The organism is Massilia sp. Root133, from assembly GCF_001426525.1.
GTDB classification, from domain to species: Bacteria; Pseudomonadota; Gammaproteobacteria; order Burkholderiales; family Burkholderiaceae_D; genus Telluria; species Telluria orientalis.
On record NZ_LMEW01000032.1, the window covers coordinates 172,266 to 287,608 of the forward strand.

Consider the following 115,343-nt stretch of genomic DNA (forward strand, 5'->3'; position numbering starts at 1 on the left):
GGCATGGTGGCGCGCAAGCTGATGAACCTGTCGTCGTCGTTCGACCACCGCGTCATCGACGGCATGGTGGCGGCGGAATTCATCCAGGCCGTGCGCTCGTATCTCGAGTCGCCGGCCACCCTGTTCGTGGAGTGAGCGCATGACGGTCAAGACAGAGAACACCACCCTCCTCGTCATCGGCGGCGGCCCGGGCGGCTACGTCGCCGCGATCCGCGCCGGCCAGCTGGGCATCCCGACCGTGCTCGTCGAAGGCGCGGACCTGGGCGGCACGTGCCTGAACATCGGCTGCATCCCGTCCAAGGCGCTGATCCACGCGGCGGACGCGTTCCACCAGGCCGCCAGCTACGCGGGCGCGTCGCCGCTCGGCATTCGCACGGGCGCGCCGACCATCGACGTCGCGCAAACGGTCGCGTGGAAGGACGGCATCGTCAAGCGCCTGACCGGCGGCGTCGGTGCGCTGCTGAAGAAGAACGGCGTGAAGGTCGTGCAAGGCTGGGCGCGCATCCTGGACGGCAAGACGGTCGAGGTGGGCGACCTGCGGATCCGCTGCGAACACCTGCTGCTCGCGGCCGGCTCCGTGCCCGTCGAACTGCCGTTCATGCCGTTCGGCGGCAACGTCGTGTCGTCGACGCAAGCGCTGGCCCCCGAGAAGCTGCCAGAGCACCTGGTCGTCGTCGGCGCCGGTTACATCGGCCTGGAACTGGGCATCGCCTACCGCAAGCTGGGCGCGCGGGTGACGGTCGTGGAAGCGGCCGGCCGCGTGCTGCCCGCCTGCGACGACGAACTCGTGAAGCCCGTCGCGGCAAGCCTGAAGCGGCTGGGCATCGGCCTCCACCTGGAATCGAGCGTATTGGGCATGGCCGAGGATGGCCGCAGCGACGGCTGCCGGGGCATCCGCATGAAGAACGGCGGCGGCGAGGAAGCCGTGCTGGAAGCGGATCGCGTGCTCGTCGCCGTCGGCCGGCGGCCGCGCACGGAGGGCTACGGCCTGGAAAGCCTGCTGCTCGACATGAACGGGCGCTATGTCCGCATCGACAACCAGTGCCGCACGTCGATGCGCAACGTGTGGGCCATCGGCGACCTCACGGGCGAGCCGATGCTCGCGCACCGCGCGATGGCCCAGGGCGAGATGGTGGCCGAGATCATCGCGGGCAAGCGCCGCCATTTCACGCCGAGCGCGATTCCCGCCGTCTGCTTCACGGACCCGGAAGTGGTCGTCGTGGGCATGACGCCGCAGGAAGCGGCTGCGCTGGGCCTCGATTGCATCGACGCGAGCTTCCCGTTCGCCGCCAACGGCCGGGCGATGACGCTGGAGTCCACGGACGGCTTCGTACGCGTGGTCGCCCGCAAGGACAATCACGTGATCGTCGGCTGGCAGGCCGTCGGCGGTGCGGTGTCGGAACTGTCGACGGCGTTCGTGCAATCGATCGAGATGGGCGCGCAGCTGGAGGACGTCGCGGGCACGATCCACGCCCATCCGACGCTGGGCGAGGCCGTGCAGGAAGCGGCGCTGCGCGCGCTGGGCCACGCGCTGCATATTTAAAAAAACGCACGGGCGAAGCGGCGCCGCCCCCGACGCCCTCCGCCCGTACCGCGCACCAGGCCGCTGGCACGCCCCCGATCCCGGACCCGCCGGGCCTTACTCCGGCGCCTTGTCGTCGTCCGACTGGCGGCTGCCCGCGTTGCCGGTACTCAGGCTGCCGATGCCGCCGAGTCCAGTCTGCAACTCACCCGCTTCCTCGCCGACGAAGCCTTCGCTGTCGCGTTCAGCATCATTGCTCAGCAAATCGTCCGCCCTGCCTTTTTGCAGGTTGCCGCCGGTGTCCGACTGGGCATTCGTGCCGGTACCGCCGACCCCAAGCGTACCTGCGGAACTCGTGCCGTCCTTCGTCACCTGATCGTAGTTGCGCCCCTTGGCGTTGTTGCCTTCGCTCTGCATGGACATGGGATTCTCCATTCGTTCGCGTTGGTGATCATCATAGTCCTCTCGTTTCCGCCGCCTATAGGCACGCGCCCGGCTGGCTTGTAGGACATGTCGGGCGAGAATGACGCAAGGCATGTCTTGTATGCTATAAAACGCTGTTGCAATTGATGAATAACGAATGAACGAACCGAACATCCTGGTGATCTACGCCCATCCGGCGCCGCACCGCTCGCCCGTCCACCGCCGCCTCGCCGAGACGGCGCGTGCCCTGCCCGGCGTCGAACTGTGCGACCTGTACCAACGCTATCCCGACTTCGACATCGACGGCGAGCAGGAACGCGAGCGTCTGCGCGCCGCCCACCTGCTCGTGTTTCTCCATCCGTTCCGCTGGTACGGGATGCCCTCGATCGTCAAGGAATGGATGGACGTCGTGCTTCAGCCCGGCTGGGCCTACAACGATTACGCCCACACGGGCGAGTGCGCGCTGCGCGGGAAAAGCTTCTGGCTCGTGACGACGACGGGCAGTGGTCCCGACGCCTACCAGCCGGGCGGCCTGCACGGCCGGCCGTTCGCGGACTTCCTCGCGCCGTACGAAGCGGCGGCCGCGCTGTGCGGCATGGACTGGATCGCGCCGCTCGTCATGCACGGCAGCGCGCAGGCGACACCGGACGCCATCGATGCGTTTGCCGCCGAATTCCGGCACCGGCTGGAAGGCTATGCGGGCCTCGCCGCTGCCGCTCTACAGGAGCGTGCAGATGGAACATAATCTTCTTCAGAATGCGGTCGTCTACCTCGGCGCCGCCGTGCTGGTCGTCCCGCTCGCGAAGCGCCTCGGCATGGGCGCCGTGCTGGGCTATCTCGTCGCCGGGATTCTCATCGGCCCGTTCGGCCTGCGCTTCGTCGCCGACGGCGAGGACGCGCTGCACTTCGCCGAATTCGGCGTCGTGCTGCTGCTGTTCCTGATCGGCCTGGAATTGGAGCCGAGCCGGTTGTGGGCCTTGCGCCGGCCGATCTTCGGCTGGGGCGGCGCGCAGGTGCTGGGCGTCGCGGCCGGCCTGTTCGGCGCCGCGCTCCTGGTCGGCATCGACTGGAAGATCGCGCTGATCGCGGGCCTGGGCCTGTCGCTGTCGTCGACCGCGATCGCCCTCGCCTCGCTGGAAGAACGCAACCTGATGCCGACGCCGGCCGGCCAGGCCGGCTTCGCGATCCTGCTGTTCCAGGACATCGCGGCGATCCCGATGATCGCCATCGTGCCCTTATTGGGCGTGCCGGAATCCGCCGGCGGCGGCGGGAATGCGTGGATCGCGGCGCTGAAGGTGGCGGGCGTCCTCGCGGGCCTCGTCGGCGCCGGCCGCTTCCTGCTCCGGCCCCTGCTGCGCATCATCGCCAAGACGGATGCGCGCGAAATCTTCACCGCGTTCGCGCTGCTGCTCGTCATCGCGATCTCGCTGCTGATGCAGTGGGTGGGCATGTCGATGGCCCTCGGCGCGTTCATGGCCGGCGTGCTGCTGGCCGATTCGGAGTACCGTCACGCGCTCGAGACCGACCTGGAACCGTTCAAGGGGCTGCTGCTCGGCCTCTTCTTCATCGCGGTCGGCATGTCCGTCGACTTCGCCGTGTTCCTCGCGCAGCCGGGCCTCGTGCTGGGCCTCGTCGCTGGCTTCCTGGTCATCAAGATCGCCGTGCTGTACGGCCTGTCGCGCGGGCTGAAGATCGCGCGCGGCCAGCACCTGCAGTTTTCCCTGCTGCTCGCGCAGGGCGGCGAATTCGCGTTCGTCGTGTTCGGCGCGGCCGCGACGGCAAAGGTGTTCTCGCCGGACGTGGCCAACATCCTCGTCGTCGTCGTCGCGCTGTCGATGGTCGTCACGCCGCTCGCGCTGATGGCCTACGACCGCCTTTCGGCCGGCCGCGAAGGCCGCGGCGGCAAGCGCAAGGCCGACCGCATCGAGCCGAACGAGGACCACGTGATCGTCGCGGGCTTCGGCCGCTTCGGCCAGATCGTCGGCCGCTTCCTGCACGCGAACAATGTGCGCCTGACGGTGCTGGACCACGACCCGGACCAGATCGAGGTCCTGCGCCATTTCGGCTTCAAGGTGTTCTATGGCGACGCGACCCGGCCCGACCTGCTGCGCGCCGCGGGCGCCCCGAAGGCGAGAGCCGTCGTCGTCGCCATCGACGACATCGAGGACAGCCTGAAACTCGTGGACGCCGTGCGGCGCGAGTATCCGGACCTGCCCGTGTTCGCGCGCGCCCGCAACGTCACGCACTACTACCAGCTGATGGACCGGGGCGTGGAACTGATCGAACGCGAGACGTTCGAGGCGGCGCTGCGGCTCGGCCGCTCCGTGATGACGGCGGGCCTGGGCCAGAGCGCGTACGCCACGCGGCAGGCCGCGCTGAAATTCAGGCGCTACAACAAGCAGACGCTCGATACCGTCTACCCGTATTACAAGGACCGCGAGACGTTCGTGTCGATGGCCAAGCAGGCGCGCGAGGAACTCGAAGCCATGATTTCGCGCGACCGCAAGGCGTTCGACGAGGAGACCGGCAGCGATTGGGATTGATCAGGGTGCGGGCTGGTCCGTCCACGTCGGGCCCGGCGTGGCCGGCGTCCCGTCCACCCAGTCGATCCGGTCGATGCACATCCGCCGCGCCGTCTGCGCGAGGTCCCACGCGTGGTACACGATCCATGTGGACGTCCCGTCCGGCCCGGTGGTGAACGAATTGTGCCCCGGCCCCAGCAGGTCCCCGCCTTTCGGCGTGCGCATGAGCAGCGCCTCGTGCCCGCCTTCCGGCCGCGTGTACGGCCCGAGCGGATCGTCCGCGACGACCCAGCTGACGCCGTAGTTGTCGCGCTCCCACGCGCCGCCGCTGTAGAAGCAGTAGAAACGGCCATCGTGCTGCAGCACGGCTGCGCCCTCCACCGTGTGCCAGTCGTACGCGGCCCCGTACATCGCGCGGCCCTTGCGGAACACGTGCCAGTCCTCGTGCGGGCGGACCACGACGCGCGGTTCGCCGGCCAGCGTCGTCATGTCGACGAGCCGGTCGACGACGATGCCCGTGCCGACGCGGTACTCGCCTTCCAGCGCCAGGAAATCGGCGCAATAGAACAGGTACCACTGCCCATTCTCCGCACGGAACGGATGCGCGTCGATGGCGAACGGCTGATCGGGCACGAGCAGCTTGCCGGTGTCGGCGAACGGCCCGGCCGGGTGGTCGGCGACGGCCACGCGCAGCTTCTGGTCCGTGCCTTCCGGGGCTGAGCCGGCCGAGTAGTACATGTAGAAGCGGCCGCCGTGGCTCGCCACTTCCGGCGCCCAGTAGTGCGCCGCGCCGATCGGCAACAGCGCGTGGCCCAGCGGCTCCCAGTCGACGAGGTCCAGCGAGCGCAGGACGGGCACCTGGCGTCCGTCCGCGCCGCCCGGCGCCGTGCCGTACGCGTAATACACACCATCGTGGCGCAGCACGAACGGGTCCGCGAACACGTCCGGGTAGACCGGGTTGCGATACGTCTTTGCCATGGGCACGCTCACAGCGAGAAGCGCAGCCCGAGGCCGTACGTGGTCGGGTTGTAGCGGATGTCGCGCGGACGGATTTCGGAGCCGAGATAGCTTTCGTACTTCTCGTGCGTCAGGTTGATCGCGTCGAATTGCAGCGACAGGTTCTTGTTGAGCGCATACGACACGCTCAGGTCGACGTACGTGCTGGCCTTGACGATGCGGTCCTGGAAGAAGCGCGGCTCGGCGATCTGCTCGACGAAGTTGCCGCGGTGCGTTGCGGTCAGGCGTCCCGTGATGCCGTTCCCTTCATACAGCAGCGCGAAATTGTAGTTCTTCTTCGCGACGTTCGTCAGCGCGGTCGTGCGGTACGCGGTGCTCGTCGGCGAGACGGGCGTCTGGTTGTCGCCGTCGATCCACGTGTAGTTGAACTGCGCGCCGAAATTGCTCCACGGGCCGGCCAGGAAGTCGAAGAACTTCTGGATGCCGAATTCCGCGCCGCGCAAGGTACCCTTGCCGGAATTTTGCGGACGCGTCACGCGATAGTTCTGGCCGTTGATGACTTCGCTCGACTCCATGTTCTGCAGGTAGCCGTCGATATCGCGGTGGAACAGCGCGATCTGCGCGTAGCCATTCTTCGGGAAGTAGTATTCGAGCGTGGCGTCCGTGTTCACGGAACGCGTCGGCCGCAGGTTCGGGTTGCCGGACGAGCCGGTGCCGGGCGCGTTGACGGTCGGCGGGATCAGCGACAGCGCCGGGTTCAGCGACGCGAAATCCGGCCGCGTGATCGTCTTGCCGACCGCGAGGTGCGACTGCAGGTTCTCGCGCCAGCCGACGACCGCCGCGAAGCTGGGCAAAAAATTGTTTTCCGTCGAGTTCACGGCGATCGGCGTCACCACGTCGCCGATGCGGCTGTTGCCGTTCAGGTTGCGCGCCACGTGGACGTAGCGCCCGCCCACCGTGCCGGACAGGTCGACGCCGCCCGCCTTCGTCTTCCAGCGTGCCGCGAGGTACACGGTGTTCGTGCCTTCGCGCTGCTCGAACGTGCGGGTCGGGTCGTCGGGCACGCGGCCCGGCGCGGCGCCGTAGAACGCGCGCACGGTGTCGGCCTGGTCGATCAGGAAGTCGCGCGACGGCGTCAGCCACGGGCCGCCCAGCCGGTCGAGGCCCGGCACCAGCGCTTCGAAGCCGGGACCGAACGCGTCGACCGGGTTCGCGCGCACCGCTCCCGCGATGTCGCTGTGGCCTTCCGCGCCGTGGAAGCTGGCGAGACGGTTCGACAGGCGCAGGCCGGCGTCGATGCCCGAGAAGAAGCTGTCGCCGAGCCGGTACGACACGTCGCCGCGCCACTGCACCTGCTCCCCTTTCGAGATGCCCCAGTTCTGCACCATCCCGCGCAGCACGAACGCGCGCGGGTCCCGCAGGGCATTCGGACTCGTGGGCGTGCTCACGCTGTTGTAGCCGCCGTGGCCGTCGGCGCCGTACGTGTAGACGCCGACGCTCGCGCCCGGGATCTGCTGGTCGACGATCACCGTGTCGTTCACGAACGTGGACTTGGTCCAGCCGAAGTTGGAACTCGCCTTCCACGGGCCTTCGCGGTAGTTCAGGCCGAGGTTCAGGAAGTGCGACGTCGTGTGCTCCTTCACGCCCCACGTCGACGTGGCCGTGTACGGATCCCAGTCGTACGGCCCGCCATACTGCGCGGCCTGCGCGTACGCGGACTGGATCGGGCAGACGACGCCTTCCGGCGTGTCGCAATACGCGCCCTGCGGGGCCAGTTGCACGTTGGTCAAACGCGGCGTCCACGTCGTGATGGCGAGGATGTAATCCACTTCGCTGCGCGCGCGGTAGCCCGTGCCGAGGTATTGCACGTTCGCTTCCAGCGTCGGGTTGACCTTCCACTGCAGGGCGCCGTGGATGCTGCCGCGGTCGCGGTCGCCCGCGTTGTAGATGCCGCCCACGTTGGGCAGCTCGCCGAGGCGCCCGCCCGGCGTCAATGGCGCGAGCGGGCCGTCGCCCAGCCGCGTGCCGACGCCATTCGCATCGATGGAGTGCACGCGGTCGGGGCGGTCCACCCACTGCACGGGATAGCCCCAGTGCTCGCGGTTGAACGCCACGTCGACCAGCGCGCCGATCTCGCCATAGCTCGTGTTCCAGCGGTTGCTGGCCGAGAAGCCCGCGCCCGGGTTGTTCTTCGTCGAGGTCGCGTCGGACCCGCTCACCTTCTGGCGGCGGTCTTCCACGTAGCCCGTCACGTTCAGGCCCTTCAGGTCGAACGGCTGGCGCAGCCGGACGTCGATGCCGCCCGCGATGCCGCCTTCGAGCTGGTTCGGCGTCGCCGTCTTGTACACGTCCAGGCCGCCGATCGATTGCACGGGCAGGTCCTGGTACTGCAGCCGGCGCCCGTTCCCCGTGAAGTATTCCATGCCGTTCAGCGTCGTCACGACGTCCGGCAGGCCGCGGATGATCACCTGGCTGGTTTCTCCGCGGTCGCGGCCGACCTGCACGCCGGCGATCCGCTGCAGGGCGTCGCCGGCGGCGCGGTCGGGGAACTTGCCGATGTCTTCCGCGTTGATCGAGTCGACGACCTGCACGGCATCGCGCTTGATCGCCTCGGCGCTGCGGATGCTGCTGCGCAGGCCGGTCACTGTCACTTGCTGGATTTGTGCACCCGGCGTAGGCGCGCCCGGCGTAGGCGAAGGTTGCGTGTCGGTGGTTTGCGCAGCCGCGGCGTGCGCAAACAACACGAGGATGGCCGCGGACACGGGCCGGCGTTGGAACGTAGTCATGCGCATCTCCCGATTATTAGTAATAAGTTTTATCAGGAAGCTAACGCAAAAGTCGGCAAACCGACGCACGCTTGAACCCGCTTTTTGAGCGGTTTTACAGCCTTGGCGGCGCCACCGAATCGCGCGCCACCAGAGGGCATTCCATCTTGATGATGGCCTTGGAGGACGGGTTCGCGCGGCATTGCGCGATGAGGGAATCGGCCGCCCAGCGGCCCATTTCGTAGTTTGGTAACAACACTGTGGTCAGCGGCGGGTGCGTGTAACGCGCAATATCCTGGTCGTCATACCCGATCACGGACAGGTCGCGCGGCACCGACAGCTTGCGTTCGCGGGCCGCGTCCAGTGCGCCGATCGCCATCAGGTCGTTGGCGCAGAACAAGGCGGTCGGCCGCTGCGGCAGGTCCAGCAGGGACAGCGCGTGCTCGTACCCGGCCGCGACCTGCCAGTCGCCGGCGCGCACGAGGACGGGATCGAACGGGATGTCGGCCGTCGACAGCGCCTGGCGATACCCCTTCAGGCGCTCTGCCGCCGCCTCGATCCAGTGCTCGCCGTTGATGAAGCCAATGCGGCTGTGTCCGTTCTCGATCAGGTGCATGGTCGCCGTATAGCCGCCCAGCAGCTCGCTCGGCACGACGGACGCGCGCCCGCGGTCGCGCGTGTGACAGTTCAGGAGCACGGTCGGCGTGGCGTCCAGCGCCGCCGGCACCGTCACGGCGCGGGTAAAAATCGTGGAATAGATGACGCCCAGCAGCGCCGGATGATCCAGCATGCGCGCGAACACGGCCGCTTCCAGCTCGGGATCCCCGCGCGTGGCGAACACGGCGACGAGGCAATCCTGCTCCCAGGCCGCCTCCTTGGCGCCGTCGATGGTCTGCATCGCGTGCGGACTCGTCGCCAGTTCGTCGGTCAGGTAGACGATCAGGTTGCGGGTCTGGGCCGCGGCCGGGTGCGCATGCCGCTCGACGGGGTAGCCGAGCTCGCGCGCGATCCGCAGCACGGTCTCGCGCGTGACCTTCGACACCTTCGCCCCGCTCATGTGGTTGATGACCAGCGACACCGTCGACTGCGACACGCCGGCCAGCTTGGCGATGTCGGTCATCGTGGGTCGGCGCGGCCTGGTCATGTCAAAGGTGTCGGCAAGGGATCATCGGTTGCACAACATTATCACTAATTATTAGTCCGTTGTAGTTGATTTAAACTTATGCACATTTGTGCAAATGCACATAATTGCTTATAATTTAGCTTGAACGCCGCCGCGCGCCGCGAGCGCTCCGCCTCGATCGGCGATATCCATTGCCGGCGCCAGCCATGACAGTCCGGGATTGCCCGGACCGCTCAGCAAGCACGATCCCTTCCCGTCGCCCATCCCGGCAGCCTGCCGGCGACATCTGCCTGGCATGCCGGGTAGCATTACGATACCTGCGCGGCCGCACAACGCTCAAGAAAGGTGAACAATATGACAAACCCATTGCCGGGCCAACGCCGATGGATCCAGGTCAATCCGCCCGTGTTTTTCGTGTCGGCGGCGCTGGTCCTCGCCTTTTCCGCCATGTCGGCATTGTTTCCGAAACGCGTCGGCAGCCTGTTCGATACGCTCCAGGCCGGCATCGTGCGCGATTTCGGCTGGTTCTACATCCTGTCCGTCGCGTTCTTCCTGATCTTCGTGATCTTCCTGATGATGAGCCGCTATGGCGACGTCAAACTCGGGCCGGACGACAGCGAGCCGGAATACAGCTACCTGTCCTGGCTCGCCATGCTGTTCAGCGCCGGCATGGGGATCGGCCTGCTGTTCTTCGGTGTCGCCGAGCCCATCCAGCACTATGCGCTGCCGCCAGTCGGGGCAGGACGCACGATCGACTCGGCGCGCCAGGCGATGGTGCTGACCTTCTTCCACTGGGGACTGCACGCCTGGGCGATCTACATCGTCGTCGGGCTGGCGCTCGCGTATTTCTCCTTCCGACGGGGCCTGCCGCTCACGCTCAGGTCGAGCCTCTTTCCCCTGATCGGCAACCGCATCCACGGCCCCGCCGGCCATGCCATCGACATCTTCGCCGTGCTCGGCACGATGTTCGGCGTGGCGACCTCGCTGGGGTTCGGCGTGCTGCAGGTGAACGCGGGCTTCGCGCACCTGTTCGGGCTGCCGGTCAATCCACAGGTGCAGATCGTGCTCATCGCGGTGATCACCGGCATGGCGGCGCTGTCCGCGGGGACGGGCCTGGACAAAGGTGTGAAACGGCTGTCGGAGCTCAACATCATCCTCGCGATCGCGCTGCTGCTGTTCGTTCTCGCCACGGGTTCGACGGTGTTCCTGCTCGAGGCGTATGTCCAGAACATCGGTACCTACCTGGGCGAAGTCGTGCAGCGCACCTTCCGCATGTATGCCTACGAGCCGAATGCCTGGCTCGGCAAGTGGACGTTGTTCTACTGGGGCTGGTGGATCTCCTGGTCGCCGTTCGTCGGCATGTTCATCGCGCGGATCTCGCGCGGGCGCACGATCCGCGAGTTCGTCGGCGGAGTGCTGCTGGTGCCGGTACTCTTCACGTTCCTGTGGATGACCGTCTTCGGCAATACCGCGATCCGGCTCGACCTGGGGGGCGCGGCGCCGATCGTGCAGACTGTCGCCGACAATCTTCCCGTGGCCCTGTTCGAAGTGCTGGAGCAACTGCCCCTGTCGATGATCGCGTCCGGCCTCGCCACCGTCCTCGTGATTACCTTCTTCGTGACGTCCGCCGATTCGGGCGCGCTGGTCGTCGACATGATCACCTCCGGCGGCGCGCCGAATCCCCCGGTCTGGCAACGCATTTTCTGGGCCGTGTGCGCGGGCCTGATGGCAGCCGTGCTGCTGCTGGCGGGCGGCTTGCAGGCGCTCCAGACGGCTGCCCTCGCCAGTGCATTGCCGTTCGCCGTGGTGATGCTGCTCATGTGCTACGGCCTGCTGCGCGCCCTGCAGTCGGAATCGGAAGGGTCGGCGATCGACCTGTCGATTGCCGCCGAGACGCCGCCGGACGTCGGCCTCAGCTGGCAGCAGCGCCTGGCCAGCATCACCAGCTTCTACGACCTGCCCGAGATCGCGGCGTTTCTCGGCGGGCCCGGACGCGCGGCGCTCGACGCGGTCGCGGCGGAGATGCAGGACAGCGGACTGGCGCCGGCACTGACCGAGACCGACCGCCGGATCGACCTGGACGTGCCCCACGGCGACCGCGGCACGTTCCGCTACACGATCCGCGTGCGCAGCTTCCGCGCGCCGAATTTCGCGTGGGCCGAGCACGAGGGGACGAACAGCGACACGCGCCACTACCGCGCCATGGCCTACAGTTCCGAGGGCGACCAGCAGCACGACGTCACGGGCTATACGCGCGAACAGTTGATCAACGACCTCCTGAATCGCTATGCACGGTTCCGTCATGCGCGGAGGATGCACTGATCAGTTGCGGGCCGCACCCCTGCTCCGACAATTCGTCCAGCGGATTGCGCAGCCGGCACGCCTCGATCGACAGGCAGCCGCAGCCGATGCAATCGTCGAGCTGGTCGCGCAGCCGGGTGAGCTGGTCGATGCGTTCATCGAGCTCGCGCCGCCACAGGCTGGACAGCCGCGTCCAGTCGGCCTTGGTCGGCGTGCGCTCTTCCGGCAGCGACGCCAGCGCCGCGCTGATGGACGCGAGCGGAATGCCGATGCGCTGCGCGACCTTGATGACGGCCACGCGCCGCAGCACGTCGCGCCCGTAGCGCCGCTGGCCCCCGCTGCTGCGCACGCTGCGGATCAGCCCTTTCGATTCATAGAAATGGAGGGCCGACACGGCCACGTCGGCGCGCCGCGCGACCTCTCCCACCGTCAATGGCCGCCCGATGTCGGCCGGGTCTATCTTTGCCATCAAAATCCTCTTGACCTCAAGTTTAGTTGAGGTTTTACACTGCTTTGCATCGACACGCAACCACGAGGAGAACCGCATGAACGATCGCACGAATGCCGCCGCCATGAACAAGGCCCTGGTCCGGGCGCTGTACGAAGAATGCATCAACGGCCGCGACCTGGACCGGCTCGAATCGCTGATCGCCCCCGATTTCGTCGGCGCGCGCGGCGAACGGGGGCCGCGCGAATTCCGCGCGACCATCGAAGCCGTGCTGACGGGCTTTCCGGGCGTGCGTTTCGAGCTGCACGACGTGTTCGGCGAGGACGACAGGGTCGCCGTGCGCTGGACGTTCCGGGGCGTGCATGGCGGGCGCTTCGTCGGCATCAAGCCGAGTCTTGCGGAGGTCACGCAGGAAGGCAATGTGATCTACCACCTCCGCGACGGGCAGATCGTGCGGGCGTGGCTGCAGGCGGACCGGCTGGGGGTGCTGCAGCAGATTGGCGTGGTGCCGAAATCGTTCGTCGAAGCAAGCGGGCAGCGGCCGATCTGACGTCGTTCCCGCGCAAGCGGGAACCCATGCTGAGCAGCAGAATCCGGTAGATTGGAGAAGTCGCACAGGTTTGCCGGAGCGGCTTCGGTGGCTTAGTATGGATCCCCGCATGCGCGGGGATGACGGTTTCTAGGTAGCCGCCACTTGTTCTCGCAACGCCGGCAATGCGCCGCCCTGCTCGTCGAACAACCACGCCCGCGCCGGATCGAACCGCAGCCGCACGGCGGTCCCCGGCGCCGGCAGCGGCACGTCCGGTGCACACTTGGCCGCCACCATGCCGTCGACGCCGTCGACCTGCACGTACGCGAGCGTCACGTCACCGAGGTATTCGACGAGCGACAGCCGGCCCGGGATGCCGGCCTCGCCGCCGGTCTCCAGCCGCAGGTGCTCCGGACGCACGCCCAGGGTCAGCGCGGCGCCGCCCTGCGCCTGGCTCGCATCCGCCGCCACCTGCGCCATGCCGCCGCCCGGCACGCGCACGGTCGCGAGGCCGCCCGTGTGCCCCGCCAGCGTGGCGGGAAACGCGTTCATGCGGGGCGACCCGAGGAAGCCGGCGACGAACAGGTTCGCCGGCCGCTCGTACAGTTCCAGCGGCGTGCCCACCTGTTCGATTTGGCCGCCGTTGAACACGACGATCGTCTGGCCGAGGGTCATCGCCTCGACCTGGTCGTGCGTCACGTAGATCATCGTCGCCTTCAGGTCCTTGTGCAGGCGCGCGAGTTCCACGCGGGTCTGGGCGCGCAGCGCGGCGTCCAGGTTGGACAGCGGTTCGTCGAACAGGAAGACTTCGGGCTTGCGCACGATGGCGCGGCCGATCGCGACCCGTTGCCGCTGGCCGCCCGACAGCGCCTTCGGCTTGCGGTCCAGCAGGTGCGCGATCTGCAGGATCTCCGCCGCGTGCCGCACGCGCTGGCCGATCTCCGCCTTCGGCACCTTCGCGAGCTTCAACGCAAACCCCATATTCTCGGCCACCGTCATGTGCGGGTACAGCGCATAGCTCTGGAACACCATCGCGATGCCGCGCCGGGCCGGTTCCACCGTGTTGCTGACGACGCCCCCGAGCTCCAGCGTGCCGTCCGTGATGTCTTCCAGACCCGCGATCATCCTCAGGAGAGTCGACTTGCCGCAGCCGGACGGCCCCACGAAGACGACGAACTGGCCGTCCTCGATGTCCAGGTCGACGCCCTTGATGACGGGATTGTCGCCATATGTCTTGCGGATGCTGCGCAGCCTTACCGATGCCATGGAATCTATCCTTTCAATCCGCTCGCTGCCAGGAAGCCCTGCGTCACGCGGCGCTGGAACAGTACGTACGCCAATGCCACCGGCAAGGCGCCGAGCAGCGCGGCCGCCATCAGCTGGGCGTAGCGCACGCCGAACGCGTCGTACGTCTGCGTGAGGCCCAGCGGGATCGTCATCATGTCGTTCGACGTGACGATGATGAACGGCCACAGGAAGTTGTTCCACGCCGCGATGAACGTCACGATCGCCATCGCCCACACGATATTGCCAGAGATGGGCAGGTACACGCTCCACAGTACGCGCAACGGGCCGGCGCCGTCCATCACGGCGGCTTCGCGGAAGTCGGCCGGGATCGCGTCGAAGAACTGCTTGAACACGTAGATCACGACCGGCGACACGACCTGCGGCAGCACGATGCCCGCGTACGAATTGATGAGACCCAGCTGGTGCATCGTGCGGAACAGCGGCACGAGGAGCGCCTCGAACGGCAGCAGGAAGCCCAGCATGGCGATGCCGAACACGATGCCGCGGCCCCGGAAACGCAACTGGGAAAACGCGTAGGCGGCCATCAGGCTGATGGCCATTGTCACGACCGTCACCAGCAGCGCGACGAGGAAGCTGTTGAACAGCCAGCGCACGACGTTGCCGGCGCCGAGGGTCTTGCGGTAGGCGTCCAGCGTCCAGTCCTGCGGCAGCCAGTGGAAGTTCGCCGACACGGTTTCCAGTTCCGGCCGCAGCGACGTGGACAGGGCCCACAGCAGCGGGAACGCCCACATCGCGGCGAGCACGATGGCGCAGGCGGCGCCGGCGATGGTCCAGAACGAGGCCTTCATGCGCCCCTCCCCGCCAGAAACCTGACGAGCCACGCCTGCAGCAGCGACAGCACGATCACGATCGCCACGAACGCCATCGCGACCGCGGCCGCGTACCCGGCGTCGCTCTGCGTGAACGCCGTCTCGTACATGTAGTGCAGCGCGACGCGCGTCGTGTTGAACGGCCCGCCGCTCGTCAGGATGTACGTTTGGCCGAACACTTTCAGCGACGCGATCAGCTGCAGGATCAGCGCCGTCTTCGCGACGGGCCGCAGCGCGGGCCACGTGATCGCGCGGAACAGGGCAAAACCGCGGGCGCCGTCCAGCGCGGCCGCCTCGTACAGTTCGGCGGGGATGTTGCGCAGGCCGGCGAGGAACAGCAGCATGTTGAAGCCGACCGTCCACCAGATCGTGCCGATGGCGACGGCAGGCAGCGCCCACGTCGGATCCGCGAGCCACGCGCGCTGGCCGCCGAGGATGTGGTTGACGACGCCGGACGAGGGCTGCAGCATCCAGTCGGCGATCAGGGTCATGACGGAGATCGGCAGCACGAACGGCAGGAAGAACGTCCCCTGCAGCCAGCCCTGCACGCGCGTGAAACGGTCGACGAGCATCGCCATCAGCAGGCCGGCGGCGCACAGCGGGATCACCGTCAGCAGGGAAAAGTAGAACGTGTTGCCGACCGAATCCCAGAACGACGGGTCGTTCAGCAAGGTGTGGTAGTTGTCGAGGCCCACGAAGGCGCTCGTGCGCGTCAGGCTGCTCTCCGTGAGGCTAAGCCAGAACGTCTGCAGCGCAGGCAGGAAGAAGAACAGGCCGAACGCCACGAGGAAAGGCGCCAGCAGCAGCCAGGCCGGGAGCGTGTCGCGGCGGGCCGTGGCCATGGTGAGGTCGTCGCGTCGCATGCGTGGTCCTCAATAGCGCGGCGGACGCTTGCGCACGAGGCGCGCCGCTTCCGTCTCGAACCGGTGCACGGCCTGCGCCGGCGTCAGGTAGCCGTACAGCGCGGCCGGCAGGAATTTCGACGCGATCGCTTCCAGCGGCCCGGCCGCGCCCATGTACCAGCCGTCCGGATCGTATACGACGTCGTTCGCGACCTGCGCATACAGCGCATTCGGCATCAGGCTTTTCGCAGCGGCCGATTCGGCGACGGGCTTGTACGCGGGAATGTGGCCGCCCTCCGCCCACCCCAGCGAATGCGTGCTGACATAGGCAATGAAGCGCATCACCGCCCTCACCTTTTCCGGCGACGGCTCGTGGCCCGGGTTCGCGGGCAGCGCGAACGCGTGCGAATCGGCCCAGGTGGAGGCGTTCGCGTACATCTTCGGCAGCGGCACGATCCCGTACTCGAAGCCGAGCGTACCGGCCTTCGTCGCCCGCACGAGTTCCGGCACTTCCCACACGCCGTTCAGCATGAACGCGGCGCCGCCGCCCATGAACTGGCTCGTCGACGCCGGGTAGTCGAGGCCCGACTGCGCATAGCCCTTCGTGAACCAGTCGCTGATGCGGGCCAGCGTCGCCGCGCCGGCCGGACCGTACGTGAAGCGGCCGTTGGCGATGATCGTGACGTTCTGCTGCGCGAGCATGGCCAGCCACAGGCGCCAGATCGCGTAGGAGCTCTGGCTGCTTTCCATCGTCAGGCCGCGCTGGCCCGTGCGCTCGGTGGCGGTGCGGAAGGCGTCCGTCAGCGCGTCCACGCCGACGATCGGCTTCAGCCTGCCGTCCGCGTCGAGCAGGCCCGCCTTGCCCGCGAGCGTCTTGTTGTAGTACAGGACGAACGGGTGCACGTCGAGCGGAATCGCGTACGTGGCGCCCTGGTACTGCGCCTTGGCCCACTGGCGCGGCAGGTAGTCCTGGCCGCGCAGGCCGGCCGCCGCCAGCTCGGCGGGCGCGATCGGCCGCAGCACGCCGCCGCCGGCCAGGTTGACGATGCGCGACAGGTGGATGGTCGCGACGTCCGGCCCGGCGCCCACGACGGAGGCCGTGATCAGCTTCGTATAGAAAGGCTCACCCCATTTGAGGGTCGTGCTGACGACGCGCACGTCGCGCTGGCTGGCGTTGAAGTCGTCGACCAGCGCCCGCATGCGCGCGCCGTCGCCGCCCGAAAGCAGCGTCCACATCCTGACTTCGACCTGCGCCCGCGCGGGAGCGTCTACGCCCGCCAGCCCGAGGAACAGGGTCGCAACCAGCGCGGCGGCGCGCGGGAATCCGCGTCGCGCCACGTTGTCTCCTGATTGTGTTTCCTTCTTGTCCGTTGTGGCGCGCGGCTGAATTTACGCGACTTTACGCCGTGCGCGCGCCCCGGGACCGCCACGCCCGCGGCGTTCGAAGCCCGGAGGACCCGCGGACGGACCTGGCTCGGTCGGCGGGATGTCCGGCGCGTCGACCTGCGGCGACTGGCGCTCTCCCGGATAGGCTAGCACTTCTGCGGTTTCTCCGACGCGCGTCCACTCGACAGGGAAATCGGGCCCCCGCCGCGCGCGCCAGCGCTGGCTGTGGCCGAGGGGATCCAGCACCCAGTCCTGCAGGTGCGCCTGCGGTCCGCGCGTGGCCTGCGCGAGCGCTTCGATGGGCGCCTTCGGCACGCGGTCTTCCGTCAGCAGGCCGTTCTTTTCGAGGAACGTGTCCGTCAGCTGCGTGTAGCAGAAGCCGGACAGCGGCCGGCACCGGTGCACGGCCGACATCAGCTGCTGGTAACGGAGCAGCAGTTCCTTGCTGTCCTTCGCCACCGAATAGCCCCAGCCGGACTCCTCGCCGGGTTTCGACATGGCAATGCCACCGAACTCGGACAGGAACAGCGGCCGGCCCAGGCCCGTAAAACCGTCGATGACGAGGCGGCGCCGGTCCGGCTGCACGTGCTCCAGCGTGTAGGCGACGGCGTCGCGGGTGCCGTAGCGCTCCAGCAGCACCGTCGGGTCCTGCTCGTAGTCGTGCACGCACACGAGGTCGCCGCAGGGCATCTCCCAGCCGTCGTTGCCGACGACGGGCCGCGTGCCGTCCAGCGCGCGCGTCATGTGGTACAGGGCGCGCACGAAATCGACCTGGCGCCGGTCGTTCATCAGTTCCGGCACGCCCCACGATTCATTGGTCGGCACCCACGCGACGATGCACGGGTGCGAGATGTCGCGTTCGACGAGTTCCTTCCACTCCTCCATCACGCCGTGGACCGTCGCGCTGGAAAAGCCGTAGGCGGACGGCATCTCGCCCCACACGCACAGGCCCAGCACGTCGCACCAGTACAGCCAGCGCGGGTCTTCCGACTTCTGGTGCTTGCGCACGCCGTTGAAGCCGAGGCGCTTGATGAGCAGGACGTCGTGACGCAGCTGGTCGCTCGACGCGACCATCAAACTGTCCGGCCAGTAGCCCTGGTCGAGCACCATGCGCAGGAAGTAAGGGCGGCTGTTCAGCACGAAGCGGTCGCCTTCCACGCTCACCGTGCGCAGCGCCGTATAGCTTTGCACGCTGTCGATCAGGTTGCCCTCGGCCGAGCGGATCTCGATCTCGGCGTCGATCAGCTGCGGGCTCTCGGGGCTCCACATCCACAGGCCGCGCGCGTCGTCGATGCCGGGATCGGGCAGCTGGAAGATACGGGACAGGCGCGGCCCGGTCAGCAGGCAGCGGTCGGCCACGAGCAGCCGGCCGGCCAGCTTAAGCGTCACGTTGGCCATGCCGCCTTCCGGCACGTGGGCGATGTCGGCGTCCAGGCGGATCTGCCAGCGGGCGACGTCGGCCGTCCAGCGCAGCTGCGCGACGTGGGCGCGCGGCACCTTTTCGATCCAGACCGTGCGCCAGATGCCGCTCGTGCGCGGGTACCAGATCTTGTGCGGTTCCGGCTCCCAGTCCATCTTCCCGCGCGGCTTGTGCATGTCCTGCGGGTCGTCCTCGGCCTGCACGGCGATCTCGAGGATCGAGCCGTCCAGGTGGCGCGTGACGTCGAGGGAGAACGGGCTGTGGCCGCCCCGGTGCTCGACGGCGAAGCGCCCGTTGATCCAGACGCGGGCCCGGTAATTGACGGCACCGAAGTGCAGGATCAGCCGCTCCTCCGGTCCCGGCAGCAGCGCGGGGTCGAGCGAAATCTGGCGCTTGTACCACACGCGCCGGCGGTAGCCGCGGTCGTGCACGCCGCTGGCGCGCGCTTCGGGCGGATACGGGACGACGATCGTGCGGTCGAACGGTACGTCGGCCGGATCGACGTAGAGGGTCGAGTCGTCGAACATGGCCTGCCAGGGGCCGTCGAGGCTGCGCCAGGCGGCGCGCCGCAATTGTGGGCGGGGATATTCCACGTTTGCGCTCCTTGGTTCTTCTGTACGGCCTACTCTAGGAGCCGTGACTGCCGCTGGCAAGCCCTTTCACCAGCGGTTACAAAGCGATACTCACGGCGTCGCATCAACGAGACAGGCGGGACACGGTCACGCGTTCGAACACCGCGCGGTAGCCGGCGCCGCCCATCGCCACCAGGCCCAGCCGCGCCTGCGGTCCGAGGCGATGCGTCCACGTGCCGCCCCCGACCCAGGTCTTGCCGTCCCGGCTCGAATACCCCGTATAACGTTCATCCCCCCCGCCCCGGTGGACATCGAGCCGCAGCCATGTCGTCGTCCCCGGCGTGCCGGCGACCGTGTTGCCGTAGCGTGGATAAGCGGCCGGCACGGGAGACAGCTCTTTCGCGAACTCGACCTGGTGAAGGCCGCCGTGCGCCATCTCGACGAGCTTGACGTAGTTGTCGTCGTCGCGCATCACCACCAGGCCCGCCTGCACGGCCGTCTTGCAGCAGCCGTCCGGCACGTCCAGTTTTACGACCGCCTCGATGCGGTAGTCGCCGTCCGGCAGCGCCGCCTGCAGTACGCTGGCCGTGTTCGTGTCCACATGCAAGTCGGTCGCGGCCGTCGTGACCGTCAGTCCCTGGGGACCCGTCGACCAGGCGTCGCCCGCCGGCGGGCGCTGCCACGTCCACCGCTCGTCCAGCTTCGCGCCGGTGAAGGTGTCCGTCTTCGCGCCGGTGAAGGTGTCCGTCCACACGGAACTCGCGTTCTCCGCGGGCGCCGGCGCGAGCGTCAAGGCGCGCGGACGCGTACCGGCGACCGTGGCCGGCGCGGGCCGGGGTTCGTCGCTGGGCGCGCCGCGCGCGACGGGCCAGCCGTCGACCCAGTCGATACGGTCGAGCAGCGCGAGGCGCCGCGTCAGCTTGTCGCGCGCGCTGAAGAACGGCTCGTTCACGTCGATGCCGTGGTAGATCGTCCACCACTGCCCGCCCGCGTCGGGAAAGACCGTGTTGTGGCCCACGCCGACCCAGCGGTTACCGTTCTGGAACAGGACGGGCGTGCCGCCTGCGCGGGGGGCGGCGAGGTCCTGGCCCAGCCGGTCGACGAACGGCCCGGCCGGCGTGCGCGCCCGGCCCGCGTAGACGGCATAGCCGGTCAGCGGGCCGTTGCAGCAATCCGTCGTGGAGCCGAACAGATACCACCAGCCCCCGTGCCTGACGACCTCCGCGCCTTCGTAGCGCCACGCGGCGCCCACCTTGCGCGGCGTGCCCTCGGCCTGCAGGCCGTCGAATCGCAGCGGCTGCACGTACACGCCGCCGCCGTAACTGCCGTAATAGATCCATTTGCGGTTGCCGTCCTCGACGACCTTCGGATCGAACGTCCACTGGAAGTCGCAGCCGGGGCCCGCGCGCCGCGGCGGCACCACCGGTTGCGCCGCCGGCACCCACGGGCCGGCCGGGCTGTCCGCCATCGCGACGCCGATGGCGCTGTCCTTGTCGCAGCCGGCTTCCGGGCTGTGCGCGTCGGCCACGTCCGTCACGGTGAAGTACAGGTAGTAGTGGCCGTTGAGGAAGGCCGGTTCCGGCGCCCACAGGCCGGACGTGGGCGCCGCCAGCCCGGCCGGGCGGTCGGCGAACGCGTCGCCCACGTAGTTCCACGTCACCAGGTCCGTCGAGCGGTAGATGGCGATCATGTGGAAGTGCCAGTCGCCCTTCTCGCCGTCCAGCGGGCGCTCGTTCTTGCTGACGGGGTCGCTCGTGCAATACAGGTACCATGTGGGCGTCTTCGCGCGCGGGTCGCGCAGCACGGCCGGGTCGGCGCAATTCTGGGCGGGTTCGCCGTTCGCCAGGTGGACGGGGAGCGGATTGCGATAGGTGGCGGCGGGCGTCGCCCATGCGGGTGCGGCGAGTACGACTGCCAGTGCGCCGAGATACGGTAGCGATCCCATCGTCCCTCCCTGATTTTTGCCGCAGAGCTTACCCCAAGCGGCCCGGGCGGGATGCACGGTTGGCACGCCTATCGTTGTTCATATGCCCAGCCTGTTGCCGGATTATGAACAGCCCCGTCGCATCGCGCCAACTGGAACGGCCCGGGCCAGGCATTGCGCGACACGCTCTGGTATCATGACGATTGTTTCCGCTTCGAGATCCACACGTTGACGCACCACACTTGGATGTCCACCGGCCTGCTGTTTGCGGCTCTGCTGAGCGCCGGCGCGGCGGACGCGAAGGACGCGACCCTGCGCCCCTGGCCCGCGGGCCAGCCGACGCCAGCCCTGCAGTTGACGGGCCTGGACGGCCAGCCGTGGGACGTGACAAGCCTGCGCGGCAAGGTCGTCGTCGTGAATTTCTGGGCCAGCTGGTGCGGCCCGTGCGTGGACGAGCTGCCGGTATTGAAGGGCCTGGCGGGCCGCGACGGCGTCGCGGTCGTGGGCGTGAACTACAAGGAACCGCTCGATACGATCGAACGTTTCACGCAGGACCACCCGCTCGGCTATCCCGTCCTGCGCGACCGTACGGGCGATGCCTTCAAGCGCTGGACGCCGGGCGTGATGCCGACGACGATCCTCGTGGACCGCACGGGTCGCGCGCGCTGGCGCACGGTCGGCGAGATTCCGCCGGACGACACGAAGCTGCGCGCCGCCATCGACGCGCTGCTGGCGGAACCGCAACATCGAACACACAACCAAAAATAGGGAAAAGCCATGCAAGACACCAAACCGTCCACCGCCCGCCGTGCGCTGCTGAAAGCGGCCGGCGGCCTCGCGCTCGCCACCACCCTGCCCCGCGCCGTGCTGGCGGCGGACGCGCAGGAACGCCATTTCGACCCGCGTCCGGGCGACTGGAAGGGCTACGAGGTGGTGACGAAGGTGGCCCTGCAGCGCGCCGCCGGTCCGTCGACCGTGTGGATCCCGCTGCCGGCCATCGACACGGAATGGCAGCGCAGCCTGTCGAACAACTGGTCCGGCAACGCGAAGAAGACGCACGTCGAAACCGACCCGCGCTACGGCGCGCGCTTCCTCGTCGCCGAATTCGATGGCAGCGCGCCGCCGATGCTGGAAGTCGTGTCGCGCATCCAGACCCGTGACCGCGCCGAGAACTGGAAGACCCGCACCCCGGGTACGGAAGCCGCCGAAGACCTGCGCGTGTGGCTGCAGCCGACCGACCTGATGCCGCTCGACGGCATCGTCAAGAAAACCTCGCTGACGATCACCAGGGGCGCGCGCACGGATGAGGAAAAGGTCCAGCGCATCTACGACTGGATCGTGCTGAACACGTTCCGCGAGCCGAAAGTGAAAGGCTGCGGCACGGGCGACATCAAGACGATGCTGGAAACGGGCAACTTCGGCGGCAAGTGCGCCGACCTGAACGGCCTGTTCGTGGGCCTGTGCCGAGCCTCGGGCGTGCCGGCGCGCGACGTCTATGGCATCCGCATCGCGCCGAGCGCCTTCGGCTACAAGGAACTGGGCGGCAAGCCCGCGGCCCTGCAAGGCGCCCAGCACTGCCGCGCCGAGGTTTACCTGAAGCAGCACGGCTGGGTCGCGATGGATCCGGCCGACGTGGCCAAGGTCATGCGCCAGGAAACCGCGGACTGGATCAAGGACCCGGACAACCCCGTCGTCGCGCCCGTCAAGCGCGCGCTGTTCGGCGGCTGGGAAGGCAACTGGATGGGCTATAACTTTGCCCACGACGTGCGCCTGCCGGGCTCCGTCGCCGGCAAGGTCGGCTTCCTGATGTACCCGCAGGCGCAGAGCGGCGGCGAAGCGTACGACTCGCTCGCGCCGGACACGTTCAAGTACACCATCACGTCGCGCGCCATCTGACCGACATGTCCACGCTCGCCCGCCAATCCGTCGACGGTACCGAACGCAAGGCCGGCCGCCTCATCGCGCTCGGCATGCTCGCGGCGCTGCTCGCCTCCACGTGCTGCGTGCTGCCGCTCGCGCTCGTGCTGATCGGCGTGACGGGCGCGTGGATGGTCAATCTGCAGGCGCTGAAACCCGTGACGCCGTATGCCATCGCCCTTACCGTGGGTGCGCTGGCGTGGGCCGGCTGGCTCGTGTTCCGCCCGGCGCGCGTGTGCGACCTGGAGAGCGGCGACTGCGCCACCACGCGGCCGCTGATGCGCCGCGTGTTCATCGCCTGCGCGCTGTTCGTCGCGCTGTTGCTGGGCTTTCCGCTGATCGCCCCGCTGTTTTATTGAGGAGAGCACCATGAATTTCACCCGTACCCTCGCCGTCGCCGCCCTCTTCATCGCGGCGCCGGCCTTCGCCAAGCAGCAGACCGTGTCGCTGAACGTCCCGACGATGGACTGCGCCACCTGCCCCATCACCATCAAGACGGCATTGTCGAAGGTGCCGGGCGTGTCGAAAGTGAAGGTCAGCTACGAGAAGCGCGAAGCCGTCATCGTCTACGACGACGCCCAGACCACCGTCGCCGACCTGAAAAAGGCGACGGAAGACGTGGGTTATCCGGCGATGCTCAAGACGTCGAAGTGATCCCGCGGGGATCCGTGAGGAAGACGAGGAACACGGCCCCGATCAATCCCATCCCCACGGCGCACGCGGCCTGCCAGCCGCCGTGCGCATAACTCCACGCCCCCAGCGCCGAACCGGTCGCGCCGCCCAGGAAGAACGTCGCCATGTACAGGCCGTTCACGCGCCCGCGCACTTCCGCGCCAAGCGCATAGATCGCGCGCTGGCCCAGCACGAGATTGCCCGACACGGCGAAGTCCAGCGCGATGGCGGCCGCCACGAGGATGCCGACGCCGAACCGGCCGCCGTCCGCCAGGCCGAGCGTCGGGACGAACGACAGCAGGCCGAGCAGCATGCAGAACACCGTCGCGGGGCGCGTCCAGCCCCGGTCCGCCACGCGGCCCGAGAGCGGCGCCGCGATCGTGCCGGCGACGCCGGCCAGCGCGAACCACGCGATATCGCGCTGGTTCATGTCGTACGCCGGGCTCGCGAGCAGCAGCGGCGTGACCGTCCAGAACACGCTGAACGCGCCGAACATGCCGGCCTGGTAGATGGCGCGGCGGCGCAGCACGGGCAGGTCGCGCACGAGCCCCGCCATCGATGCGAGCAAGGCGCCATAGCCGAGCGTCGCATGCGGACGGCGCGCCGGCAGCAGCACGCGCAGCACGATGCCGAGCAGCACCATCAGTACGGCCGACAGCACGTACACGCCCTGCCACGACCACGCGTGCGTGATGAAACTGGCGACGGGACGGGCCAGCATGATGCCGAACATCAGGCCGCTGACGATATTGCCGACGACTCTACCGCGCACGTGCTCGGCCGCCATGTGCGACGCGTACGGCACGAGCACCTGCACGGACACGGCGCTGAAGCCGATCACCAGCGAGCACGCGAGGAACGCCGGCACCGGATGGCCGAGCGCCGGTGCGATTGAAGCGGCGACGAGCGCCACCACCAGCAGCGCCACGAGGGCCAGCACCAGTCCCCGGTTTTCCAGCAGGTCACCGAGCGGCACGACGAGCAGCAGGCCGGCGCAATAGCCGAGCTGCGTCAGCGTGACGAGCAGGCCGGCCGCGCCGGCCGGCAGGCCGATGTCCGCGCGGATCGGGCCGACGAGCGGCTGGACGTAATATAGATTCGCCACGATCAGGCCGCAGGCGGCGGCGATCAGCAGCATCAGCCACGTGGGCATGGCCGCGGCGTCTTGCCGCGGACGTTCGAGCACCTCGGTGGACAAAGGCGATGGGGGCAACATGCGCTCCGGGTAAAGCGTCAAGTGTAATGCCTGCTGGCGATCCTTGCCGGACGCGTCTTAGATCGGCGTGCGCTCCCACAGCACGTCGAGCGGCCCGTCCACGTGGCCCACGGCGATGCGCGGATAGCGTTTCAGGCGCGCGCCCGCGAAGTCGTCGGCGAGCGCCGCGCGCACGAGGCGGCGCACGAGCAGCACGCCGTCGTCCGCATCGGCGACGTCACCCGGCAGCGCAATCCGGGCGCGCGACGGCAGCCAGACCTCGTCCAGCGCCCAGTCGGCGGCAGCCGGGTCGCAATCGGCGGCGCCGATCAATTCCACGGCGTGCTCGCCGGCAGTCGTCGGGTGCACGTTGAAGCACAGCGCGCGCACGCCGGCACGCCAGCTGCCGGCCGGCTCGCCGATCGCGCCCAGCAGCCAGCGCCGGAAGAAGTCCTCGAAGCGCGCATCCTCGAAACGGGCATCGGGCGCCTGCGGCATGCCTGCGCCGCGCGCGGCGTCAAGGTTGATCCAGCCAGTCATATTCCCAGCTCCACGGCATGTCGTCCGGGCCGAGCGCCTGCCGGCCCAGTTCCGGGAACAGGCGTTCCGCCCGCACGTCGTTCGACAGCATCACCACGCAGCGCTGGCCCGTCTCCAGGCACAGCACGAAGTCCGCCGTCGATTCGTCGTGGCCGCCGTCGAACCACGCGGGCCCCGAGCGGTCCTCGAACGTGACGACGCCCAGGCCCGCCGCCAGTTTCTGCGGCCACGCGGCCTCGGCGCCGCCGAACGCGGGGTAGCGACGACGCGCTGCGATCGGCAGCCAGCCCGTCGAGAACGCGGCGCGCGTGTCGGGGCGCAGCCCGTCGCCGCGCATGATGCCGGCCCACAGCCTGGCCTGGTCGGCGATCGTCGTCTCCATCGAGCCGGCCGCGCGCACGCGGTAGCGGCGCTCGTGCGGCTGCAAGGCGCCGTCGAACGCATAGCCGTCCGCCGCGTTTTCCGCGTACTCCGCGCGCCAGTACATGCTCGTGCGGCGCATGCCGAAGCGGTCGAACACGCGCCGGCGCATCTCCTGCGCCACGTCCAGGCCGAGACCCTGTTCGACGATGAGCTGCAGGATCGCATAGCCTTCGCTCGAATACGCATAGCGCTCGCCCGGATCGGTGTGGATGCGCAGCCGGCCGCCCGGCTCCATCCAGCGGTAGTCGGCCAGGCCGCCGCCGTGCGCGAGCAGCATGCGCGGCGTGATCGCCTGCCAGCGCGCATCGCCGGCGAGGTCGGAAAAATCGTAGGGACGCATGCGGTACGTGGGCAACGGATGCGGCAGCAGCTTCGTGACGGGCGCGTCGAGGTCGATCCGGCCCTCGTCGGCCAGCTGCAGCAGCATGTACGCGAAGGCGGCCTTCGTGAGGGTGCCGCCCGCCATGATGGTGTCCGGCGTCAGCGGCTGGCCGAGGGACGCGTTGCGCATGCCCATCACCTTGACGTTCGCGACCTGTCCGTTCTCGATCGTCGCGAAGGCCAGGCCCTGCACCTGCTCGCGCCGCATCGCGCGCTGGATTTCCGGATCGGACAGCGATTGCATGGGGCGTAGCGGACGCGCGCAGCCCGCCGCCAACATCGCCGCCACACCCATCGTCAACCACGTCCCGAACCGCATGCGCTCTCCCCAGACCCGCCGGATGCCGCACCGCGCGGCACCCCAGTCCGACATGATGCCATGAGAGCGCTAACTCCGTCATGACGATTCGTCAAGGCGAGCGCTTGTAGACGCGCACGTAGTCGACCAGCATCTGCTGGGGGAACGCGGTCGTCGCGTCCGGGTTGCCGGGCCAGGCACCGCCGACGGCCAGGTTCAGGATCATGAAGAACGGGTGCTCGAACACCCAGTCGCCCGTGACGGTGTCGGGCCGCGCCGTGTGGTACAGGATGCCGTCGCGGTACCAGCGGATCTCGCGCGGTTCCCATTCGACGGCGTAGACGTGGTAGTCGTCGGCATACATCCCCTTGTCGAGCCGCTGCGGCTTGCCGATGGCCTTGGCGCCGCTGTAGCCGGGGCCGTGCAGCGTGCCGTGGACGAGGTCCGGCTCGCGGCCGATGTTTTCCATGATGTCGATCTCGCCGCAGCGGGGCCAGCCGGCCTGGCCGATGTCGGCCCCGAGCATCCAGAACGCGGGCCAGATGCCCTGCCCGCGCGGGATCTTGATGCGCGCCTCGTAGCGGCCATGCGTGCGCTCGACCTTTCCCGCAGTCTTGATGCGCGCGGAGGTGTAGTGGCGTCCGCCGTGGTCTTCCTTGCGTGCTTCGATGACGAGATTGCCGCCATCGACACGCACGTTGTCGGGCCGGTCCGTATAGAACTGCAGCTCCTGGTTGCCCCAGCCGTTGCCGCCCGTCTCCGGGACCCATGCCGTGCGGTCCAGCGTGCGGCCGTCGAATTCGTCGTGCCAGTCCAGTACCCAGCCGGGCGGCTGTGTGAGCGTGGTTTGCGCTTGGGCCGCAGTCCACGGAGCAAGGAAAACGGCAAGCACGGTGGCGATTCGTAAAGTGGACATGCGGTCTCCGCTTGGAAACGTTCCCAGACAGTTTCGAATATAGCATCGCGGTTTTTTCGATGTCAAACGTACCCTGTTTTTCAGTGTGCCGTTTCGGCCACGCACTACTGAATATTCCGTTGACAATTGTTTTTTCTGAACATAAGATTCGACCAGCATATGGAAACGTTTCCAGAGATTGGAAACGATGTTGAAGCGGTGAAGAGAGATAAAAACAGAGGAGACCCAATGCATTACCCGAAGGCAAACCAAAAACTGATGAGCCTGGCTGTCGCGAGCGCCTGCGCCGCCCTGATCCCGGCCTACGCCCAGACGACCGCGCCCGAAGACAGCCGCGGCGGCGACATCCCGACCACGTCGATCCAGCAGGTCACCGTCACGGGCCTGCGCCAGTCGCTGGCCTCGTCGCTGAACCTGAAGCGCCAGTCGGACGGTATCGTCGACGGCATCGTGGCCGAGGACATCGGCAAATTCCCCGACACGAACCTGGCCGAATCGCTGCAGCGCATCTCGGGCGTGTCGATCGACCGCGTGAACGGCGAAGGCCAGAAGATCACCGTGCGCGGCGTGGGTCCCGACTTCAACATGGTGCTGCTGAACGGCCGCCAGATGCCGACGTCGAACCTGGGCGACCTGAATGGCCGCTCGTTCGACTTCTCGAACCTGGCGTCGGAAGCGATCTCGCAGCTGCAGGTCTACAAGACCAGCCGCGCCGAGACGCCGACCGGCGGCATCGGCGCCACCGTCAACGTGATCACCGCGCGTCCGCTCGACAAACTTGGCACGTATTCGAGCATCGGCATCAAGGCCGTGCACGACACGTCGAACAACAACCTGCCGGGCGACGTCAAGGCCAGCACCTCGACCACGCCGGAATTCTCGGGCATCTATTCGACGACGTCGAAGGATGGCCACTGGGGCCTGGGCGTGTCGGCGAGCTACCAGGAACGCAACCTGGGCTTCAACCAGGCGTCCGTCGGCAACGGCTGGAAGGGTCCGTTCCGCGGCGACGAGAACAACTGGGGCACGATCCCGCAGCCGGGTACCGCCGGCTCGGAAAACATCACGAACCGTCCCAAGCCCGGCGACATCTACCAGGTGCCGCAGAACCTGAACTACAGCATGACCGGCGTGAAGCGCCAGCGCACCAACGGCCAGTTGACCCTGCAGTGGCAGCCGGTCAAGGAACTGACGACCACCCTCGACTACACGTACTCGGAAAACAAGCTGCAGACGAAGCGCAACGACGTCTCCGCCTGGTTCAACTTCGGCGCGTCGGCGTCGTCGTGGACCAACGGCCCGATCGCCGCGCCGCTCGTCTACACGGAATTCATCCCGGCCGGGAACAGCGACATCGCGATGGGCGGCGCCGACTTCGCCACCAAGACGCAGAACAAATCGCTCGGCTTCAACGCCCAGTGGCGTGCGACGAAGGACCTGAAGCTCGAGTTCGACGCGCACCGTTCGACCGCGGAATCGAAGGCGGACAGCCCGTTCGGCTCGAGCAATACGCTGGGCACCGCGAGCTTCTCGCGTGGCGACACGACGGCCGATTTCTCCCAGGAGTTCCCGGTCCTGTCGATCAAGGGCGCCGACTTCACGGGCGCGCCGCAGCAGGTCACCGGTTCCGTCTTCCAGAACGGCTACATGAAGGGCGAGGTCGACCAGCTCCAGTTCAAGGGCCGCCTGCGCATGCTGGAAGCGTCGAACCTGAACTTCGGCATCGGCACCGTCGAGGTCAAGAACCGCTCCGCGTTCTCCACCCAGCAGCGCGACGCCTGGACCGGCGCGACCAAGCCGTCCGACTACCCGAGCAGCCTGTGGCACGCCGACACGATCCGCCAGTACTTCGACCAGCTGGCCGGCAGCCAGAACCCGAACCTGTTCAACACCTTCTACACCTTCAACTTCGCGCAGGTGCGCGACGTGGTGTCGAAGGCGTCCGGCCTGCCCGCGCTGTACCTGCCGAAGAACACGTACGACACCGACCAGCGCACCGGCGAAAAATCGAAGAGCCTGTACCTGCAGTTCAACACGGACTGGGATACCGCGCTGCCGATGCACACCGCGATCGGCGTGCGCTACGAAAAGACCGACGTCGTCTCGACCGCGCTCGTGCCGGCGGCCACCGCCATCACGATGGTCTCCGCCAACGAATTCCCGGTCACGTTCGGCGCCCCGACGTTCACCACGCTGACCGGCAAGTACCACCACCTGCTGCCGTCGGTCGACTGGGACATGGACCTGCGTGACGACATGAAGGTGCGCGCGAGCTATGGCGAGACCATCGGGCGTCCGCGCTACGACCAGATCGCCGGCGGCCAGATCCTGAATACGCTGGCGCGCGTCGACGGCGGCACGGGCTCGCAGGGCAACCCGGCGCTGAAGCCCGTGAAGTCGAAGAACTTCGACCTGTCGTGGGAGTGGTACTACGGGAAGGACAGCTTCTTCTCCGTGAACGCGTTCTATAAAGACCTGGAGAATTACGCGGGCCAGTCGAAGATCGACGCGACGCCGTTCAACCTGCACACCCCGGTGGGCGGCGCGCTGTGGAACGAAGCGTCGGCCGCCGGCTGCGGCACGGACCCGGCCTGCATCCGCAACTACATCTTCAAGAATCACCCGACCGCCCCGGGCGTGACGGTGACGGGCGTGGACAGCAGCGGCAACCCGACCGGCAACATCGTCGGCCAGCCGGGCGATCCGGTGGCGCACTTCCAGATCACGACGTTCTCGAACCAGAAGAAGGCAAGCCTGAACGGCCTGGAATTCAATCTCCAGCACATGTTCGGCAACACCGGCTTCGGCATCTCGGCGAACTACACGTACGTGCACTCCGGACTGCGGTACGATAACGGCAGCGTGGGCGAACAGTTCGCACTGGTCGGCCTGTCGAACTCCGCGAACCTCGTCGGCATCTACGAGAACGACAAGTGGAACGTGCGCGCGGCCTACAACTGGCGCGGCGAGTTCCTGTCGTCGACGTTCGACGGCGCGGGGCCGAACCCGAACTACGTGGAGCCGTACGGCCAGCTCGACCTGTCGGTCGGCTACAACGTCACGCCGAAACTGGTCGTGCAGTTCGAAGCCATCAACCTGACGAACGAGACGAGCCGCGTCCACGGACGGACCACGCAGCAGGCGCTGTACGTGACGCAGACCGGGCCGCGTTATATGCTGGGGGCACGCTACAAGTTCTAAGGGCCCGGGACCCCAAGACCGTCGTCCCCGCGAAGGCGGGGACCCAAGTTTGCAGGCTACGGACGCAAAATTGGATTCCCGCCTGCGCGGGAAGTCGTTTCCGGCGGTGCCGGAAACGACGACACGGGCGTACGGTCAGTCTGCCGTAATCGGTTTCAGCGTATAAAAAGTTGTTCCAAAAGCAGCATTTTCGGGTAGACTCATGCGGCCCACCGGAAAAAGGAAGCTGTGATGAGTAAACCCATCGAACACGTCGTGGTGGTCGGCGGCGGCTCCGCGGGCTGGCTGACGGCCGGCGTCCTCGCGGCCGAACACCCGCGCCTGACCGTCACGCTCGTCGAATCGCCGGGCGTGCCGCCCATCGGCGTCGGCGAAGGCACGTGGCCGTCCATGCGCGAGACCCTGCAGCGCATCGGCGTCTCAGAAGCCGCGTTTTTCCGCGAATGCGACGCCGCGTTCAAGCAGGGCTCGCGCTTCGACCGCTGGGTCGACGGCAGCGACGGCGACGTCTATTTCCACCCCTTTTCCCTGCCCCAGGGCTATGGCGAGGCGAATCTCGTCGCGGCCTGGCAGCGCGCGCACCGCGGCGTCCCGTTCGCGGACCTCGTCAGCTACCAGCCGCATTTATGCGTGCAGGGCCGCGCGCCGAAGCAGCCGCAGACGCCGGAATACGCCGGCGTCGCCAACTACGGTTATCACCTGGATGCCGGCAAATTCGGCGTCTTCCTGCAGAAGCACTGCGTGGACAAGCTGCGCGTACGCCACGTGCTGGCCCACGTCGTCGACATTCTTTCGACCGACGACGGCGACATCGCGGCCTTGCGCACGCGCGAGGCCGGCCCCGTCGAGGGCGACCTGTTCATCGACTGCACGGGCATGGCCTCGCTGCTGCTGGGCCGCCACTACGGCGTGCCGCTCGTGTCGCAGCGCGACGTGCTGTTCAACGACCGCGCCCTCGCCGTGCAGGTGCCCTATCCAACGGACGACACGCCCATTGCATCGCAGACGACGTCCACCGCCCAGTCGCACGGCTGGACCTGGGACATCGGCCTGCCCGCGCGGCGCGGCGTCGGCTATGTGTATTCCAGCGCCCACGTCGACGACGACGCGGCGGAGCAGACAATCCGCGCCTATCTTGCGTCCACCGGTATCACTGGCGAGATTCCCGCACCGCGCAAGATCGCGTTCGACCCGGGCTACCGCGCCCGCTTCTGGGAACGGAACGTGGTCGCGATCGGCCTGTCCGCCGGGTTCATCGAGCCGCTGGAAGCGTCCGCGCTCGCGCTCGTGGAACTGTCCGCGGGCTGGCTGGCGGACGACCTGCCCGCCACGCGCGCGCAGATGGACACGATCGCCGCGCGCTTCAACGAGGCCTTCACGTACCGGTGGGAGCGCATCATCGACTTCCTGAAGCTGCACTACGTGCTGTCGAAGCGCACCGACACCGATTACTGGCTCGATCACCGCGCAGCGCGCACGCAGTCGCCGCGCCTGCGCGAGCTGCTCGCGCTGTGGCGCACGCGCGCGCCGTCGCGGCGCGACTTCCCGCGCATCGAAGAGATCTTCCCGTCCGCGAGCTGGCAATACATCCTGTACGGGATGGGCTTCCGGCCCGAATTGACGGCGCGCGCATCGGACCTGCCCGAGCGTGCCGACCAGTATTTCCGCGAGGCCGCGCGGCTCACCGCCCGCATGCTGCCGCAGCTGCCCGCGAACCGCGAGATGCTCCACCACATCCGCCAGTTCGGCATGCCGCCGGGCTAGCGGAGACACCACCACAACACCAATAACGAGAGAGACTACCACCGATGGCCAACCATGCACCCCTGAACAACGTCGACCACAAGAACCTGCGCGTGGTCACCACCCGCGGCGCGGCGTACGGCGACGCCGTGATGTCGGCGCTGACCTTCCCCGCCGAATTCCGCGACCTGCAGGCCTGCTACCCGATCGTCTTCGCGCAGGACGGCAACGGCGGCTACGACGCGCTCGCATTACTCGGCTTCGAACCGGGCGAAAACCTGTTCCTCGGCCCGAACGGCTGGGACGCGCCGACGATCCCGCTGACCATCGAACGCCAGCCGTTCATGATCGGCCGCAGCGGCGAGGAACTGTCCGTCCACGTCGACCTGGACAGCCCGCGCGTGCGCGACGGCGGCATCGAGGGCGAGGCGCTGTTCCTGACCTATGGCGGCACGAGCGAATACCTGGAACGCATCAACTCCGTGCTGCGCACCATCCACGAAGGCCTCGCCGCATCGCGCGCGTTCGTCGCCGTGCTCGTCGAGCTGGAACTGATCGAATCGTTCGTGCTGGACGTGGAACTGGACGACGGCTCACAGAACCGCCTGGCGGGCTTCTACACGATCAACGAAGACCGCCTCGCGAAGCTGACGGGCGAGCAGCTCGCGCGCCTGCACGACAACGGCTATCTGCAGGCCATCTACATGGCGGTGGCGTCGCTGGCGCAGTTCCGCGGCCTGATCCAACGGAAGAATCGCGCCAATGACGTCCTCCGTTAAGCATGTCCGCGAAGTAGCGGCAGTCGACGGCAAGCTGCCGGACGAGATGCTGCGCGCGACGCGGCCCTACATCGTACGCGGCCTCGCGGCCGACTGGCCCCTCGTGCAAAGAGGACGCGCGTCCGCGGAAAGCGCCGACGCCTACCTGCGCCGGTTTTATCGCGACGCGACCGTCAACGCGATGCTCGGCCCCCCGCAGATCGGCGGCCGCTTCTTCTACAACGACACGATCACGGGCTTCAACTTCCACAACGTGCGCGGGCGGCTCGACCAGGTGCTGGACGAACTGGCCGAGCACCGCAAGCGGCCGGATCCCGGCGCGATCTACGTGGGCTCGACGTCGATCGACGGCGCCCTGCCCGGCCTGCGCGCCGACAACGACCTGGACCTGGGCGGCCGCAACCCGCTGGCCAGCATCTGGATCGGCAACCGCACCGTCGTCGCCACGCACTACGACCTGCCCGACAACATCGCCGTCGTCGCGGTCGGCGAACGGCGGTTCACGCTGTTCCCGCCCGACCAGCTGAAGAACCTGTACGTCGGCCCGCTCGATTTCAACCCGGCCGGCCAGGCGATCAGCCTCGTCGACGTGCGCAACCCGGACTTGGAGCGCTTCCCGCGCTACGCCGAGGCGCTGCAGCATGCCGAAGTGGCCGAGATGGGACCGGGCGATGCGCTGTTCATCCCGTCGATGTGGTGGCACCACGTGGAAGCGCTGTCCGCGTTCAACGTGCTCGTAAACTACTGGTGGCGCCAGTCCCCGGACTACATGGACACGCCGACGAACGCGCTGATGCTGGCGATCCTGACGATGCGCGACCTGCCGCCCGAGCAGCGGCGCGCGTGGCAGGACATCTTCCGCCACTACATCTTCGAGCCGGACCCCGCGAACCTCGCGCACATTCCGGAGAATGCGCGTTATGCGCTGTCGCCGCTCGACGAGGACGGCGCGCGCGTCCTGCGCGGCCAGCTGCTGCGCCGGATCAACCGATAAGACTAAAGACTACGACGCGTCTAACGACGACAAAGCGTACAAGCCAGGAGTAGAGACATGGAGAACAACAACCAACAAGGGCGCGGCCGCCCGATCCGCCGCGTCGTCATTGCCGGCGGCGGCACCGCCGGCTGGATGGCCGCGGCGGCGCTGGCGCGCACCCTCGGCAAGGTCGTCGACATCAAGGTCGTCGAGTCGGACGACATCGGGGCCGTAGGCGTGGGCGAGGCGACGATCCCGAGCCTCGTGCATTTCCACCGCCTGCTCGACATCGGCGAACAGGAATTCATGGCCGCCACGCAGGCCACGTTCAAGCTGGGCATCAGTTTCGAAAGCTGGCGCGCGCGCGGCGAGGACTACATCCACTCGTTCGGCATGACGGGCACGGACCACTGGACGGCCGGCTTCCAGCACTTCTGGCTGAAGGGCCGCGACCGCGGCCTCGCCAGCGACTACGGCGACTACTGCCTGGAACTGGTCGCGTCGCAGGAAAAGCGCTTCGGCCACCTGCCGAACCAGGGCATCAACTACGCCTACCACCTGGACGCGACGCGCTACGCCCGCTACCTGCGCCGCTTTTCCGAACACTTCGGCGCCGAGCGCATCGAAGCGAAGATCGCGAAGGTCGACACCGATCCGGCCACGGGCCACATCACCGCGCTCGTGCTGGATGCCGGCACGCGCGTCGAGGCCGACCTGTTCATCGACTGCACGGGCTTCCGCTCGCTGCTGCTGGGCCAGACGATGGGCGTGGAGTACGAAGACTGGTCGCAATGGCTGTTCAACGACTGCGCCATCGCCGTGCAGACGGAATCCACCGGCCCGGCCGTGCCGCTGACGCGCTCGATGGCGCACGACTGGGGCTGGCAATGGCGCATCCCGCTGCAGCACCGCACGGGCAACGGCGTCGTGTTCTCCAGCCGCTACACGGACGAAGCCACGGCACGCGCCACGCTGCTCGGCAACATCGAGGGGAAGGTCCTCACGGAGCCGCGCGTGATCCGCTTCACGCCGGGCCAGCGCAAGAAGGTCTGGGTCGGCAACTGCATCGGCCTGGGTCTCGCGAGCGGCTTCCTGGAGCCGATCGAATCGACGAGCATCCACCTGATCCAGCGCGGCATCGTGCGCCTGCTGCAGACGTTCCCGACTTACGGCATCCAGCAGGCGGACGTCGACGAATTCAACGTGCAGACCGAGGAAGACATCCGCACGATCCGCGACTTCATCATCCTGCACTACAAGGTCACGAACCGGCGCGACACGCCGTACTGGCACGACGCGGCATCGATGCCCGTGCCGGACAGCCTGCAGCACCGCATCGACCTGTTCCGCGGCGGCGCCCGCGTGTTCCGCGAAGGGAACGAACTGTTCGCGGAAAACTCGTGGGTGCAGGTGATGGTGGGCCAGGGCCTCACGCCCGAACGCTGGCATCCGAGCGCGGACCTGATGGGCGACGACGAACTGCGCGGCTTCCTGGACGGCATCAGGAACGGCGTGCGCCGCACCGTCTCGCAACTCCCGCCGCACCAGCAATACGTGGAACGCTACTGCCCCGCGGGCAAACCGTGACGACGGCGGCCGGCGGCTTCGCCGACACCAGGCGGCACTACCCCGTCCTCGACGGCCTCCGCGGCGTCGCGGCGCTGACGGTCGTCGCGTTCCACCTGTGCGAAGCGCATGCCGTGAACCGCTTCGCCCAGGTGATCAACCACGGCTACCTGGCCGTCGACTTCTTCTTCCTGCTGTCCGGCTTCGTGATCGGCTACGCCTACGACGACCGCTGGCGCCGCATGTCGCTGGGCGAATTCTTCCAGCGCAGGCTGATCCGCCTGCATCCGATGATCGTCGTCGCGATGGTCATCGGCGCGCTGATGTTCTATTTCCAGGCCGGGCCGCTGTTCCCGATGATCGCGGACACACCGCTGTGGCGCGTACTGCTGATCATGGTCATCGGCATGACCCTGCTGCCGGTGCCGCCGTCCATGGACCTGCGCGGCTGGGCCGAAATGCATCCCCTGAACGGCCCGGCGTGGTCGCTGTTCTTCGAATACGTGGCGAACGTGCTGTACGCGCTGGTGCTGCGGCGGCTGCCGAACCGGATCCTCGGCGCGCTCGCGCTGCTGGCCGGCGCGGCGCTCGTCCATTACCTGCTGACGGGGCCGAACGGCGACGTGATCGGCGGCTGGTCGCTGGACCCCGTCCAGTTCCAGCTCGGGTTCACGCGCCTGGCCTACCCGTTCGTCGCGGGACTGCTGCTGTCGCGCGTCGTGCGCCCGGGCCGCATCGCGCACGCGTTTCCGGTCAGCGCCGCGATCCTGTTCGCCACGATGGCCTTGCCGCGCATCGGCGGCCCCGGGACCTTGTGGATGAACGGCCTGTACGAAGCCGCCTGCATCGTCGCCGCGTTTCCAATCGTCGTCTGGCTCGGCGCCAGTGCCCAGGCCAGCGCGCGCACGGCCCGCGTGTGCGCCGCGCTGGGCGGCCTGTCATATCCGCTCTACATCATCCACTACCCGTTCGTGTACACGTACACCGCGTGGACGAACGAGCACCACGTGTCGTTGCGCGACGGCCTGCCCGTCGCCGCGGCCACCTTCGCCGCCTGCGTCGCGCTGGCGTGGCTGCTGCTGAAGTACTACGACGAGCCGGTGCGCGCCTGGCTCACGCGGCGCTGGATGGACCGCAAGCCGGCGGTCGCCGCGCCGGCCATGAACGGCTGATCAGCCCTGGCCGAGGTGCTCGTACAGGATCAGCGACCCGATCGCGATCAGTACGAGCCCGCCCACGACCTCGGCGCGCTTGCCCACCAGCTTGCCGAGGCCGCGGCCCACCATCACGCCGAGCGTCACCATGATGAACGTCGACAGGCCGATCGCGCCGGCCGTCGTGATGATGTTCGCGTCGATGAATGCGAGGCCCACGCCGACTGCCATCGCGTCGATGCTCGTCGCGAAACCGGTCACGGTGAGCAGCCAGAAGGAGTGGCTCGTGGGTTTGTCGTCCTCGTCGTCGTCCGCGCCGCCCAAGCCTTCGCGCATCATGCGCAGGCCGAGCACGCCCAGCAAGGTGAACGCGATCCAGTGGTCCCACGCCTGCACATACGGCGCCGCCCAGTGGCCCAGCGCCCAGCCGATGACGGGTGTGAGACCTTCGATCACGCCGAAGATGGCGCCCGTGCGCAGGGCTTCGCGGAAATGGGGACGTTGCAGCGCGGCGCCCTTGCCGACGGCGACGGCGAATGCGTCGGTGGACATGGCGAGGGCGAGTGCTGCGGTGGCGAGGAGATTCATCGTGGTTCCAGTCGGGCAAACGCGAAGGCATGCCGGCGCGGCCCGATGAACGCGCAGGCATACCAAAGGTCTTGCCAACCGAAACGGCTGCCCGTACCACGTCAGCCGGGGCTGTCGAGTATGTTGATACGGGAACTTCCGCGCGGGCGGAAGCAGGCTACTCCCCAATGGGATGCCGGCATTCTACTGCAAAGGTGCCGCCATGGCCAGTCTCAGGCGCTGGTCGCTCCCTGGCGATGCAGGTTCGCATACTTCACGCCGAAGTAGAGGATGAAGCCATAGCAGGCCGCCGGCACGAAGAACGACGGCTGCACGCCGATGCGGTCGGCCAGCCAGCCTTGCAGGAACGGCACGATGGCGCCGCCCACGATCGCCATGCACAGGATGCCGGAACCCTGGCCCGTGTGGCGTCCGAGGCCGTGCAGCGCCATGCTGAAGATCGTCGGGAACATGATCGAATTGCACAAGCCGACGGCGAGGATCGCCCACATCGCGGCCTGGCCCCGGCCGAAGATCGCGGCCAGCACGAGCGCGATGGCCAGCAGCGCGTTGAACGCGAGCGCCTTGCCGGGGCTGACGACGCGCATGACGGCAAAGCCGATGAAGCGCCCGATCAGCGCCCCGCCCCAGTACACGCTGACATAGCTCGCCGCCTGCGCCGCCGGCATCCCGGCCACCTGCTGCTCGCCGAGGAAATTGACGAGGAAGCTGCCGATGCTGACTTCGCCGCCCACGTACAGGAAGATGGCGGCGGCGCCCAGCACGAGATGACGATGATGCAGCGCGGAGCCGACGGCACCGGCCGCGGGAACGTCTGCCTCCGCATGGTCGACGCGCGGCAGCCGGGCCAGCGCGAACAGTGCGGCGAGGATCGCGAGCGCCGCGGCGAGCGCGAGATACGGTCCCTGCACGGCAGCCGCCTGGTCGGCCGCGACGGTGCTCGCCCCCGCGAGGATGAGCATGCCGCCCAGCGCCGGGCCCACCGTCGTGCCCAGCGAGTTGAATGCCTGCGTGAGCGTCAGCCGGCTCGATGCCGTCGCGGCCGGGCCGAGCACCGTCACGTACGGGTTCGCGGCCACCTGCAGGATCGTGATCCCGGCAGCCAGCACGAAGAACGCGAACAGGAACAGGCCGTAGCCGCCCTGCGCGGCCGGATAGAACAGCGCGCAGCCCCCGGCCGCGATCAGGAGGCCCGTGACGGCGCCCTTCTGGTAGCCGATGCGGCGGATCAGCGCGCCGGCCGGCAGCGACACGATGAAATAGGCGCCGAAGAAGCAGAACTGCACGAGCATCGCCTGCAGGTAGTTCAGCGTGTAGATCGCCTTCAGGTGCGGGATCAGCACGTCGTTCAGCGACGTGAGCAGACCCCACATGAAGAACAGGATCGTGACGATGACGAGCGGACCGGTGTTGGTCGCGCGCGCAGTCGATGCCGCGGTCACGGACACGGTCGGGTTGGGGGAAGCTGCCATGGATTCTCCTTTGTTATGGTTTTGGTGTTCAGTGCGGGACACGGTCCGATGACGAGCCACGCCGGGATGCGCGCCAGGCAAGCCCGCAGCCGGCCCTTGCCCTCGCAGCGGGCATCGGTGCCGCCGCTGTCGGCCGGCAGGCGCAAGCCGCTTATCGCAGGTCCTCGCATCGGACGGTGGCGGCGCCCACGCTCACGTCGACGTTGCCGAAGGCGGCCGTGAAAACGCCGTCGCTCGTCACGCGGAACGGCGTGTCGATTCTTGCCAGGTCCGCGCCGCGCGCGCGGAAGCACGCCAGCGGGATCGCGACCTCCTGCCGACCCTTGCCGGCCAGGCCCGTGAACAGCCTGGTCGCATCCAGCGGCGTGCCGCAGGCGGCGGCGCCGCAGGCCATCGCGATCGTCACCTTGCCGGCGGGCGCCTGCTGCACGATCGTGTCGAAGCGCAGCACGCCCTTGTCCGCCAGCGCGGCCGGCAGCGCGAGCGGCTTGCCGCCGTGCGCCTCGAACGCCGCCGGCGCCGTCCACGTGACGAGCTTCGCATCCTGCTGCGTCTTGATCTGGGCAATGGCCACCGAGATGCCCGGCAGGCTCGTACCCGCATTGAGGTCGGCGCCCAACGGCTGCACGGCCGTGCCGCTGACGATCCGCAGCGGGAAGCTCGCGCGATCCGCCTGGCCGTACACCGGATACGTATCGGACGCGCTGCAGCCGCCGGCCGGATACGTCGCATCCAGCGTGCCGATATGCGAACGCTGGCCGCGCTTAAGGCCGTAGCCGTACGCGAACAGCGGCGCATAGCCGGCGTCGCCCACGTTCAGCGGCGTCTGGCACACGGATTTCGGCCAGGAGAACGACAGCTTGCCCTTGAACTCATAAGGTTTCGCGCCTTTGCCGGTGACGAGCAGGTCCGACACGCCCTTGCCTTCCGTGCCCGGCAGCCATGCCGCGATGAACGTGTCCGACAGGTTCAGCAAATCGTTCACCCACAGCGGGCGGCCGGACAGGAACACGGTCACCACGGGCTTGCCCTTGCCGTGCACTTTCTGCAGCACCGCCAGGTCTTCCGGATAGCGGCTCGAATGGCGCAGCGTCCCGGACGGCACGATATCGCCGTCGCCTTCCGCATAGGGCGCCTCGCCGATCACGGCGATGACGGCATCGAACCTGGCCGGATCCACGGCGGCGGCGTCCGCGCTGTACGTGACGTCCGCGCCGGCCGCCTTCAACCCCGCGAGGATCGTCTCGGCCTTCGGGAAATCGGCGTTCGTGTTCGCCGTGCCCTGCCACGTCAGCGCCCAGCCGCCGGTCTGGTTGGCCATGCTGTCGGCGGCCTTGCCGACGACGAGGATGCGCTTGTTCGTGGCCAGCGGCAGCGCCGGTCCTTCGTTCTTCAGCAGCACGAGCGATTCGCGCACCGCGCGGCGGCCCAGGTCCTTCGCAAGCAGCGCGTCGTCCTTGCCGGCCCATGCGGATTGCGACGGGCGCTTGTCGAACACGCCGGCGCGCAGCTTCACGCGCACGATGCGGCTGACGGCGTCGTCGATGCGCGCCATCGGAATACGGCCCGCCTCGACGTCCCTGATCGTATTGGAAATGAAGGCCTTCCAGTCGTTCGGCACCATCACCATGTCGATGCCCGCGTTGATGGCCTGGGCGCAGCCGTCGTTGCGACAGCCCGGCACTTCGCCGTGTCCGTTCCAGTCCGTGACGACGAACCCGTCGAAGCCCATCTTGTCCTTCAGGATATCGGTGAGCATATAGCGGCTGCCGTGCACCTTGCCGTAGTCCTTGCCGGCCGCCACGTCGTTCCATGAATTGAACGAGGCCATGACCGTCTGCGCGCCCGCCTCGATGCCGGCGTAGTATCCCTGCGCGTGGATATTCATCATGTCGCGCTCGCTGACCTTCGCGACCCCCATATTGATGCCGAACTCCGTGCCGCCGTCGGCCATGTAGTGCTTGATGCTGGCGATGACGTTCGCGTCGTCCTTCAGCGCGCCCTGCAGGCCCGTCACGTATGGACCGGACAGGCGTCGCACCAGTTGCGGGTCCTCCGAAAAGCTTTCGTAAGTGCGCCCCCAGCGGTCGTCGCGCACGACGGCGACGGTCGGGCCGAACACCCATGCGATGCCCGTCGCGCGCACGGCCTTGCCCGTCGCGGCGCCGATGGCCTGCACCAATTCCGGGTCGCGCGCCGCGCCGAGGCCGATATTGTGGGGGAACATGGTGGCGCCGTAGACGTTGTTGTGGCCGTGGACGGCGTCCGTGCCCCAGATCATCGGGACCTTGACCGCCATGTCCGTCGCCATCGAGGCGTCGTAGAACGCGTCGGCCAGCTTCAACCAGTCGCCGGCGCTTGCGTGCTTGTCGTTGTGCGGCCAGCTGCCGCCGCCGTTCAGCACGGAGCCGAGGTAGTACGTGCGCATGTCGTCCGGCGTCACGGCCTTGAGTTCGGCCTGCGTCATCTGGCCGATCTTCTGCGCGAGCGTCATGCGGCCGACGATCTCGCGCACGCGCGCCTCGAGGGCGGCGTCGGGCGCGATCGCGCTCTTCAGGTGCGGCCAGGCCGTGATCTGCGGCGCGGCCGTCGCGCAGAACGCGGCGGCGGCCAGCGCGGACGCGACGGCGAGCCGGATGTGGCTGGGGCGATGGGTGGTCATGCGGGTCTCCAGGGGCGGTTCGTTATCGTGGGCGGTGGATTGGAAACGATTCCAATCGACCCCGCAGATATTGACTGCAAACGCGCGCGCTGTCAATCACCCGCTCTCGTTCACAGCCCCCGCAGGAACGTGCGATACCACTTCGCGCTGTCCTTCAGCCGGCGCTCCTGCGTGGCGTAATCCACGTGCACAAGGCCGAAGCGGCGCAGATAGCCTTCCGCCCACTCGAAATTGTCCAGCAGGCTCCACGCGAAATAGCCTTTCACTGGGACGCCATCGGCCACGGCCTGGCGCAGCGCGGCCAGGTGGCGCATCAGGTAGCGTCTGCGTTCGACGTCGCGCACGGCACCGTCGCCCGTCACCACGTCGTCGTAGCACGAGCCGTTTTCGGTCACGTACAACGGGCCGGGACGGTAGTCGCGGTCGACCCGGGCCAGCAGTTCGGACAGCCCCTGCGGCGCCACGGGCCAGCCCATTGCCGTGATCTCCCCTTGCGCCGGCAGGATGCGGGCGCCGAGCGGACCGTGGTCCGGATCGTTCGCCACCGTCTCCGGGAAGTAGTAATTCACGCCGAGGAAGTCGGTCGGCACGGCGATGTCGGCCAGGTCGCCCGGCAGCACGACGGGCGCCGCCTTGCCCACTTGCGCGAGCGTCGCTTCCGGATAGCCGCGGCCGTACAGCGGGTCGAGGAACCAGCGGTAGCGCAGGCCGTCGTGGCGATCCATCGCGGCGACGTCCTGCGGCGCGGCGCTCGCGGGCCGCAGCGGGTGCAGGCTGAGCGAGATGCCGGCCTGCGCGCCGGGCACGTTCGCGCGGATCACGGGCACCGCCCTGCCGTGCGACAGCAGCACGTGGTGCGCGACCTGCAGCGCCGTGCCGAGGTCCGTCAGGCCCGGCGCATGCCAGCCCTCGTAATTGCCGATGATGGCCGTGCACCACGGCTCGTTGTGCGTGATCCAGTGGCCCACGCGGTCGCCGAGGCGGCGCGTCACCGCGTCGGCCATGTCCACGAACGCGTCGACCGTGTCGCGCGACGCCCAGCCGCCGCGGTCCTGCAGCCATTGCGGCAGGTCCCAGTGGTACAGCGTGGCCCACGGCTGCAGGCCCCGCTCCAGCATGCCGTCGACGAGGCGGTCGTAGAAATCGAGGCCTTTCGCATTCGGTGTCTCGCTCACCCCGTCGCAGATGCGCGGCCATGCGATCGAGAAGCGGTAGGCGTTCAGGCCCAGGTCGCGGCCGATGTCGAGGTCCGCCGGCCAGCGGTGGTAATGGTCGCAGGCGACCGCGCCGGAGGAACCGTCGCGGATCCTGCCGGGCGTCGCCGCGAACCGGTCCCAGATCGATTCGACCCGGCCGTCCACGGTGCCGGCGCCCTCGATCTGGTACGACGACGTCGCGCAGCCCCACAGGAAATCGGAGCCGAAGTCGGCGCGCTGCGGCGCCTGCGGTTCCGGGCCGTCGGCGCCCGGGAAGATATCGTAGGTGGTCATCGTGATGTGTGTCGTTGTGATTGGAAAGCTTTCCAGAGGCGCCGCAAAAAAAGGCGCGCACGCGGCGGCGCGCCGGATCGGGAAGTCGGGTCAGGCGGCCTTTCGCTTCGCGCTCGGGGCCTTGGCCAGCGAGGCGCGCAACGTCACGCTGACGGGGAATTCGCGCGTGACGGGACGGCGCATGTCGTAGCACAGGTTCAGCAAGGCGTTGATGCCGTTCTGCGTCATCTCGCGCCACGGCATGTGCACGGACGTGAGGCGCGGCGCGGAGAAGGCGGCACTCGGCGTGTCGTCGTAGCCCAGCACGGACAGGTCGTGCGGCACGCGGATGCCCGCCTCCTGGAAGTACGACAGCGCGCCCACGGCCATCTCGTCGTTCGCGCAGAACAGCGCCGTGCACGGGTAGCCCGAGTCGAGCAGCTGCTTGGCCGCGGCCCAGCCGCCGGCCGGCGAAAAGTCGCTCTCCAGGCGCCAGATCTTCGCGGGGTCGATGCCGTTGTCGCGCAGCTCGCTCATGAAGCCGTCGATACGGGCGCGGTTGTCTTCCAGCTGGCGCGGGCCTTCGACGACGGCGATCTTGCGGTGCTTGTGGTCCAGCAGCGCGCGCGCCGCGAGACGCCCGCCCAGCGTGTGGTCGACGGTGAAGCACTGGTTGGACATGGAATCGAAACTGTGGTTCAGCGCGACGAGCTGGCCGGACTTGGCGCCCAGCGCGGCCACGTCTTCTTCCAGCAGCGCGCTCGTCATCACCACGAGGCCGTCGCAGCCGCGTTCGACGAGGAATTCGACGCCCTCGATGGCCTGGCGGCGCTCGTCGCCGAGGCCTACGCCGAACGCGAGCACCATGTGCACGCCGGCCGCGCGCAGTTCCGTGTCGATGATCTGCAGGATCGGCGTGTAGAACGTCCCGCTCAGCACGGGGATGTACACGCCGACCATGCGGCTCGTGCCGGACAGCAGCGCGCGCGCCGCGTGCGACGGCCGGAAGCCCAGCTCGTCGATTGCCTTCTTCACGCGCGCCAGCGTCGCCGGCGACACGGAGCCCTTCCCGCTCACCACGCGCGACGCGGTGCCCAGTCCCACGCCGGCCAGCTTCGCTACGTCCTTGATAGTTGCCACAAACTGTTCCTCAATGCTGTCGATTCGTCCGAAGGATACTGCATTTGCCGCCTTCCAAGGCGGCTTCTCGTCGTTGCCGTGTCTAGAGGCGATTTCCGGTGACCGGGTCGAACAGCGACACCCGCGCCGTGTCGATCGAAAAGGCCACGCGCTCGCCCAGCGCGTAGCTGCGGGCATCGTGCACGAGCGACGCCAGCGTCGCCTTCCCGCGGCGCAGCCACACGACCTGGTGGTTGCCCATCGGTTCCACCAGCGTCACTTCGCCGACGAAGTCGCCGTCGGGCTGGATCGCCACGTGCTCGGGGCGGATCCCCAGCACCGCGGACCGGCCGGCGGGACGCGACGCGTCTTCCTGCAGGTAGCGCATGCCATCCGCCTCGAAACGTCCCTGCGCGTCCAGCGTCCCTTCGACGAACGCCATCGCCGGCGCGCCGAGGAAGCCCGCGACGAAGCGGTTCGCGGGTCGCTCGTACACGTCCAGCGGCGTGCCGATCTGCTGGATTTCTCCGCCCTGCATGACGACGATGCGGGTCGCGAGCGTCATCGCTTCCACCTGGTCGTGCGTCACGTAGATCATCGTCGAGCCGAGCGTCTGGTGCAGTAACTTGAGTTCGCGGCGCAGTTCCGCGCGCAGCTTGGCGTCCAGGTTCGACAGCGGCTCGTCGAACAGGAACACCTGCGCCTCGCGCACGAGCGCGCGCCCGATCGCGACGCGCTGCCGCTGGCCGCCCGACAGCTGCGCGGGCTTGCGGCGCAGCAGCGCATCCAGCTGCAGCATGGCGGCGGCGCGGTCCACGCGGCGGCGGATCTCGGCCTTCGGCGTGCCGGCGATGCGCAGGCCGAACGACATATTGTCCTCGACCGTCATCGTCGGGTACAGCGCATACGACTGGAACACCATGCCGATCCCGCGCTCGCTCGGATCGGCGTCGGTCATGTCGCGGCCGCCGATCTCGATGGCGCCGGAATCGCTGTCGACGAGGCCCGCGATACTGTGCAACAAGGTCGACTTGCCGCAGCCGGAGGGGCCGAGCAGCACGAGGAATTCGCCCGGTTCCACGCAGAGGTCGAGGTCACGGATGATGGGCTTGCCGCCCAGGACGATGTTCAGTTTGCGCAGCGAGACGTTCGCCATTCCCTATCCTTTCACGGCGCCGGCAGCGATGCCGCGCACGAACCAGCGGCCCGAGACGAAGTACAGCGCGAGCGGCACGAGCGCGGTGAGGATCGTCGCCGCCATGTTCACGTTGTACTGCCGCACCCCGGTCGTCGTGTTGATCACGTTGTTCAGCTGGACCATCATCGGCATGTTGTCGCGCCCCGCGAACACGAGGCCGAGGATGTAGTCGTTCCACACGCCCGTCACCTGCATGATCGCCGCGACGACGACGACCGGCAGCGACATCGGCAACATCACCTGCAGGAAGATGCGCCAGAACCCGCCGCCGTCGATGCGCGCGGCCTGGAACAGCTCGTGCGGCACGTTGCAGTAGTAATTCCGGAACAACAGGGTCATGACGGGCATGCCGAACACGAGGTGCACGAGCACGATCGCGGGCAGGCTGCCGAAGATGCCGGCCAGCGCCATCACGCGCACGAGCGGGTAGATCATCACCTGCACGGGCACGAACGCGCCCGCCATCAGGATGCCGAACAGGAGGTTCGCGCCGCGCGGCCGCCAGAACGACAGCGCGTACCCGTTCACGGCGCCCAGCAGGATGGTCAGGATCGTCGACGGCACGGTGATGGCGACGGAATTCCAGAAGCCGGTACGCACGCCGTCGCACGCGGCGCCCGTGCACACGCCGCTCCACGCGAGGCGCCACGGCGCCAGCGTCGGCGCGTGCGGCAGCGCGAAGATGCCGCCCTGGCGGATCTCGTCCATCGACTTCAGCGACGTCACGATCATCACGTACAGCGGCAGCAGGAAGAACAGCGCGGCGCCCAGCAGGAACACGTACAGGCCGATGCGGGCCGGCGTCCAGCGGCGGCGCGCGCGCCGGGCGGCCCTCGATGGCGCGGCGCCGGCCGGCACGGCCGGCAACGGCGGGACGATCGATTCCATTTTCATGCGGCCTCCTTGCGGCTGCGGGCATAGGCATAGGGCGCGAGCAGCGCGAGCACCGGCACGAGCAGCACGATCGCGCCGGCCGACGCCAGGCCCACGTTCGAGCGCAGGAACAGGTGGTCCATGATGAACTTGGCCGGGACCTCGCTGGCGATGCCGGGGCCGCCCTGCGTCATCGCGACGACGGCATCGTACAGCTTCGCCACCGCGGTCGCCAGCAACAGGAGGACGGTGGCGATCGTCGGCCACAGCATCGGCAGGACGATCTGCGCGTACACGCGCCACGCGGGGATGCCGTCCAGGCGCGCCGCCTTCCAGATTTCGGGGTCGACGCCGCGCAGGCCCGCCAGCATCAGCGCCATCACGAGGCCGGACATCTGCCACACGGTGGCGATGACGACGGTGTAGATGGCGAGTTCCTGCGACACGATCCAGTCGAAGCGGACGTCGTGGAACCCGAGCGCGCGCAGGCTGCCGTCGATGCCGTCGCCCGGCGTCAGCAGCCATTGCCACACGAGGCCTGTCGCCACGAACGACATCGCGTACGGGTACAGGAAGATCGTGCGGAACACACCCTCGCCCTTCACGTTCTGGTCGATGAATACCGCGAGCAGGAAACCGATCACGAGGCAGGCCAGCACGAACAGCACGCCGTACGCGGCCAGGTTGTGCAGGGAAAGCATCCAGCGCTCGTTGTCGAACAGCCGGTGGTATTGGGCGAGCCCGATGAAGTGCCCGGATGGGAACGTGCGCGAGCCGGTCAGCGAAATATAAAAGGTCCACAGGCCGGCGCCGAGATAGCCGAGTGCGGCGACGAGGGCCATCGGCAGCAGCGCGGCATAAGGCGTCACACGGGAGAGCTTCAGGGTCGCCATGTCAGTAGCGCAGCGCCGACGCGATGCTGTTCTGGGCCCGTTCGACGGGCATGCTGGTGTTCCAGTAGGCGGTCAGCACGTCCTGCAGCGCGCCGTTCTGGTCCGGGGTCAGGTACACCTCGGCGACGCCGACGGGTCGCTTCGGGTCGCGCAGGATCGCCATGCCCTTGCGCGCGCACGCGTCGAACTGGCTGTCGTCCGCATCGAGCCGCACGGGCACCGAGCCTTTCAGCTTGTTGAACGCGAGTTGCACGCCCGGATTCTCGACCACGCTCGCGAGCAGTTTCTGCGCGCGCAGCGCACCCGCATCGTCCGTTTTGGGGAACACGAACACGTCGCCCTGGATCAGGTAGGGGCTGTCCGCGCCCAGGCCCGGCAGGCAGCCGAACTGGCGGCCCGGCGCCTGGCCGGCGGCGATGAATTCTCCCTTGGCCCAGTCGCCCATGATCTGCATGCCGGCCTTGCCGCCGATGACGAGCGCCGTCGCGTCGTTCCAGTTGCGGCCCGGCGACGCCGGATCGACGTAGCCCTGCAGGCGCTTGTACGCGACGAGGACCTTGCGAAATTCGGCGGAACGGATCGCGGCCTGGTCGCGGTCCCGGATCACCTTCAAATATAGCTCGCGCCCGCCCATGTTCGACAGGACCATCGAAAACAGCAGGATGTCCTGCCACGCCTGGCCGCCGTGCGCGAGCGGGATCACGCCCGCCGCCTTCAGCTTGTCGAGGGCCGCGAACAGCTCGTCCATCGTCGCGGGCTCGCGCGTGATGCCGGCCTTCGCGAACGCCGCCTTCGAGTACCAGATCCACGTCTGCATGTGGATGTTCATCGGCACGGCATACCAGTGGCCGCGCACCTTGATCACGTCGACGATGGGCGCGGGCAGCACCTGGTCCCAGCGGTCGCGCCGGGCGAGATCGTCGACGGGATTCAGCAGGTCTTCCTCGATGATGTCGAGGAACTGCTTCGACGTGTTGAACTGGGCGGCGGTCGGCGGATTGCCGCCGATGATGCGGTTGATGGTGACGGCGCGCGACTGGTCGCCGCCCGCGATGGCGGTGTCGACCCACGTGCCGCCGGCGTCGCGGTAGGCCTGCTCGACCTGCTTCACGGCGGCCGATTCGCCGCCGGACGTCCACCAGTGGATCACCTCGGCCCGTGGACCGCCATGCGCCGCGCTTGCGGTCGCGCACAGCCATGCGCACAGTGAGGCGCACAGCAACGCCCTGCGGGTTCCGTACATGCTGTCTCCGTGATGGCGTCCTGGCGGGGCCGGCGCCTTTTTTATACGTACTCGGCATGCCATGGAAACGTTCCCATGGGCATGGTCCGACTATAACATCCCAAAAAAATCAGTGTCAAACAAAACAACGCCCTAGCCTGCCGCCTGCGCGCACACGGCCTGGACGTGGCGCCGCAGCCACGCGTGGACGGGGTCGGCATGCTGGCGCTGGTGCCAGCACTGTTCCACGTCCACGGCCGGCAGCGCGAACGGCAGCGCAAACGTCTGCAGCGGCATCGTCGTCATCGCCCACTGCACGAACGGCGCCGGCATCACGGCGACGAAGTCGGACGCCAGGGCCATCGCCAGCGCGGCCTGGAATCCCGGCGCGACGAGGGCGACGGTGCGGCGCAGGCCCCGCTCGGCCAGGGCCACGTCGACCGCCGCGCACGAGCGCCGCCCGGGCGACGTGGCGATGTGCTGCCACGCGACGAATGCCTCCGCCGTGATTCTGGCGCGGCGGCGCCCGGCGCACAAGGGGTGGCCGCGCCGCACGACGCCGACGAACGACGCCGTGAACAGCCGCTCGGTGAGGATGCCCGGCTCCGGCCCCTTCACGACGAGGATGTCGAGGTCGACCTCGCCGCTGCGCAGCGCGTCCGGATCCCGGCTCGCGCGCGGCAGGAACTGCAGTGCGGTGCCCGGCGCCTCGGCGCGCATCGCGGCCGCCAGCCTTGCCGCCCACGCGCCGGCGAAACCGTCGTTGGCGCGGATCGTGAACGTCCGTTCCAGGGTCGCAAAATCCACGCGCGGCGGCTGCAGCACGCCGCGCACCTGGTCGATGGCGTGGGTGACCGCCTCGCGCAGCGCAAGCGCGCGCGACGTCGGCACGAGGCCGCGCCCGGCCGGCACGAACAGCGGGTCGCCGAATGCATCGCGCAGCCGCGCGAGGCGGCGGCTCATCGCCGGCGCGCTCACGTGCAGGCGTTGTGCCGCGCCCGCCACGCTGCCCGCCTGCAGCAGGGCGTCGAGGTCGACGAGGAGATTGAGGTCGAGCGTCTGGAGGGTCATCGCGAATGCTGCATACGGTGCACGGGTTGCCTGCAAGGATATCACTTTACGCACGGCCCGCGGCCGGATGATGATGGCGGCATGAATACACTCTTTCCCCTGCTGGCCGTGTGCATCTGGACCGGCAACACGCTGGTCACCAAATCGGCGGCCACCGCCATCGCACCGGCCGCCATCGCCTTTTACCGTTGGGTGCTCGCCGGCGCGATCCTCACGCCGTTCGTCGCGCGCGCCGTGTGGCACAAGCGCGCCGTCGTGGCGCGGCACTGGCCCAAACTCGCGCTGCTGGGCGCCCTCGGCATGGCGACCTACCAGGGACTGGCCTACCAGGCGGCGCGGACGACGACGGCGATCAACATGGGCGTGATCGTCGCCACGATGCCGCTGATGTCCGCGCTGCTGGCCGCGGCGGCCGGCGGCGCGCGTCCGACGCGGGCGACGATCGGCGGCGCCCTGCTGTCGCTGGCCGGCGTGGTCGTCCTCGCGGCGCAGGGCGCGCCGGCGCGGCTGCTCCACGGCGGACTGCATCCCGGCGATGCGTTGATGGTCGTCGCCGTCGCGTCGAACGCCGTGTATGGCGTCCTGCTCAAGCGCTGGGCGCTGCCGCTGTCGACCTGGGAACAGCTGTACGTGCAGATCGGCTTCGGCGTACTCTGCCTCGCGCCGTTCTGGTGGTGCGCGCCCGCCTCGCCGGTCACGGCCGCCAACCTGCCGCTGGTCCTGTACGCCGGCACCGCCGCGTCGATCGGGGCGCCGTTCTGCTGGATGAACGGCATCAAGCGGATCGGCCCCGCGCGCGCCGCCGTCTTCATGAACCTGCTGCCGCTGCTGGTCGCGCTGGGCGCGTGGGGATTGCTGGGCGAACGGCTGCGCGGCTACCACGCGGCCGGCGGTGCGCTCGTGCTGGCCGGGCTGCTGTGGAGCCAGCGCCGCTCACGGCTTCACTGAGGTTTCACCAAGGCTTCCCGCAGCATGTCGAACAGCGTGCGCGCGGCCGGGGCCATCGTGTGGTTGCGCTTGGCGATCAGGCCCAGGGTCCGGTGGATGGCCGGGTTCACGAGCGGCACGCCGACGATCGTGTCCTGACGGCCCGGCAGCACGGACAGGCCGGGCACGGCGGCCACGCCCATCCCCGCCTCGACGAGGGCCAGCACACCGGACACGTGGTTCACCTCGCACAGGATCACCGGGTGCTTTTCGACGCCGGCCAGCGCCGCGTCGATGACGGTACGGTTGCCGCTCGACGTCGCGACCGAGATGTAGCGCTCGTTCATGGTCTCCTTCCAACTGAGCTCCTTGCGGCCCGCGAGCGGATGGCTGCTGCGCATCGCCAGCACATAGCTCTCCACGTAGATCGGCTCGAACTCGATCTCCGGGTTTTCCGCGCCGGTGAAGTTGATGCCGAAATCCGCTACGCCCGCCAGTACGAGGTTCAGCACGTCCTGCGCGCTCTCGTCGTGCACGCGCACGCGGATGCGCGGGAAGCGCTCGCTGAAGCGCGCCAGGACGTCCGGCAGGAAGTGCCACACGGCGGACGGCACGCACGCGAGCGTGACGGAGCCGGTGCGATGGGCCGCGAGATCGGCCACGCCGAGCACCGCGTCTTCCAGACCGTCCAGCGCCGTGCGCACGTTGACGAGGAAGGTCTGGCCGACGTTCGTCAGCTGCACGCGGCGCGTGGTCCGCTCGAACAGCTTGACGCCCAAGCTGTCCTCGAGCTTGTCGATGCGCCGGCTCAACGCCGACTGGGACAGGAACAGGTCGGCCGCGGCCTGCCGGAAGCTGGCCCGTTGCGCCACGGCCACGAACGCCTGCAAGTCATGAAGATCGTAATTGATGCGCATGACGCAAGAATACGCTGGAAATTTGCAATTATCAAATCATTCGTTTTATCGGATGATCTAGCCACTTACCCATCAGCCTCGCCAAGAAGGCATCACAAGGAGACACCGTGCGCCAATCCTGCGCCCTCACCGTATTGCTGCTTGCCAGCGGCACCAGCCTCGCCCAGACCAGCGTCAATCTCTACGGCATCGTCGACGTCGGCCTGCGCGCCGTCGACGGCCTGGCCGGCAGCACGACATCCGTCGCAAGCGGCGTGAACCAGACCAGCCGCTGGGGCCTGCGCGGCCAGGAAGATCTCGGCGGCGGCTGGAAGGCCGTGTTCCGGCTCGAAGGCGGCATCAGCGCCGACACCGGCACGCAGGCCAAGAGCGACCGCCTGTTCGACCGCCAGGCCTGGGCCGGCCTCGATTCCCCCTACGGCCAGCTCGCCCTCGGACGCCAGGCCAACCTGATCTCCGACGCGCTGGTCCCCGTCGACCCGCTCGGCAAGCGCGACGCGTCGTTCAACCCGAACATCAACGTGGCGGGCCTCTCGAACACGGCGTTCGGCACGCATGCGTTCGGGCGCCAGTATGGTCCGAGCGGCTACGCGGACAACTTCTACCGCCTGGACAACACGGTCAAGTACACGGCGACCGTGGGGCCGTGGCAGGCGCGCGCCGCGTATTCGGCGGGCGAAGTGGCCGGCGATGCGGGCGCCTCGAGCAGCCATGGCGTCGCTCTCGCGTACCAGCACCCGGACTGGGTCGTCTCCGGCGCGACGATGCAGTTCCGCAGCCGCGACGGCCTGCCGCTCGATGCGTGGAGCCTCGGCGCTGCCGTGCGGCTCGGCGCCTGGCAGGTGAAGGCCAACGCGGCGCGCAACGACGCGGACACCGGACCGGCCAGGACCGTGCATCAGCGCGTGCTGTCCGCGGGCGTAAGCCGCCCGCTGGGGCGCGACCTGCTCGTGACGACCGCCTGGTACAGCGTGCGGCGCGAGGCCACCGGCTACGTCGACGACGGCTTCGACCGCGGCTTCCTGTTCGTCGAAAAGACGCTCGCGCCGCGCACCACGGCGTATGTGGAAGCCGACTACACGGCCTGGCGCGGCGATGCCGCGTCGAAGGACCGCCACGGCACGGGCGTCACGCTCGGCCTCATGCAGAAATTCTGACAAGGAGACCCTTATGTACATCAAGACCACCCTGGCCGCCCTCGCCTTCGCCACCGCCGGCATCGCCCACGCCACCGACGTGCACGTCGTCAGCTCGGGCGGTTTCGCCCAGGCCTACAAGGACTTGTCCGGGCCGTACGAGCGCGTGAGCGGCGACAAGCTCGTGTCCGAGTGGGGCCCGTCGATGGGCGCGACGAAGCACGCGATTCCCGCGCGCCTTGCGCGCGGCGAACATATCGATGTCGTCATCATGGTCGGCGACGCACTGGACAAGCTGATGACCGAAGGGAAGCTGGAACCGGGCAGCAAAGTCATCCTCGCCGATTCCCCGATCGCGTGCGCCGTGCGCCATGGCGTGCCGAAGCCCGACATCGGCACCGTCGACGGCCTGCGCCAGGCCTTCCTGCATGCGTCGAAGGTGGCGTACTCGGACAGCGCGAGCGGCGAATACATCAAGCGCGAACTGCTGGATAAACTGGGCATCCAGCAGCAGATGCAGGGCAAGGCCGCGCAGATCCCGGCCACGCCGGTGGGCGAGATCATCGCGCACGGCGAAGCCGATTTCGGCTGCCAGCAAAGGAGCGAGCTGAAACCCGTGCAGGGTATCGACATCGTCGGCGTGCTGCCGGCCGAGGTCCAGTTGAAGACGCAGTTCGCCGGCGCCATCGTGCGCGGCGCTCCCCACGCGGACGCGGGCCGCGCCCTGCTCCGCTTCCTCGCGGCCCCCGCGAACGCGCCCGCCATCGAGGCCACCGGACTCGAACCAGTCGCGGCCCGGCACTGAACCCACTCCGGAGACACATCATGACCAGTCAAACCACCGTCGCGGCGCGCGCCGCGACAGCAGCACCCGCGCGCGGACCATCGAAGCTCGGCGCCGTCATCCGCGTCACGAGCGGGAATTTCATCGAGATGTACGATTTCTTCCTGTTCGGCTTCTACGCGAACCAGATCGCGGGCGCGTTCTTCCCGGCGACCAGCGAGTACGCCGCGCTGATGATGACGTTCGCCACGTTCGGCGCGGGCTTCTTCATGCGGCCGCTGGGCGCCATCTTCCTGGGCAGCTACGTCGACCGCATCGGCCGCCGCAAGGGTCTCGTGCTCACGCTCGGCATCATGGCATCGGGCACGGCGCTGATCGCGTTCGTGCCCGGCTACGCGACCATCGGCCTCATGGCGCCGCTGCTCGTGCTGGCCGGCCGCCTGCTGCAGGGCTTTTCGGCGGGCGTGGAACTGGGCGGCGTGTCCGTCTACCTGTCCGAGATGGCGACGCCGGGCAACAAGGGATACTACGTGAGCTGGCAGTCGGCCAGCCAGCAGGTGGCCGTCGTGTTCTCCGCGGCGCTGGGCTATGGCCTGAACCACCTGATGCCGAAGGAGGTCATCGCCGACTGGGGCTGGCGCATCCCGTTCTTCATCGGCTGCTCGATCATCCCCGTCGTCTTCTACATCCGCCGCTCGCTGCAGGAGACGCAGGCGTATCTCGCGCAGAAGTCGCACCCGACCTTCCCCCAGGTGATGCGCACGCTGACCCTGAACTGGCCCATCGTGACGGCCGGCGCCATGCTGGTCGTGATGACGACCGTCGCGTTCTACCTGATCACCGTGTACACGCCCACGTTCGGCAAGAGCGTGCTGAAACTCTCCACCGAGGAGAGCCTGCTCGTGACGCTGTGCGTCGGCGTGTCGAACTTCATCTGGCTGCCCGTGATGGGCGCCCTGTCGGACCGCATCGGCCGCTGGCCCGTGATGGCCGTCTGCTCGGCGCTGGCCGCCGTGACGGCGTATCCGGCCTTGTCGTGGCTGATCGCGCATCCCAGCTTCGGCAATATGGTGATGATCGAGCTGTGGCTGTCGTTCCTGTACGGCAGCTACAACGGCGCCACCATCGTCGCGCTCACGGAAATCATCCCGATGCAGGTACGCACGACCGGGTTCTCGCTCGCCTACAGCCTCGCGACCGCGCTGTTCGGCGGCATGACGCCGCTGTTCTCGACGTGGCTGATCGAAGCCACGGGCGACAAGGCCGCACCCGGCTGGTGGATGGCGGGGGCCGCCGCGATCAGCCTGTTCGCGACGTTCCTCGTCTACCGCGGCATTGTGAAGGAGCGCGTGGCCGTCAATTGAAGCGGCCGGCCGCGCCGCCGACGCTGTAGCGCCCCGCCCCGAGCAGGGCGATGGCGACGGCGACGCCGAGATACATGCCCTGCAGTTCGAGCGCCCAGCCGCCCGTGTCGCTCAGGGTGAAGAACTGGCTCGTGTGGACCAGCAGCAGCGCGACGATCATGTTCACGGCCACGACGAGCGCCGCGGCGCGCGTGAACACGCCGAACAGGATCAGCAGCGGCGCGATCACCTCGCCGATGTAAACGAGATAGGCCAGGGCGCCCGGCAGCCCCGCCTTGGCCAGCATGCCGCCGATGAAGCCGACGCCCCCGATCAGCTTCGACACGCCGTGAAACAGGATCAACACGGCCAGCACGGCGCGCAGGAGCAGCTTGCCGCCATCGTCCATCTGGTTTTGCATATCCCCTCCTGGAGTGAGCACGACTGTATACTCCCATGGTACGCCACCTGAAGAGAACCAGCCGTTGATTCCTGATCCAGACAAGAATGCCCGCGTGCGCGGCGTGACGTCGATCGCCGCCATGCGCGACGCCATCCGTGACGCATCACGCAAACTCCCGCCGCTGACCGCCGTCCCCCGTTTCCGGACGCTCGATCGCGCCGCCTTCCGCGCGCAGGCGGAACGCGGCCTGCCCTTCATGATCACGGGCCTCGTGGGCCGCTGGCCTTTGTGCGCCTTCACGCCGGCGGCATTGCGCGCAAGGTTCGGCGACGTGCCCGTGCGCGCCCGCGTGGGCGACTACATCGGCACGGCGTTCGCGCCGGACCGCGCGATGCGGGACCTGGCGATGGGCGAGTACCTGGATCTCGTCGCGGACTGGAAGGACGGCTTGCCGCCGTATGTCGGCAACCTGGAAATCAATGCGTTGAATGCGATGTGCCACTGGCCCGGCTACTTCGGCAAGATGGGTCCGCCCCGCTTCTGGCTCGGTCCCGCCGGCACGGTGACGCCGCTGCATTGCGACTACGACGACAATATCTTCGCGCAGATCTGGGGCACGAAAAGAATCTTCCTCGTTCCGCCCCACCACGACGAGTTCCTGTACGTGCGCGAAGCGAATCCGGTGCTGTTCGGGTCCCCGTTCGATCCGGAGCGGCCCGATTTCGATGCGTATCCGCTCGCGCGCCGGGCGGCGCCGGTCGAATGCATCGTCGAGCCCGGGGACATGCTGTATGTGCCCGCCGGCTGGTATCACCAGGTGCGGGCATTGACGTTCGCCTTGTCCGTCAACCGCTGGGCCAGGGCGATGCCGCTCGCGCTGAAGGACGTCCCTTCGCTGCGGCTGGCAGCGCCCTGAGCGGCATTTACGCCTTGTGCTTGCGGCGGCGCGCGGCGCCCAGCAGGCCCAGGCCGCCACAGATCAGCGCCAGGCTGGCCGGTTCCGGCACGTCCGTCGACGGCGTCTTCGCGGTGTACGTGTAGGTGACCTTCGCGACGCCCGATGCGGCCGTGCTGAATTGCGTGAGCAGGTTGCCCGAACCGTTGCCGCTCGACGCGCCGACGGCGTTCAGGCCCAGGTTGATCGTGCCACCGCCCAGCGCCGAGAACAGGGCGAAATCGCTCGCGCTGCTGCTCACGAAGAAGTTCGCGCCCGAAGCCGATACCGAACCGGTCGAGCCGCCCGACGTGCCGTCGAAGTTGATGCTGCCGTCGAACGCGCTGAAATTGAAGGTCTGGCTGAACACCGGGTTCGTCACGACCAGCGTGCTGTTGTCCGGACGGGTCAGGCCCAGCAGCGAGCCCAGCGACAGAGTCACGGTGGAGGCCGTCGCATCCAGGCTTTCGGCATTGCCGTTGCCCTGCACGACGCCGGACAGGTCGAAGCGGATCGAGGTCAGGTTACCGAGGCTGGTGTCGAATTTCGAAAACGACAAGGTATTCGACCAGTTGGTCGTGGCCAGGGCGATACTGTCGGAATAGCTGAGCGTGCTCGCTTGCGCGGATGCGAACGGGAGGAATGCGGCGGTTGCCGCCAGGGCTGCAAGTGTCTTTTTCATGTGTCCTAGTTGAATTTCAATGTTTGGTTATTAACGGGTGATGCAGATTTCCATTATAACCATAATAATGAACAAATTTCACTAGTGCATGTTTTCTTTTACACAATTTCAGTGTCAAGATTGCAATCTGTAGCCGACGGCGGTTTCGGTCAACAGGTGCCGCGGCTGTGCCGGATCGTCTTCCAGCTTCTGGCGCAGGTGTCCCATATAGATGCGCACGTAATGGCCATTGTCCGCGTTCGACGGCCCCCACACCTCGCGCAGGAGTTGCGGCGCCGTGACCACGCGGCCCAGGTTCGCGATCAGCACGGACAGCAGCTTGTACTCGGTCGGCGTCAGGTGCACGGGCTGGCCGTCGCGCTGGACGGTGCGCTTGTTCAGGTCCACCTCGACCCGGCCGAATACGATGCGTGCGGACGCGTCGCCGCCCGCCTTGTGCTGGCGGCGCAGCGCGGCGCGCACGCGTGCGAGCAGTTCGCCGATGCCGAAGGGCTTCGTCAGGTAGTCGTCCGCGCCGGCATCCAGCGCCGCGATCTTGTCCGCCTCGTCGATGCGCGCGGACAGCACGATGATCGGCACGGGGCTCCAGGTGCGCACGTCGCGGATCAGTTGCATGCCGTCGCCGTCGGGCAGGCCCAGGTCGAGGATGATGAGATCGGGCGTGCGGCTGCCGGCGTCGATGCGGCCGCGCTTCAGCGTCTCGGACTGGTGCACCTGCCAGCCCTCGCCTTCGAGGGCCATGCGGACGAACCGGCGGATCTGCGGTTCGTCCTCGACGATGAGAGCGACGGGTGCGGCGGACTCAATGCTCATGCTGGTCGGTGAAATGGTGATGGTGTTCGGGGTCCGGCAGCGGAGGCGGCTCGCCCAGCGGCAGGCGCAGTTCGAAGCAGGCGCCGCTGGCCGGCAGGTTGAACGCACGCATGCGGCCGCCGTGGGCCTCGACGATGGCGCGGCAGATCGCCAGGCCGAGGCCGACGCCGGAAATGGATGACTCCTGCCGGCCGCGCACGAATTTCTCGAACAGCGCGTCCGCGCGGCCCGCCGGCAGGCCCGGGCCGTCGTCGCACACGGCGACGACCAGCATGCCCTCTTCCGCGCGCGCCGCGATCGTCACGTGCGCGTCCGGCGGCGTGTACTTGCCGGCGTTTTCCAGCAGGTTGCACAGCACGCGCTCGAGCAGCGCCGCGTCGAAACGCACGAGCGGCAGGCCGCGCGGGATGTGCGTGTCGACGGATCGTCCGCCCAGCTGCCAGCGGCAGGCCCGCAGCGCGCTGCCGATCGTCTCCTCGACCAGTTGCCACTCCAGGTTGAGCTTCACGCCGCCGCTCTGGATGCGCGCCATGTCGAGCAGGTTCGCGACGAGGGTGCTCATGCGCCGGGCCTCGTCGCGCAACGCGTTCGCCAGTTCCATCTGCGCGGCGGCCAGCGCCGGGCGCGACAGCGTCAGCGATTCGGACAGGCCGACGAGGCTCGTGAGCGGCGTACGCAGATCGTGCGACAGCGCGGCCAGCAGCGAGTTGCGCAGGCGCTCGCCCTCCATGCGCACGACGGCGTCCTGGGCCACGTCCACGTAGTGCACGCGCTCGAGGGCGATGGCGGCCAGCGCCGCGAAGGCGTCCAGCAGTTCGCGCCGTTCCGGCACGAGCAGCGCGGCGACGTCGGGCACGCGCACCGCGAGCACGCCGCGCGAGCGCATCGGCGCCAGCAGCGGCAGGTACAGGTAAGGATTGCTGGGCAGCGTGGGCGTCCCGGCGCCGGCCGGCGCGCCATGGTCAAACGCCCACTGCGCGGCCGCCATGTCCAGCACGCTGAGTACCGGCGCGCGTTCTTCGCTGGCCGGGTCCGCGACCGGCCAGCGCAGGCGGCCCGCATCGTCCGGCAACAGGATCGCGGCGCGGGCGTCGAAGGTGCGCGCGAGGAAGCGGCGGGTGATCTCGAACACCTGCTCCGTCTGCAGCGCGACGGACAGCGCCCGCGCGAATTCGTACAGCGCGCGGGTGCGGGCCTCGCGTTCGGTCGCGCTTTCCGCCTGCTCGCGCAGGTCGGACGTCAGGCGCGCCGTGATCCAGCCGACGGCCAGCATCACGGCCAGCGCGACGGCGTACTTGAATTCGCTGACGTCGTACTGGCGGCGCGGCGCGGCGATCACGAGCGAGCAAAAGCCGACCAGGGTCGCGAGGATCGCGGGGCCGCGCCCGAGGCGGATCGCGACCAGCACCACCGTCAGCAGGAACAGCATGGCGACGTTGGCCACGTCCAGCAGCGGCAGCAACGGCAGCGCGACGCCGGCGGTGGCCAGGCTCGCGCCGGTGGCAGCCAGGTAGGGGCGCGGGGCGGGTCTGGCGCGCGCCCGCGGTCCGGCGACGCCGGGCGTCGACGGCGCGGCGACGTCGACCAGGTCCAGTTCGGGCGCGGCCTGCACCAGGCGACGGGCGAACGGCACATGCCACCACGCCGGCCCGTGTTCGCGCGCCAGCACGGCCGTCGTGCAGCCGTGGCGGCGGGCGTAAGCCGCGGCGACGGCAGGCGCGTCGCGGCCTTCCAGCACGGCCGTGACGGCGCCCCGGGCATGGGCCTGGCGCAGCAGCTCCAGGGTGCGCAGGCGGGCCGCTTCGCCGCGGCGGCGCGTGTGCGCGTTCTCGACGAGGATGGCGTGCCACGGCACGTCGCAGAGGGCCGCGCGCCGCGCCGCCGCCGCGACCGCGGCCTCGTCGCCGGCGTCGGCGCGCAACACGGCCAGCACCGTGCCTGTCTTCGATTCGGAACTCTGCATGCGAGGATGGTAAGCGATCGCCCGTAAACGCGGCATAAATTTTGCCGCCCGCCCCTCGCCGATAACGGTGGGTCAGCCGAACAGCTTGAGCGCCGTCTGCGCCACCAGCCCGCCCTGGTGCCGCGCGCCATCAAGCTCGTTGGCGCTCGGCTGGCGCTGCCCCTGGCCGCCCGCGATCGTGCTGGCGCCGTACGGGCTGCAGCCGGTGATCTCGTCCAGCGTCATCTGGCCCGCGAAGCTGTACGGCAGGCCGACGACCACCATCCCCAGGTGCAGCAGGTTCGTGATGATCGAGAACTGCGTCGTCTCCTGGCCGCCGTGCTGGGTCGCGGACGACGTGAACGCGGCGCCGACCTTGCCGTTCAGCGCGCCCCTGGCCCACAGACCGCCCGTCTGGTCGAGGAACGCGGCCATCTGCGACGGCATGCGGCCGTAGCGCGTGGGCGCGCCGATCACGATGGCGTCGTAGTCGGGCAGTTCGTTCACGGTCGCGATCGGCGCCGGCTGGTCCAGTTTGAAATGGCCGTTGCGGGCGACGTCGTCCGGCACCGTCTCGGGCACGCGCTTGACGTCCACGGTCGCTCCCGCCGCGCGCGCGCCTTCCGCCAGCGCGTTCGCCATCTGTTCGATGTGTCCATACGTCGAGTAATACAGCACCAGTACCTTCGCCATAGCCGTTCCTTTCCGTCATCCCGGCGCCACCGGCGGCGCCCTGCCCTCGCTTGCCCGTTCGGCAACGATCCACACATGCTACTCCATCGTCGACTCTTCCGGCGTCTGTCTTAATGCAAGTACAATGGCGGCCTGATGAAAGCCCGCCACTACCTGATCCTCATGGCCGTCGCCATCCTTGTGCCGGTCACCGTCATCGCCGGCGCGGGCCTGTCCATGCTCCTCGACTGGGAACGCGAGTCGCGGATCCGCAGCGTCGAGTCCAATGCGCGCGCCACCGCGCTGCTCGTCGACCGCGAGGTCGCAGCCGCCCAGGCGGCGCTGCGCGCGCTCGGCAACTCCGACGCCATGCGCCGCGGCGATTTCGCCGAAGTCCACCGCGAGGCGGCCGCGATGAACGCATCCACGCCGTGGACGTGGACCCTGTTGATCGACTACGACGGCAGCCCGCTGATGAATACCCTCGTCCCGTACGGCACCCGCCTGCCGGGCCATGCCGGCCCCTGGGTCGCGCAGGCGTGGGACAGCCAGCGGCCGCACGTGTCCGGCTACTTCGTCGGCGCCCTGTCGCGCAAGCCGACCGTCTCCGTCGACGTGCCGGTGCCGCGCACCGCCGGCGGGCGCTGGGTGCTGAGCCAGATCTTCGACGCCGGCCATTTCGCCACCGTGTTCGCGGACAAGGGCATCGGGCCGGACTGGGTCGTCGGGATCATCGACCGCGACGGCGTCTCGATCGCGCGCAACGTCAACGACACGCTCGTCGGCACCAAGGCACGGCCCGAATTGATCGCGGCGGCCCGCGCCGCGAACAGCGGCATGGTGCGCCACCAGACGCGCGACGGGGTCGAGGTCTACGACATCTTCACGCACAGCGACGCCACCGGCTGGACCATCGCGATCGGCGTTCCCGTCGCCGAGATCGAGAAGGCGGCGCGGGCCGCCGCGCTGTACGCGGGGCTCGCGCTGCTCGCGCTGATGGGGCTCGCGTTCGGCATCGCGTCGTTCCTCGCCCAGCGCCTGACCGTGGCGCTCGACCGCGCGCGCCGCACCGCCGAGGCCTTGCCGCTGGGCGCGCCCGCCCGGCCCGCGCCGACCCGGGTGCACGAGGTCGACGTGCTGCAGGACGCGCTGTACCACACGAGCGAAAACCTGGCTCGCGAGCGCGCCGCGCGCACGGCGCTCGAATCGGAACGCGAAGCGCTGCTCCAGGGCGAACGCGACGCGCGCCGCCTGGCCGAAGCGCAGAGCGCCGCCAAGGACAACTTCCTCGCCATGCTGGGTCACGAACTGCGCAATCCGCTCGCCGCCATCGCGGGCGCGCTGCGGGTGCTCGACATGCCCGCCGCGAACGCGCAGATGACGGCCCATGCGCGCACGATCGGCCTGCGCCAGACGCGCCACCTGACCCGCATCGTCGACGACCTGCTCGACGTGCGCCGCATCCGGTCCGGCAAGGTGGAACTCAAGACAACCCCGCTCGACGCCGGCGCGCTGCTGCTGCACTGCTGCGCGACGCGCCAGGTCGTGGACGCGTGCATGCACGCGTGGACCGTGTCCGTGCCTGCGCTGTGGGTCGACGGCGATGCCACGCGGCTCGAACAGGTGTTCGACAACCTGCTCCACAACGCCATCAAGTACACGCCGGCCGGCGGCGCGATCGCCGTGCGCGGCCGCGCCGAAGACGGCGTCGCGGTGTTCGAGGTGAGCGACACCGGCATCGGCATCGAACCGGCCACGTTGCCCCTGATCTTCGAGGCGCTCGTGCAGGGGCCCGTCAGCATCGACCGCGCGCAGGGCGGCCTCGGTCTCGGCCTCGCCCTCGTGCGCGAACTCGCGGCGCTGCACGGCGGCAGCGTGACGGCCGCGAGCAGCGGCGACGGCCAGGGCAGCACGTTCACCCTGCGCCTGCCGCTGGTGGCCGCGCCGGCGCGCGCGGCGGATCCGGAACCGGACGCCGCGGCCAGCGCCGCGTGAACGGCGCCTAAGCGCACACGGGTTCGTCCTGCAGGCGGTACGGCGACGCGCGGGCCCAGTCCAGCAGCAGCGCGGCCGGCATCGGCGCGGCGACGAAATAGCCCTGGGCCTCGTCGCAGCCGAGCGCCTGCAGCGCGTCCCAGATACGCGCATTGCTGACGCCTTCCGCGACGACGCTCATGCCGAGATCGTGCGCCAGGTGCACGGTGGATTTCACGATCGACGCGGCGCGCCGGTCCTCGATCATCTGCATCGTGAATCCGTGGTCGATCTTGATGACGTCCACGGGCAGGCGGCTCAAATAACTCAGCGACGAATAGCCCGTGCCGAAATCGTCGATGTACAGCCGGAACCCCATCGCGGACAGGCGTTCCAGCTCGGCGATGCTCTCCGCCGGGTTCTGCATCAGGCTGCTCTCCGTCATCTCCAGGCCGATCAGGCCCGCGCACGAGCCATGCCGTTCCAGCAGCTCGCGCAGGTGTTCGGACAGCGACAGCGCGGCGATGTCGCGCGCCGACAGGTTCACGGCGATGGGCAGCCGCACGCCCTGCGCGCGCCAGGCCTCGCTCTGGGCGACGGCGCTTGCCAGCATGTGCTGCGTGAGCACGTGGATCAGGTCCGTGGATTCGATCAGCGGCATGAACGTCTCCGGACCGATGCAGCCCTTCTCCGGGTGGACCCAGCGCACGAGGGCTTCCGCGCCGACGATCTCGCGGCCGACCATCGTCACCTTCGGCTGGCAGAACAGCTGGATCTGGCCCGCCTCGATGGCCGCGCGGAAGTCGCCGATCAGCGACAGGCGGTCGGGCGTGTGCGGGTCGTCCTCGGCCGCGTAGACGGCGACGTTGCGCCCAAGGTGCGCGGCCTGGTACAGCGCGATGTCGGCCTTTCTCAGCAGCGTGTGGAAGTCGAGGCCTTGCAGCGGCGCGAGCGCGATGCCGACGCGCGCGCCGATCTCGTATGAGATGCCGGCGACCGCGAACGGCGCCTCCAGCGCGCGGTGGATGTGCTGGGCCCAGCGCCGCGCCTCGTCCTCGTCGGCGCCGTCCAGCACGATCGGAAAGCGCGCATCGCAGCGCGCCACGACGCCGGCCTGGCCGACGACGGCCGCGAGGCGGTCGGCCACGAGCGCGAGCAGTACGTCGCCGTACAGGTGCGTGAGCGCGTAATTCACGTCGCGGAAGCGCACGAGGTCGACGATCAGGCAGGCCAGCCGCGCCGGGCCGCGTCCCCGGCCCGCGCCGCGGCGCAGCGGGACCAGCCGGTCGTCGACCTCGTTCTCGAAGCGGTTCATGTTCGGCAGGCCCGTCACCGTGTCGTAGTACGCGAGGCGCCGCACGTTTTCCTCGGCGCGGCGGCGCTCCGTGACGTCCTGCACGAGGCCCAGCATCTTGACGACGCGGCCCGTCGCGTCGCGCCTGACCTCGGCCACGGAATGCAGCCAGCGGACCTCGCCGTCCGGCCGGATCAGGCGGAACTCGATGTCGTACTTGTAATCGGGGTCAAGCAACGCCCGTTCTCGCGCGCGCTCCGCCATGGGCCGGTCGTCCGGGTGGATGCGGGCGTAGATCTCCGCCGTCGTGACGGGCGTCTCGTCCGGGCGGAAGCCCATGATCCGGTAACCTTCCGGCGACGACGTCACGTGCGAATCGCTGGCCGCGTCCCAGATCCAGTTGCCGATCAGGGCCAGCGCCTGCGCGCGCAGCAACTCGTTCTGCGTGTCGCGCAGCTGGACTTCGGCCTCGACGTGGCGCGTCACGTCCTGCAGGACGACGAGCACGGCGTCGCGCCCGCCGTATTCGATGGCGCAGCGCTGCAGGATGGCGTGGTGGATCTCGCCGCGCGCCCCCGCGATGTGGCGCACGTGGGAATGCAGGCGGCAGGTCTCCGGACGCAGCGCATCGGCGTCGTCCGCATCGCGCGCATACAGCTCGGGCAAATGCATGCCCAGCAACCTGTCGCGGGTAAAGCCGAGCAGGGCCAGCGTCGCGTCGTTGGCATCGAGGATTTCCTGCGACACGGGGTCGCAGACCAGCATGGACAGCTGCGTCCCTTCGAGCAGGGGCCGGCACCATGCGCTCGCATCCGCGCGCGGGGACTGTGCAGCCATGGCTTTCCTTTCCAGTCGATGAGGGACCACAATACAGTATAACGCAATCATCGATAACAAAATGTCATCAAAGACCTGTCAAGATAGACAGGTAGCCCGCTTTTCGGCCATCCTCCAGAATGGCCCGCCCCGCTTTTTCCACCCCTCTCAGATGGAGCACACATGACGAACAACGTACGCTGGGGGATCCTCGGCACCGGCCGGATCGCCCGCGATTTCGCCACGGCCCTGCGCGACACGCCGGGCGCCACGCTCGCCGCCGTCGCCTCGCGCGACCCCGCGACGGCCGCCGGATTCGCCGACGAATTCGATATTCCCCTGCGCCTGGAAGGCTACGACAGCCTCGCCGCCTGCGCCGACGTGGACCTCGTCTACATCGGCACGCCGCACGCCATGCATGCCGAGAACGCGCTGTCGATGCTCGCCGGCGGCAAAGGCGTGCTGTGCGAAAAACCGTTCGCGCTGAACCGCGCCCAGGCCCAGCATGTCGTCGCCCTCGCGCGCAGCCGCAAGGTATTCCTGATGGAAGCCATGTGGACGCGCTTCATGCCCGCGCTGGACGAAGTCAAACGCATCCTCGCCTCCGGCGTGCTGGGCGAGGTGTCGCAGGCCAGCGCCGATTTCGGCTTCGTCGCGTCGGGCGGTCCGGAAGCGCGCCTGTTCAACCCGGCCCTCGGCGGCGGCGCGCTGCTCGACGTCGGCATCTATCCACTGTCGATCACCGCCTACCTGCTGGGCGCCGTGGAAACCGTGCGCGCCCAGGCGGAACTGGGGCCGACGGGCGTCGACCTGCAGACCGTGTTCACCCTGCGCCACGCGGGCGGCGCGCTGTCCACGTGCGCCTGCTCGCTGAAGGCGCGCACGCCGGGTCTCCTCACCTTGTCCGGCCGCCACGGCCAGCTGCGCCTGGACGCGCCGTTCCACCGTCCGCCCACCCTCACCCTGATGCTGGCCAACGCGCCGGCCCGCGTCATCCCGACGCCGTATCTCGGCAACGGCTACGTGCACGAGGCGATGGAGGCGCAGCGCTGCTGGAACGAAGGCCTGATCGAAAGCCCGGCCATGACGCACGAGCAGACCCTGCACCTGATGGGCGTGCTGGACGAGATCCGCGCCCAGACCGGCGTGAAGTATCCGGGCGATTGACATGACTCCCGGCGCGCGGCATACTCGCCGGTGTTAGCGCTATCAATACAACGACCGGAGACACAGATGGCCGCATTCCCTCATCCCGCCGGAGCAGTCCGATGACGGCCGCCCTGCCCCAGGCCGCCGCGGCAGCCACACCCGCGGCGGCGCCGCTGCCCTGGCGCGAAAAGCTGGCCTACGGCGTGGCCGACATGGGTTTCAATTTTTACTGGACCAACGTCGCCACGTTCCTGCTGATCTTTTATACGGACACGTTCGGGATCTCGGCCGCCGCGGCCGCGACGATGATGTCGACGATTAAGATCATCAACGCGTTCACCGACCCGATGATCGGCGCCGCCGCCGACCGCACGGACAGCCGCTTCGGCAAGTTCCGTCCGTGGCTCGTGTGGATGTGCGTCCCGCTGGCCGGCGCCGCCGTCCTCACCTACACGACGCCCGGCCTGGAAGGCGACGCGAAACTCGCCTGGGCCTACGGGACGTATTTGCTGATGATGGTGTGCTACACGTGCGTGAACATCCCGTACAACGCGCTGTCCGGCGTGATGTCGGCCGATCCGCAACAGCGCTCGACCATCAACGGCCTGCGTTTCATCTTCGCGTTCGCGGGCAGCACGCTCGTAACGGCCGCGACGCCCGATCTCGTGCGCTGGCTCGGCGCCGGCAACGACCAGCGCGGTTGGCAGCTGACGATGCTGCTGTGGGGGGTCGCCGCGTCGCTGCTGTTCGTGCTCACCTTCTTCAATACACGCGAGCGCATCGCCCCGCCGCCGGGGCAAAGGAACGCCGTGTGGCGCGACGTGCGCGACCTCGCGGGCAACCGGCCGTGGGTGGTGCTGTTCTTCCTCGCCCTGATCATCATGGTGACGATCACCCTGCGCACCGCCAGCGCCGCCTATTACTTCAAATACGTCGTCGAGCGGCCGGAGCTGATGCGCTCGTTCGTGCCGACCTACATGGTGACGGCCGCCATCGGCGCAGCCCTCACGCCCCTGCTGACCCGCTTCATCGACAAGAAGACGCTGATGATCGTGCTGATGAGCACCACCGCCGTACTGTCCGCCGCGTTCTACCTCGTGCCGCCGGACCAGGTGTGGCTGATGTTCGTGCTGCAGGGCGGAATGGGCCTCGTGCTGGGGCCGAAGTCGCCGCTGGCGTTCTCGATGTATGCCGACACGGCCGACTACAACGAGTGGCGCACGGGCCGGCGCGCCACCGCCATGACGTTCGCCGCCGCCACGTTCTCGCAAAAGCTGGGCACCGCGGTCGCCGTCGCCGTGATCGGGTCCGTGTTCACGGCGCTCGGCTACGTCCCCAACGCCGTGCAGGCCACCGGGTCGCGCGAAGGGATCGTATGGCTCATGTCCTTCATCCCGGCGGCGTTCGCCGTCGCCGCCGTCGCCGTGATGTGCTTCTATAACCTGAATGCCAGTCAGCTGGCGCGCATCCAGACCGAGCTGTCCGCGCGCAAGCCCCTCATCGAATAAACAACGCGAATAACAACGACAAGGAAAGACCATGCTGCAACCGACCGAGAACGGCGCACGCTACGACCTCGCGAGCCCGACCGCCATGCCGTACGCCGGCGGCTTCCTGTGGAACCGCCGGATGATGATCCAGGTGACGTGCCGCGGCTACGCCACCGCCCAGTTCATGCAGCCGGAACCGGCCAAGTATTCGCACGCGCCGAACCTCGAGGCGAAAACCTTCATGCAGCCGGAGCAGGCCTATTACGCGCATCATCCGGGCCGGTTCTTCTACGTGAAGGACGAAGAGACGGGCGAGATTTTCTCGGCGCCGCACGAACCCGTGCGCGCGGCGCCCGACCGTTTCAGCTTTTCCGTCGGCCGCGACGACCTCGCGTGGACCGTCGAAAAGCTGGGCATCCGCATCGGGCTGCGCCTGGGCGTCCCGGTCGACGACGTCGCCGAGCTGTGGACCCTCACCGTGACGAACGTCAGCGGCCGGCCGCGCAAGGTCAGCGTCTATCCCTACTTCACGATCGGCTACATGTCGTGGATGAACCAGGCGGCCGAATACCGCGCGGACCTCGGCGGCATCGTCGCGTCCAGCGTGACGCCCTACCAGAAGCTGCAGGACTATTTCAAGAACAAGGATTTCAAGGACAGGACGTACTTCCTGTGCGAGACGGCGCCGGATGCGTGGGAAGCGAACCAGGGCCAGTTCGAAGGCGAAGGCGGCCTGCATGCGCCGGATGCGCTGCGCAACGAGCGCCTGGCCGGGGGCGACGCCCGCTACGAAACGCCCGCCGCGGTCGTGCAATATCGCCTCGCACTGGATGCCGGGGCCACCGTGACGCGCCGCTTCCTGTTCGGCCCCGCGCGCGACGACGCCGAGATCGCGTCCATGCAGCGGCGCTACCTCGGCGCGGAGCAGTTCGCCGCCGCGGCCCGCGACTACGCGGCGTATGCCGACCAGGGCGCCGGCTGCGTCGAGGTCGAGACGCCGGACGCGGAGTTCGACAACTTCGTCAACCACTGGCTCGCGCGCCAGGTGTTCTATCACGGCGACGTCAACCGCCTCAGCACGGACCCGCAGACCCGCAACTACCTGCAGGACAACATGGGGATGGCGTTCATCAAGCCCGCCGTCGCGCGCGCCGCGTTCCTGCACGCGCTGTCGCAGCAGGGTACGAACGGGGCTATGCCGGACGGGATCCTGCTGTTCGAAGGCGCGGAGCTCAAGTACATCAACCAGGTGCCGCACACGGACCACTGCGTATGGCTGCCCGTGTGCCTGCAGGCCTATCTCGACGAGACGGGCGACTATGCGATCCTGGACGAACCGGTCACGGGCCACGACGGCATGGCGCTCACGGCGTATGAACGGATCTCGATGGCGATGGACTGGCTGTTGCACAAGCGCGACCACCGCGGCCTCTCCTACATCGAACAGGGCGACTGGTGCGACCCGATGAACATGGTCGGGTACAAGGGCCGCGGCGTGTCCGGCTGGCTGACCGTGGCGGCCGCGTACGCGCTGAACCTGTGGGCCGATGTGTGCGCGGCGCGCGGCGACGACTGGCGCACGGACCACTTCCGCGCCGGCGCGCTCGACATGAACACGGCCGCGAACCTGCACCTGTGGGACGGCGCGTGGTACGCCCGCGGCATCACGGACGACGACGTGATCTTCGGCGTGAGCGACGACAAGGAGGGCCGCATCTACCTGAACCCGCAGAGCTGGGCGTTCCTCAGCGGCGCGCCGGACGAGAAGCAGCGCGCGACGATGCTGGCGGAGATCGACGGCCAGCTCGACACCCCGTACGGCGTACAGATGTTCGCCCCGCCCTATTCCGCGATGCGCGAGGATGTGGGCCGCGTGACGCAGAAGCACCCGGGATCGGCGGAGAATGGCGCCGTGTACAACCACGCGTCCGTGTTCTACATCTACAGCCTGTACACGATCGCGCAGCCGGACCGCGCGTGGGACGCGCTGCGCAAGATGATTCCGGGACCGGGCGAGGACGACTACCTGCGGCGCGGGCAGCTTCCCGTGTTCATTCCGAATTACTACCGCGGCGCGTGGAAGGAATACCCGCGCACGGCCGGCCGTTCGAGCCAGCTGTTCAACACGGGTACCGTGTCGTGGGTCTATCGTTCGATCGTCGAAGGCCTGTGCGGCCTGAAGGGCGATGCGGCGGGCCTCGTCGTGAACCCGCAGCTGCCGTCGCACTGGCCGTCCATGCGCGTGCGCCGCGTGTTCCGCGGGGCCACGTTCGACGTCAGCGTGACGCGCGGCGCGGTCGAGCGGACGACGGTCGTGTGCGACGGGCAGACGCTGCCGGAAGCGCGCATCGGCGGCATCGAAGCGGGGCGCACGTGTCGGGTCGAGGTGACGGTGCCCTGAGAGCCGGCGTCAGGCGGCACGGACCGGGCATGCGCCTGTCCGTGCAACGATTTGCGTCGCGCGTGATCGAAAGCGTATCCGTCCCGGCCGGGACGCGATCCGTTTTATGGAGCAGGTCGCCATGCGCATCCGAATCTGCCTCGTCGTTCCGTGCTTCGCCGCGCTGACGGCAGGCGCCGAACCGCTGTACACGCTGACCATCCTGCCCGAGTGGCTGCAGGCCAGCGCCATCAACAATGCCGGACAGATGACCGGCGTGATGCCGGTTCCCGGCGGCTCTCACGCGTTTTTCTTCACGAACGGCGACGTGCGCGACCTTGGCGCGCTGGGCGGCGCGCGCAGTTTTGGCTACGGCCTCAGCGACAACGGCATGGTCACAGGCGACGTCGCGCCGGCCAACCGTCCCGGTCACGCCTTCCTCTACGCCGGCGGTACGATGAGCGACTTGGGCACGCTGCCCGGCGGAAGCTCCAGCATCGGCCTCGGCGTGAACGACACCGGGCAGATCACCGGCTCGGCGACCACCGCCGCGGACCGGACGCATGCCATGCTCGCCGGCTATGGCGGCATGCGGGATCTCGGCACCCTCGGCGGCGATTTTTCATACGGTATCGGCATCAACGACGCCGGCCACGTGGTCGGCGCCTCGACCTTCGGTGGCGATGCATCGCGGTACCATGCGTTTTTCTATCGCGATGGGGTGATGACGGACCTCGGCGATTTCGGCGGCGTCGGCAGCTTTGCGCAAGGCATCAATGACCGCGACCAGGTCATCGGCGCCGTCGTGGACACCGCCCAGGTCGCCCGCTCCTTTCTCTACACGGACGGCACGGTGACGATGCTCGGCGACTTCGGCGGCCGCTACACGGGCACGTGGGACATCAACAACCTCGGGCAGGTGGTCGGCTACTCGACGTTCAATGATGACATCAATTCCCGGCACGGCTTTTTGTACACGGATGGCAAGCTGCTGGACCTCAATGGGTTGATCGATCCGGCACTCGGCTGGACTGTGGCGACGGCCCTCGGCATCAACGATGCCCAGCAAATTCTCGGTTACGCCTGTCGTACGAGCGACGTATGTCGGCCGGTGCGGCTGGATCCGATCACGCCGCCCGCCGTCCCGGAGCCAGGCGCACTGGCGATGTTGCTGGCAGGGGTGATCATATGCGTTGGCGCGAACACAGCCAAAAAAAAACAGGACCGGAAGCGCTAAGCGACCAGTCCCTAAGAGGAGATATTTGAAGAGTGCGCAGCCCCCCGCGCACCCGCACCGCCTGCCGGCGCCACCGGCTGGTAGCGCTAACAAGCAATGCTGACAGTGTAACGTTTCCACGGAAAATGTAAAGCTCAACCGGGTGATTTTTTTTTCGTGGCCGTTGGCCGGATCAGGTGCTTTCCCGCTCGCGCAACGTGAAGCCGAGGTCGATCCGACGCTCGCGCGGCTCCTTCCCGCCGATCACGTCGAGCAGCAACGACGCCGCCTCGTACCCGATGCGGTAACGCGGCGTGTCGATGGTCGTCAAGGACGGCACCATCCATGCGGACGCCGGCAGGTCGTTGAAACCGGCGATGGCGACGTCCTGCGGCACGCGGATGTCGTGGCGCTGGCAATAATAGATGGCGCCGTGCGCAAGGTCGTCGTTGCAGAAGAACACGGCATCGCAATCCGGGAGCGTGTCCAGTGCGTGGCGCATCAGCTCGGCGCCGAGCGCGATGGTGGACGGGTCCGGCACCATGATCTCCAGCTTCGGATCGGCCAGGCCGGCCGCCTGCATCGCCTGCCGGTAACCGTCCGCGCGGCGCAGCGTGCGCTCGTCGAGCTGCGCGCCGACGAACGCGATGCGCTTGTAGCCGCGCTCGATCAGGTGGCGCGTGATGGCGTTGCCGGCGTCGTGCTGCGAAAAGCCCACCGACAGGTCGCCCGGTTCGTCGGCCAGGTCCATCATCGACACGACCGGCATGCGCGACGCGGCCAGCATGCGCTCGACCTGCGGGCTGTGCGTGAGGCCGGAGAGCAGGATGCCGTCCGGATTCGACTGCAGATACGTGAGCAGCAGCTTTTCTTCCTCGGCATCCGAATAGCGCGTATTGCCGATCAGGAGCTGGTACTGCCCGTGTTCGATGGCGTCATGGATACCGTCGAGCACGGCCGTGAACACGACGTTCGACAGCGACGGCACGAGCGCCACGATCACGCGCGACTGCGCCGACGCGAGGGCCCGCGCGGCGCGGTTGGGCACGTAGCCCAGTTCCACCACCGCCTGCTCGACCTTGGTTCGAGTCGCCTCGGACACCAGTTGCGGCTGGCTGAGCGCGCGCGACGCCGTCATCGTCGATACGCCCGCGTGCGCCGCCACCTCTTCCAGTGTAGTCCGCCCCGTTCCCCTTACCTTACCTGTACTGCTTCTGCTCATTGTCATTTTTTTCGTAAATGCTGACCACACTGCGGGCCGACCATGGATTGCGCCACGGATTGAATATTTTGTCAATGTTTGACATGCAATCGTTCCCAATCCGCGCCGCGTCGAATCACTGTCGAGTCCTGTCCGACTGCTCCTACAATCGCCTGACGCCTGCGCCGATTGTCGGCCCCGGCAGACGGCCTACCATGGCATGTCACGTACCGTTCAAGGAGACGATTATGCCGAGCAAACAGGACCACAAAGGCAAGGGCAAGCAAGGCCGGAACTATGATGAGCTGAACAGTGCCGGCACCCAGCAGAACTCCGACCTGGCCAGCGGCCCGGGCGACAACGCGCAGCGCGGCGACCAGGGCAACCTCCAGAGCGGCAACCTCGACCAGGGCAACCAGTCGCAGTCCGACCTCGGCAGCGGGCCCGGCGACAATTCGCAACGGGGCAGCCGTGGCGGCGGCAACATGCAGAGCGGCGGCCAGGGGAGCCGGTCGGGCCGGAACCGGTTGACGCCGGACGATCTCGATACGGACGAGTCCCTGTAACACCACCACGGGCCCGTCCACTGGGCGGGCCTGTCCCGTTGCATGATGTTGTGTTTACGCGTCACTCGGGGAAAGAGTTGCCGCGCGGAATGATACAATCTTCCGTCCGTGCGCCCGCGCCGACTCCTTCCGCATCATCCTCGGTCTGACTGGAAACACATCATGAACGCGCCGGCCCTGCCCGCCTCCGCCGCCGACTACATCGCGCATATCGATCTTGCCTTCGAACTGATGGTCGTGCTGGACGCGTCCGGCCGCATCGTGCGCGCCAACGCGGCGGCCGGGGACATCCTCGGCTACAGCCCGGTCGAGCTGGCGGGACGTCCCGTGCGCGAGCTGCTGCATCCGGACGAGCGGGCGGCCCTGGACACGCTCACGGCCGACCTGCTGGCCGGCCGGCCGTGCCACGAGCGCGAACTGCGCTGGCGTCGCAAGGACGGCGCGACGATCTATCTGTCGCTGTCCGCGCGCTGGTCCGCGCGCGCCAGGCTCGTGTACGCGAGCGCGCGCGACGTCACCGCGCACCGCGCGGCGCGCGACGAACTGAGACGCTCGCGCGAGCGCATGAACGACATGCTGGAGAGTATCGGCGACGCGTTCTTCGCCATCGACCGCGACTGGCGCATCACGTACGCCAACCGCAAGGCCGGCGCCTTCATCGGCGTGGACGTGGCGCCGAATGTCGGGCGCCACCTGCTCGAGGTCGCGCCCGCGCTCGAGGGGACGGCCATCGTCGAGCACTACCGCCGCGCGCTCGCCAGCGGCGAATCCGGCTTCTTCGAAGCGTACTGGCAGCCGTCGGCGACGTGGGTCGAGGTACGCTGCTACCCGACGCCCGACGGGCTCTCCGTCTACTTCCATGACGTCACCGCCAAGCGCGTCGCGCTGGACGCCGTCCGCAAGAGCGAGCAGCGCTTCCGCAACCTGTTCCAGGAAGCCGGCGACAGCATCGTGATCGCCGACGCCGACCTGCGCATCATCGCCGCCAACGGCCGCGCGTGCGCCCGCTTCGGCTACACGGAAGACGAATTCATCGGCCTGTCCGTGAGCGACATCGACGGCCACCACGCCTACACGTCCGGCATGCTCGACAGCCTGCGCGCCGGCCAGACGCACCTGCTGCGCATGGCCAAGCGGAGAAAGGACGGCACCAGCTTCCCGGCCGAGGTGCACATCTCGCGCTTCGAGGACGGCGGCCAGGAATACTTCCAGGCCATCATCCGCGACCTGACGGAGCGCGAGGAAGCGGAGCGCCAGCTGCGCGCCAGCGAACGGCGCTTCCGCGAAGTCATCGAGATGACGCCGGCCGGCTATGTGCTGGCCAGCGCGGACGGCCGCGTCCTCGACGTCAACCCGGCGCTGTGCGCACTCTCGGGCCACACGCGCACCGCGCTGCTCGGGCGCACGCTCGACGAGCTGTTCGTCGCCTTCCCCTGGCACGGCCTCGCGGCGCACGACGCCGACGCCCCCGTGCAGGGCGTGGAGGCGGTGCTGCGCCACGCCCAAGGCGGCGCCGTGCACGTGCTGTTCAACGGGAGCGTGCGGCGCGACCCGTGCGGCAACGTGGAATCCGTGACCGGCCTGATGAGCGACATCACGGACCGCAAGCAGGCCGAACGCCGCCTGCAGCAACTGGCCACGCACGACACGTTGACGGGCCTGCCCAACCGCGCGCTGCTGCAGGAACGCGTCCAGCGCATGCTCGACGAGTGCCCGCACGGCCGCGCCGTCGCCGTCATGTTCCTCGATCTCGACCGCTTCAAGGAAGTCAACGATTCGTTCGGCCACGAGCTGGGCGACGCGCTGCTGTGCGAAGTCGCGGCGCGGCTGCGCAAGGTGATGCGGCCGGGCGACGTGATCGCCCGCCTCGGCGGCGACGAATTCGTCGTGGCGGCCGAGTGCGCGGGCGCGCAGGATGCCGAAGTGATCGCGGCCAAGCTGCTCGACGCGCTGGCGCTGCCGGTGCTCGTGGGCGGCCAGGAAGTGACGGCCGGCGGGTCGATCGGCATCAGCATGTTCCCGCACGACGCCGGCACCCGCGAGCTGCTGTTCCAGACGGCCGACACGGCGATGTACGGCGCCAAGCGGGCGGGCCGCAACCGCTACCGCTTCTTCGAGCCGGCGATGACGCTCGCGGCCCAGGCGCGCATGGCGCTCGAGATGGCGCTGCGGCCCGCCCTCGCACGCGCCGAGTTCGAGCTGCACTACCAGCCGCGCATCGACCTGCGCACGATGAACGTCGTCGGCATCGAGGCGCTGATCCGCTGGAACAGCGCGGACCTGGGACGCGTCTCGCCGGGCGAATTCATCGCCATCGCCGAGGAGACGGGCCTGATCCTGCCGATCGGCCGCTGGGTGCTGAACGAGGCGTGCCGCCAGACGCGCGGCCTGATCGACCGCCACGGTCGCACCATCCGCGTGTCCGTGAACGTGTCCGCGCGCCAGCTCGCGCAGCCGGGGTTCGTCGACGAAGTCCGCGCCGCGCTGGCGGACACCGGCCTCCCCGCCGACTGCCTCGAAGTGGAACTGACGGAAAGCGCCCTGATCGAAGACATCCCCCGCACGGCCGCCATGCTCGACGAGCTGCGCGCGCTGGGCGTCAAGCTGGCCGTCGACGACTTCGGCACCGGCTATTCCGGCCTTGCGTACCTGCGCCGCTTCCACATCGACGTGCTCAAGCTGGACCGCTCGTTCGTGCTGCAGGCCGACGGCCGCATCAGCGCCTTCGACTTCATCAAGGCGTTCGTCGACATGGCCCATGCGCTGAAACTGTCCGTCGTGGCGGAAGGCGTGGAAACGGCCGAGGTGCTGGACTTCCTGCGCGCGGCCGATTGCGACGAGGTGCAGGGTTACCTGATGGCCCGGCCGATGCCGCTGGAGGCGCTCGAGGCCTGGCTGGTCGCGGCGACCGAGGGCTAGCGCGCGGCGACGGCGGCGCCTGCCGCCGTCTCCTCCTCCGCCTCTTCGGGCGGCACGAGCAGCAGGAGCCGCCCCTCCAGCGCTTCGAAGCGCAGGGGCAACCGCATCCGGCACACTTCCCCATCCGTCGCCGTCTTGAGCTTGCGCCGCGCCGACAGCAGCGGCGCGCGCACCGTCATGCTCCGGAACGCGAACGCCTGGACATCCTCCGCCTCGCCCAGCCGCCCGAGCGCCCCGCGCACGAGCAAACCCAGCATCCGCAAGCGCCCGACAGGCCGCGGCGCGATCGCCACCAGCCGTCCTTCCTCCAGCGCATGGTCGAGCGCGTGCATGCCCACCTGTTCCATCTGCAGGCGGTTGTTGCCGACGAAGACCGTGGGCGTGCGCAGGCGGCGCGTCTGGCCGTCCAGTTCGAGGGTGATGCGCAGGCTGCGGTAGCCCCGCAGCGCCGTCTTGATGGCCGACAGCAGGGCGACGACGCGCGAACGGCCGTACTGGCGCTTGTCGTGCTCGCGCTCTTCCAGCAGGTGCGGATACATGCCGACGCTCGCGTTCACGAGGAAGATGCGCTCGTTGAGCAGGCCGATCTGCACGGGCCGCACGCGTGCTTGCAGCAGCGCGCGCACGGCCTCGGCCAGGTCTTCCGGGATGCCATGCGTGCGGCCGAAATAATTGAAGGTTCCCTGCGGCAGCACGCCGAACACGCAGCCGTGCGCGACGGCCGCATGCGCGACCGTGTTGAGCGTGCCGTCGCCGCCCGCCGCGACGAGGATGGCGCCGTCGCGCGCCGCCCGCCCGGCCATGACGCGCGCGGCGTCCTCCAGCTTCGCCGCGTCGTGCACGACCTCGAGTTCGCACGACCGTCCCGCCGCACCCAGCACGTCGCGGATCGTCGTGCAACGCAGGTCGGTCTCGGTCCGGCCGGAGCCGGCATTCAGGACAACGTAGAACGGCGCATCGGGGCGCACAGGTTCGGGACGTGATGCGGCGAGCATCGCCGTCGATCTCCATGGTCGGTGGTTGAACGGGCAAGCGCAGGATAGCAGCATTCGCGCGACCGGCTCGCCCGGCTGAACGTGGCGAACGAAATGTAACTTCAGCCCCCATTCACCAGGATGGTGCATTCCCCGTCGCCCGTGCCAATGTCAACAATTTCGCTACGCGCAGCGCTGCCCGCGAAGCGATATACTCGCAAGCACAATCATAATTTCATCCTATCGAATCGCGCCGCCCAGCCAACGCGGCGCGCTTCCTGCACCACACGCACAGCATGAGAATCAGCAAAGAGAAGGCCGCAGACAACCGGGCCGCATTGATCCGCGCGGCGAGCAAACTGTTCCGCGAACGCGGCATCGACGGCGTCGGGGTCGCCGAGATCAGCAAGGAGGCGGGTCTCACCCACGGGGCGCTGTATGCCCATTTCCGGTCGAAGGACGAGCTGGCGCTGGAAGCCCTGTCGTATGGCCTCGATCAGGCCAATTCGCGCATGTATTCGGGCACGGTGGACGGCATGCCCGACCTCGCGCGTTTCCTCGACCGCTACCTGTCGCTGGAGTCGCGCGACGACTTCGGCAACCGCTGCGCGATGGCGGCGTCGGCCAGCGAGATCGGGCGCCAGGACAACGCGCTCAGCGCCCGCTTCGCCGAGGGCTATATGGTGATGGTGCGCGCGTTCGAGCGCCAGATCGCGCAGAACGAACCGGGCAGCGACGCCCTCGCCCGCGCGATGGTCGTCGTGTCCACGATGATCGGCAGTCTCGCGGTGGCGCGCGGCGCCGCCAAGGGCAACCCGGCCGTGTCCGAGCAGGTGCTGCAGGCCACCCGCCGGCTGGTGGACGAGTTGATGCGCGCACCCGCGCGGACTAGCGTTACTTCGTGACGCCGATCGGGGTGCGGTGGCCGCCCTTGAACGTGTACAGGGTCAGCACGCCGTCGCGGATGTCGCCGTGGGCGTCGAACGCGATGGTGCCGGTAACGCCCGGATAGCGGACCTTCGCCAGCTCCGGCAGGTATCTCGCCGGCGCACTCGATCCCGCCTTGTCCATCGCCGCTGCGATCGCCAGCACGGCGTCGTACGAATACGGCGCGATGATCTGCACGTCGATGCCGAAGCGCTTTTTATAGTCGGCGCGGAACTTGTCCATGCCGGCCTTGCCCTTCTCTTCCACGCCGCCCGCTTCCGCGCACACGACCTGGCCATCCGTCATCGTATTGCCCGACAATGGCTGCATGGCGTCCGAGCAGATGCCGTCGCCGCCCATCATCTTCGCGTTGATGCCCAGCTGTTTCATCTGGCGCAGCATCGGGCCCGCCACGGCGTTCATGCCGCCGAAGAACACGAGGTCCGGGTTGCCGGCGCGGATACGCGTCAGGATGGCGGCGAAGTCCGTCGCCTTGTCGTTCGTGAATTCACGCGCGACCGGCTTCACGCCCTGCTGGCGCAGGCTGTTCGTGAATTCCGTGACGAGGCCCTGGCCGTAGGCGGTACGGTCGTCGATGACGGCGATGCGCTTCGCGCCCATCGTCGTGACGGCGTAGCGGCCCAGCGCGCGGCCCAGCTGGATGTCGTTCGCGACGACACGGAACGCCGTGTTGTAGCCCAGCTGCGTGTACTTCGGATTCGTGGCCGACGGCGAGATCTGCGGGATGCCCGCGTCGTTGTAGATCTTCGCGGCCGGGATCGTCGTGCCGGACGTCTCGTGGCCGATCACGGCGTTCACTTTCGCATCCGCCAGCTTCTGTGCCGCGGTGGTCGCCGCCTTCGGGTCGCCCGCATCGTCCTCCGGCACGAGCACCCATTTCACCTTCTTGCCGCCGATCGTGGCGCCGCGCGCGTTCAGCGCGTCGATCGCCATGCGCACGCCGTTTTCGCTGTCCTTGCCGAAATGGGCCACCGGTCCCGTCATCGACGCCACATGGCCGATCTTCACGGTCTCCTGGGCCGTGGCGACACCCGCCGCGGACAGTGCCAACACCAACAACGCTTGCTTCTTCATTCCATCCTCATCTAAAACTGCGATTCTTTATACCAATACGCTAGGGTAGCGCGGATGAGCCGATTTCACAAGTCTTGCAAAGGAACCCAGAATTTCAGGCACAATGGGATTTTGGTTTTCCGAAGTCCACGATGACAGCCGACTCTCCGTCACCGCTTCCCTCACTGGGCGCCGCCACCCTGCTGCGCGCCCTGTTCAAACGCCCGCGCCGCCTGAACGGCGTGCGCACCCCGCGCACCGCATACGTGCTCGACAGCATCGATTCGAACCAGCTGCGGCGCTACCGCCAGGCCCTCGGCTTCCGCGACGACGGCATCCCCGTCACCTATTACTACCTGCTGGCCCAGCGCGCCCACGTGGCGACGATGCTGGACGACGCGTTCCCGTTCCGCCTGCCCGGCACCGTGCACACGGAAAACGCCCTCCGGGCGCTGTCCGAGCCACTACGCGACATGCCGCTCGTGCTGTCGACGACCGTCAACATCCGGCCGCCGGCCGAGAACGGCGCCGTGTATGCAGAGCTGGACACCGTCGCGCGCCAGCAGGGCACCGACATTTTTACGTGCCGCAGCACCTACCTCGTCGTGCGCGGCCAGGCCGGCAGGAAACGCCGCCAGGAAGCGCGCGACCTGCCCGTGCTGACGGGATGGCGCCTGCCCCGCAATACCGGCCGCGCCTACGCCCGCATCTCGGGCGACTGGAACCCGATCCACCTGTGGACGTGGAGCGCGCGCCTGATGGGCATGAAGCGCCCGATCGTCCATGGCATGCACACGCTGGCGCGCGCGTGCGCCGAGCTGGAACAGGCGTGCGGCCGGCGCATCCTCGCGCTGGAAGGCCGCTTCCGGGCGCCGGCCGCGCTCGGCAGCGAACTGGTGCTCGGCGCCGACCTCGCGGCCGGCAGCTTCGCCGTCGGGGGCGGCGGGCGCATCGTGGCGGAAGGAAGTTTCCGGACCATTTGATATAGATCAAAGAAACTGCTTGATAGATTCGCCATCCTGAGATCGTCCCCACCGGACTCTCAGGAGGCAATCATGTATGACCGTATCCTCGTCCCCACGGACGGTTCCGACGTCTCCGCCGCCGCCGAGCAGGCCGCCATCGCCTTCGCGCGCGCCCATGGCAGCGAAGTCGTCGTGCTCGCCGTCGGCCAGCCGCAACCGCCCATCGCGTCGGCGGAAGCCGCGATGGCCATCGACCCCGGCCTCGACGACGCCGTCCTGCTGGCCGCCGCCAGGGAACACGCGCGCAAGGTCGCCAATGCCGCCGAGGCGGCCGGCGTAAAATGCACCTCGCTGGCCGTGCTCGACTACTCGCCGGCCGACGCCATCCTTGCGACGGCCGACAGCCACGCCTGCGACCTGATCTTCATGGGCTCGCACGGCCGGCGCGGGCTGTCGCGGCTGCTGGCCGGCAGCGTGACGCAGAAAGTGCTGGCCGACGCCCACGTGCCCGTGATGGTCATGCGACCCCGCGCTTCCGGGAGGAAGTAACCGTGTACAAGCGCATCCTCGTCCCCGTCGACGGCACCGAACGGGGCGCCGCCGCCCTCGGGTCCGCGCTGGGACTGGCTAAACTGGGCGGCGGCACGATCGTCGGCGTGCACGTGGCGGGCGAGTCGCCGCTGCTCGCGACGGGCGACATCGGCGGCCCGTTCTACGACGCCTGGCGCGCCGAGGCCGACCGCCAGGGCCGCGACGCGCTCGACTATGTCGTGCGGCGCGCCACCGAGGCCGGCGTGCCGTGCGAGACGGTGCTGGCGCCGCCCGGCCCGCCGTGGGAAGGCATCATCGCGACGGTGCGCGCACGCGGCTGCGACGTGATCGTGATGGCCTCGCACGGCCGCCACGGCATGGCCGCGCGGCTGCTGGGCAGCGAGACGCAGCGGGTGCTGATCCACTGCGATATCCCGGTACTGGTGGTGCGCTAGTCGATCCCGAGCCAGCGCCGGTACGCGCCGTAATGGTGGATCGCGAAGCCGCCGAAGGACGGCGCGGCGCCCACGGCGCGCGCCGTTTCCGCCAATTCGCGCTCCATGTCCCCTTCCCGCAGGTGGTGGAACGACACCTTGCGGATGGCGTTCGGCATCGTCTCCACGCCGATGACGACGGGCTTGCCGGTCTTCGCGCCGTAATCGAGTTCGTCGCGCGCATGGCTGACGATGCCGTCGGCGCCCGCCGCATGGTCGCGGTAATCCATCAGCGCGACGGTGTCGTACAGGTCCTGAACGTGCTCGTTCATCGGCTTGCGCTTGCCCTTCCACTCGATCGACATGCCGTCGTACCAGAACGGGATCGCGGGGCCCATCGGCAGGTTCGGCGCCACCGCATTCTTCTGGCGCATCAGCGCGTCCGACATGTCGAGGAAATCGCCCAGCAATTCCATCTTGCGGGTGCTCCACGCATCGAGGATGTGCGGCTCGATGTCGAGGCTGATGCCGTCGAAACGCTCGTCGGGCGCGGCGGCCGCGTTGTAGTCCAGTACCCGCTGCAGCATCGCCTGCGCGGCCCGGCGGTGCTCGGGCAGCAGGTAGCGTTCCGTGTGCAGATAGCCTGACCCCAGCAGCGCCTGCACCTTCAGCCCGGCCGCGTGCATGCGCCGGATGAGCGTCCGGTAGCGCGCCGGCTGCGCGGCGATCAGGTTGCGCCCTTCGTACGCGTCGGCGTACACGTAGGCCGTGGCGATCGCCTTGTCCTTCAGGAACGCGATGGCGGTGCGCGCGGCCGCGTCGTCTTCCAGCATGGCGTACGACTCGCCTTCCCAGATCCAGATCGCGCGCGGACCGGCCCTCGTATCGCCCGCATGCGCGAGCGGCAGCGTCGATAGCGCCAGCAGCAGCGCGGCGGTCCACCGGCGCGCCGTCACAGCGGCATCTCCACGTGGTACTGCCCGATCCCGATCGAGCGCCCCGTTTCCGGGTGCGACGGGATCATCGAGACAAAATACTTGCCGTGCGGGAGACGGCCCAGCTTCGCCCTCAGCGCGACCTTCACGGACGCGCCGGGTGCCAGGGTCTGGATCTCGCCGGCCGTCTCGCCCAGTTCCAGGCCGCCCGCGTCGCTGATGACGAGCAGCGGCACGAACGCGCCCGACGTCGTCGTGCCCTGGTTGACGATGGTCGCCTCGATGCTGCCGCCCGCGCCGCGGCGCAGGTCGTTCACGGCGACCTGGTCCGCTTCCGCCGCGAGGTCCACGCTGCGCAGCTTGCGGCCGTCCTCGTGCCAGGACGCCAGCGCGGCCGGCGCGGGTTCGAGCGCGGCGGCGCTGCCGGCCTGGCGGTTCGCGACGAAGAAGGCGTCGAACTGGGCGCGGGCCCGCGCGAGCGCCTCTTCGTCGGCCGCGCGGTCCAGGCGCATGCCGTCGGCCAGCGCGAATAGCCGCCCCTGCGCCAGGTACACGGCACCGGACACGAAGTCGGACAGCTCCGTCTTCGTCTGCTTCAGCGGGATCACGTGCAGGTTGCGGAACGCCGGTTCGGTATCGAGACCGGTACCCAGCCACGTCACCTGCGCCGGCGTGCGCAGGCCGTAGCCGTGACCGAGGAAGGCGAGCAGCGACGGCGCGATGTCGAATTGCGACGACACGGCCTTGATGGCGCGCGGCGCCTTCAGCAGCGGCGAGAACACGATCAGCGGCACGTGGTAGCGCTCGATGCGCGTGTCCATCGGCAGCTCGGGCAGCCGGTGGTCGCCCGTCACGATGAAGATCGTGTTGTCGTAGCCGGGCAGCTGCGCCGCCTGCTCGAAGTACAGGCGCAGCGCGTCGTCCGCGAACAGGATGCTGGCGAAGACCTCGCGCTGGCCCGTGTACGCGGGGTTCGCCCCTTCCGCGATGCCGAGCGCGGCCAGGCGCTCGCCCACCTTCTGCAGATACATCGGCTTGTCCGGGAACGTGAACGGATCGTGCGTGCTCGTCGTCTGGATGATGCGCACGGAAGGTTGCCGCGCGTCGTCGCGCTGGCGCGCGATGGCCGTCTCCATCAGCGCGCGGTCGTCGTAGCCCCAGTAGTTGCTGCGCTGGTAAGGCGGCTTGTAGTCGGTCTCGCTGATGAAGTCGTCGACGCCTTCGCGGCGCAGGAACAGGCCCTGGTTGTCGAACTCGAGGTTCGACCCGCTCGCGTACTCCAGGTGGTAGCCCTGGTCTTTCAGGATCGACAGGAGCGAGGCGTGGCGCGGCATCCGCTCGCCCAGCGCGGCCATGCCGTTGGCGCCGAACGGCAGCGAACCGAACACGGTCGGCAGCACCCCGAACGTGCGGCCCTGGCCCGCCAGGAAGTTTTCGAAATACAGGCTGCGGCCGGCCAGCTCGTCGAGGAACGGCGTGAAGCTGCCGAAGCGGGCGCCGGGTCCGGAAAAGCTGCGGCCGAGGCCTTCGACGATGATGAACACGATGTTCGGCGGCGCGCCCGGCTTCGTGTCGATCAGCGGCCCGAGCGTGTCCGGCGTGCGCTCCGCGTGGGCGAACGGATAGCGCGGATCCTTGCCGGTCCACGGAAGGCCCTTCGCCTGCGTGTGCGTGTCGGTGCCCTGCTCGCCGGCCACGTGGGCCACGCTGCGGTCGGTGAAATACGCCATCTTGTTGCGCAGGTAGTCGACGCTCGCCTCCGTGTCGGCGGCGGCCGGCGCGAAGTGGTCGGGCAGCAGGTTGTACGCGCCGATGCTAAGCAGCGCCGCAACAAGCGCCGCACGCGCACGCGCGCGCGGCCACCACGGCCGGAAGCTCGCGACGAGGACGCCGACCAATGCGGCCAGCGCAAGTACGTACGCGACCAGCAGGCCGATGCCGGGCTGCGCGCGGCCCCCGACCGTCGTCGCGATCTCCGCGCGCGAATAGCCGAACAGGTCGGCGCCGAGCGGCACGCCGGCCGTCCAGTGGTATTGCAGCAAGCCCACCTGCGCCGCCAGCAGCGCGCTCCACAGCACGCCGAGCGCCATCACGCGCCAGCGCCGGCGCGGCAGCAATGCCAGCGGCACGGCGCCCAGCAGGAAGACGAAGGCATAACGGGCCAGCGCCAACAGGTCATTTGCCAGCGCGGGGCCGAACAGCACGGACACCTCGATGCCGCCGGCGCCCGCGTGGATCGTCTCCGCAATACGCAGCACGAGCCAGCCGGCCAGCAGGGCCGGCAGGGTTTCCAGTCCCGTCGCCAGCGCGCCCTTCACGCGGGCGAGCAGCTTGCCGGCGAAGCGCGGCGGCGGATCGTCGTGCCGGCGGGCGGGTGGCGTCGCGCTTACCATCGGCGATACAGGGAGAACGTGACGCCGCGCTGGTTGTCGGCGCCGCGCGCGCGCGAGAAGGAAGCGCCCACGCGCGTGCCCCACTGCGGCGTCCAGTAGCGCACCCAGGTCGCGCTGCCACCGCCGGAGCGGCTCTGGCCGCCCACGAGGCTCAGGGGATCGTCGCTGCGGCCGCTGTTGACGGTCGCCTCGGCATATGTGTCGGCATCGCCCGCGTAATACCAGCGCGCCAGCAGGCGTTCGCCGGTACCGTGCGAGCCCGCCGACACGATGTTCTGGTGGCGCAGCTGGACGTACCAGTCGCCCGTGTATTTGGCGATGCTGACGCCGTAGATGTTCACGCGCGCCGCGAAACCGAGCACGTCGTCGCTGACCGACGCCTCCCAGCCTTTGCCGAGCGACTGATACAGCTCCGCGCGTCCCGAGTTCGCGGGGAACAGGCGCGCCGCGGCGCCGCGCTGGTAGCGCAGGTTGGCATACGCGCCGGACCACAGGTTCGCATAGCCGTCCAGCGCCCACGCGTAGTCGTGCAGGCCGAAGCGGTGCGCGCGCAGCGTCTCGACACCGAGCGAGCCGGCTTTCGTGTAATGGCGGATGCCGGCCACCTGGTCGTTCCAGCGCGGGCCCGTGCCGACGTCGGTCCAGCTCGACGACAGGCTCGCCGCCCACGTATAGCCGGCCGCGATCGTGGCGTCGGGATTGCCGGCGCGCGGCTGCAGCGCGGCCGCCAGCGCGTCGAACACAGCGCCGCCGCCGCCCAGCGCTTTGGCCTTGTCGAGGTCCATGCGGGCCTCGGCATTGCGACCCAGCGCGCGCAGGACGCGGCCGCGCGCGACGTACGCGGCCGCATCCTGCGGCTGCAATGCGATCAGGCGGGTGTACGCATCGACCGCCTGCTCTGGCTGGTCGCTCCAGGCATAGGTGTTGCCGAGCGCGGACCAAACGTCCGCATACGTCGGCGACGCCGTGGCGGCGGCGCGCAGGTCGCGCTCGGCCTCCTGCCACCGTCCGAGGCGGGCATACACGATGCCGCGGCCGAGCAGCACGTCGACGTTGCCCGGCGAGCGCGCGAGCAGCGCGTCGTAGGCGGCCAGCGCCAGCTCGGGCTGGCCATCGTTGGCGAGGGCGCGCGCCCGGGCGTAGGCGTCATCGAAGGTGGGGGTCGCGGCCGGCCGGGCGGGGGCGGAAACGGATGAAGGCGATGGAAGCGATGGAGGCAGCTGGGAGGCGACGGGCATCTGGGCAAGAAAAAGTGGCAAAAGTGAGCAGCAATGTTAAATGCTGCCGTGCTACAACTTTGCCGTCTCCAGAGGGGAGCGTCAAGGAGAGCACGCCCGACGCTTCCCGGATGTCGCACAAAACACGCAAATCGCTTGCTACCCTGATCAGGCCGCCGAGCCGCCCAGCCGGCGCAGGTGGTCGCGCCAGATGTCGATGCGCTCGGCCGACAGGGAATGGGCGCGCCCGACCAGCGTCGCGCGCACGGGCCGGATACCGGCCCGGCCGAGGATTTGCCGGCGCATCATCTTGATGCCGTAGCCGCCGTAGCCCCACCGGTAGACGGCCGCCGGCATGCCCATGCTGACGACGAGCCGCGCGCTGCGTCCGCCCAGCAGGCCGGCGCCGAACGGCCGGTGCGGGTCGTCCATGAAGACGCCGGGCCGCGTGACGTGCTCCAGGAAGCCGCGCATCAGCGCGGGCATGTCGCCCATCCACAGCGGGTACACGAACACGAGGTGGTCCGCGTGCTGGATCGCCTCCTGCACGGCCGCCAGTTGCGGCGGCGCCGAGCCGTGCCACCACTCGGACGGGCTGGTCAGCAGGGGGAAGTTCATCCGCGCCGGCTCGACGACCTCGACTTCATGCCCCGCATCGCGCGCGCCGTCCACGTACGCCTCGGCCAGCGCATGGCACAGGTGCGGGCGGTGGCAATCGGGATGGCCCTGGATCAATAGAATGCGTGCCCCCATCAGCAACCGCCATGCTCTCGTTCGACTTGTACAGCGCTCATTTTTCGCCTTCGATCTGTATTCCCTCAATCAGGCTAACCGAACACAACATTGCTACGTTGCGAGATATCAATCCACAGGGATTTTTTCGTGCTATCGGAAGTCTAAGAAAATTCTTACTCCAAGGAGCGGAGATGCCCGCCACCCGTGCCAGACCGAGCCGTCCACGCGCCATCTGCGCCGCGCTGCGGCATGGCCGCAAGATGCTGTGCCGGCGCATCGGCGACATCGTGTCCGGCCCCGACGACATGGTCGCACACGGTTTCGCGACGCTCGTCGCGGCCGTCGAGGCGGCCTTCCGGCACGAAGAGCTGATCATGGAGACCCTGGGCTACACGCACCTGCACGAGCACCGCGAGGAAAACGCCGTCGTGCTGTCCGCGCTGCACCACGTGCTGCCGGAGGTCGAGCGGGGCGACCACATGCTGGGCCGCCAGGTGCTGTCCGCGCTGGTGGACGTGCTGGACCTGCACCGCCTGTCCGGCGAGCTGGCGCTCACGGTGGCGGCCCGTCCGGCCGAGGTGCGGGCCCGCGGACACGCGGCGCGCGCCACGCTGCACGTGGCCACGCGCCGCCCGTCCTCACGCTGACAGCCGCCTCGCCATATACAGCGCGCCAGCCGGATACGTGGCCAGCGCGACGCCGTCGCCGGCCGCGGCCGCATAGCCGAGGCTTTCCCAGAACCGGCGCGAGTCCTGCACGGACACGAGCGCGGAGTGGCGCAGGCCGGCGGCCCGCGCGAGCAGCGTGTCCACCAATCGGCGCGCGACACCCTGCCCGCCCGCCCGCGGTGCCACGGCGAGGTCGTGCAGGTACAGCGTATCCGGCGTGTCCGGCAGCGTGAAATGGCCGCCGAGCGGCGTCACCTTGCCGAGCCGCGACGGATACGCGAACAGGTACGCGCAGATGCCGTCGGCGTCGCGCGCAACGAGCACCGTGTCGGGGCTCGCGCGCAGGCGCGCCCGGACGACGTCCGCCGCTTCCTGCATGGCCGGCGGATAGCACGCGGCCTGCACGGCCAGCACGGCGTCCAGGTCGGCCTCCGCCATCGGGGCCATCCGCATCAGGCGGTCCCCAGCGCCCGCGCGACGATCGCCGCGGCGTCGGCGACGACCTTGCTGTCGCTTTTCGAACCCGTGTAGTAGACGGCCACGATCACGGGCTGGCCCTGCGGCGGGAACACGAGGCCGACGTCGTTGGTCGTGCCGTGGGCGCCCGTGCCCGTTTTGTCGGCCACGCGGCAATCGGCCGGGAAGCCGGCCTGGATGCGCTCCTTGCCCGTCGTGTTGGCGAGCATCCAGTCGAGCAGGCGGCGCCTTGCGTCCGGTGCGAGCGCTTCCTCGAGCAGCAGCGCTTCCAGGCTCCGCGCCATCGCGCGCGGCGTCGTCGTGTCGCGCGGGTCGCCGGGGATCGCGGCATTCAGTTCGGTCTCGCGGCGGTCGAGGCGGAACGCCGTGTCGCCGATGCGGCGCGCGAACGCCGTGACGGCCGCCGGGCCGCCGATCCGGTCGAGCAGCAGGTTGCATGCGCTGTTGTCGCTCACCTGCAGTGCGGCGGCGCACAGGTCCGCGATCGTCATGCCGTCGTCGACGTGTTGTTCCGTCACGGGGGACCACGACACCAGGTCCGCCTTCTTGTAGCGCACGCGCTCGTCGAGGAGCGCCGGTGTGCGCGCCGCCAGCGTCAGCACGGTCCCGACGACCATCACCTTGGCCGTGCTGCAGAACGGGAAGCGCTCGTCGCCGCGCCACGCGATGACGTCGGCCCCGCCGCGGCGCCAGGCGGCGACGCCGAGGCGGCCGCCGGCGCGGCGTTCGAGGCCGGCCAGCGCCTGCGTGGCGTCAGCGGCGGCGTGGACGGCGCCGGGCAGCCCGATCGCGGGAAGGATCAGCGCGGCGCGCAGGACGGTGCGGCGTGTCGTGTCGGTCATGGGATCTCCTGATGGTGGACGGGGCCGTCATTATGCCGCAAGACGTTCCGGTTGCCGCTTCGCAAAGTTTCGCGATATGGTTCAGGTTTGCAGGCACACGACTGGAGACGACATGCACAAGGCCATCCTGCCCCTCGCCATCGCGGCACTCTGCGCGGGTGCGCCCGCCCACGCGGCCAACCGCACGGACAACGTCGACGTCTTCATCGGCACCGGCGGCGACGGCCACACGTTCCCCGGCGCGACCCGCCCGTTCGGCATGGTGCAGCTCAGTCCCGACACACAGGTGCGCCACTTCCGCCAGAGCTATCCGTGGGCCGCCGGCTACCGCTACGAGGACGATTCCATCCTCGGCTTCTCGCACACGCATTTTTCCGGCGCCGGCCACTCGGACCTGGGCGACGTGCTGCTGATGCCGACCGGCGGCGAGGTGAAACTGGAACCGGGCTGTCCCGAGCGCCCGTTCAGCGGCTACCGCTCGCGCTTTTCGCACAAGGACGAGCGCGCGGAGCCGGGCTATTACGCGGTGAAACTGCTGGACAACGACGTCGACGTGGAGCTGACGGCGAGCGAGCGCGTGGGCCTGCACCGCTACCGCTTCAAGCCGGGCGCCCAGGCCAATGTGATCCTCGACCTGCGGTCCAGCATCTACGACTGGTCCGGCAAGAATCTCTGGTCGCGCGTACGCCTGCGCGGCAACGACACGGTCACGGGCATGCGCGAGACGCGCGGCTGGGCGCCGGGCCGCCAGCTGTACTTCGCGATCCGCTTCTCGCGGCCGATCGTCGCGCACCAGTTGATGAACCGCGAGGAAGGCGTCGAATACCGGGGCTTCGCGGCGCCCGGCAAGGCGCCGGCCGACAAGGTCCTCGTCGAAGGCAAGGCACTGGAGGGCACGTTCGGCTTCGGCACGCCCGCCGACGGCACGGTGCTCGTGAAGGTCGCCGTGTCGGGCGTCAACGAGGACGGCGCGCTCGCCAACCTCGCGGAGATGCCGGGCTGGGACTTCGATGCCGAGCGCCGGCGCGCGCACGACGCGTGGGAAGACGCCCTGGGCGCCGTCGACATCGACGCGCCGCAGCCGATGAAGCGCATGGCCTACACGAGCCTGTACCACGCGCTGCTGGCACCGAGCCTGTTCATGGACGCGGACGGCAAATACCGCGGACCGGACAACCAGGTGCATGCGGCGCAGGGCTTCCGCTTCCACTCCACGTTCTCCCTGTGGGACACGTACCGCGCGCTGCACCCGCTGCTGACGCTGATCCAGCCGGAGAAGCGCAACGTCGACTTCGTGCGTTCGCTGGTCGAATCGCAGAAAGCGAGCCCGTACGGCATCCTGCCCGTGTGGCAGTTCGCCGGCCTGGAGACCTGGTGCATGATCGGCTACCACGCGGTGCCCGTCATCGCCGACGCGTACATGAAGGGCCTGAAGGGTTTCGATGCCGACGAGGCCCTGCGCGCGATGACGGCCAGCGCGGAGTATGGCCCGTACGGCGGCCTGCAGTACTACATGAAGCTGGGCTATGTGCCGATCGACCTCGAGCCGGAAGCGGCGTCGAAGACGGTCGAATATGCGTTCGACGACTGGACCATCGCGCGCATGGCCGACAGGATGGGCCGGCGCGACGTGGCCGACCGTTACTACAAGCGCGCGCAGAACTGGCGCAACGTGTTCGATCCGAAGACGGGCTTCGTGCGCGCGAAGACATCGGATGGAAAGTATCGCGAGCCGTTCGACCCGGTGCGCTCGAACTTCGGCAGCGATTACACGGAAGGCAGCGCGTGGCAGTATTCCTGGTATATGCCGCACGATAACGCGGGCCTCGTGAAGCTGCTCGGCGGTGACGCCGGGCTGATCGACAAGATCGACCAGGTGTTCGACGCGAAGATCGACCCGACCGTGTACGCGCACATGGAAGACATTTCCGGCCTGATCGGCCACTACGCGCACGGCAACGAGCCGTCGCACCACGTGGCCTACCTGTACAACTACGCGGGCGCGCCATGGAAGACGCAGGCGCGCCTCGCGCAGATCGTGAAGAGCCAGTACAAGGACACGCCGGACGGCCTCGCAGGCAACGACGACCTGGGCCAGATGTCGGCCTGGTTCGTGTTCACGGCGCTGGGCTTCTATCCCGTCGCGCCGGGCAGCAACGAGTACGTGATCGGGCGGCCGTTCGTCGAGCGCGCGGCGTTGAACCTGCCGAACGGGAAGCGCTTCACCATCCGCACCGAGGGTTTGTCGGACGCGAACCCGTACGTGGGCAGCGTGACGTTGAACGGCAAGCCGCTCGCGCGCAGCGTGCTGCGCCACGATGAGATCGTGGCGGGCGGGGAACTCGTGTTCCGGATGCAGGCCACGCCGAACAGGGACTGGGGCAAGGCGCCGGCCGCGCGCCCTTACACGCAGACGGCGTATTAGCGGCGGCGCATGCTGGCGACGGCGACGCCGGCCAGGATGACGGCGAAACCGGCCGCGTGGTACAGGTGCGGCGGCTCCTTCAGCAGCGGCCACGCCGCGATAGTCGCGAACAGCGGGATCAGGTACACGGTCAGGCTCGCACGGGCCGGGCCGGCCGCGGCCACGAGGCGGTCGAAGAAGAAGTACGCGCCGAGGCTAGGCACGACGGCGAGGAACGCGAGCGCCGCGTACAGGCGGCCGTCGGCGAAGTCGGCGACGGTGCCGCTGGCCGCTTCGAACGCGGCGAACGGCGCCAGCACGAGCGCGCCGCCGCCGATCAGCGCGGCCAGCTTCACCGTGGACGGCAGCGGCGGCAGCGGCAGGCGCTTGTTGAAGACGGTGTAGAACGACCAGCCGCACGCGGCCAGCACGACCCACAGGTCGCCGCGGCCGAATTCCAGCTGGCCCAGCGCCGTCACGTCGCCCTTGGCCAGCACGACCAGCACGCCGAGAATCGCCAGGAACATGCCGCCGGCCTGGCGGCGCGACAGCGGCGCCTTCCACACGAGCGTTTCGATCAGGGTCACGAGCGCCGGGCAGGCGGCGAAGATGATGCCGACGTTGGCCGCGCTCGTATGGCGCGCGCCGACGTATTGCGGTGCGACGGAGAGGCCCATGCCGAGGCCGGCCAGCAGCAGGACGCGCTGCCAGTTGGCGCGGAGCAGGCCGCGCAGCGCCCACAGGCGCGGTCCGCACGACGGCAGCAGGATCAGGAACGCCAGCATCCAGCGCCCGAAGGCGAGGAAGACGGGCGGGATCCCCGCGCCCTGCGCCCAGCGGGCAACGACGAGGTTCGCTGCGAACAGCGCGGGAGTGATCAGCATGAGCGGCAGTTCGGCTGCGAAGGGATCACTCCGGTAGCCGGCGCCCGCCCGTGACACTGCATTCGACACGAGGGCTCCTGAACGAAAGGCGGCGGACGCGGACATTGCCGGGTAAGCGATGTTGCGCCGCAATAAAGGATAGCGCCATGGTAAGGGAGCACGCGCAGAATGTGCTTCTATTCGATAGCGATAACACGGCCATTTCCGCAAGGGTCTTCTGCAGAAATACGAAATAGAAGATAAAATCTCCGGCGTTATCTAGAATCTACGAAGGAAGCACTGCGATGAAAGACGGCCAGCTGGACGAGATCGACCGCCAGATCCTGCGCACGCTCAGCCGCGACGGGCGCATCAGTAACCAGAAACTGGCCGAAACGGTGCACCTGTCGCCGACGCCTTGCTGGCACCGCGTCAAAGCGCTGGAAGAATCGGGTTTTATTACGGGCTACGTCGCAATGCTGGACCAGCGGGCGCTGGGCATGCCGGACACGGTGATCATCGAGGTGACGGTGGACCGCCACGACGACGAGATCTTCAAGGCGTTCCAGGACGCCCTGGCCGAGTTGCCGGAGGTGATGGAGGCGTATCTGCTGTCGGGGGAGTACGACTACCTGATCAAGGTCGCCGTGGCGGGCACGGAAGGCTACGAGAAATTCCTGCGGCAGAAACTGTACAAGCTGCCGGGGGTGACGCGGACGCGGTCGACGTTTACCTTGCGCTGCCTGAAACGCACCCCGTCCGTGTCACCCTGAGACCAGACGTTACTTCTTCGATTTCAACTCGGTCAGTTCGGCCCGCAGCTTGCTGCGCTCGGCGGTCGACTTGTCGAGCTTCGCACGCAGGTCGTCCAGCTCGGACGCCAGGCTGTCGCGCGCGGTCGTCGCGCCCACGAGTTCCATCTCGGCGCGCAGGCGCGCGTCCGATTCGGCGGCCATGTCGGCCACCTTGCGCTCCAGTTCCTGGCGCAGCTGCGTCAGTTGCTGTTCCTTGCCGTCGATCGCGAGCTGGTCCTTCGCCTTGCTGACGAGGGCATCCATCGCGACCTGGCGCGCATTCTTGAGTTCGGCGTTCAGGCGTTCGATGGTTTCGTCGCGTTCGGCGATGGCTTCCTCGGACGCCGCCGTGGCGCTCGCCATTTCCTCGCGCAACGCATCGCGTTCGCCTTCCAGCGCTTCGCCGGCCGAGCGCAAGGCTTCGATGTCCGCCTCGTTGCGTTCCAGCGCTTCGCGGTCGCCGGCGCCGGCCTGCTCCGCGAACTTCAGGGCCCAATCCGCCAGACCGGCCAGCAATTCCGGCGGCAGCTCGGCCGTCGGGGGCGCCTTCGGCTTGACGTTCGCCGCACGCCACGCGGCCAGGTGCTTGAAGATGGCGTTCGGCGAACCCTCGCCGAGGAAGTCCTGCACCGCTTCGATGGTTACGGCTTCGCCATCCTCCTGCAAACTCTCGGCTGCGCGCGCAACGTCGTCGAATGTGACTTCTTGGCCTGCCATAAGGTCTTGACTCCTGCTTCGTTGGATTTCGGGAGTGCGTATGATACTTCCCGTAGAGAAATTCGGCAGCAATCAGCGCAAGAGTGTTGCGCGCCGGACGCGTCGGCCGGCAAACCATTTCACAGTTGGTAAGAATTCAGCCTGTTTGTGCGACGGGCGCGGCCATCGGGCGGATCTGGTTGCGCCCGCCCTGCTTCGCTTCGTACAGCATCGCGTCGGCGCGCAGGAACAATTCGTTCTCGCTGCGTCCGTCCGGATAGGCGGCCAGGCCGCCGCTGAACGAGAAGTGGCGCACGTCGCCCGGCTTGACCTCGAACGCGATGGCGCCGAATGCCTGGCGCAGCGCGTCGAGCCGGTGCCAGCCCTGCTCCAGCGGGCAATCCCAGAACACGACGACGAACTCCTCGCCGCCGAAGCGGCTCAGCAGGTCGCCCTCTTCCATGCGCGCCGCCAGCGTCAAGGACAAACGCTTGATGACGATGTCGCCAAAATAATGGCCCCAGGTATCGTTGATGGTCTTGAACTTGTCGATGTCGATGACGCCGAAGCACAGCGGCCGGTTTTCCAGCGCGGCGCGGCAGATCAGCGCCTGCGCCTTTTGCTGCAGGCCGATCTTGTTGAGCAGGCCCGTCGCGCGGTCCTTGCCGATCAGGTCGCGGTTGATGCGGATCTTGGCGGCCCGGTTGAGCAACTGGCGCGCGAGCAGCTCGGCGTCGTCCATCGCGAGCAGCGCATCGAAGCCGCTGTCCAGCGCGCGCCGCGCCAGCGCCGGGTCGGCGCGGCGTTGCAGCAAGGTGATCTCGCGCACGGGATCGGCTTCGATATTGCGCTTGAGCACGCGCACGACGGCTTCCGTCCGTTCGTATTCCGCGTCCGTGATCAGTACGATATCCGGCTGCAAGTCCTTGACACGCAGGTGCAGCGTTTGCGGATCGGTGTGGTAGACGATGTCCAGCCGCTGTGCGCGCAGCGCCGCCTCGTCCCAGCCCGGCGGCGCGCCCAGCATTGCCACGCGCACGAGGTCGCCGCGTTTCTGTTGCACGAACAGGTTGAACAGCTTGTCGACGAGGACGTCGTTCGCGATCGGTTTTTCGGCGTAGGCGAGGCAGTTGCTGTCGACGAGCCGTTGCTGCAGCAGGAACCGGCTGCCCTGGCGCACGCTTTGCAGGTAGACGTAGCGGTGGTCAGCGGGCAGCCGCTGCAGCAATTCGCCCAGCAGCAGCGTCTTGCGCGCATCGCGCAGGTCGGACTGCATGTTGTGCAGCGCGTCGAGGTCGACCACGTACAGGCTGTCGGCCGCATCGCGTTCGACCGCCGTCACGAATTCGCTCAGCTCATGGAAGAAGCGGATGTCGAAGTCGTACTTATGCGCGTGCAACTGCAACTCGGCCTGGTTGTCCTTGATGAAGAAGCTGTGCGACAAGAACAACACATGATTCCTGTACAACGAAGTATGCCCTGCCATCTGGTTACGCGCCTTCGAAGAGTTGACCATGGTAGCGTTGCGCCGACCGCCAGCATACCTCCGTTTGCGCCATGCATAAGTAAGAAACCGGGTTTTTTTTTGACTATCTGAGCTTCCTCTGAGTGTTATCAGGAAAGTATGTTGCGCGCTGACAAAAAGATGCTGATCAGGCACGCAGGCCGGCCAGTCCGCCCAGCTTGTCCGGGTTGCGTACGACATAGATGGCGGCGATACGGCCGTCCTCGATGTGGATCGAGGTGATCGCATCCGGCATGCCGTTGCGCCAGGTCAGCACGCCCGGCGCCCCGTTGACGGTGATGATGTCGTGGCGCGTGTCGGCGTTCGACCACTTGCGTTCGATGCCCGCGACGAGGCGGCCCACGCGGTCGGCGCCGACCACCTGCCTGACGGTCGTCTTGACCTTGCCGCCGCCGTCGCCCGTGAACGTGGCGTCCGCTGCCAGCAGCGCCTGCACCTGGGCCGGGTCGGCCGAACGGGCCGCCTGCACGAAGCGCCCCAGCAATTCCAGGTGCAGCTCGCGGTTGACGGCGAACCGGGGCCGTTCCGCCCGCACCCGCTCGCGTGCCCGCTGCAGCACCTTGCGGCAGGCCGCTTCCGTCTTGCCGACCATCGCCGCGACCTCGGCGTAATCGAAATCGAACACCTGGTGCAGCAGGAACACGGCGCGCTCTTCCGGCGCCAGCCGTTCGAGCATCAGCAAGAAGGCCGTCGAGAGGTCGCCCGCCGCTTCCAGGGCGCTTTCCGGCGACGCCGCCGTGTCTTCCACCAGCGGCTCGGGCAGCCACGGGCCGACGTAACGTTCGCGCTCCGTCAGCGCACCGCGCAGCCGGTCGATCGAGAGCCGGGTGACGACGGTGACGAGCCACGCTTCCGGCGTGCGCGCTTCCAGGCTGCCGCCGTTCTGCCAGCGCAGCCAGGCTTCCTGGACGATGTCCTCGGCGTCGGCGCGCACGCCCAGCATACGGTAGGCGATCCCGAACAGGCGGGGGCGGAGGCGGACGAAATCGTCGAGCGGCGTGGCGGTCTGGGTATCCATATCCATTAGACGGATGAGGCACGCGTTTTGTGACCGCCGATTGTACGCGCCGTCAGCGCTGCGGCATAACCCCCCGATCTGTCAGGGTGGCGTCCCGCACTCGGCATCCAGCCGGGTGCGGGCATGCGACTTTCCCGGCCGCACCCGCATCGGTGCGCGCGGCGCGTCCAGCCGCACCGGCGTGAGTTTGCCGGCATACGGCGGCATGTCGGGATCGATCTCGACCGTGCTGCCGTCCGGCGGTACGCCGGCGAGGAAGGCGCCGATGGCGATGCGGACGATCATCCGGTTGCCGGGCTCCGCCTTCATGCTGACCCGCTTTTCAACCTTGTTAATGTAGAGGAACGTACACGTCGCCCCGGCGGGCGTCGTGATGTCGACTTTCTTCGGCAGGGAAAACCCGTAACGGCCCGTCGCCCACAGCTTGACGACACAGGTTCCGTGCTCCAATGACGAAAAAGTAAAGTTCATGCGGCAATGCTAACCGCCGTAACTCATCTGTACGTTTGGAATTTGTACCAAACCGTAACGGGTGGAACATTCGTTTCCTCGTCACATCTTCAGCTCGAGATTCACCCCCACGCGCGTGGCGCCCTGCTGCCAGCTGGCCTGGCGCGACAGCCCGCCCGCGTCTTCGTAGACGCTTTCCGACTCGCCGTCCATGCCCAGGATATTGTTGAGCGTGAAGCGCAGCTGCAAGTGCGGATCGAGCTTCCACGCGGCATACGCGTCGACGTCGCGCCGCGTGTGCGCGTGCCGGATCTGCGCGTCCGACACGCGCACCCAGCCACCCTGCTGGTACGCCATGCTGGCGCCGAAGCTGAGGCGATCGCGGCGGTAGTCGAGGCCGACGTTGGCCGACATCGGCGTCTGCCCGTCGAGGCGGTTGTCGGGGCCGGGCACGGTCGATACTTCCGACCAGTTGCGCGTCACGCTCGCGCGCATGTCGAAGCCGGCGGCGGCCGCGTTCAGCATGCGCAGCGGCAGTTTCACTTCGGCCTCGAGCGAATGCACGCGCGCGTCGCCGTCGTTCAGCGGGCGATAGATCCAGCGGCCGTCCGGATCGAGGTCCAGGCGCGTGCGGATATAGTCGCTGATCAGGCGCTGCGTGCCGCTCACGGACACCATCGCCCCGTCTGCCCAGTACTGCTCGAACGCGACGTCGACGCCGTTCGCCAGCTCCGGCTTCAGGCCCGGATTGCCGCTGGAATCGGGCGCGAAACGCGTGTTCAGCGCGGACAGGTAGCGCCGCGCCGTCAGCTGGTCGACGGTCGGTGCCTTGTACGTGCGCGTGAGCGCGAGGCGCACCTGGCGGCCGCTCTTGTCGGGGAATTTGTACAAGGTCTGCGCGACGGGGCTCAGCACGTGGCTGCGCGACGTCGTAACGGGCACGTTCGTCCCCGTACTCTCGGTCTCCACGCCTTCCCAGCGCCCGCCCAGGTACATCGACCACTGCTTCGTGATGCTCCACTCGTCCTGCACATAGCCGGCCAGGCGCGTGACCTGCGGCTCGTAGGCCTCGACCACGTGCGTGGCGGGCGCGCCGTCCTGCTGGTCGACGCGGTCGCGCGAGTCCTCGTTGCGCTGGCGGCTCGCATCGATGCCCGTCACGAGCGCATGGCCGTCGAACAGCGAGCGCGCAAACTTGCCGCGGAACGACATGCGGCGCGGACGATACACGGTGTCCCAGTCGCGCAGCAGGTGGTGCGCGCGGCCTGCCGAATAATAATCCGTGTCGTTGTCGTTCTCGTCGCGGCTGCGCTCCCCCGCCAGGCTCACGTCCAGCTTGCCGCCGGCCACCTTCGCGACCCAGCCGATCTCGCCCCGCATCATCCACTGGTCGCCCGACGTGCGGCCCGGCATGTCGATCCAGTCCGGATTGCCGAACGACCCGGCGAGATTCTCGTTGTGCGAGAAGCCGGACCACGCATGGCTGCTCGCCTGCAGGCCGGCCGACAGGTTCAGTTCGTTGTCCGCGTCGATCTTCCAGTTCAGGCGCGGGAACAGGACGCCGCCGCGGTAGGCGCCGCCGCCGTCGTAGCGGGTCAGGCGCGACTGCGCCAGCGTGCCGTCCGGCAGCGACAGCTGGTCCGCGCCGCGCGAATGAAACTCGTTGTGGCCGCCGAACAGCGAGCCGTTGACGAAGTACGACAGGGTGCCGACCTTGTCGCCCCAGGTGCCGCCCATCGTGCCGCTGCGCTGCAACGGCGAACGCGTCGCGTTCAGGCGCAGGTCGCGCTGCGGCTTGCTGACGACCTTGCGCAGCACGATGTTGATGGTGCCCGCGATGGCCTGCATCGAATACTCGGCGCTGGCGGCGCGGATCACTTCGATGCGCTCGATCTGGTCCGGCATCAGGGCGTCCAGCGAAAAGCCGGGCGGCGGGCGGTCGCCGTTGACGAGAATCTGCGTGTAGCCGGCGCCCAGGCCCCGCATCTTGATCGATTTATCGGTGACGGTGACGCCCGGTGCGCGCTTCAACACGTCGAAGATGTTGTCGTCGCCGTATTTGCGGATCTCCTCGGCCGACAGCACGGTCTTGCTGGCCGTGTCGTCGCGGCGCGGGTCGTAGGTGCTGGCCGAGCCCTTCACTTCCACCTTTTGCACCGGCTTGTCCTGGGCCTTGCCCTTGTCGGCCGGCTGGGTGGATTGTGCGAACGCGGCGGCGGGACAGGACAGCGCGGCGGCGATGGCGAGGCAAAGAGGTGTGGGCGACATCATGAGTGGGCAGAGGATTGCGTCAATACGCGCGGGCGTGGCAGCGTTCGGATCGAATAGTTCGAGAGACTAACGAATTATGCTATCCGGAATTGCGGCGTTTGTCACTTTTGCATCGCACCATCGGGACCCGCGAAAATGACCCGGACGCCCTCTTCCTGAAACGCTTCGCGCGGGCCGGTGTGGCAGGCGGCCCTCATGCAGTATTGATTTGACGAAATACGTGTTCTGCCAAGATATAATCGCCGAGACATGTTCCTGCGCCGACTTTATTTGTTGCTGCTTGTCCTGATGCTGTCCGCGGCAGGCGGCCCCGCATCCGCCGGCAACCTCTACACGTTCGGCGGCGGCAGCCCCGTGAGCAACTGCACGCTGTCCGGCGCCGTCTATACCTGCCCCAGCCTGCCGCTGCCGGCCGGGGACGACAGCATGGTGATCGCCAGCGGCTATACGGTGAAGATCACGGCCGACACCACGTTCGGCTACAACCACGGCCTCACGATGAGCGGCAGCGCCGTCCTGATGAGCACAGGCGACCTGAACATCGGCGGCGTCGCCACGAACAACCTCAAGATCACGGGCGGCACGCTGATCGCGGGCGACGTGTTCAGCGTGGGCGCGCAGAACCAGACGCTGACGGCGAACATCCAGGCCGTCACGGCCAACCTGGGCACCGGTTCCACACTCAACCTCACGGGCAGCATCACGGCCACCGGCACCGTCAACGTCGCCTCGCATGCGACGATCAACGGCCCGATCAGCGGTGCGACGATCACCACGAACTCGCCCGTCACCCTGACCGGCGACATCGTCGCGACGAATTCGTTCACGCTGGCGTCCGGCAGCACGGTCAAGGGCGACGTGACGGCGCCCGTCGTCCGGCTGATGCCGTCCAACACCTCCGTCCAGGGCAACATCACGGCCAGGACGTCGCTGCAGCTGGGATCGTCCGACAGCGTCACGGGCGACGTGACCGCCGGCACGCTGACGCTCGATTCGTCCGAGGCGACCATCTACGGCAATGCGACGATCGACAGCGGCATCTTCAACTGGCACGGCCGCGTGACGAAGACGATCTACTGCTCGGGCGGCACCACCACCGGCAAGTGCGACTGCGTACAGAACGGCAGCGGTTACGACGTGAACACGTCCATGGGACCGCGCTGCCAGGGCAATGTTGTAGCGCTGGATCACTTCCTCATCAACTACAACCCGGCGGGCAGCGTGTGCGCGCCGTCGTCGGTGACGATCACCGCCTGCGCCAACCAGGCGTGCACCGCCACGTACGGGGGCGGCGCCACCGTGACGCTGGCCCCGACCGGCCAGTCCGTGGCGATCCCCACGTCCGGCAGCGTGAAGGCGGCCGTGAGCTGGACCCAGGCCGGCACGTTCACCCTGGGCGTGTCCGGCGCGACGACGGCCAACGCCACCACGTGCGTCCGCACGGACACGAGCCAGGCCGCCGACTGCAAGGTCGCCGTGGCCAGTTCCGCGTACACGATGACGATGAGCGCCGACGCCGCCTACGCGGAGGCCCCCTCGCCCCCGCAGCTCACGATGGCAGCCGTGCGCTACGACGCGAAACAGAATACGTGCGTGCCGCTGTTCAACAACGTGGATCGCAACATCAATTTCACCTGCGCCTACAGCAATCCGGCGAGCGGTACGCTGCCCGTCCGACTGAAAGATATCCCTCTTAACAGCGGCCAGAACGCCGCGGCGGCTTGCGACGGCACCGGCGCGACCGTCAAGCTCACCTTCAACGAGGAAGGCAAGGCGAGCGTGCCGCTGCAATACGCGGACGCCGGTGAGGTGACCGTCAAGGCGACCGACAGCGGCGCCGGCAGCCCGCCGTCGGCGAACGTCAAGGCGACGTTCGTGCCCAAGGCGTTCACGCTCGCGCTGGCGAACGCCAATGTCCCTTACGTGGCGGGCAAGGAGTTTACGGCGACGGTGACGGCCCTGAATGCCGCGTCCACCCCGGCCGTGACCCGGAACTTCGGCCGCGAGCAGATCGCGGAGAGCGCGAAGCTGGCGCCGGTGACGTGCCAGCCCAGCAACGGCAACGGCCTGCTCGCGCAGACGCCTTCGTCCATCCTTGCCGGCGTGCAGACGCTCAAGGCCACGTGGAGCGAAACGGGCCGCATCGACCTCGTCGCATCGCTCGCCAACGGCGCCGGCTACCTGGGAACGGGCCTGCTGCCCGCCACCGCGGCGACCGGCAGCGCCACCACGGGATGCGCCGGCGGCGTCGGCACGTTCAGCCCGGCCTACTTCACGTTCGACACGGATACCGACTGGAAGCGCACCTCCGCCTTCTACGGCGGCACGCTGGCGCAATACTATTCCGGCGAACCCGCGATCAGGCTGACGGTCACCGCGCGCAACCTGCAGAACGGCGTCACGCAGAACTACGACACCACGAATGCGCGCGACGTCGTGTTCACGGGCCTGAACGCCGACGGCAGCGCGCTGGCGGCCGGCGGCGCCTTCAGCCGCTCGCCCGGCTACCTGGTTACCGACCTCGCGGGCAAGGCGCAGTTGCGGGCAGCGGACTTCAAGGCCGGCGTCGCCACATGGGCCGGCAGCTACACCTTCACGAAATTGCCGACGGCGCAGACCCGCCTGCGCGTGCGCGCGACCGAGGATCTGCCCGCCGAACAATACCCCGCCAGCTCGTCGGCGCTTCCCGCCACGGCCGGTGCCGAACCGACGCTGCTGGTCCGCAGCGGCCGCATCCGCCTGCCCAGCCGGTTCGGCCCCGCCGGGACCCTGCTGAGGATTCCCGTGTCGATCGAGTACTACACGGGCCAGATGTGGATGGTGAACGCCGAGGACTCCACCACCGCCCTGCCGGCCGGCATCGTGTCGACGGGGACGGCCGTGCCGGGTCTCACGCTCGCGTCCACGCTGTCGCCGGCATTCACGGGCGGCAAGGCCGACCTCACGTTGACGCCCAACGTCGCCGCCCACGTCAGCGTGCCGTTCGCGCTCAACCTGGGGACGACGGCCGCCAACACGTCCTGCTACGCCAGCCGGGGCGCGGGCATGACGACCAGCACCGGCGCCGCCCTCGCCTTCCTGCGCAGCCCCGACGCTTCCTGCGCCGCCGCCGGCAGCGTCGACCCGTCCGCGCTGGCCACGTTCGGCGTCTACGCGCCGGAGACGAAGCGCATCATCCACACGCGCGAGGTGTTCCGATGACACGCCCTGCCCGTCGCGGCGGCTTCACGATCGTCGAGCTGGTCGTGGTGATGATCATCATCGCCGCGCTGGCCGCCATCGGCATCCCGCGCCTGACGGGCGACAAGTCGGCGGAAGCGGCCGTGTTCGGCGACCAGGTCGTCAGCGGCCTGCGCCGCGCGCAGAAGATTGCGATGGGGCACCGGCGCGTCGTGTCCGCGAACGTCGGGCCGAAGGCCGTCGTGCTGCGCGTGAACGGCAGCAACAACGGCTGGATCGCGCTGAACGGCGTCGGTGACGACGACTATGCGACGAGCGACAGCGCGCTCACGGTCACGACCGGCAGCCTGCCGGCCACCCTGTACTTCCAGCCGGACGGCCGCATCACGACGGACATCGGCGGCGCGGCCGCCTGGGCGGGCAGCCTGTCCGTCACGGGCGCCGTCAACGGCGGTACCACTTTCCGCACCATCACCGTACAAGGCGCGACCGGCTATGTTGAATAAAGTGAGGCGCAGCGCCGGCGTCACGCTGGTCGAACTGATCGTCGCCCTCGTCATCATGGGCGTCGCGCTCGGCGGCATGGTCGCCGTGTACACGGCCACGACGCGGTCCAGCGTGGATCCCGTCCTCGTGCAGCAGATGCAATCGATCGCGGACAACATGATGGAAGAGATCCTGATGAAACCCTTCGCGAAGGGACCGGGCACCGGTGTGCGCATCAACTTCGACGACGTACAGGACTACAACAACTACAAGACGACGGGCATCACCGACGTCGAAGGCAATGCGATCCCGGGACTGGAGCGGTACAGCGTCGTCGTGGAGGTCACGCAGGCTGCGCTGGCGGGCGTGGCGGCAAGCACCGACTCGCTGCGCGTCGTCGTCACCGTGTCCATGCCGGGGGCCGGCGCCGTCGTGCTGACCGGCTGGAGGACCAACCCATCATGAACCGCCAGCGCGGCTTCACCCTCGTCGAACTGATCATCGTGATGGTCATCGTCGGCGTCATCGCCGGCGTGCTCGTGCTGCAGATCCGGCCGGCCATGCAGTCCTATCTCTCGATCCGCCAGCGCGCGAACCTCACGAGCCAGGCCGATACCGCGCTGCGCCGCATCCTGTGGGAAGTGCGCACGGCCGTCCCGAATTCGCTGCGCTATACGTGGACGGATGGGCAAAACCAGTGCATCGAGTTCGTGCCGACGAAGGATGGCGGCCGGTTCCGCACGGCGGCGGACTACGAGCATGCCGCCGCCGGCAACCCGTTCACCCGCGACGCCGCCACGGATACGTTCGACACGCTGACGCGCATCGACGCCAGCTATGCAGGCGATTACCTGTTCATCGGCAACGTGAACGGGAACGACGTCTACAACCCCGCCAACAGCTGGGTCATCAAGAGCATCGCCGACGCCGCCACGACGACCCAGGGCCGGAATACGGTGACCCTCGCCGCGCCGGCGACGCTGCCGGCCGGCTACGAGGGGGGCCGTTTCGTCGTCATCCCGAAGCTCGAGCGGGCCGTGACCTACACGTGCACCCGGCAAGGCACGGACGGCGCCGGGACGGGCACCGGCGTGATCTACCGCGTCACCGGCTACACACCGAGCACGACGCCGGCGAAGACCTGTCCGGCGACTGGCGCGATCCTCGTCGCGAAGGTCAGCGACTGCAACTTCCTGTACCGCGAAAGCCAGGGCGCCACCCAGCAAAGCGGCTACCTGCAGCTGCGGCTCGGCCTGGCCGAAGGCGGCGAATCGGCCCGGCTGACGATGGGCGCCCACGTGGAGAACACGCCATGACGGCCCGGCGCGCGGGCGGGTTCGCATACATCGCGGCCATCATCTTCCTCGTCGTGCTGGCCAGCTTCGCGCTGGCCGTGCTGCGTCTGTCGGAGACGGAGCAGGTCACCGTCAACCAGTCCTTCCTCGGCACCCGCGCGAGCCTCGCCGCGCGCACGGGGCTTGAATGGGCGTTCTACAAATTGAAAGCCAAGGACGCGACGTGCGATACCGTGAAGACCGTGCCGGACTTCAGGACGGACACCGGCTTCACGGTGAACGTGGGATGCGCCACGCAGACGTATGACGAGGGGCTCGGGGCGGATGGGAAAACGGTGAAAAAGGTCATCTTCGAGCTGACCGCGACGGCCTGCAACGGCAGCGTCTGCCCGGGCACCGACGCGGACGTGGCGAACCCGGACTACGTCGAGCGCAAGCGCACCGCGTCGATCTGCGTCGCCTCCGACGGCACGGACTGCTACTGAAGCCCATGCTTCCCCGCGCCCCGCTCTCGCTCACCGCCCTGGACACGTTGCTGACCGACGCCCGCACCCGCCGCATCGAGGGCTGGCGCCGCGGCGCGCTCGAATTCCTGATGTTCGGGATCAAGGAAGCGCGGGCATGCCTGTTCGCGGGGCTGTTCTTCGCCTGCGTGCTGCTGGTGCCCCGCGCCGGCCTGCTCGGCGTGCCCCGCTACGACCTGCTGCTCGTGGCGGCGCTGGCGATCCAGGCGTGGATGCTGAAGAGCGGGCTGGAGACCCGCGACGAGCTGAAGGCGATCTGCCTGTTCCACGCGCTCGGGTTCGCGCTGGAGGCGTTCAAGACGTCCAGCGGCATCAAGTCGTGGAGCTATCCGGACTTCGCCTACACGAAGGTGCTGGGCGTGCCGCTGTTCTCGGGGTTCATGTACGCGGCGGTTGGCAGCTACATCATCCAGGCGTGGCGCCTGCTCGACCTGCGGGTCCGCCACCATCCGCCGTACTGGATGGCCGCGCTCGTCGCGCTGCTGATTTACCTGAACTTCTTCACGCACCACGCGCTGGGGGATGTGCGCTGGTACCTGGCGGCCGTCGCGCTCGGGCTCTACGCCCGCACGACCGTCAGCTTCCGCCCGCTGGACCGCGAGCGGCGCATGCCGCTGCTACTGGGATTCGTGCTGACCGGGTTCTTCATCTGGCTGGCGGAGAACCTCGGCACGTTCTGGGGGGTGTGGCGTTATCCGAACCAGCTGGGCGCCTGGTCGGCCGTCCACGTCAGCAAGTGGAGTTCGTGGTCGCTACTGGTCATCATGACGTTCACGATCGTCGCGAACCTCAAGCACGTCAAAGCGCGGATACATGTACCAGAGCAGTGACGCCGGTCTTGGCCAGCGCCATCGCCACGGGCAAGGCACACAGCACGATCATCACACCGATACGCACGCGGCGCGCGCGCTGTTTCTGTTCCTCGAAACGGGAAACGCGGAATCCTGCATCTTGGTTCATGGAAGTCCCTTCATGTGTTATGAATAAGCCAATCATAATATGGAGTTGGAGAAACCCGCGACACGAATGGATTTCCCGACAATCCGATGCCACCCCGATAAGTTACATTGCGCTGGGGTAAAAGATCAGATTACACCTCCTGGCTATACAAATCCATGAGACAGATCTAACCAAGGTTAAATTCCGCAAGATCGTCTGATTTTATCCACGACAGAGTGGCAACCCACCGGCTCAGCTGCGGTCGACGACGAGCGCGAGTTGTCCATCGCGCACGACGAATTCCGACTCGCCCCGCACCGCGAGCCGGGTGCCGGCCGGTGGCCCGCCGGGCACGTCGATGGCGAGCTGGCCGCGCCAGGCGATGGCCGCGACGAGGGTGTCGCCGCGCGGCGCCAGCGCCGTCACCCGCTGCTCGCGCTCGGCGAACATCGTCCGTGCCTGTTCCGCCAGGATGCGGAAGGCGTCGCGGCCGTCGCTGGCCGCCGTCAGATGGCCGCCGGACCAGTTCTCGAAACGGACGTCGGGGCTCAGCGTATCGAGCATGCCGTCCACGTCGAAGGCGTTGTAGGCCGCCACGTAGCGCTCGATCAGGGCGAGGGCAGCCGGTGCGATGCAGGCATGGGACATCGGTCTCTCCTTTCTCGTTTCACGTAAAACGCCAGGCGATGGCGGATGCGTCGTCCGCCGTTTTCGCCGCCAGTCCAACGGCCTCCTTGCCGGCCTCGAACGCGCGCAGTTCGTCGAGCAGCGCGTCCAGCCCGCGCGCGCGGCACGCGTCCAGCAGGCTGCCGTCCGAGTGCAGGCCATAGGTGTCGACGAGGCGGTACAAGCCGTCGCTGAGCACCAGCAGCAGCGCGCCCGGCGGTGCCGTCACCCGCGTCCTGCGCGCCGCGAACGGTCCGCGCGGCTCCAGGCACAGGACTGCGGGACTTGCCGCCGTGTTCTGTTCGTGGCGGCGTGCGCGCAGCATCGGCAGCAGCCGCGTCCAGCGCTCGCCCGGATCGAGGATGCCTTCGGCGACGAGCGCCGCGACCGCAGCCTGCGTCGCCTGTTCCTGCGGGTTCTCGAAGGGGTCGAGGTCGCGTACGGTGCCGTCGGGGAGCTGCAGCAGGATCTTGCTGTCGCCGAGGCAGAACAGGTCCAGCGTGTGGCCGGCGGCGGCGTCCGGGTCGGACACGCGCACCCACGCGAGCGTCGCGATCGGCCAGGCGTACGGCGGCACGTCGGCGTGGCCGCCGGCGGCGCGGTAGGCAGCGCGCGTGTGGTCCAGCGCTTCCAGCACGAGCGCGTCCTGGCTCGCGTCCGCGCGCAGCACGTGGCCCAGGTCCTGCGCGAAGCGGCGCACGAACCAGGCCGGATCGCTGGCGCCGGACGCCACGCAGCGCTCGGGCGTGAGCGGCGTCGCGCCGTCCATCAGCACGAGGTCCGTATGACCGTCGCGCTCGTACACGACGACGACGTCTTCGTTGATCCGGCCCTTGCCGGCCGACGAAGCGAGGGTGTACCGCATGCTTGCTCCCATCCGTGTTGTCGTCGTTACTATAAGCCATCCGGATGACGTACGGATGAACCGTGCGCGGCGTGAACATTGGAGAGTTTGTCTCGTGCGTTTTCGCGTACGATGCTATCGGACTTACAACACGAGGACACCATGACGTTCATCGAATCGATCCAGACCTGCTTCCAGAAATACGCCAACTTCGAGGGCACGGCACGCCGTTCCGAATACTGGTGGTTCTTCCTGTTCCTCGTCATCGCGAGCATGATCCTCGGCCAGATCAGCACGACCCTGTCGATCGTGTTCTCGCTCGCCACGCTGCTGCCGTCGATCGCCGTCGCCACGCGCCGCCTGCACGACACGGACCGCAGCGGCTGGTGGCAGCTGATCAGCTTCGTGCCGATCGTCGGCATCATCGTCCTGATCGTGTTCCTGGCCCAGGACAGCCGCCCGAACCGCTACGGCATCGCGCCGGCCTACGCGGTCTGAGGCCTGCTCACAGCAGCCGGATACCCGGCAAGGTCCGCAACGACGTCTCGCGCATCACCTGCACGAAATCCTCCAGGTAGGCGTCGTCGCGGCCGCGTTCTCCCTTGGCCTGGCGCATGACCGCGTACAGGCGCCCCGTCAATCCGCCCTCCCCGATGCGCTGCTGCGCCACGTAGCCGCGCTGCAGGTACGTCTGCACGGCCCACAGCGGCAGCGCCGCGAATCCCCGTCCGCTCGCCACCAGTTGCAGCATCGCCACCGTCAGCTCCGTCGTGCGGCGCGGCGGTTCCACGCCCGCGGGCCGCAGCACCTGGCGCACGAGATCCAGCATCTCGTCCGGCACCGGGTACGTGATCAGGGTCTGGTCGGCGAAGTCGGCGGCCACGAGATGGTCGCGCGCCAGCAGCGGATGGCCCAGCGGCAGGATCGCCACGATGTCGAACTCGAACAGCGGGTAGACGTCCACGTCGCGCTCGTCCGTATCGACCTCCGACACGATGGCGACGTCGGCGCGGTCCTGGTGCAGCAGCCCGACGGGGTCGGACTGGAAGCCCGACACGATGTCCTGCTCGACCTCCGGCCAGCGCAGGCGCAGCGCATCCATCGACGGCATCAGCCAGTCGAAGCACGTGTGGCACTCGACGGCGATGCGCAGCTTGCCAGCGCCGTGGCCCGTCAGGCGCGCGATGTCGCGCTCGGCACGGTCGACGGCCGGTATCACGTCCTGCGCCAGCTCCAGCAGGCGCCGGCCGGCGGGTGTGAACGCCACGGGCGCGGACTTGCGCTCGAACAGCGTCAACCCATAGAACTCTTCCAGCGCCTTCAACTGGTGCGACAGCGCGGATTGCGTCACGTTCTGCAGCGCGGCCGCGCGCGACACGCTGCCGGATTCAAGGAGGGCCAGCAAGGTGCGCAGGTGGCGCAGGTCGAGGATCGAGGTCGGCATGAGCGGAATTCATCTGGACAGAAAAATAATTCGTTTGAATTATGCCGGTTGCTCATCGATGATGACAAGACTTATTCATCCAGATGAGGCAACAACATGATCAAAACTCATATTCTCGGTTATCCCCGCATCGGCGCCCAGCGCGAGCTGAAATTCGCGCTGGAGCGCCACTGGCGCGGCGAGATCGACGAGCAGGCGCTGGAAGCCGTCGCCGCCGAGCTGCGCGCACGCCACTGGGCCGACCAGCGCGCGGCCGGCCTGGACTTCGTCGGCGTGGGCGATTTCGCGTTCTACGACCAGGTGGCCGACCACGTGCTGCTGTTCGGCTGCGCGCCGGCGCGCTTCGGCTTCACCGGCGCCGAGACGCCGCTGCAGCAACTGTTCACCCTCGCGCGCGGCGTGGCGACGGAGGCGCACGACGATTGCGGCTGCGGGCACGCCTCCCATGGCAAGCCGGCGCTGGAGATGACCAAGTGGTTCGACACGAACTACCACTACCTGGTGCCGGAATTCGATGCGGCCACGCGCTTCGCACTGGCTCCCGACCGCCTGCTGGACCAGGTGGCGCAGGCGCGCACGCTGGGCCACGCCGTCAAGGTCACGCTGGTCGGTCCGCTGTCGTTCCTGTGGCTGGGCAAGGCCAAGGATGGCGCCGACCGCCTCGCGCTGCTGGACGCGTTGCTGCCGGTGTACTGCGACCTGCTGGCCCGCCTGAAGGCTGCCGGCGCAGAGTGGGTGCAACTGGACGAGCCGATCCTCGGCCTGGACCTGCCGGGCGACTGGTCGCTCGCGTTCGAACGGGCGTATCACCTGCTGCATGGTGCCGGCGTGCCGCTGCTGCTGGCCACGTACTTCTCGCCGCTGCAGGAAAACCTGAGCCTCGCCTGCAAGCTCCCGGTCGCCGGCCTGCACGTGGACGGCGTCCGTGCGCCGGAAGAGCTGCGCCCCGTCGCCGACTGGCTGCCGGACCACAAGGTGCTGTCGGTCGGCATCGTCGACGGCCGCAACATCTGGCGCGCCGATCTCGACGCCTGCCTCGAACGCCTGCGGCCGGTGCTCGAGCGCCGCGCCGGCGCCGTGTGGCTCGCGCCTTCCTGCTCGCTGCTGCACGTGCCGTTCACGCTCGCCCACGACGCCGCCCTCGACGCCGAACTGCGCACCTGGCTGGCCGGCGCGCGTGAAAAACTGAACGAGCTGCGCATCCTGAAACAGGTATTGACCGGCGGCGAACGGGCCGTCGCGATGGATCTCGCCGCCGCCCGCGCCGCGCTGGCGGCCCGCCGCGCCAGCCCGCGCGTCGCGCGCCCCGACGTGGCGGCCGCACTGGCCGCGCTGCCGCCGGACGCCGACCGCCGCGCCGCCCCGTTCGCGCAACGCCAGGCCGTGCAGCGTGCCCGCTTCGACCTGCCCGCGTTCCCGACCACGACGATCGGCTCGTTCCCGCAAACCCCGGCCATCCGCGCCGCCCGTGCGGCGTGGCGCCGCGGCGAGCTGGCGGATGCCGGGTACGACACCGCGATGCGCGCCGAGATCGCCCATGCCGTCCGTGTACAGGAAGAGCTTGGGCTGGACGTGCTCGTGCACGGCGAGGCCGAGCGCAACGACATGGTCGAATACTTCGGCGAACAGCTGGACGGTTTCGCGTTCAGCGCCAACGGCTGGGTGCAGTCGTACGGCTCGCGCTGCGTGAAGCCGCCCGTGCTGTACGGCGACGTGGCCCGCCCCGCGCCGATGACGGTGGCGTGGACCGCGTACGCGCAAAGCCTCACGGCGCGGCCGATGAAGGGCATGCTGACGGGGCCCGTCACGATCCTGCAATGGTCGTTCGTGCGCGACGACCAGCCGCGCGCCCTCACCTGCGCCCAGATCGCGCTGGCGATCCGCGCCGAAGTCTGCGACCTGGAACGGGCCCGCATCGGCATCGTGCAGATCGACGAGCCGGCGCTGCGCGAAGGCCTGCCGCTGCGCCGTGCGAGCCGCGACGCCTACCTGGACTGGGCTGGCCGCGCGTTCCGCATCGCCGCCAGCGGCGTCGCCGACGCGACGCAGATCCACACCCACATGTGCTACGCCGAGTTCAACGACATCCTGCCGGCCATCGCGGCGCTCGACGCCGACGTGATCACCATCGAGACGAGCCGCTCGGACATGGAACTGCTGGCCGGTTTCGGCGCGTTCGCGTACCCGAACGAGATCGGCCCGGGCGTGTACGACATCCACTCGCCGCGCGTGCCGGCGACGTCCGACATGGTGCGCCTGCTGCGCAAGGCGAGCGCCGTCGTGCCGGCGGACCGGCTGTGGGTGAACCCGGACTGCGGGCTCAAGACGCGGGCCTGGCCGGAGACGGAAGCGGCGCTCCGCAACATGGTGGCGGCGGCGCGGCTGCTGCGGGATGAAGCGGGTGGTGGGACGGTGCAGGCCGCGTAACACCGTCATTCCCGCGGAAGCGGGAATCCATACTGAGCGTCCTGGTCGCCTCAGCATGGGTCCCCGCCTCCGCGGGGACGACGACGTTCAGGCCGGGTGAATACCGCGCGTGGTGAAATACGCCTCCAGCGTATCCCGCTCCCCCGCCCGGTCCACCAGCGCGACATACGTATCCGGCCGCACGAGATAGACCGCGTCGCGCACGAGACCGGCCGCCTGGCACGCGTCGCACCAGTCGTAGCGGTACAGTGCGATGCCGCGTCCGGCGCACCAGGCGTGCAGCGCCGGCGCCACCTCGCCGTACACGTGTACCTGCCACGCGATCGCCGCGAGCGGCGCGTGGTTGTCCGGACCGCCGCCGTAGCCCGTCCACGGAAACCGGTCGCCGCCGCGCACGTGGCCCGCGCTGCCGGCCGACAGCCGGCTGTCGGGATAATGGATGCCCATCTGCGACAGCACCCGGAACATGAACGCCCGCACCGGTTCGATGCCGTATGCGGCCGACGCGAACAGGGGTGCGATGTGCGTGCGCACGAAGTCGGCGAACCCGCCCTCGGCGACGACGAACGAGAACGCGCGGTCCGTCGTCTCGACCAGCCGCTGGGCGAATGCCTTGCGCTCGGCCTCGTAGGTATCGATGAGCGTTTCCGGCGCCCGGCCCCGCAGCACGTGGGCCAGCTTCCACGCGACGTTGATCGCGTCGCCGATCCCCGTGTTCATGCCCTGGCCGCCGGCCGGGCTGTGGACGTGGGCCGCGTCGCCCAGCAGCAGCGCCCGTCCGGACCGGTAATGCCCCGTCACGCGGTGGTGCACGCGGTAGGTCGAGAACCAGTTCACCTTCTCGATCCTCAAGCCCAGGCTCGCGATGGCGCGCTGGCGCACGTCGTCGAACGCCAGCGTGTGGCCCTCGCGCACCTCGGCGTCGCGTACGGCGCCGATCAGGCGGGCATTGCCCTGCTGGTCATACGAGAACAGCGCGGCGAAATCCCCCTCCTCCAGCGACAGGTGGATCTCCCCGTTCGCCGCCGGCCCGCTCACCTCCACGTCGGCGACGTAGAATGTGTGCTGGTACGTGCCGCCCTCGAAACCGGTGCCCAGCCGATGGCGCACAATGGAATGGGCGCCATCGCACCCGGCCAGCCAGGCGGCGCGGCACACCGATTCGCCGGCCGGGCCGCGCAGCCGCGCCGTCACGCCCGCCGCATCCTGCTCGAAGCCCAGCAGTTCGGTATTGCGCTCGACCGTCACGCCCGCCTCCTCCAGGCGGTGCACGAGCACCCGCTCGTGGCGGTCCTGCGGATAGATCAGCACGAACGGATACGGGGTCAGTTCGCGGCCGGCGTCGCGGAAGGACAGGCGCGTGCGCCGTTCGCCCTTCACCCACAGGTTGATGGCCGGATTGCGCAGGCCGCCCCCGACGATCTCGTCCACCAGGTCGAGCTGGCGGTACAGCTCCAGCGTGCGTGCCTGCACGGCCATCGCGCGCGAGCTCGTGCCGGGCCCCGCGCTGCGGTCCACGATCCGCACGCCGACGCCCTGGCGCACGAGCCACAGGGCCAGCACGAGGCCGGTCGGTCCGGCCCCCGCGATCAGTACTTCGGTCTCGTCCATGTCGCCTCCTCGCAGGAAAGAATGACAGGAAATCCGCCGCATACGGCGCACGATAACGATACAGTATGTTACGCGCGTCCCGCTACAATGCTCCGGTCGGGCTCGTTAGAGGAAAGGATGGCGCCGTGAACATCGTCTGCATCGCCTGGGGTTCGCTGATCTGGGAACCCGGCCCCTTGAAGCTGGCGTCGGACTGGCAGCCGGACGGTCCGACCCTGCCGCTGGAATTCGTGCGCGACAGCGACGACAGCGCCGAACTGGCCCTCGTCCTGCACGCGCCCGCGCCGCCCATGCCCACGCGCTGGGCGCGGCTCGACGCGGCCGGCCTCGATGACGCCCGCGAGATGCTGCGCCGGCGCGAAAAGATCCGGCCCGAGTATCCCCAATGGGTCGGCAGCCTGCCCGACCCGGTGCCGCCCGGCCTGTCTGCGAAGACGCCGGCGGCCATCGTGGCGTGCATCGCGGACTGGATGGCAACCCGTGACGTCGATGCGGTCGTGTGGACGGCGCTGCCGGCCAAGTTTGCCGGCGTCAGCGAACGGGCGCCCAGCCCCCACGAGGCGGTCGCGCGGCTGGCCGGGCTGCAGGGGGACGAGCGGGCCAGGGCGGAGGAATACGTGCGCCGGATTCCGGGGGATATCCGGACGTTGTATCGCGGGGTGATCGAGGAACGGCTGGGCTGGACGCCCCACCAATAAGCCGTCATTCCCGCGCAGGCGGGAATCCATGCCGAGTGTCCCCGTTCAGATCAGTATGGGTCCCCGCTTGCGCGAGGACGACGAGGGCTGATCACCCGCCCGCCTTCAGTTTTTCCATCAGCTTGCGGGCCTCGTCCGCCTGCGCGAACCGCATGTCGCCGGCCAGCAGCCCGTCGAGTTCCTTGCGCGCCGCGGCCTTGTCGCCGCTGGCGGCCAGCGCCGCCGCCAGGTGGTAGCGGATGTCGCGCGCCTTCGGTGCCAGCACCTGCGCCTCGCGCAGCAGGGTCACCGCGCGACCGGCGTTTCCGTTGCCGACGAGGATCCAGGCCAGCGTGTCCATCACGTCCGCGCGCTTCGGCGCAGCGTTAAGCGCCGCCTCGGCCGTCGCCTGCGCGCGCGCGTCGCCCAGCGCCTGGTAGCACAGTGCGAGATTGTTCAGCGCGACGGGGTTGCCGGGCTGGCGCCGCAGCACGTCTTCCAGCTTGGCGGCGGCCCGCTTGAATTCGTTCGCGCCCATCCACGTCTGCGCGCGGTACGCGAGCACGCGCACGTCGTCCGGATGCGCCGCCAGCCATGTCGCCAGGCGGCCGTCGGCGTCCGCCACGCGGCCGGCCTGGCGCAGCGCGTTGTCGATCTTGATCGCGAGTTCGTTCGTCGCATGCAGCGTGGACGCGCGCTCGAACGCGGCCAGCGCGGCGGCCGGCCGGCGCTTGGCCATCAGGATGTCGCCCTGCAGCTGGTAGCCCGCAGCGCCCTGCGGATGCTGCTTCTGCATGTGTTCCGCGACCATCAGCGCCAGGTCGTGCGACCCCTTGCGCACGTACAGCGCAGCCAGTTCCAGCTGGGCCGACGGGAAATCGGGCTGGATCGCCAGCACGCTCTTGAGGTCTTCCTCGGCCTGCGTCGTATTGTTCATCACGAGGCGCAGCGCCGCCACCTGCATCAGCGCCGGCGCGGAGCGCGGCAGCGCCTGCGCCAGCTGCTTGTACGATTCCAGCGCGGCCGGGAGGTCGCCCCGCGCCAGCTCGGCCTTGCCGCGCAAATCCAGCAGGTCCGGGTTTTCCGGATGGCTCACCTGCAGACGGCGCGCCAGTTCCAGCGCCTTGTCCGTCTGGCCCGTGCGCAGGTAGTGCGCGCACAGGTCGACGCCGGGCCCGATCGCGTGCGGGTCGACGGCGGCGGCCTGCTCCAGCCAGCGCGTCACCTCGGCGCTGTCCTGCGTGCGCTCGGCCAGTGTCGCCAGGCCGTCCATCGCGGCCACGCTCTTCTTGTTCTTCGCCAGGAAGTCAAGGAGCACCTGCCGCGCCGCCGCCGGCTGGCTGGCGTCCAGCGCCAGCTGCGACAGGCTCGCCGCGGCCCGGTAGTACGCAGGATCGATCTGCAGCGCGCGCGCGAAACTGGCCCGCGCCGCCTCCGCCTTGCCCTGGGCCGCCAGCACCTGGCCCTTGAGGGCGTGGACCAGCGGCCGGTCGGGCTGGACGCGCTCCAGTGCGAGCGCCGCGTCGAGGGCGGCGTCGCGCCGGCCCAGGCGCAGGTTCGCCTGCACGAGGGCCTCGACGGCCTCCGGCGAACGCTTGTCGAGGGCCGTCGCGGCCTGCAGTTCGCGCACCGCATCATCCATCGCGCCCGCGCCCAGCCGCGCGAGGCCGAGACCCGTGCGCAGCGTGGCCGACGCGCCGTCCAGCGTGCTGGCCCGCGCGAACAGGTCGGCGGCCTGGTCGTAGCGGCGCGCCTTCAGGTTGGCGTCGGCGGCCAGCGCCAGCACTTCGGCGTCCGCCTGGCGGGCATCGAGCACGGGCTCCAGCACGGTACGCGCCTCGTCCCCATGGCCGGAGCCGATCAGCGCCTGCGCCAGCATCTTGCGCGCGTACATATTGGCCGGATTGCGTTCCAGGTAGCGGCGGAAATGCTGCTCCGCCTGATAATTCGACCCGAGCTTCAGGTCGACGGCGCCGGCCAGCAGCACGCTGGGCATGTGGTCCGGCACGGCCTTGAGCACCTTGTACAGGACGTCGCGCGCGGCGTCGGGCCTGTCGGTCGTATAGTCGAGCAGCGCCTGCGTGTAGGCGACGAGCAGGCTGCCCGGCGCGCCCTTCGCGGCCAGGTCCAGCTCCGCCTGCGCCATCTGCGGCTTGCGCAGGCCGATGGCGAGATAGGCTTTTTCCACGTGGGCCGTACGGTGTTGCGGGCTGACGGCCAGCACGCGGTCGTACAGCGCCAGCGCGTCCTCGGGACGCTCGCCCGCGCGCACGAGGTCGGCCTTGAACATCAGCGCATCGACGTTGCGCGGATCGCGGGCCAGCACGCGGTCGGCGTAGCCGTGGGCGGCGTCCGCATGGCCCTCGACGATGGCGAGCCGGCCCAGGCCGACGAGCGCCGCCGGGTCGTCCGCGCGCCTGGCGAGCACGTGTTCGTAGGCCGCCCGTGCCTCGTCGTTGCGGCGCAGGGCCAGGTACGCATCGCCGCGCGCGCTGGACAGGCCGGGATCGTCGGGGCCGCCCGCCGTCTCGTCCAGCGCCTTCTGGTGCTGGCCCTCCAGCACGAGCGCCGCGGCCAGCGCCGCCAGCGCCGGTCCGCGCGCATGGCCCCGGTCCAGCGCCTGCCGGGCTTCCTTTTCCGCCGTCGTGCTGTCGCCCAGGTCGAGGTAGACCTGAGCGAGCTGGTAGCGCGTGTCCGCGCTGCGCGGGTCGGCGTCCAGCGCATTCTTGAGGACGATGAGCGCACCGCGAAAATCCCCTTTCGCGCGCAATTGTGCGGCATGCGCCCGCTGCTGCTCCGCCGTTTGCTGGTTGCAGGCCGGAAGCGCGGCGGCGAGGACAACGGCCACGAGGACGGCGGCAAGGCGGCTGGCGCGCGGGGGTGTAGGAGCTCGGGAGGACATTGTTGATATTGTTATAGATCAATGACGCATTTTCGTGGGGCAAGCACGTTTATGGCAAGCAAAAACCGACGGGCATGACCGCGATACCACGGCCCGGGGCGAGGTTGTAAAAATGTCACGGCCGTTATTGATATTAAATAATTTATTTACAAGTTAAGTTTATTCGTGGCATGATGCGCCTTGACACTGGTCAACGTGTAAATATTTCTGGGAGAGTCTGTGAAAAAAGCGATCAAGCTGGCCGTCTCGGCTGCATTCATCCTCGGCGCCAGCCAGGGGTGGGCCGCGACCATCACCGACTCCGGCGTCGGCAGCTATTACGGCTACGACAACCAGGGCGCCGCGGACGTCATCGGCGGCAGCACGTACGACATCTCCAAGGCGACGATCGCGCGTGCCGGAAGTGTCCTGACCATCACGATCAACACGAGCTTCGCCGGCAAGGCGGGCGCCAGCTCGTCCTGGGGCAAGGACCCGCTGACCGGCAAGACCGGCAAGGGCATCGGCTACGGCGACGTGTTCCTGTCCGATACGTGGAACGCCGCCGGCACCGATGCCAATCACTACACGCCCGACAACGCCACCAAGGGCACCGTCTGGGACTATGGCTTCGCGCTCGACAACCGCTGGAGCAACTCGGGCGGCAACTTCAAGCTGTATGCGCTGAACGGCGCGACCAACGCGCAGAACATCCTCAATTCGAACAGCTACATCAACTGCTCGAACTGCAACTACCGCGAGAACGAGGAAACGGCCGTGAACACCAAGTCGTCCACGGTCAAGTACACGGGCCTGTCCGGCAAATGGGCCGTCTCGACCGGCGCCCTCACGTTCACCATCAACCTCTCCGGTTCGGAACTGATGGACTACAGCTCGTTCGCGATGCACTGGGGCGAGACCTGCCAGAACGACGTCCTCGAAGGCGTGGCCATGGGCGTGCACGTCCCGCTGCCGGGCACCGCGGCCCTGCTGTTCCTCGGCCTCGGCGCCCTCGGCATGGCACGCCGCCGCCGCGCTCCGGGCGCACTGCCCCCAGGCGCAGCGGCCGTCTGATTCCTGTCAGCCGGCGCTGCCGGCGATCCTGTTGCGTCCCGCCGCCTTGGCGCGGTACAGCCGGGTGTCCGCCACCTCGACGAGTCCGGCCGGCTGGTCCTGGCTGCCCGGCACGATCGTCGCCACGCCCATGCTGCACGTGACGATGTCGGCCACGGCGGACCCCGCATGGGGCAGCGCCGCCTGCGCCAGCCGCCGCGCGCACCGCGCCGCCACCGCCAGCGCCGCCGCCTCGTCCGTCGCGGGCAGCACGAGCGCGAACTCTTCGCCGCCCAGGCGCGCGCACAGGTCGCGCGTGCGCGCCGCCGCCCGGTCCAGCACCCGCGCCACCTCCTTCAGGCAGGCGTCGCCCTGCGGATGGCCGT

At 68.4% G+C, this 115,343-nt stretch carries 99 protein-coding genes (2 of these 99 cut by a window edge); 45 read left to right on the forward strand and 54 right to left on the reverse strand.

Annotated features, from left to right (window positions below):
• Positions 1-135 carry the end of a dihydrolipoamide acetyltransferase family protein gene (locus ASD28_RS21405; RefSeq protein WP_056132989.1) on the forward strand. It extends 1,179 nt beyond the left edge of the window, so the window shows 135 of its 1,314 coding nt (coding positions 1,180-1,314); its start codon lies off the left edge, out of view; it ends in the stop codon at positions 133-135.
• Positions 136-139: 4 nt separating this feature from the next.
• Entirely contained in the window at positions 140-1,543 is a 1,404-nt protein-coding gene (gene lpdA, locus ASD28_RS21410) for a dihydrolipoyl dehydrogenase (RefSeq protein WP_056132993.1), read from the forward strand.
• Between the two features lie 96 nt (positions 1,544-1,639).
• Here lpdA and ASD28_RS21415 read toward each other — a convergent pair whose 3' ends face one another.
• Positions 1,640-1,945 carry a hypothetical protein gene (locus ASD28_RS21415; RefSeq protein ID WP_056132996.1) on the reverse strand — a complete coding sequence of 102 codons (306 nt, stop codon included), beginning with the start codon at positions 1,943-1,945 and terminating at the stop codon, positions 1,640-1,642.
• A 157-nt stretch (positions 1,946-2,102) separates the two neighbouring features.
• On the opposite strand from ASD28_RS21415, the gene ASD28_RS21420 reads away from it, so the two are divergent.
• Together ASD28_RS21420 and kefC are read left to right on the forward strand one after the other, a co-directional pair.
• The gene (locus tag ASD28_RS21420) at positions 2,103-2,690 is read left to right on the forward strand and encodes an NAD(P)H-dependent oxidoreductase (RefSeq protein WP_056132999.1); all 588 of its coding nucleotides are present in this window, start codon (positions 2,103-2,105) and stop codon (positions 2,688-2,690) included.
• On the forward strand, positions 2,680-4,488 hold the full coding sequence (gene kefC, locus ASD28_RS21425) for a glutathione-regulated potassium-efflux system protein KefC (protein ID WP_056133002.1): 1,809 nt from the start codon (positions 2,680-2,682) through the stop codon (positions 4,486-4,488). The genes ASD28_RS21420 and kefC overlap by 11 nt, the downstream gene beginning before the upstream one ends.
• On the opposite strand, the gene ASD28_RS21430 is transcribed toward kefC, so the two are convergent.
• From ASD28_RS21430 to ASD28_RS21440, 3 genes are all read right to left on the reverse strand, one after another.
• Positions 4,489-5,445 (reverse strand): glycoside hydrolase family 43 protein, encoded by a 957-nt coding sequence (locus ASD28_RS21430; protein ID WP_056133005.1) that lies wholly within the window; start codon positions 5,443-5,445, stop codon positions 4,489-4,491.
• Between the two features lie 8 nt (positions 5,446-5,453).
• The gene (locus tag ASD28_RS21435; protein ID WP_162252952.1) at positions 5,454-8,210 is read right to left on the reverse strand and encodes a TonB-dependent receptor; all 2,757 of its coding nucleotides are present in this window, start codon (positions 8,208-8,210) and stop codon (positions 5,454-5,456) included.
• Between the two features lie 94 nt (positions 8,211-8,304).
• Positions 8,305-9,309, reverse strand: coding sequence for a LacI family DNA-binding transcriptional regulator (locus tag ASD28_RS21440; protein WP_056133012.1), 1,005 nt, complete (start codon positions 9,307-9,309; stop codon positions 8,305-8,307).
• Positions 9,310-9,666: 357 nt separating this feature from the next.
• On the opposite strand from ASD28_RS21440, the gene ASD28_RS21445 reads away from it, so the two are divergent.
• On the forward strand, positions 9,667-11,634 hold the full coding sequence (locus tag ASD28_RS21445) for a BCCT family transporter (RefSeq protein WP_056133014.1): 1,968 nt from the start codon (positions 9,667-9,669) through the stop codon (positions 11,632-11,634).
• On the opposite strand, the gene soxR is transcribed toward ASD28_RS21445, so the two are convergent.
• A complete protein-coding gene (soxR, locus tag ASD28_RS21450; protein ID WP_056133016.1) occupies positions 11,579-12,082 on the reverse strand; it encodes a redox-sensitive transcriptional activator SoxR in 504 nt (167 codons plus the stop codon). The two genes, ASD28_RS21445 and soxR, sit on opposite strands and share 56 nt — an antisense overlap.
• A gap of 76 nt (positions 12,083-12,158) precedes the next feature.
• Between soxR and ASD28_RS21455 the strand changes: the two genes are divergently transcribed.
• Positions 12,159-12,611, forward strand: coding sequence for an ester cyclase (locus ASD28_RS21455; protein WP_056133018.1), 453 nt, complete (start codon positions 12,159-12,161; stop codon positions 12,609-12,611).
• A 129-nt stretch (positions 12,612-12,740) separates the two neighbouring features.
• Here ASD28_RS21455 and ASD28_RS21460 read toward each other — a convergent pair whose 3' ends face one another.
• From ASD28_RS21460 to ASD28_RS21485, 6 genes are all read right to left on the reverse strand, one after another.
• On the reverse strand, positions 12,741-13,856 hold the full coding sequence (locus ASD28_RS21460; RefSeq protein WP_056133021.1) for an ABC transporter ATP-binding protein: 1,116 nt from the start codon (positions 13,854-13,856) through the stop codon (positions 12,741-12,743).
• 5 nt (positions 13,857-13,861) lie between these two features.
• Complete coding sequence (locus ASD28_RS21465) at positions 13,862-14,686, reverse strand: carbohydrate ABC transporter permease (RefSeq protein WP_056133024.1); 825 nt, start codon at positions 14,684-14,686, stop codon at positions 13,862-13,864.
• On the reverse strand, positions 14,683-15,570 hold the full coding sequence (locus ASD28_RS21470) for a carbohydrate ABC transporter permease (protein WP_056133028.1): 888 nt from the start codon (positions 15,568-15,570) through the stop codon (positions 14,683-14,685). The genes ASD28_RS21465 and ASD28_RS21470 overlap by 4 nt, the downstream gene beginning before the upstream one ends.
• 9 nt (positions 15,571-15,579) lie before the next feature.
• Entirely contained in the window at positions 15,580-16,887 is a 1,308-nt protein-coding gene (locus ASD28_RS21475; protein ID WP_056133031.1) for an extracellular solute-binding protein, read from the reverse strand.
• A 51-nt stretch (positions 16,888-16,938) separates the two neighbouring features.
• Complete coding sequence (locus ASD28_RS21480; protein ID WP_229411953.1) at positions 16,939-18,948, reverse strand: glycoside hydrolase family 2 TIM barrel-domain containing protein; 2,010 nt, start codon at positions 18,946-18,948, stop codon at positions 16,939-16,941.
• Positions 18,949-19,051: 103 nt separating this feature from the next.
• Positions 19,052-20,872 (reverse strand): family 43 glycosylhydrolase, encoded by a 1,821-nt coding sequence (locus ASD28_RS21485; RefSeq protein WP_056133033.1) that lies wholly within the window; start codon positions 20,870-20,872, stop codon positions 19,052-19,054.
• A gap of 225 nt (positions 20,873-21,097) precedes the next feature.
• Between ASD28_RS21485 and ASD28_RS21490 the strand changes: the two genes are divergently transcribed.
• The 4 genes from ASD28_RS21490 to merP are packed head-to-tail and all read left to right on the forward strand — an operon-like array spanning position 21,098 to position 23,422.
• Positions 21,098-21,619 (forward strand): TlpA disulfide reductase family protein, encoded by a 522-nt coding sequence (locus ASD28_RS21490; protein WP_156650926.1) that lies wholly within the window; start codon positions 21,098-21,100, stop codon positions 21,617-21,619.
• A 9-nt stretch (positions 21,620-21,628) separates the two neighbouring features.
• Positions 21,629-22,747 (forward strand): transglutaminase family protein, encoded by a 1,119-nt coding sequence (locus ASD28_RS21495; RefSeq protein ID WP_056133040.1) that lies wholly within the window; start codon positions 21,629-21,631, stop codon positions 22,745-22,747.
• A gap of 5 nt (positions 22,748-22,752) precedes the next feature.
• The gene (locus tag ASD28_RS21500) at positions 22,753-23,127 is read left to right on the forward strand and encodes a mercuric transporter MerT family protein (RefSeq protein WP_056133045.1); all 375 of its coding nucleotides are present in this window, start codon (positions 22,753-22,755) and stop codon (positions 23,125-23,127) included.
• A gap of 10 nt (positions 23,128-23,137) precedes the next feature.
• Positions 23,138-23,422 (forward strand): mercury resistance system periplasmic binding protein MerP, encoded by a 285-nt coding sequence (gene merP, locus ASD28_RS21505; protein ID WP_056133048.1) that lies wholly within the window; start codon positions 23,138-23,140, stop codon positions 23,420-23,422.
• Here merP and ASD28_RS21510 read toward each other — a convergent pair.
• The 4 genes from ASD28_RS21510 to ASD28_RS21525 all read right to left on the reverse strand — a co-directional run bounded on the left by ASD28_RS21510 (position 23,406) and on the right by ASD28_RS21525 (position 27,193).
• Positions 23,406-24,656 carry an MFS transporter gene (locus ASD28_RS21510; protein WP_056133582.1) on the reverse strand — a complete coding sequence of 417 codons (1,251 nt, stop codon included), beginning with the start codon at positions 24,654-24,656 and terminating at the stop codon, positions 23,406-23,408. The two genes, merP and ASD28_RS21510, sit on opposite strands and share 17 nt — an antisense overlap.
• A gap of 57 nt (positions 24,657-24,713) precedes the next feature.
• Positions 24,714-25,175: a hypothetical protein gene (locus ASD28_RS21515; RefSeq protein ID WP_056133051.1), complete on the reverse strand. Its 462-nt coding sequence runs from the start codon at positions 25,173-25,175 to the stop codon at positions 24,714-24,716.
• A complete protein-coding gene (locus ASD28_RS21520) occupies positions 25,153-26,298 on the reverse strand; it encodes a serine hydrolase domain-containing protein (protein WP_229412411.1) in 1,146 nt (381 codons plus the stop codon). The genes ASD28_RS21515 and ASD28_RS21520 overlap by 23 nt, the downstream gene beginning before the upstream one ends.
• 91 nt (positions 26,299-26,389) lie before the next feature.
• Positions 26,390-27,193 (reverse strand): family 16 glycosylhydrolase, encoded by an 804-nt coding sequence (locus tag ASD28_RS21525; RefSeq protein ID WP_056133054.1) that lies wholly within the window; start codon positions 27,191-27,193, stop codon positions 26,390-26,392.
• Between the two features lie 258 nt (positions 27,194-27,451).
• Between ASD28_RS21525 and ASD28_RS21530 the strand changes: the two genes are divergently transcribed.
• From ASD28_RS21530 to ASD28_RS21555, 6 genes are all read left to right on the forward strand, one after another.
• A complete protein-coding gene (locus tag ASD28_RS21530) occupies positions 27,452-30,394 on the forward strand; it encodes a TonB-dependent receptor (RefSeq protein ID WP_229412412.1) in 2,943 nt (980 codons plus the stop codon).
• A gap of 231 nt (positions 30,395-30,625) precedes the next feature.
• Positions 30,626-32,158: a tryptophan halogenase family protein gene (locus ASD28_RS21535; RefSeq protein WP_200951834.1), complete on the forward strand. Its 1,533-nt coding sequence runs from the start codon at positions 30,626-30,628 to the stop codon at positions 32,156-32,158.
• A gap of 44 nt (positions 32,159-32,202) precedes the next feature.
• Positions 32,203-32,916 carry a SapC family protein gene (locus ASD28_RS21540; RefSeq protein ID WP_056133062.1) on the forward strand — a complete coding sequence of 238 codons (714 nt, stop codon included), beginning with the start codon at positions 32,203-32,205 and terminating at the stop codon, positions 32,914-32,916.
• Entirely contained in the window at positions 32,900-33,910 is a 1,011-nt protein-coding gene (locus ASD28_RS21545; protein WP_056133067.1) for a cupin-like domain-containing protein, read from the forward strand. The genes ASD28_RS21540 and ASD28_RS21545 overlap by 17 nt, the downstream gene beginning before the upstream one ends.
• A 57-nt stretch (positions 33,911-33,967) precedes the next feature.
• Positions 33,968-35,479 (forward strand): tryptophan halogenase family protein, encoded by a 1,512-nt coding sequence (locus ASD28_RS21550; protein ID WP_056133069.1) that lies wholly within the window; start codon positions 33,968-33,970, stop codon positions 35,477-35,479.
• On the forward strand, positions 35,476-36,630 hold the full coding sequence (locus ASD28_RS21555) for an acyltransferase (RefSeq protein WP_056133071.1): 1,155 nt from the start codon (positions 35,476-35,478) through the stop codon (positions 36,628-36,630). Before ASD28_RS21550 ends, ASD28_RS21555 begins: the two co-directional genes overlap by 4 nt.
• On the opposite strand, the gene mntP is transcribed toward ASD28_RS21555, so the two are convergent.
• The 10 genes from mntP to ASD28_RS21605 form a co-directional block, all read right to left on the reverse strand.
• Positions 36,631-37,200, reverse strand: a complete 570-nt coding sequence (mntP, locus tag ASD28_RS21560; protein ID WP_056133073.1) for a manganese efflux pump MntP — start codon at positions 37,198-37,200, stop codon at positions 36,631-36,633.
• A gap of 212 nt (positions 37,201-37,412) precedes the next feature.
• Positions 37,413-38,672 carry a sugar MFS transporter gene (locus ASD28_RS21565; protein WP_056133076.1) on the reverse strand — a complete coding sequence of 420 codons (1,260 nt, stop codon included), beginning with the start codon at positions 38,670-38,672 and terminating at the stop codon, positions 37,413-37,415.
• A 151-nt stretch (positions 38,673-38,823) separates the two neighbouring features.
• Positions 38,824-41,334 (reverse strand): glycoside hydrolase family 3 protein, encoded by a 2,511-nt coding sequence (locus ASD28_RS21570; protein WP_056133079.1) that lies wholly within the window; start codon positions 41,332-41,334, stop codon positions 38,824-38,826.
• Between the two features lie 110 nt (positions 41,335-41,444).
• Positions 41,445-42,824 (reverse strand): GH1 family beta-glucosidase, encoded by a 1,380-nt coding sequence (locus ASD28_RS21575; RefSeq protein ID WP_056133081.1) that lies wholly within the window; start codon positions 42,822-42,824, stop codon positions 41,445-41,447.
• A gap of 90 nt (positions 42,825-42,914) precedes the next feature.
• Positions 42,915-43,943 (reverse strand): LacI family DNA-binding transcriptional regulator, encoded by a 1,029-nt coding sequence (locus tag ASD28_RS21580; protein WP_056133085.1) that lies wholly within the window; start codon positions 43,941-43,943, stop codon positions 42,915-42,917.
• Positions 43,944-44,025: 82 nt separating this feature from the next.
• Complete coding sequence (locus ASD28_RS21585; RefSeq protein ID WP_056133087.1) at positions 44,026-45,078, reverse strand: ABC transporter ATP-binding protein; 1,053 nt, start codon at positions 45,076-45,078, stop codon at positions 44,026-44,028.
• 3 nt (positions 45,079-45,081) lie between these two features.
• Positions 45,082-46,008 carry a carbohydrate ABC transporter permease gene (locus tag ASD28_RS21590; protein ID WP_082577090.1) on the reverse strand — a complete coding sequence of 309 codons (927 nt, stop codon included), beginning with the start codon at positions 46,006-46,008 and terminating at the stop codon, positions 45,082-45,084.
• A gap of 2 nt (positions 46,009-46,010) precedes the next feature.
• A complete protein-coding gene (locus ASD28_RS21595; protein ID WP_056133089.1) occupies positions 46,011-46,886 on the reverse strand; it encodes a carbohydrate ABC transporter permease in 876 nt (291 codons plus the stop codon).
• Position 46,887: 1 nt separating this feature from the next.
• Positions 46,888-48,129: an ABC transporter substrate-binding protein gene (locus ASD28_RS21600; protein WP_056133093.1), complete on the reverse strand. Its 1,242-nt coding sequence runs from the start codon at positions 48,127-48,129 to the stop codon at positions 46,888-46,890.
• Positions 48,130-48,261: 132 nt separating this feature from the next.
• Positions 48,262-49,179 (reverse strand): LysR family transcriptional regulator, encoded by a 918-nt coding sequence (locus tag ASD28_RS21605; protein WP_056133096.1) that lies wholly within the window; start codon positions 49,177-49,179, stop codon positions 48,262-48,264.
• Between the two features lie 81 nt (positions 49,180-49,260).
• On the opposite strand from ASD28_RS21605, the gene ASD28_RS21610 reads away from it, so the two are divergent.
• Positions 49,261-50,127, forward strand: a complete 867-nt coding sequence (locus tag ASD28_RS21610; protein WP_056133099.1) for a DMT family transporter — start codon at positions 49,261-49,263, stop codon at positions 50,125-50,127.
• On the opposite strand, the gene ASD28_RS21615 is transcribed toward ASD28_RS21610, so the two are convergent.
• Complete coding sequence (locus tag ASD28_RS21615) at positions 50,121-51,023, reverse strand: LysR family transcriptional regulator (protein WP_056133100.1); 903 nt, start codon at positions 51,021-51,023, stop codon at positions 50,121-50,123. The two genes, ASD28_RS21610 and ASD28_RS21615, sit on opposite strands and share 7 nt — an antisense overlap.
• 107 nt (positions 51,024-51,130) lie before the next feature.
• On the opposite strand from ASD28_RS21615, the gene ASD28_RS21620 reads away from it, so the two are divergent.
• From ASD28_RS21620 to ASD28_RS21630, 3 genes are read left to right on the forward strand one after another with little or no spacing between them, the layout of a single operon-like run.
• Positions 51,131-52,180: a porin gene (locus ASD28_RS21620; protein ID WP_160410432.1), complete on the forward strand. Its 1,050-nt coding sequence runs from the start codon at positions 51,131-51,133 to the stop codon at positions 52,178-52,180.
• A 13-nt stretch (positions 52,181-52,193) separates the two neighbouring features.
• Positions 52,194-52,964 carry a substrate-binding domain-containing protein gene (locus tag ASD28_RS21625; protein WP_056133106.1) on the forward strand — a complete coding sequence of 257 codons (771 nt, stop codon included), beginning with the start codon at positions 52,194-52,196 and terminating at the stop codon, positions 52,962-52,964.
• Between the two features lie 20 nt (positions 52,965-52,984).
• Positions 52,985-54,307, forward strand: coding sequence for an MFS transporter (locus ASD28_RS21630; protein WP_056133109.1), 1,323 nt, complete (start codon positions 52,985-52,987; stop codon positions 54,305-54,307).
• Here ASD28_RS21630 and ASD28_RS21635 read toward each other — a convergent pair.
• Positions 54,300-54,707: a DoxX family protein gene (locus ASD28_RS21635; RefSeq protein ID WP_056133112.1), complete on the reverse strand. Its 408-nt coding sequence runs from the start codon at positions 54,705-54,707 to the stop codon at positions 54,300-54,302. The genes ASD28_RS21630 and ASD28_RS21635 overlap by 8 nt on opposite strands.
• A gap of 121 nt (positions 54,708-54,828) precedes the next feature.
• Here ASD28_RS21635 and ASD28_RS21640 point away from each other — a divergent pair, with 121 nt between their 5' ends.
• Positions 54,829-55,605, forward strand: coding sequence for a cupin-like domain-containing protein (locus ASD28_RS21640; RefSeq protein ID WP_082579178.1), 777 nt, complete (start codon positions 54,829-54,831; stop codon positions 55,603-55,605).
• A gap of 7 nt (positions 55,606-55,612) precedes the next feature.
• Here ASD28_RS21640 and ASD28_RS21645 read toward each other — a convergent pair whose 3' ends face one another.
• The 4 genes from ASD28_RS21645 to wrbA form a co-directional block, all read right to left on the reverse strand.
• Positions 55,613-56,305, reverse strand: coding sequence for a choice-of-anchor E domain-containing protein (locus ASD28_RS21645; protein ID WP_056133115.1), 693 nt, complete (start codon positions 56,303-56,305; stop codon positions 55,613-55,615).
• A 114-nt stretch (positions 56,306-56,419) separates the two neighbouring features.
• Positions 56,420-57,118: a two-component system response regulator KdpE gene (gene kdpE, locus ASD28_RS21650; protein WP_056133118.1), complete on the reverse strand. Its 699-nt coding sequence runs from the start codon at positions 57,116-57,118 to the stop codon at positions 56,420-56,422.
• Positions 57,108-59,081: an ATP-binding protein gene (locus tag ASD28_RS21655; RefSeq protein ID WP_056133121.1), complete on the reverse strand. Its 1,974-nt coding sequence runs from the start codon at positions 59,079-59,081 to the stop codon at positions 57,108-57,110. The genes kdpE and ASD28_RS21655 overlap by 11 nt, the downstream gene beginning before the upstream one ends.
• 72 nt (positions 59,082-59,153) lie before the next feature.
• The gene (gene wrbA / locus ASD28_RS21660; RefSeq protein ID WP_056133123.1) at positions 59,154-59,753 is read right to left on the reverse strand and encodes an NAD(P)H:quinone oxidoreductase; all 600 of its coding nucleotides are present in this window, start codon (positions 59,751-59,753) and stop codon (positions 59,154-59,156) included.
• A 135-nt stretch (positions 59,754-59,888) separates the two neighbouring features.
• Here wrbA and ASD28_RS21665 point away from each other — a divergent pair, with 135 nt between their 5' ends.
• Positions 59,889-61,727: an ATP-binding protein gene (locus ASD28_RS21665; protein WP_056133126.1), complete on the forward strand. Its 1,839-nt coding sequence runs from the start codon at positions 59,889-59,891 to the stop codon at positions 61,725-61,727.
• Positions 61,728-61,734: 7 nt separating this feature from the next.
• Here the strand turns inward: ASD28_RS21665 and ASD28_RS21670 are convergent, their stop codons facing one another.
• Positions 61,735-63,837, reverse strand: a complete 2,103-nt coding sequence (locus ASD28_RS21670) for a bifunctional diguanylate cyclase/phosphodiesterase (protein WP_056133129.1) — start codon at positions 63,835-63,837, stop codon at positions 61,735-61,737.
• Between the two features lie 162 nt (positions 63,838-63,999).
• On the opposite strand from ASD28_RS21670, the gene ASD28_RS21675 reads away from it, so the two are divergent.
• From ASD28_RS21675 to ASD28_RS21690, 4 genes are all read left to right on the forward strand, one after another.
• Positions 64,000-64,983 carry a Gfo/Idh/MocA family protein gene (locus tag ASD28_RS21675; protein WP_056133132.1) on the forward strand — a complete coding sequence of 328 codons (984 nt, stop codon included), beginning with the start codon at positions 64,000-64,002 and terminating at the stop codon, positions 64,981-64,983.
• Between the two features lie 101 nt (positions 64,984-65,084).
• Entirely contained in the window at positions 65,085-66,473 is a 1,389-nt protein-coding gene (locus tag ASD28_RS21680) for an MFS transporter (RefSeq protein WP_056133135.1), read from the forward strand.
• A 31-nt stretch (positions 66,474-66,504) separates the two neighbouring features.
• Positions 66,505-68,856 carry a GH36-type glycosyl hydrolase domain-containing protein gene (locus ASD28_RS21685; protein WP_056133138.1) on the forward strand — a complete coding sequence of 784 codons (2,352 nt, stop codon included), beginning with the start codon at positions 66,505-66,507 and terminating at the stop codon, positions 68,854-68,856.
• Positions 68,857-68,977: 121 nt separating this feature from the next.
• Positions 68,978-70,072, forward strand: a complete 1,095-nt coding sequence (locus ASD28_RS21690; RefSeq protein ID WP_056133141.1) for a PEP-CTERM sorting domain-containing protein — start codon at positions 68,978-68,980, stop codon at positions 70,070-70,072.
• Between the two features lie 172 nt (positions 70,073-70,244).
• On the opposite strand, the gene ASD28_RS21695 is transcribed toward ASD28_RS21690, so the two are convergent.
• Positions 70,245-71,273: a LacI family DNA-binding transcriptional regulator gene (locus ASD28_RS21695; protein WP_056133144.1), complete on the reverse strand. Its 1,029-nt coding sequence runs from the start codon at positions 71,271-71,273 to the stop codon at positions 70,245-70,247.
• A 227-nt stretch (positions 71,274-71,500) separates the two neighbouring features.
• On the opposite strand from ASD28_RS21695, the gene ASD28_RS21700 reads away from it, so the two are divergent.
• Positions 71,501-71,818 carry a hypothetical protein gene (locus ASD28_RS21700; protein WP_056133147.1) on the forward strand — a complete coding sequence of 106 codons (318 nt, stop codon included), beginning with the start codon at positions 71,501-71,503 and terminating at the stop codon, positions 71,816-71,818.
• A 162-nt stretch (positions 71,819-71,980) separates the two neighbouring features.
• Complete coding sequence (locus ASD28_RS21705; protein ID WP_056133151.1) at positions 71,981-74,737, forward strand: EAL domain-containing protein; 2,757 nt, start codon at positions 71,981-71,983, stop codon at positions 74,735-74,737.
• On the opposite strand, the gene ASD28_RS21710 is transcribed toward ASD28_RS21705, so the two are convergent.
• A complete protein-coding gene (locus tag ASD28_RS21710; RefSeq protein WP_056133154.1) occupies positions 74,734-75,732 on the reverse strand; it encodes a diacylglycerol kinase family protein in 999 nt (332 codons plus the stop codon). The genes ASD28_RS21705 and ASD28_RS21710 overlap by 4 nt on opposite strands.
• Positions 75,733-76,007: 275 nt before the next feature.
• Between ASD28_RS21710 and ASD28_RS21715 the strand changes: the two genes are divergently transcribed.
• The gene (locus ASD28_RS21715; RefSeq protein WP_056133157.1) at positions 76,008-76,616 is read left to right on the forward strand and encodes a TetR/AcrR family transcriptional regulator; all 609 of its coding nucleotides are present in this window, start codon (positions 76,008-76,010) and stop codon (positions 76,614-76,616) included.
• On the opposite strand, the gene ASD28_RS21720 is transcribed toward ASD28_RS21715, so the two are convergent.
• Complete coding sequence (locus tag ASD28_RS21720) at positions 76,606-77,733, reverse strand: branched-chain amino acid ABC transporter substrate-binding protein (protein WP_056133160.1); 1,128 nt, start codon at positions 77,731-77,733, stop codon at positions 76,606-76,608. The genes ASD28_RS21715 and ASD28_RS21720 overlap by 11 nt on opposite strands.
• Positions 77,734-77,864: 131 nt before the next feature.
• Between ASD28_RS21720 and ASD28_RS21725 the strand changes: the two genes are divergently transcribed.
• The 3 genes from ASD28_RS21725 to ASD28_RS21735 all read left to right on the forward strand — a co-directional run bounded on the left by ASD28_RS21725 (position 77,865) and on the right by ASD28_RS21735 (position 79,663).
• Positions 77,865-78,695 (forward strand): MaoC family dehydratase, encoded by an 831-nt coding sequence (locus tag ASD28_RS21725; RefSeq protein ID WP_056133163.1) that lies wholly within the window; start codon positions 77,865-77,867, stop codon positions 78,693-78,695.
• Between the two features lie 72 nt (positions 78,696-78,767).
• Positions 78,768-79,226 carry a universal stress protein gene (locus tag ASD28_RS21730; RefSeq protein WP_056133167.1) on the forward strand — a complete coding sequence of 153 codons (459 nt, stop codon included), beginning with the start codon at positions 78,768-78,770 and terminating at the stop codon, positions 79,224-79,226.
• A gap of 2 nt (positions 79,227-79,228) precedes the next feature.
• Positions 79,229-79,663 (forward strand): universal stress protein, encoded by a 435-nt coding sequence (locus tag ASD28_RS21735; protein WP_056133170.1) that lies wholly within the window; start codon positions 79,229-79,231, stop codon positions 79,661-79,663.
• Here the strand turns inward: ASD28_RS21735 and ASD28_RS21740 are convergent.
• From ASD28_RS21740 to ASD28_RS21755, 4 genes are all read right to left on the reverse strand, one after another.
• Complete coding sequence (locus ASD28_RS21740) at positions 79,660-80,598, reverse strand: hypothetical protein (protein WP_056133175.1); 939 nt, start codon at positions 80,596-80,598, stop codon at positions 79,660-79,662. The genes ASD28_RS21735 and ASD28_RS21740 overlap by 4 nt on opposite strands.
• Entirely contained in the window at positions 80,595-82,970 is a 2,376-nt protein-coding gene (locus tag ASD28_RS21745) for an LTA synthase family protein (RefSeq protein ID WP_056133177.1), read from the reverse strand. The genes ASD28_RS21740 and ASD28_RS21745 overlap by 4 nt, the downstream gene beginning before the upstream one ends.
• Positions 82,964-84,229: a YaiO family outer membrane beta-barrel protein gene (locus ASD28_RS21750; protein ID WP_229412413.1), complete on the reverse strand. Its 1,266-nt coding sequence runs from the start codon at positions 84,227-84,229 to the stop codon at positions 82,964-82,966. Before ASD28_RS21750 ends, ASD28_RS21745 begins: the two co-directional genes overlap by 7 nt.
• Positions 84,230-84,355: 126 nt before the next feature.
• The gene (locus ASD28_RS21755; protein WP_056133591.1) at positions 84,356-84,940 is read right to left on the reverse strand and encodes an NAD(P)H-dependent oxidoreductase; all 585 of its coding nucleotides are present in this window, start codon (positions 84,938-84,940) and stop codon (positions 84,356-84,358) included.
• 173 nt (positions 84,941-85,113) lie between these two features.
• Between ASD28_RS21755 and ASD28_RS21760 the strand changes: the two genes are divergently transcribed.
• A complete protein-coding gene (locus ASD28_RS21760) occupies positions 85,114-85,569 on the forward strand; it encodes a hypothetical protein (RefSeq protein WP_056133183.1) in 456 nt (151 codons plus the stop codon).
• Here the strand turns inward: ASD28_RS21760 and ASD28_RS21765 are convergent.
• Positions 85,561-86,043: a GNAT family N-acetyltransferase gene (locus tag ASD28_RS21765; RefSeq protein WP_200948763.1), complete on the reverse strand. Its 483-nt coding sequence runs from the start codon at positions 86,041-86,043 to the stop codon at positions 85,561-85,563. The two genes, ASD28_RS21760 and ASD28_RS21765, sit on opposite strands and share 9 nt — an antisense overlap.
• Positions 86,043-86,909 (reverse strand): class A beta-lactamase, encoded by an 867-nt coding sequence (gene bla, locus ASD28_RS21770; RefSeq protein WP_056133186.1) that lies wholly within the window; start codon positions 86,907-86,909, stop codon positions 86,043-86,045. The genes ASD28_RS21765 and bla overlap by 1 nt, the downstream gene beginning before the upstream one ends.
• 112 nt (positions 86,910-87,021) lie before the next feature.
• Between bla and ASD28_RS21775 the strand changes: the two genes are divergently transcribed.
• Positions 87,022-89,334 carry a GH92 family glycosyl hydrolase gene (locus tag ASD28_RS21775; RefSeq protein ID WP_056133189.1) on the forward strand — a complete coding sequence of 771 codons (2,313 nt, stop codon included), beginning with the start codon at positions 87,022-87,024 and terminating at the stop codon, positions 89,332-89,334.
• Here ASD28_RS21775 and ASD28_RS21780 read toward each other — a convergent pair.
• Positions 89,331-90,197 carry a DMT family transporter gene (locus ASD28_RS21780; RefSeq protein ID WP_056133192.1) on the reverse strand — a complete coding sequence of 289 codons (867 nt, stop codon included), beginning with the start codon at positions 90,195-90,197 and terminating at the stop codon, positions 89,331-89,333. The two genes, ASD28_RS21775 and ASD28_RS21780, sit on opposite strands and share 4 nt — an antisense overlap.
• A gap of 284 nt (positions 90,198-90,481) precedes the next feature.
• Here ASD28_RS21780 and ASD28_RS21785 point away from each other — a divergent pair, with 284 nt between their 5' ends.
• Positions 90,482-90,949 (forward strand): Lrp/AsnC family transcriptional regulator, encoded by a 468-nt coding sequence (locus tag ASD28_RS21785; protein ID WP_056133195.1) that lies wholly within the window; start codon positions 90,482-90,484, stop codon positions 90,947-90,949.
• A 9-nt stretch (positions 90,950-90,958) separates the two neighbouring features.
• On the opposite strand, the gene ASD28_RS21790 is transcribed toward ASD28_RS21785, so the two are convergent.
• The 5 genes from ASD28_RS21790 to ASD28_RS21810 all read right to left on the reverse strand — a co-directional run bounded on the left by ASD28_RS21790 (position 90,959) and on the right by ASD28_RS21810 (position 96,930).
• Entirely contained in the window at positions 90,959-91,687 is a 729-nt protein-coding gene (locus tag ASD28_RS21790; protein WP_056133198.1) for a DNA-binding protein, read from the reverse strand.
• 136 nt (positions 91,688-91,823) lie between these two features.
• On the reverse strand, positions 91,824-93,119 hold the full coding sequence (locus ASD28_RS21795) for a GGDEF domain-containing protein (protein ID WP_229411949.1): 1,296 nt from the start codon (positions 93,117-93,119) through the stop codon (positions 91,824-91,826).
• A 199-nt stretch (positions 93,120-93,318) separates the two neighbouring features.
• Positions 93,319-94,209, reverse strand: a complete 891-nt coding sequence (gene sigJ / locus ASD28_RS21800) for an RNA polymerase sigma factor SigJ (RefSeq protein ID WP_307168964.1) — start codon at positions 94,207-94,209, stop codon at positions 93,319-93,321.
• Positions 94,210-94,290: 81 nt separating this feature from the next.
• The gene (locus ASD28_RS21805) at positions 94,291-94,680 is read right to left on the reverse strand and encodes a hypothetical protein (RefSeq protein WP_156403669.1); all 390 of its coding nucleotides are present in this window, start codon (positions 94,678-94,680) and stop codon (positions 94,291-94,293) included.
• A gap of 81 nt (positions 94,681-94,761) precedes the next feature.
• Entirely contained in the window at positions 94,762-96,930 is a 2,169-nt protein-coding gene (locus tag ASD28_RS21810; protein ID WP_056133210.1) for a TonB-dependent siderophore receptor, read from the reverse strand.
• 270 nt (positions 96,931-97,200) lie between these two features.
• Between ASD28_RS21810 and ASD28_RS21815 the strand changes: the two genes are divergently transcribed.
• From ASD28_RS21815 to ASD28_RS21840, 6 genes are all read left to right on the forward strand, one after another.
• Positions 97,201-100,131, forward strand: a complete 2,931-nt coding sequence (locus tag ASD28_RS21815; RefSeq protein WP_160410448.1) for a DUF6701 domain-containing protein — start codon at positions 97,201-97,203, stop codon at positions 100,129-100,131.
• Complete coding sequence (locus ASD28_RS32320) at positions 100,128-100,616, forward strand: prepilin-type N-terminal cleavage/methylation domain-containing protein (protein WP_056133216.1); 489 nt, start codon at positions 100,128-100,130, stop codon at positions 100,614-100,616. Before ASD28_RS21815 ends, ASD28_RS32320 begins: the two co-directional genes overlap by 4 nt.
• Complete coding sequence (locus ASD28_RS21825; protein ID WP_160410449.1) at positions 100,606-101,061, forward strand: prepilin-type N-terminal cleavage/methylation domain-containing protein; 456 nt, start codon at positions 100,606-100,608, stop codon at positions 101,059-101,061. The genes ASD28_RS32320 and ASD28_RS21825 overlap by 11 nt, the downstream gene beginning before the upstream one ends.
• Positions 101,058-101,912, forward strand: coding sequence for a prepilin-type N-terminal cleavage/methylation domain-containing protein (locus tag ASD28_RS21830; RefSeq protein WP_056133221.1), 855 nt, complete (start codon positions 101,058-101,060; stop codon positions 101,910-101,912). The genes ASD28_RS21825 and ASD28_RS21830 overlap by 4 nt, the downstream gene beginning before the upstream one ends.
• Positions 101,909-102,376, forward strand: coding sequence for a hypothetical protein (locus ASD28_RS21835; RefSeq protein ID WP_056133223.1), 468 nt, complete (start codon positions 101,909-101,911; stop codon positions 102,374-102,376). The genes ASD28_RS21830 and ASD28_RS21835 overlap by 4 nt, the downstream gene beginning before the upstream one ends.
• A 110-nt stretch (positions 102,377-102,486) precedes the next feature.
• Positions 102,487-103,245, forward strand: coding sequence for a DUF817 domain-containing protein (locus ASD28_RS21840; RefSeq protein ID WP_229411970.1), 759 nt, complete (start codon positions 102,487-102,489; stop codon positions 103,243-103,245).
• Here the strand turns inward: ASD28_RS21840 and ASD28_RS32000 are convergent.
• The 3 genes from ASD28_RS32000 to ASD28_RS21850 form a co-directional block, all read right to left on the reverse strand.
• Entirely contained in the window at positions 103,214-103,375 is a 162-nt protein-coding gene (locus ASD28_RS32000; RefSeq protein WP_156403668.1) for a hypothetical protein, read from the reverse strand. The two genes, ASD28_RS21840 and ASD28_RS32000, sit on opposite strands and share 32 nt — an antisense overlap.
• Before the next feature lie 231 nt (positions 103,376-103,606).
• Entirely contained in the window at positions 103,607-104,002 is a 396-nt protein-coding gene (locus ASD28_RS21845; RefSeq protein ID WP_056133226.1) for a nuclear transport factor 2 family protein, read from the reverse strand.
• A 19-nt stretch (positions 104,003-104,021) separates the two neighbouring features.
• On the reverse strand, positions 104,022-104,885 hold the full coding sequence (locus ASD28_RS21850) for a protein phosphatase 2C domain-containing protein (protein WP_056133230.1): 864 nt from the start codon (positions 104,883-104,885) through the stop codon (positions 104,022-104,024).
• A 141-nt stretch (positions 104,886-105,026) separates the two neighbouring features.
• On the opposite strand from ASD28_RS21850, the gene ASD28_RS21855 reads away from it, so the two are divergent.
• Positions 105,027-105,362, forward strand: coding sequence for a DUF805 domain-containing protein (locus ASD28_RS21855; RefSeq protein ID WP_056133232.1), 336 nt, complete (start codon positions 105,027-105,029; stop codon positions 105,360-105,362).
• A gap of 7 nt (positions 105,363-105,369) precedes the next feature.
• Here the strand turns inward: ASD28_RS21855 and ASD28_RS21860 are convergent, their stop codons facing one another.
• Positions 105,370-106,308 (reverse strand): LysR family transcriptional regulator, encoded by a 939-nt coding sequence (locus ASD28_RS21860; protein ID WP_056133235.1) that lies wholly within the window; start codon positions 106,306-106,308, stop codon positions 105,370-105,372.
• Positions 106,309-106,404: 96 nt separating this feature from the next.
• Here ASD28_RS21860 and metE point away from each other — a divergent pair, with 96 nt between their 5' ends.
• On the forward strand, positions 106,405-108,735 hold the full coding sequence (gene metE / locus ASD28_RS21865) for a 5-methyltetrahydropteroyltriglutamate--homocysteine S-methyltransferase (protein ID WP_056133238.1): 2,331 nt from the start codon (positions 106,405-106,407) through the stop codon (positions 108,733-108,735).
• Between the two features lie 87 nt (positions 108,736-108,822).
• On the opposite strand, the gene ASD28_RS21870 is transcribed toward metE, so the two are convergent.
• Positions 108,823-110,346 (reverse strand): FAD-dependent monooxygenase, encoded by a 1,524-nt coding sequence (locus tag ASD28_RS21870; RefSeq protein WP_056133244.1) that lies wholly within the window; start codon positions 110,344-110,346, stop codon positions 108,823-108,825.
• 125 nt (positions 110,347-110,471) lie between these two features.
• Between ASD28_RS21870 and ASD28_RS21875 the strand changes: the two genes are divergently transcribed.
• Positions 110,472-111,044, forward strand: a complete 573-nt coding sequence (locus ASD28_RS21875) for a hypothetical protein (protein ID WP_056133247.1) — start codon at positions 110,472-110,474, stop codon at positions 111,042-111,044.
• Between the two features lie 91 nt (positions 111,045-111,135).
• Here ASD28_RS21875 and prsT read toward each other — a convergent pair whose 3' ends face one another.
• Positions 111,136-113,925 carry an XrtA/PEP-CTERM system TPR-repeat protein PrsT gene (gene prsT / locus ASD28_RS21880; RefSeq protein ID WP_082577059.1) on the reverse strand — a complete coding sequence of 930 codons (2,790 nt, stop codon included), beginning with the start codon at positions 113,923-113,925 and terminating at the stop codon, positions 111,136-111,138.
• Between the two features lie 219 nt (positions 113,926-114,144).
• Here prsT and ASD28_RS21885 point away from each other — a divergent pair, with 219 nt between their 5' ends.
• Positions 114,145-114,978 carry a PEP-CTERM sorting domain-containing protein gene (locus tag ASD28_RS21885; RefSeq protein ID WP_056133253.1) on the forward strand — a complete coding sequence of 278 codons (834 nt, stop codon included), beginning with the start codon at positions 114,145-114,147 and terminating at the stop codon, positions 114,976-114,978.
• 6 nt (positions 114,979-114,984) lie between these two features.
• Here the strand turns inward: ASD28_RS21885 and ASD28_RS21890 are convergent, their stop codons facing one another.
• On the reverse strand, positions 114,985-115,343 hold the end of the coding sequence (locus tag ASD28_RS21890; RefSeq protein WP_056133256.1) for a sensor domain-containing diguanylate cyclase. Its footprint extends 583 nt past the window's final position; the window shows 359 of its 942 coding nt (coding positions 584-942); its start codon lies off the right edge, out of view; its stop codon occupies positions 114,985-114,987.

Coding starts and splice junctions, on each gene's coding strand:
- ASD28_RS21655 (WP_056133121.1), bottom strand. CDS start 59,081: ATGCAGAGTTCCGAATCGAAGACAGGCACGGTGCTGGCCGTGTTGCGC.
- ASD28_RS21630 (WP_056133109.1), top strand. CDS start 52,985: ATGACCAGTCAAACCACCGTCGCGGCGCGCGCCGCGACAGCAGCACCC.
- ASD28_RS21515 (WP_056133051.1), bottom strand. CDS start 25,175: ATGACTGGCTGGATCAACCTTGACGCCGCGCGCGGCGCAGGCATGCCG.
- ASD28_RS21470 (WP_056133028.1), bottom strand. CDS start 15,570: ATGCGACGCGACGACCTCACCATGGCCACGGCCCGCCGCGACACGCTC.
- mntP (WP_056133073.1), bottom strand. CDS start 37,200: ATGAATCTCCTCGCCACCGCAGCACTCGCCCTCGCCATGTCCACCGAC.
- prsT (WP_082577059.1), bottom strand. CDS start 113,925: ATGTCCTCCCGAGCTCCTACACCCCCGCGCGCCAGCCGCCTTGCCGCC.
- ASD28_RS21665 (WP_056133126.1), top strand. CDS start 59,889: ATGAAAGCCCGCCACTACCTGATCCTCATGGCCGTCGCCATCCTTGTG.
- bla (WP_056133186.1), bottom strand. CDS start 86,909: ATGACCGACACGACACGCCGCACCGTCCTGCGCGCCGCGCTGATCCTT.
- ASD28_RS21855 (WP_056133232.1), top strand. CDS start 105,027: ATGACGTTCATCGAATCGATCCAGACCTGCTTCCAGAAATACGCCAAC.
- ASD28_RS21455 (WP_056133018.1), top strand. CDS start 12,159: ATGAACGATCGCACGAATGCCGCCGCCATGAACAAGGCCCTGGTCCGG.
- ASD28_RS21490 (WP_156650926.1), top strand. CDS start 21,098: ATGTCCACCGGCCTGCTGTTTGCGGCTCTGCTGAGCGCCGGCGCGGCG.
- ASD28_RS21510 (WP_056133582.1), bottom strand. CDS start 24,656: ATGTTGCCCCCATCGCCTTTGTCCACCGAGGTGCTCGAACGTCCGCGG.
- ASD28_RS21435 (WP_162252952.1), bottom strand. CDS start 8,210: ATGACTACGTTCCAACGCCGGCCCGTGTCCGCGGCCATCCTCGTGTTG.
- lpdA (WP_056132993.1), top strand. CDS start 140: ATGACGGTCAAGACAGAGAACACCACCCTCCTCGTCATCGGCGGCGGC.
- ASD28_RS21540 (WP_056133062.1), top strand. CDS start 32,203: ATGGCCAACCATGCACCCCTGAACAACGTCGACCACAAGAACCTGCGC.
- ASD28_RS21530 (WP_229412412.1), top strand. CDS start 27,452: ATGAGCCTGGCTGTCGCGAGCGCCTGCGCCGCCCTGATCCCGGCCTAC.
- ASD28_RS21710 (WP_056133154.1), bottom strand. CDS start 75,732: ATGCTCGCCGCATCACGTCCCGAACCTGTGCGCCCCGATGCGCCGTTC.
- ASD28_RS21745 (WP_056133177.1), bottom strand. CDS start 82,970: ATGGTAAGCGCGACGCCACCCGCCCGCCGGCACGACGATCCGCCGCCG.
- ASD28_RS21645 (WP_056133115.1), bottom strand. CDS start 56,305: ATGAAAAAGACACTTGCAGCCCTGGCGGCAACCGCCGCATTCCTCCCG.
- kdpE (WP_056133118.1), bottom strand. CDS start 57,118: ATGAGCATTGAGTCCGCCGCACCCGTCGCTCTCATCGTCGAGGACGAA.
- sigJ (WP_307168964.1), bottom strand. CDS start 94,209: ATGGATACCCAGACCGCCACGCCGCTCGACGATTTCGTCCGCCTCCGC.
- ASD28_RS21495 (WP_056133040.1), top strand. CDS start 21,629: ATGCAAGACACCAAACCGTCCACCGCCCGCCGTGCGCTGCTGAAAGCG.
- ASD28_RS21570 (WP_056133079.1), bottom strand. CDS start 41,334: ATGACCACCCATCGCCCCAGCCACATCCGGCTCGCCGTCGCGTCCGCG.
- ASD28_RS21790 (WP_056133198.1), bottom strand. CDS start 91,687: ATGGCAGGCCAAGAAGTCACATTCGACGACGTTGCGCGCGCAGCCGAG.
- ASD28_RS21835 (WP_056133223.1), top strand. CDS start 101,909: ATGACGGCCCGGCGCGCGGGCGGGTTCGCATACATCGCGGCCATCATC.
- ASD28_RS21700 (WP_056133147.1), top strand. CDS start 71,501: ATGCCGAGCAAACAGGACCACAAAGGCAAGGGCAAGCAAGGCCGGAAC.
- ASD28_RS21485 (WP_056133033.1), bottom strand. CDS start 20,872: ATGGGATCGCTACCGTATCTCGGCGCACTGGCAGTCGTACTCGCCGCA.
- soxR (WP_056133016.1), bottom strand. CDS start 12,082: ATGGCAAAGATAGACCCGGCCGACATCGGGCGGCCATTGACGGTGGGA.
- ASD28_RS21715 (WP_056133157.1), top strand. CDS start 76,008: ATGAGAATCAGCAAAGAGAAGGCCGCAGACAACCGGGCCGCATTGATC.
- ASD28_RS21805 (WP_156403669.1), bottom strand. CDS start 94,680: ATGAACTTTACTTTTTCGTCATTGGAGCACGGAACCTGTGTCGTCAAG.
- ASD28_RS21415 (WP_056132996.1), bottom strand. CDS start 1,945: ATGTCCATGCAGAGCGAAGGCAACAACGCCAAGGGGCGCAACTACGAT.
- ASD28_RS21725 (WP_056133163.1), top strand. CDS start 77,865: ATGACAGCCGACTCTCCGTCACCGCTTCCCTCACTGGGCGCCGCCACC.
- ASD28_RS21525 (WP_056133054.1), bottom strand. CDS start 27,193: ATGTCCACTTTACGAATCGCCACCGTGCTTGCCGTTTTCCTTGCTCCG.
- ASD28_RS21690 (WP_056133141.1), top strand. CDS start 68,978: ATGCGCATCCGAATCTGCCTCGTCGTTCCGTGCTTCGCCGCGCTGACG.
- ASD28_RS21625 (WP_056133106.1), top strand. CDS start 52,194: ATGTACATCAAGACCACCCTGGCCGCCCTCGCCTTCGCCACCGCCGGC.
- ASD28_RS21600 (WP_056133093.1), bottom strand. CDS start 48,129: ATGTACGGAACCCGCAGGGCGTTGCTGTGCGCCTCACTGTGCGCATGG.
- ASD28_RS21860 (WP_056133235.1), bottom strand. CDS start 106,308: ATGCCGACCTCGATCCTCGACCTGCGCCACCTGCGCACCTTGCTGGCC.
- ASD28_RS32000 (WP_156403668.1), bottom strand. CDS start 103,375: ATGAACCAAGATGCAGGATTCCGCGTTTCCCGTTTCGAGGAACAGAAA.
- ASD28_RS21825 (WP_160410449.1), top strand. CDS start 100,606: ATGTTGAATAAAGTGAGGCGCAGCGCCGGCGTCACGCTGGTCGAACTG.
- ASD28_RS21840 (WP_229411970.1), top strand. CDS start 102,487: ATGTTCGGGATCAAGGAAGCGCGGGCATGCCTGTTCGCGGGGCTGTTC.
- metE (WP_056133238.1), top strand. CDS start 106,405: ATGATCAAAACTCATATTCTCGGTTATCCCCGCATCGGCGCCCAGCGC.
- ASD28_RS21675 (WP_056133132.1), top strand. CDS start 64,000: ATGACGAACAACGTACGCTGGGGGATCCTCGGCACCGGCCGGATCGCC.
- ASD28_RS21775 (WP_056133189.1), top strand. CDS start 87,022: ATGCACAAGGCCATCCTGCCCCTCGCCATCGCGGCACTCTGCGCGGGT.
- ASD28_RS21765 (WP_200948763.1), bottom strand. CDS start 86,043: ATGCGGATGGCCCCGATGGCGGAGGCCGACCTGGACGCCGTGCTGGCC.
- ASD28_RS21870 (WP_056133244.1), bottom strand. CDS start 110,346: ATGGACGAGACCGAAGTACTGATCGCGGGGGCCGGACCGACCGGCCTC.
- ASD28_RS21785 (WP_056133195.1), top strand. CDS start 90,482: ATGAAAGACGGCCAGCTGGACGAGATCGACCGCCAGATCCTGCGCACG.
- ASD28_RS21465 (WP_056133024.1), bottom strand. CDS start 14,686: ATGAAGGCCTCGTTCTGGACCATCGCCGGCGCCGCCTGCGCCATCGTG.
- ASD28_RS21635 (WP_056133112.1), bottom strand. CDS start 54,707: ATGCAAAACCAGATGGACGATGGCGGCAAGCTGCTCCTGCGCGCCGTG.
- ASD28_RS21850 (WP_056133230.1), bottom strand. CDS start 104,885: ATGCGGTACACCCTCGCTTCGTCGGCCGGCAAGGGCCGGATCAACGAA.
- ASD28_RS21535 (WP_200951834.1), top strand. CDS start 30,626: ATGAGTAAACCCATCGAACACGTCGTGGTGGTCGGCGGCGGCTCCGCG.
- ASD28_RS21440 (WP_056133012.1), bottom strand. CDS start 9,309: ATGACCGACATCGCCAAGCTGGCCGGCGTGTCGCAGTCGACGGTGTCG.
- ASD28_RS21565 (WP_056133076.1), bottom strand. CDS start 38,672: ATGGCAGCTTCCCCCAACCCGACCGTGTCCGTGACCGCGGCATCGACT.
- ASD28_RS21595 (WP_056133089.1), bottom strand. CDS start 46,886: ATGGCGACCCTGAAGCTCTCCCGTGTGACGCCTTATGCCGCGCTGCTG.
- ASD28_RS21720 (WP_056133160.1), bottom strand. CDS start 77,733: ATGAAGAAGCAAGCGTTGTTGGTGTTGGCACTGTCCGCGGCGGGTGTC.
- ASD28_RS21685 (WP_056133138.1), top strand. CDS start 66,505: ATGCTGCAACCGACCGAGAACGGCGCACGCTACGACCTCGCGAGCCCG.
- merP (WP_056133048.1), top strand. CDS start 23,138: ATGAATTTCACCCGTACCCTCGCCGTCGCCGCCCTCTTCATCGCGGCG.
- ASD28_RS21680 (WP_056133135.1), top strand. CDS start 65,085: ATGACGGCCGCCCTGCCCCAGGCCGCCGCGGCAGCCACACCCGCGGCG.
- wrbA (WP_056133123.1), bottom strand. CDS start 59,753: ATGGCGAAGGTACTGGTGCTGTATTACTCGACGTATGGACACATCGAA.
- ASD28_RS21545 (WP_056133067.1), top strand. CDS start 32,900: ATGACGTCCTCCGTTAAGCATGTCCGCGAAGTAGCGGCAGTCGACGGC.
- ASD28_RS21590 (WP_082577090.1), bottom strand. CDS start 46,008: ATGGAATCGATCGTCCCGCCGTTGCCGGCCGTGCCGGCCGGCGCCGCG.
- ASD28_RS21845 (WP_056133226.1), bottom strand. CDS start 104,002: ATGTCCCATGCCTGCATCGCACCGGCTGCCCTCGCCCTGATCGAGCGC.
- ASD28_RS21520 (WP_229412411.1), bottom strand. CDS start 26,298: ATGCGGTTCGGGACGTGGTTGACGATGGGTGTGGCGGCGATGTTGGCG.
- ASD28_RS21500 (WP_056133045.1), top strand. CDS start 22,753: ATGTCCACGCTCGCCCGCCAATCCGTCGACGGTACCGAACGCAAGGCC.
- ASD28_RS21610 (WP_056133099.1), top strand. CDS start 49,261: ATGAATACACTCTTTCCCCTGCTGGCCGTGTGCATCTGGACCGGCAAC.
- ASD28_RS21605 (WP_056133096.1), bottom strand. CDS start 49,179: ATGACCCTCCAGACGCTCGACCTCAATCTCCTCGTCGACCTCGACGCC.
- ASD28_RS21550 (WP_056133069.1), top strand. CDS start 33,968: ATGGAGAACAACAACCAACAAGGGCGCGGCCGCCCGATCCGCCGCGTC.
- ASD28_RS21810 (WP_056133210.1), bottom strand. CDS start 96,930: ATGATGTCGCCCACACCTCTTTGCCTCGCCATCGCCGCCGCGCTGTCC.
- ASD28_RS21430 (WP_056133005.1), bottom strand. CDS start 5,445: ATGGCAAAGACGTATCGCAACCCGGTCTACCCGGACGTGTTCGCGGAC.
- ASD28_RS21730 (WP_056133167.1), top strand. CDS start 78,768: ATGTATGACCGTATCCTCGTCCCCACGGACGGTTCCGACGTCTCCGCC.
- ASD28_RS21760 (WP_056133183.1), top strand. CDS start 85,114: ATGCCCGCCACCCGTGCCAGACCGAGCCGTCCACGCGCCATCTGCGCC.
- ASD28_RS21830 (WP_056133221.1), top strand. CDS start 101,058: ATGAACCGCCAGCGCGGCTTCACCCTCGTCGAACTGATCATCGTGATG.
- ASD28_RS21695 (WP_056133144.1), bottom strand. CDS start 71,273: ATGAGCAGAAGCAGTACAGGTAAGGTAAGGGGAACGGGGCGGACTACA.
- ASD28_RS21640 (WP_082579178.1), top strand. CDS start 54,829: ATGCGCGACGCCATCCGTGACGCATCACGCAAACTCCCGCCGCTGACC.
- ASD28_RS21755 (WP_056133591.1), bottom strand. CDS start 84,940: ATGGGGGCACGCATTCTATTGATCCAGGGCCATCCCGATTGCCACCGC.
- ASD28_RS32320 (WP_056133216.1), top strand. CDS start 100,128: ATGACACGCCCTGCCCGTCGCGGCGGCTTCACGATCGTCGAGCTGGTC.
- ASD28_RS21420 (WP_056132999.1), top strand. CDS start 2,103: ATGAACGAACCGAACATCCTGGTGATCTACGCCCATCCGGCGCCGCAC.
- ASD28_RS21670 (WP_056133129.1), bottom strand. CDS start 63,837: ATGGCTGCACAGTCCCCGCGCGCGGATGCGAGCGCATGGTGCCGGCCC.
- ASD28_RS21780 (WP_056133192.1), bottom strand. CDS start 90,197: ATGCTGATCACTCCCGCGCTGTTCGCAGCGAACCTCGTCGTTGCCCGC.
- ASD28_RS21445 (WP_056133014.1), top strand. CDS start 9,667: ATGACAAACCCATTGCCGGGCCAACGCCGATGGATCCAGGTCAATCCG.
- ASD28_RS21575 (WP_056133081.1), bottom strand. CDS start 42,824: ATGACCACCTACGATATCTTCCCGGGCGCCGACGGCCCGGAACCGCAG.
- ASD28_RS21615 (WP_056133100.1), bottom strand. CDS start 51,023: ATGCGCATCAATTACGATCTTCATGACTTGCAGGCGTTCGTGGCCGTG.
- kefC (WP_056133002.1), top strand. CDS start 2,680: ATGGAACATAATCTTCTTCAGAATGCGGTCGTCTACCTCGGCGCCGCC.
- ASD28_RS21460 (WP_056133021.1), bottom strand. CDS start 13,856: ATGGCATCGGTAAGGCTGCGCAGCATCCGCAAGACATATGGCGACAAT.
- ASD28_RS21585 (WP_056133087.1), bottom strand. CDS start 45,078: ATGGCGAACGTCTCGCTGCGCAAACTGAACATCGTCCTGGGCGGCAAG.
- ASD28_RS21705 (WP_056133151.1), top strand. CDS start 71,981: ATGAACGCGCCGGCCCTGCCCGCCTCCGCCGCCGACTACATCGCGCAT.